Origin of the sequence: Comamonas sp. Z1 (assembly GCF_008121555.1) — a bacterium.
GTDB lineage: Bacteria > Pseudomonadota > Gammaproteobacteria > Burkholderiales > Burkholderiaceae_C > Comamonas > Comamonas thiooxydans.
On sequence record NZ_VOQT01000011.1, the window covers coordinates 1 to 113884 of the forward strand.

96 protein-coding genes, 4 tRNA genes and 2 pseudogenes are annotated in these 113884 nt (G+C 63.7%); 45 read left to right on the forward strand and 57 right to left on the reverse strand.

From position 1 onward, the window contains the following. From FSY45_RS18095 to FSY45_RS18145, 10 genes and pseudogenes are all read right to left on the reverse strand, one after another. Positions 1–187: pseudogene (locus tag FSY45_RS18095) on the reverse strand (electron transfer flavoprotein subunit beta/FixA family protein); the annotation flags it as partial. A 36-nt stretch (positions 188–223) separates the two neighbouring features. Continuing rightward, the gene (locus FSY45_RS18100; protein WP_046461711.1) at positions 224–1198 is read right to left on the reverse strand and encodes a nitronate monooxygenase family protein; all 975 of its coding nucleotides are present in this window, start codon (positions 1196–1198) and stop codon (positions 224–226) included. A gap of 7 nt (positions 1199–1205) precedes the next feature. Further along, positions 1206–2219, reverse strand: coding sequence for a tripartite tricarboxylate transporter substrate binding protein (locus FSY45_RS18105; RefSeq protein ID WP_046461712.1), 1014 nt, complete (start codon positions 2217–2219; stop codon positions 1206–1208). A 216-nt stretch (positions 2220–2435) separates the two neighbouring features. Further along, entirely contained in the window at positions 2436–3452 is a 1017-nt protein-coding gene (locus FSY45_RS18110; protein WP_046461713.1) for a tripartite tricarboxylate transporter substrate binding protein, read from the reverse strand. A 261-nt stretch (positions 3453–3713) separates the two neighbouring features. After that, positions 3714–4961: a CaiB/BaiF CoA-transferase family protein gene (locus tag FSY45_RS18115; protein ID WP_054075557.1), complete on the reverse strand. Its 1248-nt coding sequence runs from the start codon at positions 4959–4961 to the stop codon at positions 3714–3716. Positions 4962–5001: 40 nt separating this feature from the next. Continuing rightward, entirely contained in the window at positions 5002–5793 is a 792-nt protein-coding gene (locus tag FSY45_RS18120; RefSeq protein WP_148748125.1) for an oxepin-CoA hydrolase, alternative type, read from the reverse strand. Positions 5794–5841: 48 nt separating this feature from the next. Next, complete coding sequence (locus FSY45_RS18125; RefSeq protein WP_148748126.1) at positions 5842–6975, reverse strand: acyl-CoA dehydrogenase family protein; 1134 nt, start codon at positions 6973–6975, stop codon at positions 5842–5844. A 173-nt stretch (positions 6976–7148) separates the two neighbouring features. After that, entirely contained in the window at positions 7149–8348 is a 1200-nt protein-coding gene (locus FSY45_RS18130; RefSeq protein WP_148748127.1) for an acyl-CoA dehydrogenase family protein, read from the reverse strand. 163 nt (positions 8349–8511) lie between these two features. Beyond that, complete coding sequence (locus FSY45_RS18135; RefSeq protein WP_148748128.1) at positions 8512–9708, reverse strand: acetyl-CoA C-acyltransferase; 1197 nt, start codon at positions 9706–9708, stop codon at positions 8512–8514. A gap of 263 nt (positions 9709–9971) precedes the next feature. Then, positions 9972–12089 (reverse strand): 3-hydroxyacyl-CoA dehydrogenase NAD-binding domain-containing protein, encoded by a 2118-nt coding sequence (locus FSY45_RS18145; protein ID WP_148748129.1) that lies wholly within the window; start codon positions 12087–12089, stop codon positions 9972–9974. A 112-nt stretch (positions 12090–12201) separates the two neighbouring features. Here FSY45_RS18145 and FSY45_RS18150 point away from each other — a divergent pair, with 112 nt between their 5' ends. Continuing rightward, the gene (locus tag FSY45_RS18150; protein WP_041744300.1) at positions 12202–13119 is read left to right on the forward strand and encodes a LysR family transcriptional regulator; all 918 of its coding nucleotides are present in this window, start codon (positions 12202–12204) and stop codon (positions 13117–13119) included. Positions 13120–13173: 54 nt separating this feature from the next. On the opposite strand, the gene FSY45_RS18155 is transcribed toward FSY45_RS18150, so the two are convergent. Next, positions 13174–14190 carry an AraC family transcriptional regulator gene (locus FSY45_RS18155; RefSeq protein ID WP_057093245.1) on the reverse strand — a complete coding sequence of 339 codons (1017 nt, stop codon included), beginning with the start codon at positions 14188–14190 and terminating at the stop codon, positions 13174–13176. Positions 14191–14539: 349 nt separating this feature from the next. Between FSY45_RS18155 and FSY45_RS18160 the strand changes: the two genes are divergently transcribed. Continuing rightward, positions 14540–15382, forward strand: coding sequence for a TauD/TfdA family dioxygenase (locus FSY45_RS18160; RefSeq protein WP_148748130.1), 843 nt, complete (start codon positions 14540–14542; stop codon positions 15380–15382). A 698-nt stretch (positions 15383–16080) separates the two neighbouring features. Here the strand turns inward: FSY45_RS18160 and FSY45_RS18165 are convergent. Next, positions 16081–17139: a 3-keto-5-aminohexanoate cleavage protein gene (locus tag FSY45_RS18165; protein ID WP_034356064.1), complete on the reverse strand. Its 1059-nt coding sequence runs from the start codon at positions 17137–17139 to the stop codon at positions 16081–16083. Positions 17140–17455: 316 nt separating this feature from the next. Beyond that, on the reverse strand, positions 17456–17935 hold the full coding sequence (locus tag FSY45_RS18170) for a VOC family protein (RefSeq protein WP_148748131.1): 480 nt from the start codon (positions 17933–17935) through the stop codon (positions 17456–17458). 464 nt (positions 17936–18399) lie between these two features. Here FSY45_RS18170 and FSY45_RS18175 point away from each other — a divergent pair, with 464 nt between their 5' ends. The 4 genes from FSY45_RS18175 to FSY45_RS18190 all read left to right on the forward strand — a co-directional run bounded on the left by FSY45_RS18175 (position 18400) and on the right by FSY45_RS18190 (position 23866). Then, on the forward strand, positions 18400–19008 hold the full coding sequence (locus tag FSY45_RS18175) for a (2Fe-2S)-binding protein (protein WP_003062639.1): 609 nt from the start codon (positions 18400–18402) through the stop codon (positions 19006–19008). A gap of 2 nt (positions 19009–19010) precedes the next feature. Beyond that, positions 19011–21305: a xanthine dehydrogenase family protein molybdopterin-binding subunit gene (locus FSY45_RS18180; RefSeq protein WP_148748132.1), complete on the forward strand. Its 2295-nt coding sequence runs from the start codon at positions 19011–19013 to the stop codon at positions 21303–21305. A gap of 23 nt (positions 21306–21328) precedes the next feature. Beyond that, a complete protein-coding gene (locus FSY45_RS18185) occupies positions 21329–22624 on the forward strand; it encodes a cytochrome c (RefSeq protein ID WP_059440678.1) in 1296 nt (431 codons plus the stop codon). Positions 22625–22792: 168 nt separating this feature from the next. Further along, positions 22793–23866 carry an XdhC family protein gene (locus tag FSY45_RS18190; RefSeq protein WP_148748133.1) on the forward strand — a complete coding sequence of 358 codons (1074 nt, stop codon included), beginning with the start codon at positions 22793–22795 and terminating at the stop codon, positions 23864–23866. 11 nt (positions 23867–23877) lie between these two features. On the opposite strand, the gene FSY45_RS18195 is transcribed toward FSY45_RS18190, so the two are convergent. Further along, positions 23878–24606 (reverse strand): aspartate/glutamate racemase family protein, encoded by a 729-nt coding sequence (locus FSY45_RS18195; protein WP_148748134.1) that lies wholly within the window; start codon positions 24604–24606, stop codon positions 23878–23880. Between the two features lie 57 nt (positions 24607–24663). Here FSY45_RS18195 and FSY45_RS18200 point away from each other — a divergent pair, with 57 nt between their 5' ends. Together FSY45_RS18200 and FSY45_RS18205 are read left to right on the forward strand one after the other, a co-directional pair. Then, positions 24664–25461 carry a helix-turn-helix domain-containing protein gene (locus tag FSY45_RS18200; RefSeq protein WP_148748165.1) on the forward strand — a complete coding sequence of 266 codons (798 nt, stop codon included), beginning with the start codon at positions 24664–24666 and terminating at the stop codon, positions 25459–25461. Positions 25462–25579: 118 nt separating this feature from the next. Then, positions 25580–26605 carry a DNA/RNA non-specific endonuclease gene (locus tag FSY45_RS18205; RefSeq protein WP_148748135.1) on the forward strand — a complete coding sequence of 342 codons (1026 nt, stop codon included), beginning with the start codon at positions 25580–25582 and terminating at the stop codon, positions 26603–26605. 225 nt (positions 26606–26830) lie between these two features. Here FSY45_RS18205 and FSY45_RS18210 read toward each other — a convergent pair whose 3' ends face one another. The 3 genes from FSY45_RS18210 to FSY45_RS18220 form a co-directional block, all read right to left on the reverse strand. Further along, positions 26831–27436: an ATP-dependent Clp protease proteolytic subunit gene (locus FSY45_RS18210; RefSeq protein ID WP_057093260.1), complete on the reverse strand. Its 606-nt coding sequence runs from the start codon at positions 27434–27436 to the stop codon at positions 26831–26833. Positions 27437–27512: 76 nt separating this feature from the next. Next, on the reverse strand, positions 27513–27860 hold the full coding sequence (locus FSY45_RS18215; RefSeq protein WP_148748136.1) for an SRPBCC domain-containing protein: 348 nt from the start codon (positions 27858–27860) through the stop codon (positions 27513–27515). Continuing rightward, positions 27857–28171: a helix-turn-helix transcriptional regulator gene (locus tag FSY45_RS18220; RefSeq protein WP_003052112.1), complete on the reverse strand. Its 315-nt coding sequence runs from the start codon at positions 28169–28171 to the stop codon at positions 27857–27859. The genes FSY45_RS18215 and FSY45_RS18220 overlap by 4 nt, the downstream gene beginning before the upstream one ends. A gap of 652 nt (positions 28172–28823) precedes the next feature. Here FSY45_RS18220 and FSY45_RS18225 point away from each other — a divergent pair. Further along, positions 28824–29147, forward strand: a pseudogene (locus FSY45_RS18225) (DNA/RNA non-specific endonuclease); the annotation flags it as partial. Between the two features lie 122 nt (positions 29148–29269). Here FSY45_RS18225 and FSY45_RS18230 read toward each other — a convergent pair. Together FSY45_RS18230 and FSY45_RS18235 are read right to left on the reverse strand one after the other, a co-directional pair. Continuing rightward, on the reverse strand, positions 29270–29569 hold the full coding sequence (locus tag FSY45_RS18230; protein ID WP_148748137.1) for a hypothetical protein: 300 nt from the start codon (positions 29567–29569) through the stop codon (positions 29270–29272). Between the two features lie 199 nt (positions 29570–29768). Beyond that, a complete protein-coding gene (locus FSY45_RS18235) occupies positions 29769–31979 on the reverse strand; it encodes a hypothetical protein (protein WP_148748138.1) in 2211 nt (736 codons plus the stop codon). 267 nt (positions 31980–32246) lie between these two features. On the opposite strand from FSY45_RS18235, the gene FSY45_RS18240 reads away from it, so the two are divergent. The 5 genes from FSY45_RS18240 (at position 32247) to FSY45_RS18260 (ending at position 37117) form a co-directional block, all read left to right on the forward strand. Further along, positions 32247–32981 carry a GntR family transcriptional regulator gene (locus FSY45_RS18240; protein WP_003062672.1) on the forward strand — a complete coding sequence of 245 codons (735 nt, stop codon included), beginning with the start codon at positions 32247–32249 and terminating at the stop codon, positions 32979–32981. Next, on the forward strand, positions 32978–33799 hold the full coding sequence (locus FSY45_RS18245; RefSeq protein WP_148748139.1) for a 3-hydroxybutyrate dehydrogenase: 822 nt from the start codon (positions 32978–32980) through the stop codon (positions 33797–33799). The genes FSY45_RS18240 and FSY45_RS18245 overlap by 4 nt, the downstream gene beginning before the upstream one ends. A 118-nt stretch (positions 33800–33917) precedes the next feature. Beyond that, a complete protein-coding gene (gene fahA / locus FSY45_RS18250; protein WP_003062676.1) occupies positions 33918–35231 on the forward strand; it encodes a fumarylacetoacetase in 1314 nt (437 codons plus the stop codon). Positions 35232–35329: 98 nt separating this feature from the next. Further along, the gene (locus FSY45_RS18255; RefSeq protein WP_148748140.1) at positions 35330–36613 is read left to right on the forward strand and encodes an SPOR domain-containing protein; all 1284 of its coding nucleotides are present in this window, start codon (positions 35330–35332) and stop codon (positions 36611–36613) included. A gap of 156 nt (positions 36614–36769) precedes the next feature. Further along, positions 36770–37117 (forward strand): I78 family peptidase inhibitor, encoded by a 348-nt coding sequence (locus tag FSY45_RS18260; RefSeq protein WP_231879734.1) that lies wholly within the window; start codon positions 36770–36772, stop codon positions 37115–37117. Positions 37118–37131: 14 nt separating this feature from the next. Here FSY45_RS18260 and hemW read toward each other — a convergent pair whose 3' ends face one another. The 4 genes from hemW to FSY45_RS18280 form a co-directional block, all read right to left on the reverse strand. Next, positions 37132–38361: a radical SAM family heme chaperone HemW gene (gene hemW, locus FSY45_RS18265; RefSeq protein ID WP_003062682.1), complete on the reverse strand. Its 1230-nt coding sequence runs from the start codon at positions 38359–38361 to the stop codon at positions 37132–37134. Between the two features lie 193 nt (positions 38362–38554). Next, positions 38555–39154 carry a non-canonical purine NTP pyrophosphatase gene (locus FSY45_RS18270; protein WP_003062684.1) on the reverse strand — a complete coding sequence of 200 codons (600 nt, stop codon included), beginning with the start codon at positions 39152–39154 and terminating at the stop codon, positions 38555–38557. Positions 39155–39247: 93 nt separating this feature from the next. Further along, the gene (locus FSY45_RS18275) at positions 39248–40153 is read right to left on the reverse strand and encodes a PP2C family serine/threonine-protein phosphatase (RefSeq protein WP_148748141.1); all 906 of its coding nucleotides are present in this window, start codon (positions 40151–40153) and stop codon (positions 39248–39250) included. Beyond that, positions 40150–41181: a serine/threonine-protein kinase gene (locus FSY45_RS18280; RefSeq protein WP_034358139.1), complete on the reverse strand. Its 1032-nt coding sequence runs from the start codon at positions 41179–41181 to the stop codon at positions 40150–40152. Before FSY45_RS18280 ends, FSY45_RS18275 begins: the two co-directional genes overlap by 4 nt. Positions 41182–41270: 89 nt before the next feature. Here FSY45_RS18280 and FSY45_RS18285 point away from each other — a divergent pair, with 89 nt between their 5' ends. From FSY45_RS18285 to FSY45_RS18305, 5 genes are all read left to right on the forward strand, one after another. After that, complete coding sequence (locus tag FSY45_RS18285) at positions 41271–42164, forward strand: YicC/YloC family endoribonuclease (RefSeq protein WP_034361489.1); 894 nt, start codon at positions 41271–41273, stop codon at positions 42162–42164. 61 nt (positions 42165–42225) lie between these two features. Beyond that, on the forward strand, positions 42226–42855 hold the full coding sequence (gene gmk, locus FSY45_RS18290; RefSeq protein ID WP_003062692.1) for a guanylate kinase: 630 nt from the start codon (positions 42226–42228) through the stop codon (positions 42853–42855). 18 nt (positions 42856–42873) lie between these two features. Continuing rightward, on the forward strand, positions 42874–43077 hold the full coding sequence (gene rpoZ, locus FSY45_RS18295; protein WP_003052081.1) for a DNA-directed RNA polymerase subunit omega: 204 nt from the start codon (positions 42874–42876) through the stop codon (positions 43075–43077). 104 nt (positions 43078–43181) lie between these two features. Continuing rightward, positions 43182–45437 (forward strand): bifunctional (p)ppGpp synthetase/guanosine-3',5'-bis(diphosphate) 3'-pyrophosphohydrolase, encoded by a 2256-nt coding sequence (locus tag FSY45_RS18300; RefSeq protein WP_148748142.1) that lies wholly within the window; start codon positions 43182–43184, stop codon positions 45435–45437. A gap of 120 nt (positions 45438–45557) precedes the next feature. Next, complete coding sequence (locus FSY45_RS18305; RefSeq protein ID WP_046461716.1) at positions 45558–46892, forward strand: lytic murein transglycosylase; 1335 nt, start codon at positions 45558–45560, stop codon at positions 46890–46892. Between the two features lie 132 nt (positions 46893–47024). Here FSY45_RS18305 and greB read toward each other — a convergent pair whose 3' ends face one another. The 3 genes from greB to FSY45_RS18320 all read right to left on the reverse strand — a co-directional run bounded on the left by greB (position 47025) and on the right by FSY45_RS18320 (position 47994). Beyond that, positions 47025–47591 carry a transcription elongation factor GreB gene (gene greB, locus FSY45_RS18310; RefSeq protein ID WP_046461717.1) on the reverse strand — a complete coding sequence of 189 codons (567 nt, stop codon included), beginning with the start codon at positions 47589–47591 and terminating at the stop codon, positions 47025–47027. Positions 47592–47692: 101 nt separating this feature from the next. Next, positions 47693–47769: transfer RNA gene (locus FSY45_RS18315), tRNA-Arg, on the reverse strand. Between the two features lie 148 nt (positions 47770–47917). Next, a tRNA-Arg gene (locus FSY45_RS18320) sits at positions 47918–47994 on the reverse strand. Between the two features lie 276 nt (positions 47995–48270). Between FSY45_RS18320 and FSY45_RS18325 the strand changes: the two genes are divergently transcribed. Continuing rightward, the gene (locus tag FSY45_RS18325; RefSeq protein WP_148748143.1) at positions 48271–49794 is read left to right on the forward strand and encodes a PLP-dependent aminotransferase family protein; all 1524 of its coding nucleotides are present in this window, start codon (positions 48271–48273) and stop codon (positions 49792–49794) included. 55 nt (positions 49795–49849) lie between these two features. On the opposite strand, the gene FSY45_RS18330 is transcribed toward FSY45_RS18325, so the two are convergent. Further along, positions 49850–51286 (reverse strand): amino acid permease, encoded by a 1437-nt coding sequence (locus FSY45_RS18330; protein WP_003062698.1) that lies wholly within the window; start codon positions 51284–51286, stop codon positions 49850–49852. A 189-nt stretch (positions 51287–51475) separates the two neighbouring features. Beyond that, positions 51476–51874, reverse strand: a complete 399-nt coding sequence (locus tag FSY45_RS18335) for a nuclear transport factor 2 family protein (protein WP_003062699.1) — start codon at positions 51872–51874, stop codon at positions 51476–51478. 765 nt (positions 51875–52639) lie between these two features. On the opposite strand from FSY45_RS18335, the gene FSY45_RS18340 reads away from it, so the two are divergent. From FSY45_RS18340 to FSY45_RS18355, 4 genes are all read left to right on the forward strand, one after another. Next, positions 52640–54061 carry an FAD-binding oxidoreductase gene (locus tag FSY45_RS18340; protein ID WP_148748144.1) on the forward strand — a complete coding sequence of 474 codons (1422 nt, stop codon included), beginning with the start codon at positions 52640–52642 and terminating at the stop codon, positions 54059–54061. Between the two features lie 564 nt (positions 54062–54625). Further along, on the forward strand, positions 54626–55633 hold the full coding sequence (tauA, locus tag FSY45_RS18345) for a taurine ABC transporter substrate-binding protein (RefSeq protein ID WP_003062701.1): 1008 nt from the start codon (positions 54626–54628) through the stop codon (positions 55631–55633). A 66-nt stretch (positions 55634–55699) separates the two neighbouring features. Then, positions 55700–56488 carry a taurine ABC transporter ATP-binding protein gene (locus FSY45_RS18350; protein ID WP_003062702.1) on the forward strand — a complete coding sequence of 263 codons (789 nt, stop codon included), beginning with the start codon at positions 55700–55702 and terminating at the stop codon, positions 56486–56488. Then, positions 56481–57362, forward strand: coding sequence for an ABC transporter permease subunit (locus tag FSY45_RS18355; protein ID WP_003062703.1), 882 nt, complete (start codon positions 56481–56483; stop codon positions 57360–57362). The genes FSY45_RS18350 and FSY45_RS18355 overlap by 8 nt, the downstream gene beginning before the upstream one ends. Positions 57363–57513: 151 nt before the next feature. Here FSY45_RS18355 and FSY45_RS18360 read toward each other — a convergent pair whose 3' ends face one another. From FSY45_RS18360 to FSY45_RS18370, 3 genes are read right to left on the reverse strand one after another with little or no spacing between them, the layout of a single operon-like run. Further along, the gene (locus FSY45_RS18360) at positions 57514–59211 is read right to left on the reverse strand and encodes a cobalt chelatase (RefSeq protein WP_148748145.1); all 1698 of its coding nucleotides are present in this window, start codon (positions 59209–59211) and stop codon (positions 57514–57516) included. Continuing rightward, on the reverse strand, positions 59208–60191 hold the full coding sequence (locus FSY45_RS18365; RefSeq protein WP_148748146.1) for an AAA family ATPase: 984 nt from the start codon (positions 60189–60191) through the stop codon (positions 59208–59210). Before FSY45_RS18365 ends, FSY45_RS18360 begins: the two co-directional genes overlap by 4 nt. Continuing rightward, positions 60184–61008 (reverse strand): IclR family transcriptional regulator, encoded by an 825-nt coding sequence (locus tag FSY45_RS18370; protein ID WP_003062706.1) that lies wholly within the window; start codon positions 61006–61008, stop codon positions 60184–60186. The genes FSY45_RS18365 and FSY45_RS18370 overlap by 8 nt, the downstream gene beginning before the upstream one ends. Before the next feature lie 134 nt (positions 61009–61142). Between FSY45_RS18370 and xsc the strand changes: the two genes are divergently transcribed. Together xsc and FSY45_RS18380 are read left to right on the forward strand one after the other, a co-directional pair. Then, a complete protein-coding gene (gene xsc / locus FSY45_RS18375; protein WP_148748147.1) occupies positions 61143–62954 on the forward strand; it encodes a sulfoacetaldehyde acetyltransferase in 1812 nt (603 codons plus the stop codon). A 216-nt stretch (positions 62955–63170) separates the two neighbouring features. After that, positions 63171–64136: a bifunctional enoyl-CoA hydratase/phosphate acetyltransferase gene (locus FSY45_RS18380; RefSeq protein ID WP_057093294.1), complete on the forward strand. Its 966-nt coding sequence runs from the start codon at positions 63171–63173 to the stop codon at positions 64134–64136. A gap of 123 nt (positions 64137–64259) precedes the next feature. Here FSY45_RS18380 and FSY45_RS18385 read toward each other — a convergent pair. The 5 genes from FSY45_RS18385 to FSY45_RS18405 all read right to left on the reverse strand — a co-directional run bounded on the left by FSY45_RS18385 (position 64260) and on the right by FSY45_RS18405 (position 67584). Continuing rightward, positions 64260–64336: transfer RNA gene (locus FSY45_RS18385), tRNA-Arg, on the reverse strand. 2 nt (positions 64337–64338) lie between these two features. After that, positions 64339–64428, reverse strand: a tRNA-Ser gene (locus tag FSY45_RS18390). Between the two features lie 31 nt (positions 64429–64459). After that, positions 64460–65776, reverse strand: coding sequence for a serine--tRNA ligase (gene serS, locus FSY45_RS18395; RefSeq protein WP_003065910.1), 1317 nt, complete (start codon positions 65774–65776; stop codon positions 64460–64462). A gap of 183 nt (positions 65777–65959) precedes the next feature. Next, complete coding sequence (ispH, locus tag FSY45_RS18400; RefSeq protein WP_003065908.1) at positions 65960–66949, reverse strand: 4-hydroxy-3-methylbut-2-enyl diphosphate reductase; 990 nt, start codon at positions 66947–66949, stop codon at positions 65960–65962. A gap of 164 nt (positions 66950–67113) precedes the next feature. Continuing rightward, complete coding sequence (locus FSY45_RS18405) at positions 67114–67584, reverse strand: peptidylprolyl isomerase (protein WP_003052041.1); 471 nt, start codon at positions 67582–67584, stop codon at positions 67114–67116. 113 nt (positions 67585–67697) lie between these two features. Between FSY45_RS18405 and radC the strand changes: the two genes are divergently transcribed. Together radC and FSY45_RS18415 are read left to right on the forward strand one after the other, a co-directional pair. Beyond that, complete coding sequence (radC, locus tag FSY45_RS18410) at positions 67698–68390, forward strand: DNA repair protein RadC (protein WP_003065907.1); 693 nt, start codon at positions 67698–67700, stop codon at positions 68388–68390. Beyond that, entirely contained in the window at positions 68387–69043 is a 657-nt protein-coding gene (locus FSY45_RS18415; protein WP_057093297.1) for a Smr/MutS family protein, read from the forward strand. Before radC ends, FSY45_RS18415 begins: the two co-directional genes overlap by 4 nt. Before the next feature lie 64 nt (positions 69044–69107). Here the strand turns inward: FSY45_RS18415 and FSY45_RS18420 are convergent, their stop codons facing one another. The 5 genes from FSY45_RS18420 to FSY45_RS18440 all read right to left on the reverse strand — a co-directional run bounded on the left by FSY45_RS18420 (position 69108) and on the right by FSY45_RS18440 (position 74889). Then, positions 69108–70136 carry a M48 family metalloprotease gene (locus FSY45_RS18420; RefSeq protein WP_003065904.1) on the reverse strand — a complete coding sequence of 343 codons (1029 nt, stop codon included), beginning with the start codon at positions 70134–70136 and terminating at the stop codon, positions 69108–69110. 4 nt (positions 70137–70140) lie between these two features. Continuing rightward, positions 70141–70728 carry a LemA family protein gene (locus FSY45_RS18425; protein ID WP_003065903.1) on the reverse strand — a complete coding sequence of 196 codons (588 nt, stop codon included), beginning with the start codon at positions 70726–70728 and terminating at the stop codon, positions 70141–70143. 97 nt (positions 70729–70825) lie between these two features. Continuing rightward, positions 70826–72916, reverse strand: coding sequence for a bifunctional 2',3'-cyclic-nucleotide 2'-phosphodiesterase/3'-nucleotidase (locus tag FSY45_RS18430; protein WP_148748148.1), 2091 nt, complete (start codon positions 72914–72916; stop codon positions 70826–70828). A gap of 94 nt (positions 72917–73010) precedes the next feature. Beyond that, complete coding sequence (locus FSY45_RS18435) at positions 73011–73415, reverse strand: group II truncated hemoglobin (RefSeq protein ID WP_003065899.1); 405 nt, start codon at positions 73413–73415, stop codon at positions 73011–73013. Continuing rightward, the gene (locus FSY45_RS18440; protein WP_370512839.1) at positions 73405–74889 is read right to left on the reverse strand and encodes an MFS transporter; all 1485 of its coding nucleotides are present in this window, start codon (positions 74887–74889) and stop codon (positions 73405–73407) included. Before FSY45_RS18440 ends, FSY45_RS18435 begins: the two co-directional genes overlap by 11 nt. Before the next feature lie 216 nt (positions 74890–75105). Between FSY45_RS18440 and FSY45_RS18445 the strand changes: the two genes are divergently transcribed. Continuing rightward, positions 75106–75981 (forward strand): LysR family transcriptional regulator, encoded by an 876-nt coding sequence (locus FSY45_RS18445; protein WP_057093303.1) that lies wholly within the window; start codon positions 75106–75108, stop codon positions 75979–75981. Between the two features lie 13 nt (positions 75982–75994). Here FSY45_RS18445 and FSY45_RS18450 read toward each other — a convergent pair whose 3' ends face one another. Beyond that, positions 75995–78565: an ABC transporter permease gene (locus FSY45_RS18450; RefSeq protein WP_148748150.1), complete on the reverse strand. Its 2571-nt coding sequence runs from the start codon at positions 78563–78565 to the stop codon at positions 75995–75997. 45 nt (positions 78566–78610) lie between these two features. Here FSY45_RS18450 and FSY45_RS18455 point away from each other — a divergent pair, with 45 nt between their 5' ends. The 6 genes from FSY45_RS18455 (at position 78611) to FSY45_RS18480 (ending at position 82354) form a co-directional block, all read left to right on the forward strand. Further along, complete coding sequence (locus FSY45_RS18455; RefSeq protein ID WP_034391635.1) at positions 78611–79396, forward strand: sulfite exporter TauE/SafE family protein; 786 nt, start codon at positions 78611–78613, stop codon at positions 79394–79396. A 50-nt stretch (positions 79397–79446) separates the two neighbouring features. Beyond that, complete coding sequence (locus tag FSY45_RS18460; RefSeq protein ID WP_003065888.1) at positions 79447–80517, forward strand: adenosine deaminase; 1071 nt, start codon at positions 79447–79449, stop codon at positions 80515–80517. A 101-nt stretch (positions 80518–80618) separates the two neighbouring features. After that, positions 80619–80987: a hypothetical protein gene (locus tag FSY45_RS18465; RefSeq protein WP_148748151.1), complete on the forward strand. Its 369-nt coding sequence runs from the start codon at positions 80619–80621 to the stop codon at positions 80985–80987. Then, the gene (locus FSY45_RS18470; RefSeq protein WP_081034031.1) at positions 80984–81475 is read left to right on the forward strand and encodes a low molecular weight protein-tyrosine-phosphatase; all 492 of its coding nucleotides are present in this window, start codon (positions 80984–80986) and stop codon (positions 81473–81475) included. Before FSY45_RS18465 ends, FSY45_RS18470 begins: the two co-directional genes overlap by 4 nt. Before the next feature lie 12 nt (positions 81476–81487). Beyond that, entirely contained in the window at positions 81488–82027 is a 540-nt protein-coding gene (locus FSY45_RS18475; RefSeq protein WP_057094788.1) for a CbrC family protein, read from the forward strand. 3 nt (positions 82028–82030) lie between these two features. Next, entirely contained in the window at positions 82031–82354 is a 324-nt protein-coding gene (locus FSY45_RS18480) for a hypothetical protein (protein ID WP_148748152.1), read from the forward strand. Positions 82355–82376: 22 nt separating this feature from the next. Here FSY45_RS18480 and FSY45_RS28280 read toward each other — a convergent pair whose 3' ends face one another. The 5 genes from FSY45_RS28280 to FSY45_RS18500 form a co-directional block, all read right to left on the reverse strand. Continuing rightward, positions 82377–82511 carry a hypothetical protein gene (locus FSY45_RS28280; RefSeq protein ID WP_003065878.1) on the reverse strand — a complete coding sequence of 45 codons (135 nt, stop codon included), beginning with the start codon at positions 82509–82511 and terminating at the stop codon, positions 82377–82379. 100 nt (positions 82512–82611) lie between these two features. Continuing rightward, positions 82612–83700 carry a 4-hydroxyphenylpyruvate dioxygenase gene (gene hppD, locus FSY45_RS18485; protein WP_003065874.1) on the reverse strand — a complete coding sequence of 363 codons (1089 nt, stop codon included), beginning with the start codon at positions 83698–83700 and terminating at the stop codon, positions 82612–82614. A 41-nt stretch (positions 83701–83741) separates the two neighbouring features. Beyond that, a complete protein-coding gene (locus FSY45_RS18490) occupies positions 83742–84122 on the reverse strand; it encodes a RidA family protein (RefSeq protein WP_003065871.1) in 381 nt (126 codons plus the stop codon). A gap of 153 nt (positions 84123–84275) precedes the next feature. Further along, complete coding sequence (locus FSY45_RS18495) at positions 84276–85676, reverse strand: amino acid permease (RefSeq protein WP_003065869.1); 1401 nt, start codon at positions 85674–85676, stop codon at positions 84276–84278. 48 nt (positions 85677–85724) lie between these two features. Then, positions 85725–87050, reverse strand: a complete 1326-nt coding sequence (locus FSY45_RS18500; RefSeq protein WP_148748153.1) for an FAD-binding oxidoreductase — start codon at positions 87048–87050, stop codon at positions 85725–85727. Between the two features lie 228 nt (positions 87051–87278). Here FSY45_RS18500 and FSY45_RS18505 point away from each other — a divergent pair, with 228 nt between their 5' ends. Next, positions 87279–87914 carry a TetR/AcrR family transcriptional regulator gene (locus FSY45_RS18505; RefSeq protein ID WP_003065865.1) on the forward strand — a complete coding sequence of 212 codons (636 nt, stop codon included), beginning with the start codon at positions 87279–87281 and terminating at the stop codon, positions 87912–87914. A 113-nt stretch (positions 87915–88027) separates the two neighbouring features. Here FSY45_RS18505 and FSY45_RS18510 read toward each other — a convergent pair whose 3' ends face one another. The 4 genes from FSY45_RS18510 to FSY45_RS18525 all read right to left on the reverse strand — a co-directional run bounded on the left by FSY45_RS18510 (position 88028) and on the right by FSY45_RS18525 (position 94416). Then, entirely contained in the window at positions 88028–88927 is a 900-nt protein-coding gene (locus tag FSY45_RS18510) for a DMT family transporter (protein WP_050788968.1), read from the reverse strand. Between the two features lie 158 nt (positions 88928–89085). Further along, positions 89086–89325: a formate dehydrogenase subunit delta gene (locus tag FSY45_RS18515; protein WP_034377791.1), complete on the reverse strand. Its 240-nt coding sequence runs from the start codon at positions 89323–89325 to the stop codon at positions 89086–89088. Continuing rightward, a complete protein-coding gene (gene fdhF / locus FSY45_RS18520) occupies positions 89325–92240 on the reverse strand; it encodes a formate dehydrogenase subunit alpha (RefSeq protein WP_148748154.1) in 2916 nt (971 codons plus the stop codon). Before fdhF ends, FSY45_RS18515 begins: the two co-directional genes overlap by 1 nt. Positions 92241–92250: 10 nt before the next feature. Further along, complete coding sequence (locus FSY45_RS18525) at positions 92251–94416, reverse strand: formate dehydrogenase subunit gamma (RefSeq protein WP_148748155.1); 2166 nt, start codon at positions 94414–94416, stop codon at positions 92251–92253. A gap of 308 nt (positions 94417–94724) precedes the next feature. Here FSY45_RS18525 and FSY45_RS18530 point away from each other — a divergent pair, with 308 nt between their 5' ends. Continuing rightward, the gene (locus FSY45_RS18530) at positions 94725–95168 is read left to right on the forward strand and encodes a MarR family winged helix-turn-helix transcriptional regulator (protein WP_003052004.1); all 444 of its coding nucleotides are present in this window, start codon (positions 94725–94727) and stop codon (positions 95166–95168) included. Between the two features lie 82 nt (positions 95169–95250). Here the strand turns inward: FSY45_RS18530 and FSY45_RS18535 are convergent, their stop codons facing one another. From FSY45_RS18535 to FSY45_RS18550, 4 genes are all read right to left on the reverse strand, one after another. Continuing rightward, positions 95251–96567: an MFS transporter gene (locus tag FSY45_RS18535; RefSeq protein WP_148748156.1), complete on the reverse strand. Its 1317-nt coding sequence runs from the start codon at positions 96565–96567 to the stop codon at positions 95251–95253. A 340-nt stretch (positions 96568–96907) separates the two neighbouring features. Next, positions 96908–99883, reverse strand: coding sequence for a cytochrome c (locus tag FSY45_RS18540; protein ID WP_003065850.1), 2976 nt, complete (start codon positions 99881–99883; stop codon positions 96908–96910). Next, positions 99880–100437: a (2Fe-2S)-binding protein gene (locus FSY45_RS18545; RefSeq protein ID WP_148748157.1), complete on the reverse strand. Its 558-nt coding sequence runs from the start codon at positions 100435–100437 to the stop codon at positions 99880–99882. Before FSY45_RS18545 ends, FSY45_RS18540 begins: the two co-directional genes overlap by 4 nt. 95 nt (positions 100438–100532) lie before the next feature. Next, positions 100533–101690, reverse strand: coding sequence for an FAD-dependent monooxygenase (locus tag FSY45_RS18550; RefSeq protein WP_003065846.1), 1158 nt, complete (start codon positions 101688–101690; stop codon positions 100533–100535). Positions 101691–102012: 322 nt separating this feature from the next. On the opposite strand from FSY45_RS18550, the gene FSY45_RS18555 reads away from it, so the two are divergent. The 5 genes from FSY45_RS18555 to FSY45_RS18575 all read left to right on the forward strand — a co-directional run bounded on the left by FSY45_RS18555 (position 102013) and on the right by FSY45_RS18575 (position 107865). Further along, entirely contained in the window at positions 102013–102792 is a 780-nt protein-coding gene (locus FSY45_RS18555; RefSeq protein ID WP_003065844.1) for an Asp/Glu racemase, read from the forward strand. An 11-nt stretch (positions 102793–102803) separates the two neighbouring features. Next, entirely contained in the window at positions 102804–103631 is an 828-nt protein-coding gene (locus FSY45_RS18560) for an alpha/beta fold hydrolase (RefSeq protein WP_003065841.1), read from the forward strand. A gap of 50 nt (positions 103632–103681) precedes the next feature. Next, the gene (locus FSY45_RS18565) at positions 103682–104767 is read left to right on the forward strand and encodes a 2,5-dihydroxypyridine 5,6-dioxygenase (RefSeq protein ID WP_148748158.1); all 1086 of its coding nucleotides are present in this window, start codon (positions 103682–103684) and stop codon (positions 104765–104767) included. Further along, the gene (locus FSY45_RS18570; protein WP_003065837.1) at positions 104764–105450 is read left to right on the forward strand and encodes an N-carbamoylsarcosine amidohydrolase; all 687 of its coding nucleotides are present in this window, start codon (positions 104764–104766) and stop codon (positions 105448–105450) included. Before FSY45_RS18565 ends, FSY45_RS18570 begins: the two co-directional genes overlap by 4 nt. A gap of 108 nt (positions 105451–105558) precedes the next feature. Beyond that, on the forward strand, positions 105559–107865 hold the full coding sequence (locus FSY45_RS18575; RefSeq protein ID WP_148748166.1) for a molybdopterin cofactor-binding domain-containing protein: 2307 nt from the start codon (positions 105559–105561) through the stop codon (positions 107863–107865). Positions 107866–107871: 6 nt separating this feature from the next. Here FSY45_RS18575 and FSY45_RS18580 read toward each other — a convergent pair whose 3' ends face one another. Together FSY45_RS18580 and apbC are read right to left on the reverse strand one after the other, a co-directional pair. Continuing rightward, the gene (locus FSY45_RS18580; RefSeq protein ID WP_148748159.1) at positions 107872–108834 is read right to left on the reverse strand and encodes a LysR family transcriptional regulator; all 963 of its coding nucleotides are present in this window, start codon (positions 108832–108834) and stop codon (positions 107872–107874) included. Beyond that, positions 108834–109925, reverse strand: coding sequence for an iron-sulfur cluster carrier protein ApbC (gene apbC / locus FSY45_RS18585; protein ID WP_003065831.1), 1092 nt, complete (start codon positions 109923–109925; stop codon positions 108834–108836). The genes FSY45_RS18580 and apbC overlap by 1 nt, the downstream gene beginning before the upstream one ends. Positions 109926–110048: 123 nt before the next feature. Here apbC and FSY45_RS18590 point away from each other — a divergent pair, with 123 nt between their 5' ends. The 3 genes from FSY45_RS18590 (at position 110049) to FSY45_RS18600 (ending at position 113819) form a co-directional block, all read left to right on the forward strand. Next, positions 110049–110618, forward strand: coding sequence for a restriction endonuclease (locus FSY45_RS18590; RefSeq protein ID WP_053284206.1), 570 nt, complete (start codon positions 110049–110051; stop codon positions 110616–110618). A gap of 93 nt (positions 110619–110711) precedes the next feature. Then, complete coding sequence (locus FSY45_RS18595) at positions 110712–111998, forward strand: patatin-like phospholipase family protein (protein WP_012839626.1); 1287 nt, start codon at positions 110712–110714, stop codon at positions 111996–111998. 75 nt (positions 111999–112073) lie between these two features. Further along, a complete protein-coding gene (locus FSY45_RS18600; protein WP_148748160.1) occupies positions 112074–113819 on the forward strand; it encodes a sensor domain-containing diguanylate cyclase in 1746 nt (581 codons plus the stop codon). The last annotated feature ends 65 nt before the right edge of the window (positions 113820–113884 follow it).

Below are 113884 nucleotides of genomic sequence, written 5' to 3' on the forward strand. Positions count from 1 at the left end.
AGGAGACGGCGATGACTTCGGTCACCACGCCTTTTTCCTTCAGGCGCACGGCTTCTTCGACGGCGATTTCGTCAAAGGGGTTCATGCTCATCTTGACGTTGGCGATGTCCACACCCGTGCCGTCCGACTTCACGCGGACCTTGACGTTGTAGTCCACGACACGTTTGACGGGTACAAGGATTTTCATGAGAAAGCTCTTTCCTGGTTTTGAAGAGTGAAAGGCTTAGCGGGCCAGGCCCGCAAGCCGCTCGTTGATCAGTGCATGGGCCTGGTCCATGATGCCGGCGATCAGCTGCGCCACCGTAGGCACATCGTGGATCAGGCCCGCAACCATGCCGCAGGACCAGACGCCTGCGTCCATGTCGCCGTCGTGCATGATGCGCGGATAGGCGCCGGCCACTTCGGGCGCGATGTCGGCAAAGGTGATGGCCGCTCCCAGTTCGCGCTCCTTTTGCAGCAGGCGTTCGGTGGCCGCATTGCTCAGCACGCGCTCGGTGTTGCGCAGCGGGCGCATGACCAGACGGGTGTCCAGCTCGCTGGCCGCCACGATGGCCTGCTTGACCTTGGCGTGCACGGGTGCCTCCTGCGTGGCGATGAAGCGCGTGCCCATGTTGATGCCTTCGGCGCCCAGCGCCAGTGCGGCCACCAGGGAGCGGCCGTCGGCCATGCCGCCCGAGGCGACAAACGGAATCTTCAGTTCTTCGGCAGCGCGCGGCAGCAGGATGAAGTTGGGGATGTCGTCCTCGCCCGGATGGCCGCCGCATTCGAAGCCGTCCACGCTGATGGCATCGCAGCCGATGGCCTCGGCCTTGAGCGCATGGCGCACCGAGGTGCACTTGTGGATCACCTTGATGCCGGCTTCCTTGAGCGCGGGCAGCCATTTCTGCGGGTTGTTGCCGGCCGTCTCGACCACCTTGACGCCGCCTTCGATGATGGCCTTGACATAGCCTGGGTAGTCGGGCGGATTGACCGAGGGCAGAAAGGTCAGGTTGACGCCAAAGGGCTTGTCCGTCATTTCGCGGCAGCGCGCAATCTCGCGCGCCAGCAACTCGGGCGTGCGCTGGGTCAGGCCCGTGATGATGCCCAGGCCGCCCGCGTTGGAGACGGCGGCGGCCAGCTCGGCCAGGCCCACATGGTGCATGCCGCCCTGAATGATGGGGTGCTTGATGCCAAAGAGTTCGGTGATGCGTGTCTTCATGTCCTTGTCACTCCACTGCAATGCCCTTGTCGCGGATCAGCTGGCCCCAGCGCGTGTAGTCCTGCTGGATGCGCTGGCCCAGCTGGGCGGAATTCTGGAAGGTGGCGATGGCGCCCGCATGGAGCAGCTTGCCCTGGATGTCCTTGTCGGCCAGTATCTGCTGGACTTCTGAGGCGATGCGCTCGACCACGGCCTTGGGCGTGCCCTTGGGCGCGAGCAGACCGCCCCAGGAAACGGCGTCATAGCCCTTGATGCCTTGCTCGGCAATGGTCCTGGTGTCGGGCAGCATGCTCACGCGCTGGGGCGAGCCCACGGCGATGGCACGCAGCTTGCCGGCCTGGATATGAGGCAGCGCGGCCACGAGGTCGGCATACATGATGGGCACCTGGCCGCCGATGGTGTCGGTGATGGCGGGAACGCCGCCCTTGTAGGGCACATGCTGCATGTCGAAGCCGGCCATCTGCTTGAGCAGCTCCATGCTCAGGTGGCCGAAGCTGCCGGCGCCCGAGCTGGTGTAGTTGAGCGGTGATTTCCTGGCCTTGGCGTGGGCAATCAGGCTCTTGAGATCGGTGACATCGGGCAAAAGCGTGGGATTGACCACGATGACGATGGGCAGGTCATAAACCGTGGCTACGGGCGCGAAATCCTTGACCGTGTCGTAGCCGGCCTTCTTGTACAGATGGGGTGCCAGCAGCGTGGGCGTAGCCAGCATCATCAGCGTGTAGCCGTCGGCCGGACTCTTGGCGACCTGCACGGCCGCGATGGAGCCCGATGCGCCAGGGCGGTTTTCCACGACCACGGTCTGCTTGAGGCGCTCGCCCAGCTTCTGGCCCACGATGCGCGATGCCGTATCGGTAGGGCCACCGGCCGGAAAAGGCACGACCAGGCGCAGCATCTTGGCTGGCCAGTCGGTCTCGGCCAGTGCGCCGCCGGCCAGGCCGGCCAGCAACGGCGCTGCGGCCAGGGCCAGAACGCTGCGCCGGCTGGTGCAGGCCTTAAGTGCGGGATTGCGCTTGTGCATGAAGTCTCCTGTCAAAGCTGTCTCAGCAGTCGTCGGTGGTGGCCCACTACCGCGGGCCGGGTAAATCAGCTATCCATGGCGCTCGCACCGCCTGCAGCCCATGAAACCGGCACGGCCCAACCCCAGGGACACCGAGGAAGGGCCGCCCCGCACCGAGGGTGTTGTCCCCCTCCCGCGAAGCGAGAGAGGGGGAAGGCGCAAAGCGACTCAGGGGGTTTAATCAAGCTTGGCGCCAGCCTGCTCGACCAGCGCTTTCCAGATCGGCATATCGCGCTGGTAGTTGTCGCGGAAAGCCTGGGGGCTGTTCATCATGGGTATGAAGCCAGCGCCCGTGATGCGCTCCAGCACCTTGGGGTCCTTGATGATTTCGCGCAGGTGGCCGTAGAGCTGGTCCACGACCTCCTTGGGCGTGCCGGCTGGCGCGCCCATTGCCACCCAGCCGTAGATCGAATAGGCGTCGTCGGTCACGCCCTGCTCGAAGATGGTCGGCAACTTGGGCAGGATGTCCATGCGTTCCTTGCCGGTCACGCCAATGGCTTTGAGACGACCCGACTCAATGAAGGGCTTGGTGTTGAGCGCGCTGGAAAAGCACAGCTGCAGCTGGCCGCCGATCAGCTCCTGGATCATGGGGGCCTCGCCCTTGTAGGCGGCGTGGTTCATGTCGGCATCCATGGTCTTGCTCATATAGGCACCGGCCAGATGGGCATACGAGCCCACGCCCCAGGACCCGTACGAGAGCTTGCCCTTGTGCGCCTTCACATAGGCCAGCAGCTCCTTCATGTTGTTGGCCGGCACCGAAGGATGAACGACCAGCGTGACGGGCGCTGCCGCGATCTGGGTGATCAGCGCGATGTCTTTTTGCGGGTTGTAGGGCAGCTTGGTGTAGAGGAACTGGTTGATCAGCATGGAGGTGCTGAGCGAGACCATCAGCGTGTGGCCATCGGGCGCGGCCTTGGCCACGGCCTCGGTGCCGAGGATGCCGGCCGCGCCGCCGCGGTTGTCGATGACCACGGGCTGGCCCAGGCGCTTGGCCAGGACCTCGCCGATGGTGCGTGCGATGATGTCGGTGGCGCCGCCCGCGTTGAAGGGCACGACCACGCGGATGGGCTTTGCGGGCCAGGCCGGCTTGCCTGCCTGCGCGAGGGCGCTGCCGGCGGCCGTGGCCAGCAGGCTTCCGCCGCCGATGGCGGCCAGCCCTTGCAGAAGATCGCGGCGTGTGACTGGGATGCTCATGGTTTGTCTCCTATGAAGTCGCTGTCTTTGTTTGCCGTCTTATGCGGCCTTTAAACTTGCTTTTCAGTTATTTTTGGCTCTATGAGATGTCCGCTGCCTGTGAGCCTGACACAGCCCAACGCAGCGACACCGAGCAAGGGCCTATGCCGGCCGCACCGCCCCGCTGCGAAGGTGTCGCCGGCTGCCCGTACGCGCCCTCCCGCGAAGCGAGAGAGGGCGCCGTGCACACGGGGGAAGCCGCACAGCGGCTCAGGGGGTGCTTCATGAAGGCTCCTGGGGCAGCGTGAGAACGCCCTTGGCTTGCAGGTCCTGCAGTTGCGCATCATCGAGCGTCAGCAGGCGCTGCAGCACTTCTCGCGTGCCCTCACCCAGCGTGGGCGGTGCATGGCGGATGGGCAGACGCTGTCCGTCCAGGCGGTAGGGCGGCGCGAACACGGGCGTGGTGCCGACCACGGGATGGGGCATGTCGCGCAGCAGCCCGCTGCGGCGCGTGCGCTCGCTGGTCAGGGCCTCGTGCAGGCCGGCCACACGGCCGCAGGGAATGCCTGCAGCCGTCAGGCGCTCCAGCAGCAGATCGCGCGGGAAGCTGCCAATCAGTGCCTTGAGCATGGGCAGCAACTCCAGCCGGTTCCGGGCCCGGTTGACGTTGGTGGAGAAGCGCTGGTCCTCGACGATGTCGGGGCGCATGATGACTTGACGGCAGAATTTGTCGAACTGACTGTTGTTGCCCACGGCAATGATCAGCGGGCCGTCGGCGGCCTCGTACATGCCGTAAGGCACGATGGAGGGGTGGGCATTGCCGTAGCGCTCGGGGTCGTGCCCCAGTTGCAGGGCATCCAGGCCGTAGTAGCCGGTGACCGTGATGCCGCTGTCGTACAGCGCCATCTCGATGAGCCGGCCCTTGCCCGTGCGCTCGCGGCGGAACAAGGCGGCCAGCACGGCCTGGGCAGCATACATGCCGGTTACCAGGTCCACCACGGCCACGCCGAATTTGAGCGGTGGCATGCCTGCCTCGCCGTTGAGCGCCATCAGGCCCGCCTCGCCCTGGATCACCAGATCGTAGCCGGGGCGCTTGGCCTCGGGGCCGCTGCTGTCATAGCCAGCCACTGCGCAATAGATCAGGTCGGGCTTGATGGCCTTGAGCTGCTCGTAGCCTAGACCCAGCTTCTCGGCGCCGCCGGTCTTGAAGTTGTGGATGAGCACGTCGAACTGAGGCAGCAGTTCATGGAGGATCTTCACGCCCTCGGGCGTTTGCAGATCCAGCGTGATGGACCGCTTGTTGCGGTTCATGCTGTTGTAGTAGGTGGTCTCGGTCTTGCCGATGCGAATGCCCCAGTCGCGCGTATCGTCGCCGCGGCCCGGGTGCTCGACCTTGACCACCTCGGCGCCGAAGTCGGCCAGCACCATGCCGCACAGCGGCCCGGCGAAGACGCGGGACAGATCGAGTACCTTCACTCCCTCCAGCGGGAAGTCGATGTCCTGGTTCTGTTCGGTATTGCTGTCGGCCATCTGCCTTGTCTCCTTGGAAAATCTTGGTTTAGTCGAGCGCTCAAGCACGCAATTTTTTGAAGTCGGCGCTGCGCTTTTCGAGAAAGGCGGCAATGCCTTCACGGGACTCTTCGCTGCCCTGGGAGCGCACCATGTGCTGTGCCTCCAGCTCCAGCTGCTGCTCCAGCGTGTTGCGCGGTGCCTGGCGGCACAGGTCCTTGATCAGGGCCGTGGCCTGGTCCGGGCCGGTCGCGACCTGGGCGGCCAGCGCAACGGCATCGGCCAGAGCCTGGCCGGGCTCGGCCAGGCGATTGACGGGGCCCAAAGCGTGCATGCGTTCGCCGCTGATGCGCTCGCCGGTCAGGCACAGCTCGGTCAAGACCTGCCGCGAGACGAACTCGGCCAGAAAGGCTGTGGCGCCGCCGTCGGGCGTCAGACCCACTTTCACATAGGCCACGGAGAACAGGCTGTCGCGGGCGGCCACCAGCATATCGCAGGCCAGTGCCAGCGACAGGCCCGCGCCGGCCGCCGCGCCTTCGACGGCAGCGATGACAGGCTTGGGACAGTCGCGCACGGCGCGAATCAGATCGTGCAGGCCTTCAAGCTTTTCACGGCGCTGCTCCACGGGCAGTTCGCGGCGCCTGGCCAGTTGACGCAGATCGCCACCGGCGCAGAAATGCCCGCCCTCGCCCGTGAGCACGACCGCGCCCACACTGGCGTCAGCCGCAGCCTCCGCCAGCGCGGTCGTGACGGCCGCGTAGAACGCGGGCGAAAGCGCATTGCGCGCGGCCGGGTTGTTATTGCTCAGCACCAGTACGGCGCCTTCGCGGCGAATCAGCAAAGCGTCACTCATTGATGTTCTCCATGTCTAGTGAAACCGCAGCGCCTCAGGCGCTGGAATTCATGCCTGCGTCAAGGCCATGAAACGCGCCAGGTGATGGTCCTCGTCGCCAAACTGGTGGTCGATCATGATCAGTCGCTTGGCGTAATGCGCCAGCGGCAGCTCCCAGGTCATGCCGATGCCGCCATGCATCTGTATGCTTTCCTCGGCCACCAGGGTCCCCACCGAGCCCACGGTGTACTTGGCGGCAGACAGCATCTTCTCGCGCTCGATGCCCTGGGCGTTGTCGATGGCATCGGCCGCATTGATGACGGTGGAACGCACCTGCTCCACCTCCAGCAACAGATCGGCCATGCGATGCTGCAGTGCCTGGAAGCTGCCGATGGCAACGCCGAACTGCTTGCGCGTCTGCAGATACTCCAGTGTGTTCTGCTTGGCCACATCCATGGCGCCCAGCGCCTCGGCAGCCAGCGCCAGCAAGGCAAAGCCCTGAACATGCTCGAGCACGCCATGGCCCTGGCCCTCGGCACCCAGCAGCGCATCCTCGGCCAGCTGCACATTCTCGAAAGTCAGCTCGGCGGCGCGGCCGCCTTCCATGCGGCTATAGCCGCGCTTGGCGATGCCGGCGGCCTTGCCGTCGACCAGGAACAGGCTGATGCCGGCAGTATCGAACATGCCACCTGCGGTGCGCGCGGACACCAGCAGCAGATCGGCTTTCTCGCCAAAGGCGACCACGCTCTTGGCGCCGTTGAGCACCCAGCCCGTGGCGGTCCTGGCCGCCGTGGCCGTGACCTTGTTGAGCTCGTAGTGGCTGCCTGGTTCGTCGTGCGCCAGAGCGGCGATCGCGCTGCCGGCGATGATGTCCTCCAGCTGGCGTTTTTGCGCATCGCTGCCGGCCGCAATCAGGGCCTGGCCCACGACCAGCGCGCCCAGCAGCGGCTCGGCCACCAGGCCACGGCCCAGCGACTCGAACACCACGCTGATGTCAAAGCCCGAGCCGCCAAAGCCGCCCTCTTCTTCCGGGAACAGCGCGCCGATCGCACCCAGCTCGGCAAATTGCGCATACAGCGCGGGGCTGTGACCTTCTGCACCATAGGCCAAATGGTTGCGCTGTTCGATACCGTACTGCTCAGAAACAAAGCGGTTCAGGCTGTCCGCCAGCATGCGGCGGTCTTCGGTGTGTGTGAAGTTCATGACAAATTCTCTCTACCCAACAGGTCATCTATCCAGATCGCTCGGCATCACCGCTTTCGAGGGAGACACCGAGCAAGAGCCGCCTCGCAGCAAGGGTGTCGTCCCCCTTGGGGGCGCCCGGCTAGGGGAAGGTGCGGGGCCGCCCAGGCGAAGCGACTCAGGGGGTTACAGGTTCACAAGCCCAGAATCATCTTGGAGATAATGTTCTTCTGGATTTCGTTGGAGCCGCCGAAGATCGACAGCTTGCGGTAGTTGAAGTAGTTGGCCGAAGCCGTGGCGGCTTCGTCGATGCCGCCCAGGGGCGCCTGGTCATAGCCTTCATACTGGGCCTCGTCGATATAGGGCACGGCATACACGCCCATGGCGCGGCGGATCAGCGACAGGATCTCCTGGCGGATCTCGGTGCCGCGGATCTTCAGCATGGAGCTCTCCGCACCGGGCACGCCGCCACCGGCAACGGCCGCGATCACGCGCAGATTGGTGGTCTTCATGTTCTCAAGGTCGATCTCGACACGGGCCATGCGGGCCGCGAACAGCGGGTCCTGGCTCAAAGGCTGGCCGTTCTTGTGCACCTTGGCGGCGATGACCTTGAGCTTGGCCAGGGCCGAGATGCAAAAGCCCACGCCCGCAATGCCGGTGCGCTCGTAGGTCAGCAGATACTTGGCATAGGTCCAGCCCCGGTTTTCCTCGCCCACCAGGTTCTCGGCCGGCACCTTCACATCGGTGAAGAAGACTTCGTTGACTTCCTTGTCGCCGTCCAGCGTACGGATGGGGCGTAGCTCCACGCCGGGGCTGTTCATGTCCACCAGCAAAAAGCTGATGCCGGCCTGGGCCTTGGCTTCACGGTGGGTGCGCACCAGGCAGAAGATCATATTGGCGTGCTGGCCCTGGGTGGTCCAGGTCTTCTGGCCGTTGACGATGTAGAAGTCTCCATCGCGCACGGCCGTGGTCTTCACCGAGGCCAGATCGGAGCCCGCGCCGGGCTCGGAATAGCCCTGGCACCACCAGTCCTGCCCGCTCAGAATGCGCGGCAGCCAGTACTTCTTTTGCTGCTCGTTGCCGTACTTGATCAGCACCGGCCCCAGCATGTTCACGCCGAAGGGCACGATGCGCGGGCCGCCCGCCAGGGCGCACTCGGTGTCGAAGATGAACTTCTCGACCGCCCCCCAGCCCGGACCACCATGCTCCTGGGGCCAGTGATTCGCATACCAGCCGCGCTCGTTGAGAATGGCATGCCATTCATCCTGATCAGCCTTGCTCAGGCGCTGTCCGGCCTTGACCTTGGCCGAAATATGCTTGGGCAGCTTTTCCTTGAGAAAACTCTGCACCTCGGCGCGAAACGCTTCTTCCTGGGGGGTGAATTGCAAATCCATTGCTATTTCCTGGTAATCCATGGCGCTGCTTCTGGCGCCTTTAATCTTCAAACTGGCATGCTCTTGCGCCAGAGGCTGCAAGCAAGGGCCTAGGCGGCCCCGCCGCCCCGCAGCGAGGCTGTCGTCCCCCTTTGGGGGAAGGCGCGCAGCGCCTCAGGGGGTCTTAGTAAATCTCGAACAGGCCCGCAGCGCCCATGCCGCCGGCGATGCACATGGTCACCACGCCGTACTTGACCTTGGGGTTGCGGGCCTTGCGGCGCTGGCCTTCAAGCAGGATGTGGCCGGTCAGGCGTGCACCCGTCATGCCGAAGGGGTGGCCGATGGCAATCGCGCCGCCGTTGACGTTGAGGCGCTCGTTGGGAATGCCCAGCTGACGCTGGCAATACAGGGCCTGCGAGGCAAAGGCTTCGTTCAGCTCCCAGAGGTCGATGTCATCCACCGTAAGGCCGTGGCGCTTGAGCAGCTTGGGCACGGCAAACACCGGGCCTATGCCCATCTCGTCAGGCTCGCAGCCGGCCACGGCGAAGCCGCGGAAAGCGCCCAGGGGCTTGAGGCCCAGGCGCTCTGCCAGCCTGGCTTCCATCACCACGCAGGCGCTGGAGCCGTCGGACAGCTGCGAGGCATTGCCGGCCGTGATGAAGTTGCCAGGGCCCTTCACAGGCTCCAGCTTGGCCAGTCCCTCCAGCGTGGTGCTGGCGCGGTTGCAGTTGTCCTGCGTGGCCACCACGTCGCGGTAGGTGACTTCGCCGGTTTCCTTGTTCTTCTCCATCATGCGTGTGGAGCAGGCAATGATCTCGTCCTTGAACAGATCGGCGGCCTGGGCCGCAGCCGTGCGCTGCTGGCTTTGCAGCGAGAACGCATCCTGGTCTTCACGCGTGATGCCATAGCGCTTGGCCACCACATCGGCGGTGTCGATCATGGCCATATAGAGCTCGGGCTTGTGCTCCACCAGCCAGGGGTCCATGTCGGTGGGCAGATTGTTGCCGGCCCGGATGCCGGAGATGGTTTCGATACCGCCGGCCAGCATCACGTCCACGCCCTCGGCCACGACACGCCCCGCCGCGATGGCGATGGACTGCAGACCCGAGGCGCAAAAACGCGTGATCGTGGTGCCGGCGATCGACAGCGGCAGCCCGGCGCGCAATACGGTCTGGCGACCCAGATTGCGGCCCTGGAAACCGTCGGGGTTGCCGCAGCCCAGAATCAGGTCCTCGATCATTTCGGGATCGACACCCGAGCGCTCCACCGCCGCCTTGACGGAGAAAGCAGCCAGCTGGGCGGCAGGAGTGATGTTGAACTCGCCACGATGCGACTTGGTCAGCGGTGTGCGGGCGGTGGAAACGATAACGGCTTCACGCATGGTGCTTGTCTCTGTGAATGTTGAAAACTATTTCTGATAGCTGTCTGCGCTTGTCATTCATTGCTTTCAGATGCTTTTCATACTGAAATCAATGCAAATCATGCGCTAGCAGCTACTTTTTTGATTAATCGCTCAAAAACTGACACACCCCATAGTCGGACTGCCGAGCAAGGGCCTAGGCGGCCCCGCCGCCCCGCAGCGAGGGCAGTGTCCCCCTCCCGCGAAGCGAGAGAGGGGGAAGGCGCGGAGTGCCTCAGGGGGTGTTACTTATTCAAACTGTCGAAGTTGCGCCCCTCGGCCACCAGCTTCTGCAGCAGCGGCGCAGGCTTCCAGAACAGCGCGTCTTCCTTGGCAAAGGCTTCGATATCGGCCAGCACCTTGGCCAGGCCCTGCATATCGGCCCATTTCATGGGGCCGCCGCGGTGGCGCGGAAAGCCGTAGCCGGAGATAAAGGTCACGTCCACATCCAGCGGGCGCAGCGCAATGCCCTCGCCCACCACCTTGGCACCTTCGTTGACCATGGCGGCCATGTAGCGGCGCATGATTTCCTCGGCCGTGAACGGGCGCGCTGTCACGCCCTTCTTGGCGCGCTCGGCATCCACAATCGCCAGTACTTCGGGGTCGGGCTGACCGATGCGCGCACCTTGCGGGTAAAGATAAAAGCCGCGTCCCGTCTTCTGGCCGAACCAGCCGTTTTCACAGATGCGGTCGGCAATCTCCACATAACGGGCCTTGGGGTCGCGCGTGGCGGCGCGGCGCTTGCGCGTGGCCCAGCCGATATCGCCGCCGGCCAGGTCGGTGACCTGGAAGGGCCCCATGGCAAAGCCGAAGCCGCGCACGGCCTCGTCGATCTCGTAGGGGCTGGCACCGTCTTCCATCAGGTAGTCGGCGGCCTGCTTGTAAGTGGCCAGAATGCGGTTGCCGATAAAGCCGTCGCAGACGCCGGCACGCACCGGCACCTTCTTCATCTTCTTGGCCAGCTCGAAGGCCGTGGTCACCACATCGGGCGCCACCTTGGCGGGCACGACGATCTCCAGCAGCTTCATGATGTTGGCCGGGCTGAAGAAGTGCAGACCGATCACATCCTGCGGGCGGCTGGTGACGGCGGCAATCGCGTCGATGTCCAGATACGAGGTGTTGGTGGCCAGCACGGCGCCGCTCTTGCAGACACGGTCCAGCTCCTTGAACACGACCTTCTTGACCTCCAGGTCTTCGAAGACCGCCTCGATCACCAGGTCCACATCGGCAATGTCGTCATAGCGGGTCGAAGGCGTATAGCGCGCAAGAATAGCGGCCTTGGCCTCCTCGTTCATGCGGCCCTTGGCGATCAGGCCGTTGTAGACCTTCTCCACATTGGCCTGGCCGCGTGCGATGGATTCGGCATCGCGCTCGATCATGGTCACGACGAGGCCGGCATCCAGCGCCGAGACGGTGATGCCCGCGCCCATGGTGCCGCCGCCGATGATGGCAATCTTGCTGAAGGCGCGCGGCTGGGCGGCGCGGGCTTCGGGAATCTTGGCTGTCTCGCGCTCGGCAAAGAAGGCGTGGATCAGGCCCGCGCGCTGCGGGCTGTCGATGCAGGCCAGAAACTGGGCACGCTCGAACTTCAGGCCTTCGGCAAAAGGCAGGTCCAGCGCAGCCTGAACGCAATCGATGATCTTCAGCGGCGAGAACAGGCCGCGCGACTTCTTGGTCGTGTCCGCACGCAGCGCATCGAGTTCCGCCTGGGCGGCGGCCTTGTCGGCCAGGCGTCCCGGTGTGGCGCTGACGGGACGCAGCGGCGCGCCCTGGGTCAGCAGTTCACGCGCATAGGCCAGGCCCGCGGCCACGGGGTCCGAGCCCTCTTCCAGCTTGTCCACCAGACCGACCGCCAGTCCGGCCTTGGCGCCGATCTGCTGGCCGCTGAGCATCAGCTCGGTTGCGGCCTTCACGCCCATCAGGCGCGGCGCACGCTGGGTGCCGCCGGCGCCGGGCACCAGACCCAGGGAGACTTCAGGCAGACCCAGCTTGGCGCCAGGCAGCGCCAGGCGGTAATGCGCCGACATGGCAATCTCCAGGCCGCCACCCAGTGCCGCGCCATGAATCACGGCCACCACGGGCTTGCTGCAGGCCTCGATACGGTTGCAGACATCGGGCAGGAAAGGCTGGACCGGGGGCTTGCCGAATTCGCGAATATCGGCACCGGCGATGAAAGCCTTGCCCTGACCCACGATGACCACGGCCTTGACCGCGGCGCTGGCATCGGCCTGTTCTATGGCCGCCATCAGACCCTGGCGCACGGCAGCGCCCAGCGCATTGACGGGCGGATTGTTGACGCTGACGAGCAGGACGTCACCGTCTTGCCTGAGTTCGACGACAGAGGTGCTGGCTTCGGCGGTCATGCGAGTCTCCTGAATCTCTCTATGGAATGGGCTTTATTTTTACGACGACAATGTTTTCTAACAATCCCATGAATCATTGACAGACTGTCAAAGAAAATTAGACAAATACGCCATGGACTCCCAATCGCTGACCCTGCTGGTCGAAATCATTGATAGCGGCAATCTCAGCCAGGCAGCGCGCAAGCTCAAGATGACGCGTGCCAATGTGAGCTATCACCTGACCCAGTTGGAAAAGGCAGCGGGCGTGCAACTGGTCAAGCGCACCACGCGCCGCGTGGAGCCCACGGAGATCGGCATGCGCCTGTACGAGCACGGGCGCAACATCCACAACGAAATGCTGGCCGCACGCGAGGCCATCACGGCGCTGGGCCAGAGCCTGCAGGGTCGCGTGGGCATCAGCGTGCCCAGCGGCTACGGCCAGATCGTGATGAGCGAATGGCTGATCGAGTTCAAGCGCCTGTACCCGGGCATCGTGCTCGATGTGCTGTTCGAGAACCGGGCCGACAATCTGCGCGACGATGTGGACATCATCGTGCGCGTGATCCAGGAGCCGCCCCTGTCCCTGGTGGCGCGCAGCCTGGGCACGGTGCGCTACCTGGCCTGCGCCTCACGCGAATATGCGCAGACCCACGGCCTGCCCAGAACCCTGCATGCCCTGCGCGCCAGCCCGCTGATCACCGCCGGAGTCACGGGGCGGCAATTGCGCCTGGCCGCCTATCTGGGCTCCGAGCGCCACGAAGTGATGCTGGAGCCCACCATGATCTCCGAGCATTTCCCTTTTCTGCGCGACGGCATCCTGGCCGGCCTGGGGGTAGGCCTGGTGCCCGACTATGTGGTGCAGGACAAGCTGGCCACGGGCGAGGTGCTGAGCACGCTGGACGAGTACCGGCTCAGCATTTTCGGCACCCATATGTATCTGCTCTACCTGCCCAACCGGCATCAGACCAAGGCCGTGCGCACCTGCATCGATTTTCTGCTGGCCAAGGCCCAGCCCGAGGCAACCCGGCTGGCCGCGATGCCCCAGCCCTGAGCCGCAACGCAAAACGCCAGCGAGCAGGCTGGCGTTTTCATTCGGACAGAGGCCTCAGGACAGGCTGCGATTCAGATTCTGCTGGCGCCAGCTGCTGGGGCTTTGCTGAAAATGCTTGCTGAACCAGCGCGTGAACGAGCTGTTCTCGGCAAAGCCGGCCTGGGCTGCCGCTTCGCTCACCGACAGCTGCGGATTCTGCAGCGCACGCAGCGCGGCCTGGCTGCGCACGGCGTCCAGCGTTTCCTGAAAGCTGGTGTTCTGGGTTTCGAGGTGCCGCTGCAGCGAGCGCGCCGTGTAGCCGAGCGCCCCTGCCACATGGGCAATGCTGTGGCGACCGTGAGGCAGCAGCGACTGCAAGGTGCTGCGCACCTGCTGCTCCAGCGATCTGGTCGTGGGCCGCGGTGCATGGCTCTCCATCAGGCTGCGGGCGTGGCTCTCCATGAGGCTGTCGTGATCGGCATCGATGGCCTCCAGATCCTCGTTGCTCACCACGATGCCATCGAAGTCCGAGCCAAACACAATCTCGCTGCCCAGCACGCGGCGATGGCTCATGGTGCTGCCTGGCGAGCTGTGCGAGAAGTGGATGCTGGCCGGGCTCCAGCCCCTGCCCAGCTGATATCGGCACAGACTCATCAGCGCCGTGATGCCCAGCTCGACCGGGTGGCGCCCCGGGTTCTCGCGCTCGGTATCCAGGTTCAGCTGGATGATGGAATAGCGCCCCTGGGTCACCACCTCCGTGCCCACGGTGGTGCTGATCATGTGGTCATAGTCCTTGAAGGTCTTGAGCATGCTGGAGAGGCTGGCCTGGTGCTGCAGCAGCAGGCTGATCGGCCCGAAGTCGGACAGACGCCAATGCGAGCCCATGAGCAGGCCCAGCGAGGCATGCCCGGCCTGGGCGGAAGAAGCCTCGAGCAACTGCGCAAACGCAGCTTCGGGAACCATGAGATCGGGAGAATTCAGGCAGCTGTGGTCCAGCCCCACCTGGCGGAACATGCGCAGCGGGTCAATGCCGAGCTCATTCGCCACCTTGGCGTATTTGCACAGACTCACACTTCGGATACGGGGCTTCATCGTGACCAGGAAAACGGTTGACCCGGGTACTGCGCAACAGGCCCGGATTTCATGGATGGACACAGGCCTTAAGGGCAACCTGCGTTTCGGGTGTTGATGTTTATCAATATCACAACAAGCAGTCAATCAATGGATACCAGTAGATCGCGACAGATATGACGGTTCGGCGCGCAGATGCGTCCACTTCAAGACACCCCAGGCCCGGCCCTAGGGTTTTCCTTGCACCCACCCAAGAGGGCAACAAGCTGACGCGATCGGTCAAGCCCCAGGACTGTTGCTGCGCCGAGAATTTTTCCATCAGACGGCGGCGCCCTGCATCAAGGCCTTGCCGGGTACTTAGGAGAAGACCATGAAAGTCGAACAACTGACCTGCAGCATCGGCGCTGAGGTTTCCGACATCCACCTCGGCGATGCGTCCCGCGACAAGGGCCTGGCCGAGGAAATTCGCGCCCTGCTGCTGCAGCACAAAGTGCTGTTCTTCCGCGATCAGGACATCACGCGTGCCGAGCATGTGGGTTTTGCCCGCCATTTCGGCGATCTGGAGGATCACCCCGTGGCCGGCAGCGACCCCGACCACCCCGGTCTGGTGCAGATCTACCGCAGCGAAAAGCGCGAAAACTACGAGAACACCTATCACACCGACGGTCAGTGGCGCGAGAACCCGACGATGGGCTGCGTGCTGCGCTGCATCGAAGGCCCTGCCGTCGGTGGCGACACCATCTGGGTCAATATGGCCGAGGCCTACCGCAATCTGCCCGAAGACATCAAGCAGAAGATAGCCGGTCTCAAGGCCAAGTCCAGCATCGAGCACGGCTTCGGCGCCGTCATGCCCGAAGAAAAGCGTCTGGAGCTGGGTCGCCAGCATCCTCCGGTCGAACATCCCGTGGTGCGCACCCACCCCGAAACCGGCGAGAAGATTCTCTACGTCTGCAGCTTCACCACCCACTTTGCCAACTACCACACGCCCGAGAACGTGCGCTATGGCCAGGACAAGACGCCCGGTGCCAGCATGCTGCTGAACTATCTGATCAGCCAGGCGGCCATCCCCGAGTACCAGGTGCGCTTTCGCTGGAAGCCCGGCAGCGTCGCCATGTGGGACAACCGCTGCACCCAGCATTACGCCGTGCAGGATTACTGGCCCGCCGCGCGCAAGATGGAGCGCGCTGCCATCATCGGCGACAAGCCTTTTTGAGCGAGCGCCACCTGCGCCGCATGCCGGCGCCGGAACACGGCGCATCACACCGGCGCTGCGCAAAAACAATAGCTTGTATCGCTTGACTGCCATTGAAGATAAAGTCATAGCTGCCTGAAACGCTTTTAAATCAAGCGCAGGCAGCTATTATTTTTTCTGTCATCACCTCCTGCATGAATGTGCGCCTGACCAGGCCCCGCCTTGCGCCAATCGCGCCCTGAGGCCGATGACAGAGCGCAGGCCCGGGAGGGCGACAGCACTGCCAGGTACAACCAGCCATTGCTGTGAGCCATGGCACGCGCGAGCCTGACGAGCCTGAATACCACAATGGTGATCCTCGTCAACCGCGCCTGCAGCATCTCTGCGCGGCGAGTCGGTGGCGAGCACTGCAGCGTGCGGTGTGGGGCGCGCGGCGTGCGCATCACGGACCTCCCGCTCCTCCCGCGCCTTGACAGCTGTGAGCTGGCCAGAGGCATGCTCAAGACCATCCATCCGCAGCCGCCGGCCCAGACGCCTTCACCAGGCCTGTCTCAGGCCCGGCCCCAGCCTTGCCAGAGCCATTTTTCCAGGTCTGCCCGAAATCATCCGCGCATGAAAAAGGCCTCCATCGCGGAGGCCGTTTTTGCGCATGTCGGTTCAGCAGAGACCGCTTGCAGGCGAGGCCGTGATCGCCTTGCCTGCAAGCCTGTCCCGGGAGATCAGGAGGTCTTCCTGAGGAAACCCTGGTTGGCGCCGGGCCGGTTGGGCGCAAAGCCGTTGGCGGCCAGGCTTTCCTCCACGCTGTCGTAGAACACGCCGATCTTGCTGATCTCGCGCGCCTCCTTGGCGGTGGCGACAGGACGACCGAATTCGCGCGAGATGCGCACCAGTTGCTCGATCTGCGAGACGGTGCTGGCCTTCTCGGTACGCGTCTGGTTCCACAGGCAGTCTTCGGTGCCGCAGCGCACATGCAGACCGGCGGCAATGCCCCACATGTTCACGGGCAGCACGTTGCGCACATTGCTTTCCACGGTCAGCACGGCGCCATCGGGCACGGCGCGCACAAAGTTGGCCAGGCTGTACAGGCTGGGCGTGTCCATGCCGCCAGCGATCGCCACCCAGTTCATGACCAGCGGGCCCATGTAGAAGCCGCGGCGCATCAGGCGCTCCACCGACTCGAAGCTGTTCAGGTTGTAGCACTGGAAAGCGCTCTGGATGCCGGCCTTGGTCAGGCGACGCACATGCTCCTCCACCCAGCCCGGCTGGGCGGGCACGGTCATTTCCTTGTAGGCATTGAACAGCGTGGGATTGGCGCGCGAGGTACCGGCAAAGTCCGCGTCTTCGGCCTGATCGGTCACGTTCATCTGCGAGGTGTTCACCGTCACGGTCACCTGATCGGGCACCGGGTCCAGATCGGCCAGCATGTGGCGGGTGTCGTCGGAAAGCCATTTGGCCGCCTGGCCTTCGTCTTCGGGAGCAAAGCTGATGGAGCCACCGACCTGGATGATCATCTCGGGCACGGCCTTGCGCACGCCGGAGATCAGCTCGTTGAACTTGGACAGGCGCTTGCTGCCCTTGCCGTCAAGCTCGCGTACATGCAGGTGCAGCACCGTGGCGCCCGCGTTGTAGCAGTCCACGGCTTTCTGGATCTGCGCCTCCATGGTGACGGGAATGTCTTCGGGGAAGTCCGAAGGCAGCCAGCCCGGAGCATAGGGCGCCGCAGTAATGATCAGGGGTTGCTGGTTTTCGGGGAACAGATGGCCGTCGAGGAAGTTCATGACATGTCTCCAAGTGAATGCGGGCTTCGACGGACAGCCATGGCCGCGGCTTCCCCGCCCTGTGCAATGCCGCCAGGCATTCAAAAGGCATGGGCAACACCAGCCGGCAGGCACCGAATCGTCGAAATTGAAAGCAATTTCACTGTAGGAGAGCTGTCTGCAAAGCGTTTGCCCTAGGACGCTCAAAGCTTGGCAAAGTGCGCCAGAGCACGCGGGCGCTCCGATACATCCTTGCTCCGAACCGGACCGTCGCAGCTGTGCCGCGACGATGAATGCAGCCTGCCAGCCTGTCGCTGCTCCTATCGCAGCCGCCCGCCTAGCCGCGCCAGGCTGCCTCGATGGCGGCGATATCGATCTTCCTCATCTCCATCATGGCTTCAAAAGCCCGTCTGGCCGCCGCACGATCCGGGTCGGCAATGGCCGTGGTCAGCACACGCGGCGTGATCTGCCAGGACAGCCCCCAGCGGTCCTTGCACCAGCCGCACTGGCTTTCCTGGCCGCCGTTGCCGACGATGGCGTTCCACAGGCGATCCGTTTCCTCCTGACTATCTGTTGCGACCTGAAACGAAAACGCCTCGTTGTGCTTGAAGACAGGGCCGCCGTTCAGGCCCAGGCAGGGAATGCCCATGACCGTAAATTCGACCGTCAAGACATCGCCCTGCTTGCCGGAAGGGTAGTCGCCCGGTGCGTGGTGGACCGCGCCCACTGCGCTGTCGGGAAAAGTCTGGGCGTAGAACCTGGCGGCTTCCAGGGCCTCGCCTTCGTACCAGAGACAAATCGTGTTTTTGCTGACCATCTTGGCTCTCCTGAACAGGGACTGATGAATGTCTGCAGACCCGCAGACCGCGGACCCCTCTCTATCGGGACACCGATGCACTGGCGGCTTTCGGCCTCTGTGCATTGAAGCCGCATTTCCCCAGCGCTTCAACCCCCATATCAGAGGCGCAGGGTCATCCCCCCGATATAGCCATGGCACCTCTGCTCTCACGAAGACGCCGGAAATGGATCAGGCTGCATCAGCCCTGCCGGTCTCAAGTCCGGTCAAGGCCGCCTCCGGAACCACGCCAGTCCCGCCCTGCTGCCGCAGATCCTGGGCTCAGAAGCCACTCCTAGGCACCGGCCCGGCCTTGCCTCGCTGGCGCACACCAGAGCAATCGAATCTGCTTTAGATCAAGCCAATGCATTTTATTTTTGTCTAGTCATATAATTGACTACACATATACAAGACTGACTCCTTGAACCCTACGATTTGTTGACGTCATGAAATTCACTCTGAACGGCCAGGAAGTGGACGCGCAAAGCGCCACTGCCGACACACCTCTTTTGTATGTGCTGCGCAATGACATGCAGCTCAACGGCCCCAAGTTCGGCTGCGGCCTGGGCGAATGCGGTGCCTGCGCCGTGCTGATCGACGGCAAGGTGGCGCGCTCCTGCTCCGTGCCGCTGAAGGCTGTCGACGGCAAGAAAGTCACCACGCTGGAAGGCCTGTCGCCTGACGCCAGCAAGGCCGCCAGCGCGCAAGCCCTGCAGGACCGCGCCGTGCTGGATGTCAGCGCCGCCGAGACAAAGGCGCCTGCCACCCCACGCACCTACACCCTGCATGTGGTGCAGCAAGCCTTTGTCGATGCACAGGCTGCGCAGTGCGGCTACTGCACCAACGGAATGATCATGGCGCTGGTCGCCCTGTTCAACCAGCAGCCCAAGGCCAGCGACGAAGAAATCAGGCACGCACTGTCCGGCCATCTGTGCCGCTGCGGCACCCATGTGGAAATCATGCAGGCCGCCGCGCGCGCCCGCGAGCTGATTGCCAAGGGCCACAGCCCTGCCCTCCCCGCCGCCGGCGCATCCACAACCGCAAAGGCTGCCTGATCATGAAATTCTTCACCAAAGACAATCACGCCCAGCTCACCCGTCGCCAGTTGCTCAAGGCCGGCGGCATGCTGATGGTCGGCTCCGTGGCAGGCGGCCATCTGCTGATGGCCCAGACCGCCCCCGAAGCTGCCGCCAAGGGCCCTTTCCCTATTCCCTCGGCCAAGCTGGTGGACAGCTTCATCGCGATTGGCGCCGACGGCTCCGTCACGGCCTACAACGGCCACGTGGACCTGGGCACGGGCGTGCGCACGGCTCTGGGCCAGTTAGTGGCCGACGAGCTGTATGTGGACTTTGCCGCCGTGACCATGGTACTGGGCCACACCGCCCGCACCCCGGATCTGGGCCCCACCATTGCCAGCAACACCATCCAGGTGTCGTCCCTGCCCATGCGCCATGCCGCAGCGCAGGTGCGCCAGCTGCTGATCAAGCTGGCCAGCGAGAAATCCGGTGTTCCCGCTGACCGCATCACCACCCAGAAAGGCTTTGTCATCGCCGGCGGCAAGCGCTACGGCTATGGCGAGCTGGTTCAGGGCCAGGATCTGCAGATCGAGGTCGACGACAAGATCGAGCTGCGCAAGTCCGGCTTCGAATACATCGGCAAATCGGTGCAGCGCGTGGACATCCCCAACAAGGTGCTGGGCGCGCTGACCTATATCCACGACCTGCGCGTGCCCGGCATGCTGCACGGCCGCGTGATCCGTCCTCCCTACACCGGCGCCGATGCCACGGCTCCGCTGGGCTCCAGCCTGGTGTCAGTGGACGAGAAGTCCATCGCCCATCTGCCCGGCATCGTCAAGGTCGTGGTCAAGGGCGACTTCGTGGGCGTGGTGGCCGAGCGTGAAGAGCAGGCCATCGCTGCCATGCGCCAGCTCAAGGTCACCTGGAAGGAATGGAGCGGCCTGCCCGATATGTCGCTGAGCGGCCTGCACCAGACTCTGGTGGACCACGCCAAGACCGACCGCGTGCTGCAGGAAGACGAAGGTGCGCTGCAGGCCGTCGAGCAGGTCAAGACTGCGCTGACCCGCGACTATGTCTGGCCCTATCACGCTCACGGCTCCATCGGCCCGTCCTGCGCGATTGCCGAAGTGGGCAACGGCCAGATCCAGGTCTGGACCGGCTCGCAGAACCCTCACGACGTGTGCAAGGATATTGCCAAGCTCATGGACGTGAATGCCGACAACATCAACGTCACCCGCCTCGAAGCCTCCGGCTGCTACGGCCGCAACTGTGCGGACGACGTCTGCTCGGACGCCGTGCTGATGTCTGCCGCCGTGGGCAAGCCCGTGCGCGTGCAGCTGATGCGCGAGCAGGAAGCCGGCTGGGAGCCCAAGGGCACGGGCCAGCTGATTCGCGTGCGCGGCGGCCTGGACGAGCAAAACAATGTCGCCGCCTACGAGCTGCGCACCTGCTACCCCTCGAACAACGCCACGGCACTGGCCCTGATCCTCACGGGCAAGGTGTCCGCCAAGATCGAGGCCCAGCAAATGGGCGACCGCACGGCCATCCCGCAGTACGAGTATCCCAAGATGCGCGTGATCTCCCAGGACGCCGTGCCCATCGTGCGCGCCTCCTGGATGCGCGGCGTCTCCGCCTTGCCCAATGTGTTCGCCCATGAGTCCTGGATCGACGAATGCGCCTACCTGGCCAAGGCCGACCCCATCGAATACCGCCTGCGCTACCTCAAGGACCCGCGCGCCGTGGCGCTGATTGCCGAGGCCAAGAAGCAGTGCAACTGGCAGGAAGGCCCGGCGCGTCGCAATGCAGCAGCTGACGATCAACGTCTGGTCAAGGGTCGCGGCTTTGCCTACGCCCGCTACTTCCACAGCAAGTTCCCCGGCTACGGTGCAGCCTGGGCGACCTGGGTGGTCGATGTGACCGTGGACCGCGAAACCGGCGAAGTCAAGGTCGACAAGGTCTTTGTCGCCCAAGACACCGGCGCCATGATCAACCCCGCAGGCGTGCGTCATCAGGTGCACGGCAACGTGGTGCAGTCCACCAGCCGCGTGCTCAAGGAGTTCGTCACCTTCGACAAGAGCGGCGTCACCTCCGTGGAATGGGGCGGCTACCCCATCCTGCGCTTTGACGAGCTGCCCGAGATCGACTCGCTGCTGGTCGAGCGCCCCAACGAGGCGCCCATGGGCGCCGGCGAATCGGCGTCCGTGCCCAGCGCCGCCGCCGTGGCCAACGCCATCTTTGACGCCACCGGCGTGCGCCTGCTGGAAGTGCCGTTCACGCCCAGCCGCGTGCTGGCCGCGCTCAAGGCAGCCAAGAGCAGCGCCGCCTCGTCCAAGTGACTCCACCGATAAAGAACATAGATATGCGAACGTTCCAAAAGATTCTGGCGGGCGGTGCGGCTGTAGTGGTCGTGCTGGCTGCCGCCGGCCTGGCGCTCACCCACCAGGGCGAGATTGCGCCCCAGTCAGCCATTCCCGCTGCCGACTTCACGCCCCAGCAGATTGCCAAGGGCAAGCTGCTGGCCGCCATGGGCGACTGCGCGGTCTGCCACACTGCTCCCAACGGCAAGACCAACGCAGGCGGTCTGGCCATGCCCAGCCCCTTCGGCACCATCTACACCAGCAACATCACGCCCGATCTGCAGACCGGCATCGGCAGCTGGAGCTATGAAGCCTTCGAGCGCGCCATGCGCCACGGCGTGGACCGCGAAGGCCAGTACCTCTACCCCGCCTTCCCCTACACGGCCTTCAGCCGCGTGACGGATGAGGACATGAAGGCCTTGTACGCCTTTCTGATGAGCGAGCCTGCCGTGGAGAACGAGGCGCCCAAGACCGCGCTGAACTTCCCCTACAACGTGCGCCGCGGCATTGCGGCCTGGAACTGGCTCTACCTCAAGCCCGGCGTCGTCAAGGACGATGAAAAGCAGGCTCCCGAGTGGAATCGCGGTGCCTATCTGGTCGAAGGCCTGGGTCACTGCAGCGCCTGCCACACACCGCGCAACGGCCTGGCCGCCGAGAAAACGGGTGAATTCCACCTGAGCGGCGGCAGCGCCGAAGGCTGGGATGCCCCCGCTCTGACGGACAAGACGGCCTCGCCCCTGCCCTGGACCAAGCAGGATCTGGTCGACTATATGAAGACCGGCTTCTCGGCCCGTCACAGTGTGGCAGCCGGCCCCATGGCTCCCGTGGCCCACGGCCTGTCGCAGCAAAGCGATGCCGACCTCGACGCCATTGCCACCTATCTGATGAGCTACCGCAAGGCCGACGCCGCCCCCGGCGATGCCAAGGCACTCATCGAGGAGAAGACCGCCAAGCCCAAGCTGGCACTCGATGCCGAAGGCTATCGCCTGTACCAGGGCGCCTGCATGGCCTGCCACAAGGCAGACCCTTCGGGCAGCAGCTTCGGCGTGCGTCCCCAGTTGGCCCTGAGCACCAGCCTGCACTCCGCATCGCCCGACAACGCCATCATGGCCGTGCTCGAAGGCGTGCAACATCCGGCCCATGCCGACCTGGGCACCATGCCGGCCTTCCGCCATGCGCTCAGCGATGCACAGATCGCCACCCTGCTCAACACCATGCGTGCCCAGTACGGCGTGGACGAGTGGAAGGACCTGCCCGCCAAGGTAGGCCAGTTGCGCAAGCAGACCCAGGCGCATTGACAGCAGGCGCTGCCAAAGCGCTGCACAGCTCCGCACAAGCCGGCCTTCCCTGTCCTTCAGGCCTCGGAAGGCCTTTTTGCGCGTGATCATTTACGGGTAGCGCCGCTACCCGGTGCCCGCCTGATGCTTCAAAATTGCAGCGAGCGAGAGAAACAGAGAAAGCAAGCAATGGACAATATCGACGTCTTGGTACTCAAGGCATTGCGTGACTGGCGCTCGGCCGGCCAGCACGCCTTGCTGGCCACCGTGGTGCGCACCTGGGGCTCGTCCCCACGCCCCGTGGGCTCCATGATGGCCTTGCGCGAGGACGGTCGCGCCATTGGCTCGGTATCGGGCGGCTGCATCGAAGACGATTTGATAGCTCGCCACACCAAGGCCCTGAACCAGAACCTGGGCATTCCCGACGGCCCGCCGCAACTGGTGCGTTACGGCGTGAGCGCCGACGAGGCCCACCGCTTCGGCCTGCCCTGCGGCGGCACGCTGGAGCTGCTGCTGGAATTCAACCCCGATGCGGCCAGCCTGCAGCAACTGGTGGCCGAGCTTGAAGCAGGATCACTGGTGAAACGCAGTGTCGACTGCAGCAGCGGCGAAGTCCGCCTGCAGACGGCCGAGCACCCCGACGTGCTGGAGTTTGACGGCCAGCAACTCGTCAACCACCTCGGCCCCGGCTACCGCATGCTGCTGATCGGTGCAGGGGCCCTGGCCGAATACCTGGCCACCATGGCCTTGTTCAACGGCTTCACGGTCACCGTCTGCGACCCGCGCGAGGAATATATGGGCAGTTGGTCGGTGGCCCAGGTCAACACCGTCACCGACATGCCGGACGATGCGGTCACAGCCTTCAAGCCCGATGCGCGCAGCTGCATCGTCGCCCTCACCCATGACCCCAAGCTCGACGACCTGGCCCTGCTCGAAGCCCTGCACAGCCCGGCCTTCTATGTGGGCGCCATCGGCTCGCGCCGCAACAACCACGCAAGGCGCGAGCGCATGATGGAACACTTTGGCGAGACCGAAGCCTCGCTGGCCAGACTGCGCGGTCCCATCGGTCTCTATATCGGCAGCAAGACTCCGGCAGAGATCGCGGTGAGCGTAATGGCCGAGATTCTGGCCGTGAAAAACGCCGTGCCGCTGCCGCAAGCCATGTCGGTGGAGGTGGCCAAACACGAGCATGACATCGCCATGAACGAGGCCAGCACGCATTGCGCCATTCCGGAAATCCTCCAGCCGGGCTCGGCGCGCTGATATCCGGCGGTTCAGGCCCGTAGCGCAAAATCCACGGCCGCTGCAGCATGCAAGGCCGTGGTGTCCAGCACCGGCAACACGCTGTCTTCGCTCTTGATGAGCAAGCCGATTTCCGTGCATCCCAGCACCACGGCCTGCGCGCCACGGGCCGCCAATGACTCGATGGCACGCTGATAGAGCTTGCGCGACACATCGCTGATCTGCCCCGCGCAAAGCTCCTCATAGATGATGCGATGTACCTGAGCGCGCTCGGCTTCGCCTGGCACCAGCACCTTCAGGCCGAACTGCAGCTCCAGCCTCTCGCGCATGAACGGCTGCTCCATGGTGAAGCGCGTACCCAGCAGCCCCAGCACCTGGACACCGGCTGCGCGCGCGGTCGCACCGACCGGGTCGGCTATGTGCAAAAACGGGATCGACACGGCTGCTGCCACCTGATCCGCCACCTTGTGCATGGTGTTGGTGCAAAGCAGCACACAGTCGGCGCCACCGGCTTGCAGACGCCGGGCAGCATCGGCCAGCAGCGCTGCCGCATCGTCCCAGCGGCCTTCATGCTGGGCCTGCTCGACAGGGCCGAAGTCCACGCTGTACATCAGCAGCCTGGCCGAGCGCAATGCGCCCAGACGCTCCCGGACACCCTGGTTGATCAGGCGATAGTACTCGGCGCTGGACTCCCAGCTCATGCCGCCGATCAGGCCTATGACGCGTTGCGGCCCGGCGCTTGTTTGCAGGTCTTGATTCATGAGCGGCAGTGTGAGGCCGGCCGGCCACCATCGTCTATCATGAAATTTCAGCCCGCCATGAAGACCCATTTGATTCAGCCTTCTGCAACCGATACGCCAGCGGTGCAGATCCATTTGCTAGGCCGCGCGCCCTACAGCAGCCGCGACCCGGTGCGCATGCATGCACTGGGCATTGCGCTGCAAAGACAGCAAGGCGTGCACGCCATTGCCTCCGACAGGCGCGAGGACTTCGACACCTGGCCCGGCACCCTGAGCTATACGCCGCCGGGCGTCGAGGTCTTTTCCGAGTCGGCCGCCGGTGGTGAATATCTGGTGCTGCGCCATTCGGTCCATGAGACTGACGCCCCCAGGCCATCGCAGCGCGTCACACGACACGGTCAGCGCGCTGCCTTGCAGATAGCGCAGCATCTGCGCCTGCTGCTCAGCCCCCGGCCGGACGCTCTGGCCATCGAGCAGGCTGCGCTGCGCTTCATGGCCTGCCAGGAGGGCAGCCCCTGCGGGGCCGACGCACGCCCCGGCGCCGGCTATGCGCGCGTGCTGGACCGCATTGCCGCCGAGTTCGAGCGGTCGCTGAGCATTGCCGATCTGTCCGCCATGGTGGGCACCAGCCCCTTGCGCTTTCTGCGTGAGTTCACACGGCTCACGGGCATGACGCCGCATGCCTGGATCATGGAGACCCGGCTGCAGGCGGCCCGCACCATGATTCAAGGCTCTGATCAGCCCCTTCCGCAAATTGCACTGGACTGCGGCTTCAACCACCAGTCGCATATGGGCCATGTGTTTCGCAAACACCTGGGCCTGACGCCAGGCCAGTACCGGCAACATCACGGTCTGAAGCACGCAGACTGCCCCTGAGTCGCAGGCCTCTGGGCCTATGGTTCACATACGGTTTCATTGCCGGACACACAAAGTGCGGCCTGCGGCCCGCACCTCGCTTCAAGCAGCATTCAAGCGGCGTACCATTGCCGCCTCAATGACGACCGCCAAGAAAAAGAAAACGCCTGCGCGCAAGCGCGGCAAAGCTTCCAGGACTGCTGGCAACAGCCTCTCCCGCATCAGGCGCTTTGCCCTGTCTGCGGGCGCTGCGGCACTGGCCAGCTTCCAGATCGCCAGTTGCAGCTTCAATCCCAGCGTCTCCGCCGAGAGACTGCTGGGCCAGGCGCTGGCAGCCCTGCATATTCCCGCACTCGATGCGCTCGGCCAGACCCTGCAGGCCTTTCGCAAGAACGGCTGGCCGGATCTGGATGATCTGCGTTCCGGTTCCGGCGCCCACACGCCCAGCGTGGGCGGCAAGGTGGACAAGGCCGATGTCACGGCCACAGCCCTGCCCACGCACTTTGCCCGCTGCCCCCAGTTCTTTCCCGGCGGCAAGGCTCCGGCCCTGCAGCTTCAACCCCGTGAGCGCGAGCTGTGCTTTTCGGGTTTTGCCGTGCTGCACAACGGCAGCACCAAGACCCCGGTGTTTGTGGCCGAGCGCCTGAATCGCCAGATGCTGCAGCAGGCCCAGGGCTTGCAGCGCAGCGACAAGTTCTATGCCGACGCCCGCCTGCCGCGCGCCGAGCGCTCCGAGCTTGACGACTACAAGCGCTCCGGGTTCTCACGCGGCCATATGGCGCCGGCGGCCGACATGAGCACGCCCGAGGCCATGGCCCAAAGCTTCAGCCTCGCGAACATGGTGCCGCAGAACCAGGTGCACAACGCGGGCGCCTGGAGCCAGGTGGAACAGGCCACGCGCAAATATGCGCTGCGCGCCCGGGGCGATGTCTTTGTCTTCACCGGCCCTGTATTCAACAAGAACGCCTCCACCATCGGTGAGAGCAAGGTGGCGGTGCCCGACTACCTCTTCAAGCTGGTCTATGACGCCAGCACCGGCAAGAGCTGGGTGTACTGGCAGGCCAACAGTGCGGATACGCGGATGAGTGCGCCCATCAGTTATGAGGAGTTCACTCGGAGGACGGGGATGCCGTTGTTGGCGGGGGTGATGCGGGGTCACGGTTAGCCTTCTGGCGTGGACCAGGAGGCCGTCTTTGCCCCTGCCGGGTGGTTGTTTTTTGAAGCCGGGTCTCGGCCCGGCGGCCGACCTACGTTCTTTTGCTTCGCTAAAAGAACGTAGGCCAAGAAAAGGCGACCCGAATGTCCGCGACCCTCCGCTTCGCTGCGGGCAACTTGCCTCGTGGCGGTTACGAGGATGGGGAGAAGAGAAGCGCGCTGCTGGCGCTGCGGCTCAGAGAGTTGCCGTGCGCCGGTCCAGAACCTTGTCTATCAGGCCCCACTCGCGGGCCTCTTTGGCGGTCATGAAGCGGTCGCGGTCCAGGTCGCGTTCCACCTCCTGGTAGCTGCGCCCGCAGTGCTGGGCGTACAGGCGCGTCACGCGGTCCTTGGTGCGCAGCATTTCCTCGGCATGAATACGGATGTCCGAGGCCTGCCCCTGCACGCCGCCCAGCGGCTGGTGCACGTGCAGGCTGGCGTTGGGCATGGCCATGCGGTGGCCGGGCTCGCCGGCCATCAGCAGGAAGGAGCCCATCGACCGCGCCGTGCCCATGCACAGCGTGTGCACGGGCGACTTGATGAACTGCATGGTGTCGTACATGGCCAGGCCGCTGGTGATCACGCCGCCCGGCGAGTTGATGTAGAGGTGTATGGGCTTGTCGGGGTTCTCCGCCTCCAGGAACAGCAACTGCGCGCAGACCAAGGCAGAGACCGCATCGTTCACCTCGCCGTTCAAAAAGATCACGCGGTCGCGCAGCAGGCGCGAGTAGATGTCGAAGGACCGCTCTCCGCGCGCCGACTGTTCGACAACCATGGGGACGAGCATCATCGATTCGCGCATGGGCGAACTCCTATGTGTGATGGTGAAAAAAAGAACCGCAGCCCTGCGCCGCACGCCCCGTTGCCAGGGCAGCGCCTCAGGTCGCGTACATCAGGAAGCCGCCATCATTGGCCACCTCCCTGGCGGGCTGCGCCCGCGCATCGGTCGGCACATGGACGATGCGCAGCAGCGTACCGCCGTCGGCAGCGGGGCTAATCTTCAGGTCCACCGTGCTTTCCAGAAAGGGCGGCTCGGCCTCACGCAGCCGCAGGCTCAACGCCTGCGGCGGCACCTCGCTCAACGGCTCGGCATGCTCGGTGCCCGGCAGCCACTGCGCGCGCAACTCGGGAATGCTCAGCGCGCGCCAGACCTTCTCGGGCGAGGCGTCCAGCGCGTACTCCTGCACCAGTTCGCAGGCCGCATCGTCGTTGTCCATATCATTCATTGGTCCATGTCCTTGAGCAGGCCCTTGAGGGCATCCACACGCTGCGGCCAGTAGGCGCGGTACTTCGCCAGCCAGCCCGCAATCAGCGCCAGCCCTTCGGGATCGACCTCGTAATGCACGAAGCGCCCCTGGCGCTGCTCGCTCACCAGCCCCGCATTGCGCAGCACGGCCAGATGCTGGGACATGGCCGACTGGCTGATCTCCTTGCCCTCGCGCAGTGCGCTGGCATGCATGCTGCCAGCGGCCAGCTTCTCGAAGATGGAGCGGCGCGTGGGGTCGGCCAGGGCCTTGAAGATGTCGTTTTCGGGCATGGCGACACTTTAGCAATCACTTATCTAAAACGCAAACATTCCATGGATAAGGTGCCTGCCGACCCGCTTTGGCATAGACCGCACCCTGTGCCGGACGTGGGTACCTCCAAAAACTTGCCCTGTGCCGTACACGCCCATGCCAAAGTGAACATTTCTGGATGAACTCCATTGAACTGATCGATGACAGTGCCTACGTGGCACTGAAAAATGCCACGTTCTCAACTTCATTGGAGACTCTATGACCAAGTCATCCGTTCGCCGTAGTGCCCCTGCGCCCGGCAGCCAACCCGACCCCCGTTACCCAGACGGCGATTTCCCGTATTCAAAGCGCTGTTGCAATCAAGACCGGAGGTAGCGTGCCCAAGGGCTCGTATGTTGATCGAATGCAACAAGCCATCGCAAAAAAGCAGAAATGGAATTCCTGACACATCCATCAAGGAGAGCGACCATGCCCAGCAAAGCCGACAACGACAACCATGCAAATAAATGCAATCCCAACAATGATGAGTACTGGCACTCGCGCGGAGAGGATCAGCGCCCAGATGACTGGGAAGATCTCATCGCTCAGAAAAATCATGAGAGTTGACTGAGCATCCAGGCCGACCACTCGATGATCTCCGTCTTCTTGTGGCTTGGTCGAATCGAATCCTGACTTCCGCAGGACCAGACCCACAACGGCGGCGTCTGGAGCAAGGTCGAGCAGGACACGCGCCGCTACGCCCAGCGCGCCAAGAATGATGTCTACGTCTTCACCGGCCCGGTGTTCGACGGGCAGCCGCTCACCATCGGGCCGGGCAAGGTCCATGTGCCCTGCCACATCTTCAAGCTGGTCTATGACGCCAGCACCGGCAAGAGCTGGGAGTACTGGCAGGCCAATAGTGCCGACACCCGCATGGGCCCGCCCATCAGCTACGAGGAGTTCACGCGCCGCACCGGCATGCCGCTGCTGTCGGCCGGGCATCTACCGCAAGCATAAAAATGAGCTGAATACGTAATTCATTCAATGATTTCAATGACATTCAATATTGAAATCATTGAATGACATGCGCAGAAAGCTCACTTTTAGATAGCTGCACAGTTCCGCAAAGACTGCGGGACTCAGGCCGGCTCGCCCGCCAGCCGACGCACCACCTCGGACAACACCTGGGCCTTCTGGCGGGTGCGCTCATTGGCCATGCCCGTGAAGCCACGCTTGGTGGCCGTGTGGTGCAGCGTGTGGCCGACCTGCCGGCGGTACAGCGCACGTGCCCGATCGCGCATGGCGCGGGCGCGCTGCAGCTGCAGGCGGCGCTGGGCCGGGCTCAGCCTGACCAGGGCCATATCGGACTGGGAAAGATCGTAGAGCTCACGCTCATTGGTGGCGAGAAGTTCATGCGCGGAATGGATGGCACGTCCCATGGCTTGCTCCTGTCATCAAATGCAATGAAAAAGCACCTTGAATGCATGCACATCCAAGATGCTTCGGTGAGTACAGAACAGCACTCTAGGACAGATTCCGGCTCCAGCCCCCAATACCGCACCCATGCAAGCGGTATTGGGTGGTGCGGCGAAGCGATGGGCCTTCCGCCAGCCTCTGCAGACGGCGCGCGCCTCTGGCTTACCTGACAGCGGACTCTGCTGCGGCCGCTGCCGGTGCGGTGACCGCTGGCGCGCTGGCCGCCGCCGGGACATGCTGCCAGCTGACAGGCAGCACGGCGTCCAGCCAGTGCATGCGCCAGGCCAGCAGCGCGGCGGCTGCCATCAGTGCCAGCACACACAGGCTGTTGCGCAGGCCATGGCTGTCCGCGTAAGGGTCGGCAATATTGCGCCTGGCGTTGACCGGTACCTTGGCCGTCTGCGACAGGCTGCGGCCCAGGCCCAGATTGATGTTCATGCGGCCATTGATGGCCCAGCCGCTGGCATCCAGAATCGGTCCCAGGCTGCGCTGACGCAGCTTGAGCCAGGCAATCAGCATGCTGGGACCGGAGATGGCCAGAATAAGACCCAGTATGGCTACCGGAATCCACGGCCCCAGTTCGATGAACTTGCCGAAGATGCCAACGATCACGGCGCTCAGCGAGCCCAGCGCCACACCGATGGCGGCCACCGTCCCCACATCGGTCTTGCGCGCTGGAGCAGGTGCCTGGGCCAGGTCCTTGGGCGCCGTCACCAGCTTGGTCGCGTTGTCGCTGAGGCTGGTATTGACCACATCGTTCTTGGCTGCGGCATGCTTGGCGACCTGCTCCTCGATCATGCGCAGGAACTTCTTGTAGGGCGAGAAAAAGGCCTGGCCGATGCTGGTCGGGTTGTCGATGAGCTTGACGATGGTGGCATCCCAGTCATTGCCCGCACGGTCGTAGAAGACGCCGTTGCGCCCCACGAACAGAAAGTCCACATCGCCTGCCGTGAAGGCCGCGACGATCGTCTTTTTTTGCCCCTCGCGCTTGCATTCGCAGTAGGCCAGATAGGTTTTGGCCATGGCGGCCAGCGTGGAGTGGGCTGCCGCATCGGCAACCTCCACGGTCAGATCGCAGCTGCGGCCGTCCAGGAACAAGGTACCGGCCTGGAAGGCCGCGCCTTCGCGGCGATAGAAGCGGGAGAAGGAGACAAAGTTGTTGAGCAGCTCCAGCAGATCGCGCTGCAGGCGGATCATCTTTTCCAGAGCCATGGCCTGCACGGCATGCTCTTTTTCGGCATCGTCATGGTCCAGCAACTGCATCACTGCGTCTTTCAACCCGCTGGAAAGCAGTTGCTGAATTTCGGCCTCGCCCACTGCGCCCAGCGGCGTTGCCGGGCACTCCGACAACCATTGCTGGCAATGGGCCAGCATGGTCTTGAGCTGATCCCACTGCACCTCGGTCAGCGCCGTCAACGCTTCGCCGAACACGGGTTGCACGGCCTGCTCGCGCAAGGTCTGCAAGGCAGCAGCCCAGGCGGGGTTGACGCCATTCACCAGCGGCAGGCTGCGCTCGCCGGTCACTGCGGCCAGCGGCAGCGCGGCCAGAGACTCCGATGCATTGCTGAGCACCTGCGCCCCCAAAGCGGCATAGCCTTCTTCCGTCGGGTTGAGCGGTGCACGTGCATTGGCATCGAACTCCACCAGGCGCGTGCGGGCAAAAAAGTCATCGACTTTGGCCTGCACTGCGTTCACGGCCTCCGCAGCCGCCAGCGCCAGTGCACGCGGCTGCAGATTGCAACCCAGCTCTGCCGCCTGGGCAAACCAGGTCTGCAGGGCTTGCACGTCTTCCCAGAAGGCCTCGGCCTTGCTGCGATCGATGCCTGGAACGCCATCGCTGCCGTCCACCGCGCCGTAAAGCTCCTGAATGCGGGCAATCAGACCAGCCAGGGCCTCATCGCCTTCGGCCGTGGCTGCACTGACAACGCCGTCGCCATTGAAACGCAGGGCCTGCAGCGAAGCCATGCGCTCCTGCACCTGGGCCAGCGTGATGGACTGGGCATCGGGCAGGCCCGCGAGCTCCAGCACGCGTCTGGCCTCTGCCAGCAACAACGCGCCTTCCTCCGTCGCATCGTTGATGCTGTTCAGTTGCAGCACATCGCCGCCATCGGCCAGAACCTGCGGATCACGCACTCTTGCCACGGCCCATTCACAGGCGGCCACCAGCTCCGGAGGGCGAATACGGCCGTCCTTGCTCTCGTCAATCAAATCCAGCGTTGCGCTGTCGAACTCGATACCTCGCGTGGGACAGGCCAGAGCCACCCACAGCTTCTGATCCAGCTCACCAATATGGGCAATGTCCTGGCCCGTGCGAATCACCACCTGGTCCACCTCGCCGGCGCGGAAAAACTGCCACTCGTACTGCTTCTGCATGAAACTACCAACTCCCAGGCAAGGATTGCCCTTGTCAAAGCACATTGCAACCAATGGCTGCCTGCACTATCCGCTATCAAAAGCGAGGAGTTTAAAAGTCATTTGCACTGTCTGAATGGTGACATTTGTGAACTCTTGCGCTTCTTTGGGCTGGTTTGCACTCCCGTCCGCTGCCTTATTGCGCCATCTTGGGTGTCTGCTGGTCTTTTTCAATAAAGTACTTTTTTAGATACTTTATTTGCTACACTGCCCCGCAAAACCGTGCTTATGACTGCTGCGTCCACCGCCTCCCAATCCCGCGACAAGCTGCACCTGCAGCTGGCCCGACTGTTTCGCAACAAGATAGCGACGGGCGAGTGGACGGTCGGACAAAGCATCCCCACCGTCGAGGAGCTCGAGGCCCTGCACAGCGTCTCGCGCACCACGGTGCGCATGGCCGTACATGCGCTGGTCGATGAAGGCCTGCTGCAGACCCGCAAGCGCGGCGGCACCAAGGTCGTGGGCCAGCCCTACAAGCCCCCATCCTTTTTGCTGCCAACGACCTGGCAGGAGCTGGTGGCCTTTGGTGAGCAGATTCAGCAGACTACGCTGCAGCAAGCGAATGACTGCGTGCCGCCCATTCCGGCCGGCTTCCCTTCCCCTGGCGAACTGGCCTCTGCCTATACCTATTTTTTGCGCGTACACAAGCACGGCGATGCACGCTTTTGCCTGTCCGAGCTGTACCTGGAACAAAACCTCTACCCCAGGCTGCAGGAACAGCTGGAGCGCACCACGCTGGCTCAGGCGCTGGGAAATGATCCAGCGCAGATCGCCACGGCCCGCCAGTACCTGAGCGTAGCCCCGGCCGACGAGCTGATTGCCGAGCATCTGGGCGTGCCGCTGGGCACGCCGTTGATGCAGGCGCTGCGCTGGGCCTGCAATCCACAGGGCTTGATCGTCTACTGGGCCAAGGTACGCTTCATCAGCGAATACGTGCATATCGAAATGGACCTGCTCAAATGACCATCGTCCTGCCCCAAGTCCGGCAGTTCTCCAGGCCCCATAGCGGCCGTGTGGCCTGGATCACCGGCTCCACCAGCGGCATAGGCTGGGCCATTGCCAGGCAACTGGCCGGCGAAGGCGCCGCCATTGCCCTGCATGGCAGCGCCCAGGCGTCTGCCAGCACCGATGCACAGCTCGCCGAGCTGCACGCACTGGGTGTGGCCGCCCGCTATTACCCACTGGATCTGAGCGACGGCCTGGCCATTGCCCCGCTGGCCCGGCGCATCGCCGCCGAGCTCGGCGCTGTGGACATTCTGGTCAACAACGCGGGCATGCAGCATGTGGAATCCGTGCTCAGCTTTCCGCCAGACCGATGGAACACCATGCTGGCCGTCAACCTGAGCGCACCGTTTCACACCATACAGGCCTGCACGCCGGCCATGCTGGAGCACGGCTGGGGACGCATCATCAATATGGCATCCGTCAGCGGCCTGGTCGGCGTGGCCCACAAGCCCGCCTATGTGGCCAGCAAGCACGGCCTGCTGGGCCTGACCAAATCCGTGGCGCTGGAGCTGGCCACCACGCCCGTGACCTGCAACGCCATTTGCCCCGGCTGGGTGCTCACGCCGCTGGTGCAGGCCCAGATCGAAGCCCTGGCGCAGCGCGAGCAGCTGGACGAGGCGGCAGCCCGCGCCAGGCTGCTGGGCGCCAAGCAGCCCTCGCAGGCTTTTGTGACGGTGGAACAGGTCGCGGCACTGGTCAGCTTTCTGGCCAGCGACAACGCCGCCCAGGTGCGTGGTGCACAGTGGAATATGGATGGAGGCTTTACCGCAGCATGAAGGATCCACAAGCCAGCACAAGCCAGATCCCATAGATCAGTCATAGATCGATGGCTGACAGCGCACAGCAGATCAGCGCTGCAGCCTGTTTTTATTCAAATCGTTTAAGGAGACGAACATGGCATTGAACGAAACCCACGACGCCGGCCTGCAAAGCTGGGTCGCCAGCGCCAACACGGGCAGCAGCGACTTCCCCATCCAGAACCTGCCGTTTGCAGTCTTTCGTCGCAAGAGCAGCAGCGAGGCTTTTCGCGGCGGCGTGGCGATTGGCGACCAGGTGCTGGACATGGCGGCTGTTCGCGATGCCAAGGCACTGGGCGGCGATGTGCAGGCCCAGGTCGACGCAGCGGCGCAAGCTCAGCTCAACAGCTTGATGGCCATGGGCCCGGCGTCTTGGTCGGCCCTGCGTCTGGCCCTGTCGCGCGCCCTGCGTGCCGGCGCTGCCCAGGAAGCCGCCCTCAAGGCCTGCCTCGTGCCCCAGGCCGATGTGGAATACGGCGTACCCGCACAGGTGGGCGACTACACGGACTTCTACACCTCCGTGCACCACGCCACCAATGTGGGCAAGCTGTTCCGCCCCACCAACCCGCTGATGGAAAACTACAAGTGGGTGCCCATCGGCTACCACGGCCGTGCCTCCAGCATCCGCATCTCGGGCGTGGACTTCAAGCGCCCCAATGGCCAGCTCAAGGCTCCCGATGCCGACCCCGTGCTCAAGCCCTGCAACCGCCTCGACTATGAGCTGGAGATGGGCATCTATGCCGGCTCGGCCAATGCCTGGGGCGAGGCCATCGGCATCGAGGACGCCGAAAACCATATCTTCGGCCTGTGCCTGCTCAACGACTGGTCGGCACGAGACGTTCAGGCCTGGGAATACCAGCCACTGGGCCCCTTCCTGTCCAAGAACTTCGCCACCAGCATCTCGCCCTGGATTGTGACGCTGGAAGCACTGGAGCCCTATCGCACGGCCTTTGTCCGCCCGTCCGAGGACCCACAGCCCCTGCCCTACCTCAGCTCCGAAGCCAACTCGCAGCGCGGTGCGCTCGACGTGCAGCTCACGGTTGCCATCCAGACCGAGAAGATGCGCGCCGAAGGCAAGGCCGCCGAGCAGATCACCCGGACCAGCTACCGCCACGCCTACTGGACCATGGCCCAGCTGATTGCCCACCACACCGTCAACGGCTGCGATCTGCAACCCGGTGACCTGCTGGGCACGGGCACGCTGTCCGGCCCCACCATGGCCGAAGCCGGCGCCCTGCTGGAAATCACCGAAGGCGGCAAAAAGCCCCTGAGCCTGAGCAACGGCGAAACCCGCACCTTCCTGCTCGACGGAGACGCCGTGGTCTTTGCCGGCTGGTGCGAAAAGCCCGGTGCCGCGCGCATCGGCTTTGGCGAATGCCGTGCCACCGTTCTGCCCGCGCACCAGGCCTGAGCGGGCCTCGGCCATCCCGCAAAAAACCGGCCTGGCGCCGGTTTTTTGTTGGGAATCTGCCTTCGGCCTGCTCGTAACGCCATGACACAATTGCAGCCATGCCTTCCGCTTCGGACACCCCCACCCCTGCGCTCGCCCCTGCTGGCCGAAACCAGCGCCAGGAGCCCGTACTGAACCAGCCTGCGCGCTCGGATGCCAGCCCCTTGCCTGCCTCCATTGCAGGAGCCTTTGCAGCCGCGGCCTATTCCATGCAGCACAGTCTGCAACACGAGGCCGGGCAGACCGCTGCACCCGAAGAGGAGGACAGCGGCCTGCTGCCCCAGCTCTATGCCAGCCGCCTGAGCCCACGTTCACGCGACTTTTACCTGGCCCAGTTCAAGCGCTTCGATGCCCTGGACCGCAGCCTGCCCAGCTGGAATATGGCGGCAGCCTTCCTGACCCTGGCCTGGTGCAGCCTGCACGGTCTATGGCGCGAGGCTGGCAAATACCTCGCAGCCGTCACGGCAACCGCGCTGATCTGGTGGTTTGGCCTGCGCCCGGCTCTGCCCGAGGCCATGGTGCTGGGCCTGGGCATTGCACTTTGGCTGGTGGCTGTGGCCGTGCCCGGCCTGCTGGGCAATGGCTGGTACTGGCGCAAGATCAGGGCCCAGACGCTGCAGGCGATTACGGACGCGCCCAATATGGCCACCGCCCATGCCGCCTTGCAGGCGCAGGTCGGCTCTCCTCGCAACAGAACCGCAGCCATGCTGGTGCTGGCCCTGCCTGCGGCAGCGGCCGCAGGCGCGGGCCTGGCCTTGCTGCCCGCCGACGGCCCGGCACCGACCAAGAGCGCAGTGCCTGCAGCCACCGCCGTGGCCAATCGTCCAGCTGCCAGCCCGGACCTGGCAAAGCCCGCCCCCGAGGCGACCTCTGCTGCCGCCCAGCCAGAAAACCGCCCGGCAGAGCCAGCGCCTGTGACCGCCACCGAGACAGACACACGCACAGCGCAGGCTGCGCCCGACGCAGCTGCCTCAGTGCCAAGCAAAGCGGCGGTCAAGGCCGAGCTGAGCGAAAAGCCGACAGCCAGGCCCGCGACAGATACAAAGGAACAAGCTGCCCCCTCGACACCCCATGCCGGCTCGGACCTGGTTCCTGGCAAGTTCTATCTGAATCTGGGCGTCTATTCCGAGGCCGGCAATGCCGACAAGGTGCTGGCGCAGCTGCAAAAGTCCAGACTGCCCGCGCTGACGCAGAAGATGGCCAGCAACAAGGGGGAAGTCACCCGAGTACGCAGCGGCCCCTTCGAGAGCCGAAAGCGCGCTGAAAAGGCTGCACGCAAGCTGCAGGCCGCGAATATCGATGCCGGCATCTTTCAAAGTGCAGAAGGAGCCCACAAGCCATAGACTCTGGCGCTGAAAATTCACAGTCAAAATGCGACCATTCCCTTGAGGGAATTGCGCATGAAGCTATCAAATTTTCGCATTGCTTTGTTGCACCCGCTTGCACATCAAGGCTTGGTCTGGCATGCGCGAGCACCTGGGGGCGCTATGGTGTGGGGCATGAAGCATCGAACACCCACTCTGCATATTTCCACCCGCCCTTTGCTCGGCATGGCTGCTGCCAGCATGGCTGTGCTGATGGCGGGCTGCGCCAGCAATGGCATGGTCGCAGGCGGCAAGACCGCCCCGCCTGCGCGTCAGCTGCAGGTATGCCACGCGGAGCCGGTACAGATCTATATCGGCCACAACACCGTGGCATCGACGCTGGAAACCATCCGCCAGAAGTCCGGCTCGTACCTGCTGCGCGTGCTGCGCGAGGGTCAGCCCGCGACCATGGACTACAACCAGGAGCGCCTGAACGTCATCACCAATGACGCAGGCAAGATCACGGCGCTGCGCTGCGGCTGAGCACCCGCCAGGACTTACAGGAACATTTCCTGCAGGTCGCTCAGAAAGTCAAAGCCGCGTTCGGTGGGCACCACGCGGCCCAGATCGCGGCTGATCAGGCCCTTGGCCTGGGCCTGATCGAGCCCCTTGGCAATGGCCGACATGGGCAGGCCCGTGCGCTCCATGAACTCCTGCAAGGCAAAGCCGCCGCGCAGGCGCAGCGCGTTGAGCATGTATTCGAACGGCAGATCGGCACGCTTGACCTCGTTGTCCTGTGCCAGCGGCGTGCCGGCCAGTGCCATGTCGATATAGCGGGCCGGATCGCGGAAACGCACCTGACGCACGATGCGATGGGCAAAGCTCAGCTTGCTGTGCGCACCGGCGCCAATGCCCAGATAGTCGCCGAACTGCCAGTAGTTGCTGTTGTGAAAGCACTGATGGCCGTCCTTGGCATAGGCCGAGACCTCATAGCGCTGCATGCCCGCGGCCCTGGTGCTGGCCGTGATCAGGTCCAGCATCTCATAGGCCGTATCGTCCTCCGGCACCACGGGCGGATATTTGGCGAAATAAGTGTTGGGCTCGATGGTCAGGTGATAAATCGACAGATGTGGCGGTGCAAACGACAGTGCCGTGTCCACATCGCGCTGCAGATCGACCATGCTCTGGCCGGGCAACGCATACATGAGATCGATATTGAAGGTCTCGAAATTGTCCGCCGCCTCGCGCACCGCAGCCTGGGCCTGCGCCGCATCATGCACACGGCCGACAGCCTGCAGATAGCGGTCGTCAAAGCTCTGCACCCCGATTGACAGGCGGTTCACGCCAGCCGCACGGAAGGCCTTGAAACGGTCCTTCTCGAAGGTGCCGGGGTTGGCTTCCATGGTGATCTCGCAATCGGGCTCCATGCGCAGACGCGCGCGCAGACCGGCAATCAGCTTGTCTATGGACTCGGGCGAGAACAGGCTGGGCGTGCCCCCGCCCATGAAGACGCTGTGCACCGTGCGCCCCCAGATCAGCGGCAGTGCGCTCTCCAGATCGGCCATCAAAGCATCGATGTAGCGATCCTCGGGCAGCGCATCTCCCTTGGCCCAGGCATGCGAGTTGAAGTCGCAATACGGGCATTTCTTGAGACACCAGGGCAGATGCACATACAGTGACAGCGGCGGCAGGCTGCCCAGTTGCAGCGTGCCAGGCCGCATGTAATGCTGAATATCGCGCTGCACCGCCGCTTCGGCGGTCTCTGTTTGATGCTGAATGGGAATCATGGGAAATATGCTTTTCTAGCGCAAACAAAACCGACGCCGCTAAAACTAGCACACCCCAACCATGGGACAGCAAGCAAGGGCTTAGGCGGCCCCGCCGCCCCGCAGCGAGGCTGTCGTCCCCCTTCCATAGCGCGCAGAGAAAGGGGGAAGGCGCGGGGCCGCCTAGGCAAAGCGCCTCAGGGGGAACCGCTGGTTATAACCAGCGCTCTTTCACCATCTCGATCATGGTGCGCGAAGAAAGTCCACGATGGCTGTGCGCATGCTTGAGCTCGGGCTCCATCTCGGCAAAGGTCAGGCCCAGCTCGGGAATAAGCAGTACCGGGTCAAAGCCGAAGCCATTGCTGCCACGGCGCTCGGTCGTGAGCAGAGCCTGCACGCGTCCTACGGCAATCAGCGGCTCGGGGTCCTTGGGCGAGCGCACGCCCACCAGAGTGCTGACCATGGCGGCACGGCGGTTGGTCACACCCTGCATCTGCTCGAGCAGCGCGCGCACATTGTTGTCGTCGCTTTTCTCGTAGCCGAACTGGGTGCAATAGTAGGCCGTGTCCACGCCGGGCAGACCGCCAAAATGATCCACACACATGCCGGCATCATCGGCAATGGCGGGCAAGCCGGTCTTCTCGGCCGCAAAGCGCGCCTTGGACAGCGCATTCTCTACAAAGGTGCCATAGGGCTCGGGAGCTTCTCCCTCGAACAGATCGCCCTGACGAATCAGCTCCACGCCCAGCGGGGCAAACATGGCTTGCAACTCGGCGAGCTTTCCGCGGTTGTTGGATGCCAGCACAATTTTCATAATAAAAATCCATGGAAGCGCTTATGGCGCTTGCGCAATCAGCTATTGATTCAGTAGTTTCAAGCCAGCGCCTATTGCAGCGTGCAACCGTGTTCAGGTCTTGGCTTTCTGGCGCTGTGCCGAACGGCGTATGGCCTCGTTGATTTCGGCGATCGATCGCTCGATGGCCTCGTCGTCGAGTTCATCCTCGCAGTCTTCGATCGGCCCCACCTGTATCGTGGACTCGAAGCCCTGATCCTCGATTTCCTGTGTGGAAATGGAAGACGGCTCGAAATTATTCGGTGTTTCCCATACCAGTGCCAGCACGGTGACATTGTCGCTGCCGTCCCCGGCGCGCTTGAGTGCGGTGTCGACCAGCATGGGCACAAAGTGGGCCACGGCCTTGTCGTTCATGATCTGGAGAATTTCCGGCGTCGGCACCGCCCCCCAGAGGCCATCGGAGCACAGCATCAGCTGATCGCCCTCCTCAAGCCGCCTTGTCTCGCTCACATCGAAGATGGGCTTGGAAGGCGAGCCCAGGCAGGTGAACAGCACATTGCGGTTGGCCGGCGCCAGCGCACCGGAGACCTTGCGCATCTCGCTGTACGAATGATCACGTGTTCGCTCGACGAGCTGCCCGTCGCGCACCCAGTACAGACGCGAGTCGCCGCAGTGTATCCAGGTCACCTTGCCGTCCTGCAGCACGGCCGCCACCAGCGTGGTGCGCGGCGTGTCCATCATGCCCTTGGTGCTGGCATAACGCAGTATCTGGCGATGGGCCTGCAGCAACGCCTCTTCCAGAAACAGGGCAGGCTCTTCCAGCATGGGCTTGGCCTTTTGCTGAAAAAGCGTGGAAACCACCTGCAATGCTATCTGTGCGGCCACTTCGCCGTCCGGATGCCCGCCCATGCCGTCCGCCAGCACGAACAATGCCGCCTCTCGCGTGTAGCAGTAGCCCATGCGGTCTTCGTTGAGGGCACGGCCTCCACGGCGGCTGAGCTGGAAGACGGAAAATTTCATGGTTTGCGATTGCTGTCGGTCACCGCTCCACGTTCGGAGCCGCCGAGTTTCTGAAGATTCTTCCTGGCGTCATGCACCATGTTGTCAAACTGCATGCGCATGCGCTCCTGCATGCTGAGCTTGGTATAGCGACGCTCGCCTTCGCGGCTCAGCTCTTTTTGCAGGGCAAACACCGACTGCGGGCGCGAGAGCGGATCCATGGCCATGCACCACTCCACCACCTCGATCAGATTGTCCGAATACACGCCGCGCAGCTTGTTCAAGGCAAGGGCCAGTCGGTCCTTGTCCTGACGCTGCGGAGCTTCATTGGGCGGTATGCCCTGCATGCAGGCATAGATGCAGGCGCCAATGGCGTAAATATCGGTCCAAGGACCCAGCTGGGAATCGCGCCGGTACATCTCAGGGGCAGCAAAGCCCGGCGTGTACATGGGACGAATGAAGTTGCCCTCCTTGGACAGCACTTCGCGCGCGGCGCCGAAATCGATCAACACGGCCTTGTCGTCATTGGTGATGAAGATATTGGCGGGCTTGATGTCCAGATGCAACATCTTGTGCTGATGCACGATGCGCAGGCCGCGCAGCACCTCGTCAAACAGAGAGCGGATGGTCGACTCCCTGAACACCTTGTCGGCCTTGAGCTCGCGCGCCGTGACGATGAACTCCTGCAGGGTCGCCCCTTCCAGGTAGTTCATCACCATGTAGACGGTTTCGTTTTCGCGAAAGAAATTCAGCACGCTCACCACGGAGGCGTGGGAAATCTGCGCCAGCGAGCGCCCTTCCTCGAAAAAGCTCTTGAGCCCGAGGCGATAGAGGGACAGTTTTTCTGGCGCCACCATGGGCTGCAGTTCGGCAGGCGCCCGAGTGGCAAGCGAAGCCGGCAGGTACTCCTTGATCGCTACCTGCTGGCCATCGGCGTCCAGAGCCAGGTAGACAATCCCGAACCCCCCCGAGGAAATCCTGCGCACCACCCGGTATCCGCCTATTGTGCTGCCCGACGGTAGGGGGGCTGGCTTGGTTTTTGTAGACATTTTTTACCGGTAAACCTCAAGGATGATACGAAACCCGGATAATCGGGAAATTGCAAGCATCCATCAAAAGTCCAATGCCAGTTTACAGCATGACCGGATACGCCAGTGCCCAGCACAGCGCATCCGTTGAGGGTGGTCAAGAGTCCCAGTCCAACAGCCGTCTGGGCCTTGAGATCCGCGCGGTCAATAGCCGCTTTCTGGATTTGTCCTTCCGCCTTCCCGACGAACTGCGCGCCCTTGAACCGGCCCTGCGCACCTTGCTCACCGCGCGCCTCAAGCGCGGCAAGGTGGAAGTACGAGCCGCCATCGACGTCTCCAGCAACCAATCCCTGCCCATACCCTCAGCCACCCAGCTGCAACGCCTGGTGACCCTGCAGGACTCGGTTCAGGCCTGGCTGCCCAAGGCACGCGACCTTTCCGTGGCCGATGTGCTGCGCCTGTGCAGCGGCACCGCCACCGCCACCACGGACTGGAGCGAAATCGCTCCGGCCCTGGCCGAACAGGCCGTCACCGAGCTGCTCGCGGCTCGCGCCCGTGAGGGCGAGCGCCTGGCCGACATGCTGCTCGACCGCATCAAGCAATTGCGCGAACTGGCCAAGACCGCCACGCCGCTGGTGCCGCAGTTGGTGGAGCAGCAGCGCCAGAAGTTCCTGGAGCGCTGGAAGGAGGCCATGGCCCTCGGCGAAGGCTCGGTTGCACCCGAAGCCGCCCAGGACCGCGCCCTGGCCGAAGCCACGGCCTTTGCCATCCGCATCGACGTGGCTGAAGAAGTCACGCGCCTGGGCTCTCACCTCGACGAAATCGAGCGCCTGCTCAAAAAGGGTGGCGACATCGGCAAGCGTCTGGACTTCCTGATCCAGGAGTTGCACCGTGAAGCCAACACCCTCGGCTCCAAATCAGCCACGCTGGAGCTGACCCGCATCAGCGTCGACATGAAGGTGCTGATCGAGCAAATGCGCGAACAAGTGCAGAACATCGAGTAAGCAAGCCCTGGGCGTACCTACCCCGTACGCTCGATTCATGCCCAAAGTCATGCCCAAAGTCATGGACCATCCCGGAAATCTATTTGTCGTGTCGGCACCCAGCGGTGCCGGCAAATCCTCTCTGGTACGCGCCCTGCGTGAATTCGATGCACGCGTCTACCCCTCCGTCTCTCACACCACGCGCGCGCCGCGCGGCCAGGAAAAACATGGCCGTGAGTATTACTTCGTCTCGGACGCCGAATTCGACGCCATGGTCGCCAACAACGGCTTTGTGGAATGGGCCAATGTGCACAGCCGCCGCTACGGCACGGCCAAGAGGTCTCTGGAAGAGCGCATTCAGAGCGGCACCGATGTGCTCCTCGAAATCGACTACCAGGGCGCATTGCAGGTGAAACGGGCATTTCCCAATGCCGTGCTGATCTTCATCCTGCCGCCCAGCTGGGACGAGTTGCGGGCCCGCCTGGAAAACCGTGGCGAGGACGCTCCCGAAGTCATCGAGTTGCGCCTGAAGAACGCCGAAGAGGAAATGGCGCAGGTCGCAAAATTCGACTTCGTTATAATCAACGAACTGTTTGAGAGTGCGCTCTTTGATCTCAAGGCGATCATTCACGCGCAACGCCTCAAATATGCGGCCCAGCGGCGCCTTCGCGCCGACACCTTCGAGTCGCTCAATATCCCTGAATCCAACTGACCGTTCCCGGAGTTCCTGATGGCACGCATTACTGTTGAAGATAGCCTGGAGCAGATCCCCAACCGCTTCCAGCTCGTTTTGGCCGCGACTTATCGCGCCCGCATGCTCAATCAAGGCCATACCCCCAAGATTGAAACCAAGAATAAGGCCAGCGTCACAGCCCTGCGTGAAATCGCAGACGGCAAGGTAGGCCTGGAAATGCTGAAGAAGGTGCCGGGTTGAGCTGTTGCATCGCAGCACCAAAATAGACAATTAAGCACCGCTCGTCGGTGCTTTTTTGTGCCTAGCAGCTTGCACTCCATACTTGCAGGCTACATTTAAGGAATATGACAGCGGCCCAGAACTCGACGATTGCTCCTTCCTCTACGGCACCGGCCAAGCCTCAGCGCATGCCCGCTGATCAGGCTGCACGTGTGTCGGCTGCTGCTTTTGAGGGCTTGATGGAGCATCTCGGCTATCTGGATGCCGACAGCGCCGAGCGCGTGCGCCAAGCGTATATCTACGCAGATCAAGCACATGCCGATCAGTGGCGCAGCAGTGGAGACCCCTATATCACCCACCCCATCGCGGTCACGGGAATCTGCGCCAACTGGAAGCTCGATGCCCCCGCCCTGATGGCGGCCCTGCTGCATGACTCCATGGAGGATTGCGGCATCACCAAGCTGGATCTGAAGGAACGCTTTGGCGAGGATGTGGCCGAACTGGTGGACGGGCTGACCAAGCTGGACAAGCTGCAGTTCAATACCCGCGAGGAAAACCAGGCCGAGTCCTTTCGCAAGATGCTGCTGGCCATGGCGCGCGATGTGCGCGTCATCCTGATCAAGCTGGCCGACCGCACCCACAATATGCGCACCATGAGCGACATGCCGCGCAGCAAGTGGGGCCGCATCTCGTCCGAAACGCTGGAGATCTACGCCCCCATCGCCCACCGGCTGGGTCTGAACCAGACCTATCGCGAGCTGCAGGACCTGTCGTTCAAGCATCTGCACCCCTGGCGCTATGCCACGCTGGAAAAAGCCATCGGTCGCTCGCGTACACGCCGCCGTGACCTGGTCCATCGCGTGCAGGATGAAGTCAGCACCGCTTTTGCCACGCACAGCCTGTCGGTGCGCCTGCTGGGCCGCGAGAGCACGCTGTATTCGCTGTACCAGCGCATGCAGAAGAACCAGCTGAGCTTTGCCAAGGTCACCGACATCTACGGCTTTCGCATCATCGTCCCCAAGACGCTGGACTGCTACACCGCCCTGGGCGTGCTGCACCAGAAGTACAAGCCCATGCCGGGCCGCTTCAAGGACTACATCGCCATCGCCAAGAGCAATGGCTACCAGTCGCTGCACACCACGCTGGTCGGTCCCTCCAGCGTCAGCATCGAATTCCAGATTCGAACGGAAGAGATGAACATCGTGGCCGAGGCCGGCGTCGCGGCCCACTGGCTGTACAAGGCGCAGCAAGGTCATGACTCCGAGCATCTGTCCACCCAGTGGCTGCAATCCCTGCTCGACATCCAGAACGAGACCCGCGACGCGGCGGAGTTCTGGGATCACGTCAAGGTCGATCTCTTCCCCGATGCCGTGTACGTGTTCACGCCCAAGAGCGAGATCATGGCCATGCCGCGCGGTGCCACGGTGGTGGACTTTGCCTACGCCATCCACAGCAAGATCGGGCATCGCACCACGGCGGCCAAGATCAATGACGAGGAAGTGCCGCTGCGCACCGAACTCAAGAGCGGCGATGTGGTGCAGATCATCACCTCCGAAACCTCCACGCCCAACCCGGCCTGGCTGAGTTTTGTGAAAACCGGACGCGCGCGCTCCAAGATTCGCTCCTACCTCAAGAATGCGGCCCAGACCGAAGCCGGTCAGCTTGGAGAAACGCTGCTGGCCCAGGCTCTGCGTGCCGAAGGCATTGACAGCGTACCGGCGCAGGACGATGCCAACAAGAACGTCTGGGACGAAATCTTGCGCATCACGGGCAACCGCACGCCCGCAGACCTCATGGTCGATATCGGCATGGGCCGCCGCATCGCCTCGCTGGTGGCGGCGCGCATGACCGCCTTCATGACCAAGCAGGGGGTGCGCCCGGATGCCCTGCTCATCACGCAGGAGCGCTTCAATACGCACAACCGCCCCTTCCAGGGTGCGGTCACGCTCAACGGCGACGAGAGCAGCTCGGTCTATTACTCGCACTGCTGCCGCCCCGTGCCTGGCGACCCGATTCTGGGTTACCTGGGCGGTCAGGGCCTGGTCGTGCACCACGCCCATTGCAACAATGCCATCAAGCTGCGTGAAAAGGATGCCGACCGTTTCATCACCGTGGACTGGTCCGACGACATCACACGTCTGTTCGAGGCAGGCATCGTGGTCACGGTGCAAAACAACAAGGGCGTGCTGGCCCGTGTGGCGGCCGAGCTATCGAATGCCGAAGCCGATATCGTGCGCGTCGAGATGACCGATGAAGCCGCGATCGGCACCACCGACCTGCGCTTTGTCATCTCCGTGCAGAACAGCGTTCAGCTGGAGAATGCGCTGCGCAATCTGCGCCGCCTGCACTCGGTCATTCGTGCCAGCCGCGTCATGGCCTGACCTCCCACATGCTCCACAAGGCCGCCTCGGGCGGCCTTTTTCATGGGCGAAAGATTTTGTTGCATTCTGCGGGCGCTATCCCGCCATGCAACAGTCCCCAGGCCACGGCAGCAAGCGACAATGGCATTCATGCTCCAAACCGCACCTTCGCTTCTGAATGTCCGTCAGCCGCTGCTGATCACCGCCATCGCAGCAGCCCTGCTCGCAGGCTGCGCCACCCGGTCCGAGCCTCCAGCAGCGGCGGTGTCCGAACCGGCACCGCCTGCCAAAGCAGAGCAAGGCACTGACGAAGCAGCGATGGAAAGTCCCATACAGGCCAGCAACTTCGCACACTGGAAGCAGGAATTTGCCCCACGCGCACGCGCAGCAGGCATTTCGGAGCGCACACTGCGCAGCGCATTGGCCGGCGCCAGACTCCAGCCCAGCATCGTCAAGCTCGACCGCTCCCAGCCCGAGTTCACGCGCACGCCCTGGCAGTACCTGGATAGCGCCGTCTCCGCACAACGCATCAGAACCGGCAAGCTCAAGATGCAGGAATACGCAGCCAGTCTGCAAGCGGCCAGCCAGCGCTATGGCGTGCCGGCGCCCGTGATTGCAGCCATCTGGGGCATGGAGAGCAATTACGGCAGCAACTTCGGCAGCTTCTCGGCCGTGGATGCGCTGGCCACTCTGGCCTTCGACGGCCGCCGTGCCGAATGGGCGCAGAAGGAGCTCATTGCCGCGCTGCGCATCATCGACAACGGCGATATCGACGCCGCCCATATGATCAGCTCGTGGGCCGGTGCCATGGGCAACACCCAGTTTCTGCCCTCGGTCTTCCTGCAGTATGCAGTCGATGCCGATGGAGACGGCCGCCGCGACATCTGGGGCTCCATGGCCGATGTGGCCGCTTCCACGGCCAACTATCTTGCAAGCTCGGGCTGGAACCCCGGCGAGCCCTGGGGTGTGGAAGTGCGCCTGCCAGCCAATTTCGATTACGCGCGCACCGAGCTTTCCACGCGCCAGAACAGCAGTGCCTGGGCTGCAGAAGGCGTGCAAAGCATGAACGCTCAGGCCTTGCCTGCGATGGCCGGAGCCAGCATCATTGCACCGGCCGGTGCCCGTGGTCCGGCCTTCATGGTGGGCAGCAACTTCCGCGCCATCCTGCGCTACAACAACTCCACCAACTATGCACTGGCCGTGAGCCTGCTCGCATCGCAACTGGCAGGCAATGGCGGTGTCAGCGCCGAATGGCCGCGCGATCTCGGCGCACTCACACGTGAGCAGACACGGGCGCTGCAGACCGCACTCAGCCAGCGCGGCTTTGCCACCGGAGCGGCCGACGGAGTGATGGGTCCGGCCACCCGGGCCGGGCTGCGCCAATACCAGCAAAGCGAGGGCCTGGTGGCAGACGGCTACCCCACGCTGGAGCTGCTGCAACGCCTGCAGGCTGGCAACCCATCTCAAAAACAATAGCTTTTAGCGCTTATTAATCAACGACTTCAATACTAAAACCATCTGAAATCATTGAATATCAAGCGAGTGAAGCTCACAAAATAAAAGCGCGGCTTCCGATGTGGAAGCCGCGCTTTTTTGTTGCCCCTGAAATCAGGATCGAGTTGTGGGTTGAGGATAGCTGACGTCCAGAATCTCCAGCATGCGCACACCGGCCGGTGTGGGCAAGGCCACCTCGTCGCCCACGCGCGCCTTGAGCAGCGCACGCGAAACCGGGGCAATCCAGCTGACCTGGTTCTGCGCGCTGTCCGCCTCGTCAATGCCCATGATGGTGATGGTGCGCTCCACGCCCTCGTCATCGACATAGCTGACCGTGGCGCCAAAGAAGACCTGGTCGCTGCCCGCATGCACGGCAGGGTCGACCACCTCGGCAATCTCCAGTCTCTTGGTGAGAAAGCGGATGCGGCGGTCGATCTCGCGCAGACGCTTTTTGCCGTAGAGATAGTCGCCATTCTCCGAGCGGTCGCCGTTGCTGGCCGCCCAGTGCACGATCTCCACGATCTTGGGGCGCTCGTTGTCGATCAGATCCAGCAGCTCGTCCTTGATGCGCTGGTAGCCCTGGGGCGTGATGTAGTTCTTGCCGCCGGCGGGCAATGGCGGCAAAGCGCCGACGTCATCATCGTCGTCGCCGTCCGATTCTTTGGTGAAAGCCTTGCTCATGAAGCCGATCTTCACACAGATCCGGGCCTGATCAGAGCATGGCTCGTCAAAGCCCGGAAACGAAAAAGCCTCAGAACCTTGCAGTTCTGAGGCTTGTCGTTTGGTGCGGCTGGCAGGAATCGAACCCACGACCCCTTGGTTCGTAGCCAAGTACTCTATCCAGCTGAGCTACAGCCGCTAAGCTTCGAATTATATACAGTTTTTGAAGCTAATCGGTGAAAACCCGGATTTTTCTTCCAAAACCCTCCAGGCCCGTCAGCCCCGTCGCAACAGGCAGAGCAGAAACGAAAAAGCCTCAGAACTTTTCAGTTCTGAGGTTTGTCGTTTGGTGCGGCTGGCAGGAATCGAACCCACGACCCCTTGGTTCGTAGCCAAGTACTCTATCCAGCTGAGCTACAGCCGCTAAGCCTCAAATTATATACAGTTTTTGGAGCCTGCAGAAAAGGTCTCCAGGAATTTCGGATCCCGCGCGCTGCTTCAGGCTTGCGACCACATGAAAAGCCTGATTCCAAGCACATGCATATGCGCTAATCTTGAGCGTTGAAACCGGTCCGCCAGCAAGCTGCTGGCGGCCTCTGCAATGCCGCGTTCATGGACCCCAAAGAGCCAGCCCCCGCGCGTCAGGGCAGCCGGTCGCTCCAGGCCGCCGCACGCTGCGGCAGTGCATTCAGAACCATCAATGACGACAGACAGACAACAGGCCTCGCCTTCGATTCCTCCATCCGTGGCCATGTGGGAGCAGCTGTTTCGCCGCAGCGCCAGGCCCTCTCTGAGCCTTCAGGGTCAGATTCGCGAAATGCTGGTCGATGCCATCCTCAGCGGCATTCTCGCGCCCGGCGACGCTATCCCCTCAAGCCGGGAACTGGCCAAGCTGCTGGGCGTGGGTCGCATCACCGTGGTCATGGCCTACCAGCAGCTGACCGAAGAGGCCTTCTTGCTGAGCCGCGAGAGAAAAGGCCATTTCATACACCCCGATGTGCTGCAGGGCCGCACGGCCGAGCGCACGCCGGGCAGCGGCAGGACCACGGACGCCGAGGCGCACACGGACTGGTCGCGCCGCCTGTGGCTGCGCCCCAGCCTGCAGCGCAGCATCGTCAAGGAAGACGACTGGCAGCGGTTCCCCTATCCGTTTCTCTACGGCCAGTTCGACAAGGAGCTGTTTCCCACGGCCGCCTGGCGCGAATGCTGCCTCAAGTCCCTGGGCGTGGTGGACATCCGCATGTGGGCGCCCGATCACATCACCCGCGACGACGACAGCCTCATCCAGCAGGTGCAGACCAAGATCCTGCCGCGCCGCGGCGTCTGGGCGTCACCCGACGAAATCATCATCACGGTCGGCGCCCAGCATGCGCTGTACATGGTGGCCGATTTGCTGATGCGCGAGGGCACCTCCATCGGCATCGAAAACCCCTGCTACCCCGATGCGCGCAATATCTTCAGCAGCCGCACCTCGCAGGTCATCCCGATTGGCGTGGATGGCGATGGACTGCCTATCGTCAATGCCATGCGCAAACTCGAGTACCTCTACGTCACGCCCAGCCATCAGTGCCCCACGGGCGTCACCATGCCGCTGGAGCGGCGCGAAGCCTTGCTGGAGGCCGCACAAAAGCACGATCTCATCATCATCGAGGACGACTACGAAAGCGAAAGCAGCTTCGACGAACAACCCATCCCGGCACTCAAAAGCCTGGACCGCAACAACCGCGTGATCTATATCGGCAGCCTCTCCAAGAGCCTGGCACCCGGCCTTCGCGTGGGCTATATCGTGGCTCCGCCCGAGCTGATCAAGGAGCTGCGTGCCCTGCGCCGCCTGATGATCCGCCATCCTTCCACCTTCATCCAGCGCACATTGGCCATGTTCATCTCGCTGGGCCACTACGAGGCCCAGCTGCGCCGCCTCGGCCAGGCCCAGAAAGAGCGTCATGCCGAGCTGACGGCAGCCATGGCTCGCTACCTGCCCCAATGCCGCATCACGCCGGTACGCGGCGGCGGCTCGTGCTGGGTGCAACTGCCCGACCATGTGCCCGCGCAGGCACTGGCACGCCAGGCCGCCGAGCATGGAGTGCTGATCGAGCCCGGCGATGTGTTCTTCACCTCCCCTCGCAACACGGGCAACTTCATACGCCTGGGCTATCAGTCCATTCCCGCGGGACAAATCGCCCACGGCATCAAGGCCCTGGCAGAAGCCATGCACTGCATGTAGAGGCGCAAAACAAAAAGCCCCGGACTCAGGGTCCGGGGCTTTTTTGTCGGTCTCATCAATTCTTGCGCAGCTTGGGCGGAGCCAGCTCGTCGAGCAGCCCCTCGGGACTGATTCCGCGCCGCAACGCCATGCGCACGCGATAGGCAATCAGCAAGATGCACAGGCTGGCCACACCCAGAGCCAGCGGAGTGCGCTGTTCGGGAATGAAGCCCATGGCCACCACGATGGACAGCATGCCCGCAATCGCCAGCCAGGTCAGATAAGGAAAGCACCACATGCGCACCTTGAGCAGATGCGGAGCCTCGTTCTCCAATCGATAGCGCAGGCGCAGCTGGGAGATCGCAATCAGGATGTAGACGAAGATGGCCACGGTGCCATAGGAGTTCACGAGAAAGGCGAACACCTTGTCGGGAGACAGATAGGACATGACGATGGCACCGTAGCCGAACAAGGTGGCCACCAGAATCGCGTACACGGGCACGCCGTTGCGGCTGACCTGGGCCAGCACCTTGGGCGCATCGCCGCGTCGCGTCAGCGCAAACAGCATGCGCGAAGAGGCATAAAGCCCGGAGTTGAGCGCCGACAGCACGGCGGTCAGCACCACGGCATTCATGATCTGGGCAGCGGCCGGCACGCCCATGGCATCGAGAGCACTGACATAGGGCGTGGACATGCCGATGGAGTTCCATGGCACCAGGCAGGCCACCAGCAGCACCGATCCCACATAGAACACCAGCACGCGCAGGATGACCGAATTCGTGGCCTTGGCCACGGCCTTCTGGGGCTCAGCGGTTTCGGCGGCCGCAATCGTCACGATCTCAGCGCCGAAATAGAAGCCGGTCGCGGCCACGGCGCCCGTGAGCACCGGAACAATGCCGTTGGGCATGAAGCCGCCGTTCTGGCTCAGGTTGGCGACATGCATTCCGCTGCCTCCCGGTGTCAGGCCCAGCACATAGACACCGGCAATGAACAGAAACACCACGATGGCGGCCACCTTCACGGATGCCAGCCAGAACTCGCACTCGCCAAAGGATTTGACCGAGACCAGATTGGTCAGCGTCATCATGACCAGCAGGACCAGACTGATGCTCCAGGCCGGCACGTCGGGCAGCCAGTAGCGCACAAGCTCGGCGCCCGCCACCGCTTCGATGGCCACGACGATGACCCAGAAATACCAGTACATCCAGCCCGTCAGAAACCCCGCCAGCTGCCCCACGGCGGGCCGGTCGCGCCAGGCTTCGCGGGCGTACTCGTAAAACGAGCCGCCTGTCATGGAGCAGGCCATCTCGCCCAGCATGCGCATCACCAGCACCACCAGCAGGCCGGTGATCAGAAAAGAGATGACGGCTGCCGGCCCGGCCGACTTGATGACCACGCCGCTGCCGACGAACAGCCCGGCTCCGATGACGCCGCCCAGGGCAATCATGGTCATGTGCCGCTGTTTGAGGCTGTGCGACAGCCCGTCCGGCGACGAATGCGGATTTCCAATCATTTTTGTCTCCTGTCTTGCCGGCATGGGAATACCGGTCGCCACGGCTTTATGTATCGGGTCGTGCCTTGCCGCTCGTGCAGGCCGCTGCCGTGGTCGTTCAGTTATCTGCTTGAAAATTGTCGTGAGGAGCCCTGCGTGCAACGCCTCCCACCGTAAGGCAAGAAGGTGCGCACGCAGGCCCGCCGTGTGTCAGGAAAGCGCCACTGGAGGACGATCCTTGCGGTAGGCGTTCTTGACGGCGATCTTGCCGTCGCGGAAGGTGAACACATCGACCATGCGTGCCTCTACACGCAGGCCGTCGGCCTTGGTGCCCTTGAAGGTGCTTTCCGAAACACCGCGCGTGCCTTGCACAAAATGCTCTCCATCCACCCAGGCCGCATCGGGGAATGCCTGCCAGGCCAGCTGAAAGCCCTCACGCACGGCTTCACGACCCACGAAGCTGCGTCCCATCAGATCAGGGCCGGCAACGGCATGAAACTCGCACTCGTCGGCCATGAAGTCCATCAATGCGTCAATGTCATGGCGATTCCACGCGTCGGAGAAACGCGCCAGAAACTGGACATCGGGTTGGGATTCTTGCTTGCTCATATGCTCTCCAGATTGCTGTCATGTCATGGGGGGCGACCATTGCAAAAGCGCCCCCTTTCTATCGAAAAATGCCTGAAATTCCGATGGCTCATGGTAGGTAGCACTGGCTCCATTTCGTAGGGCCAGTTGCCGGCAATCGTTAAGTCCAAGGCCTTGCCGCGCAAGACAGTGATCCCTCGCGAGATGACGGCGGCGCGCACCGAAAGATGCCTTGAGAAAGTCCGCTTCTCCTCTGAGCGCGACGCTCTGCCCCAGCTCTTGCGGATGCAGACCGAAGCCCGCCGGCAAATGCCTCTTCTGCCGCTTCATTTAGGTGAAAACGATAGGAGAACATCAACACGCTCAATGCGGTCATCGCTGCCACAGGCGCAGGGGCAGTTCACGGCCACGCCCGCTGTCTGCACAGGTGGCGGTGGACTCCAATGCATCCCCCTGAGGTTGCGGCTGACACAGCCTGTGTCATGCCGATCTGAAGCAGGCCGGCGCGCAGCCCCGCCCGGCGAGCGCGACTCGGTGGGGCGCCCGGTTTGCAGGAGACTCGCTGCCGCCCGTCTGCGGCAATCCCGAGATTCGGATGGCCAGGCTTGCGCGCTGGCTCCATCAAAACCTGTGCCGTGGCCCTAACCAGCTGCACAAGGGGCTGGCTATGCTGCTCTGGACATCGCAAGCAGTGGCCTGCAACGGCATCTGCATTGACTTTGCGTCCATCCATTACATCGCCATAGAACGCCGCGTCAAACGCAGCCACACCAGGAGACGATCGCCATGAAAGCCGAGGACATCCGCCCCAGCCACCTGAACCCGTACGACCCGCAATACGACCCTCTGGTTGCACGGAATCCCGGACATGGCGCTGGCTACGCTCCGACCTACTGGGTAGGGACTGCAGGCCGGCCGCCCGACGACGATGGCCCGGTCTGCGGCGACATGGAAGCCGATGTAGTCATCGTCGGCTCGGGCTTCACGGGCCTGTCCACTGCGCTGTTTCTGGCCCGCGAACACGGCATTCGCGCCGTGGTTCTCGAGGCCAACCAGAGCGCCTGGGGCTGCACCAGCCGCAACGGCGGCCAGGGCCAGAATGCCAGCGGCCGCCTCTATCGCTCGCAGTGGATAGAGCGCTGGGGCAAGGACACAGCCCTGAAGCTGGATGCGGAGATCCGCGAAGGATTCGACACGTTCAAGAAACTGGTTGCGGAGTTTCCAGAATGCGAGCCGCAACCGGGAGGGCATTTGTATATTGCCCACCGCGACAGAAAAATGGATTTTCTGCGCAACGAGACCCGCGTCATGCGCGAAGTCTTCGGCTACGACGCCCGCATACTCAGCGTCGATGCTGTGCGCCGCGACTATGTCGATGACGCCGACTGCCGTGGCGCGATGCATGAGCCCGACGGCATTGGCGTGCATCCGCTCAAGCTGGCATTCGGCTATCTGCGCAAGGCCCGCGAGCTGGGAGTGAAGGTGCATCCCGCCAGTCCCGTGCTGGGCATGGAGACACGCAACGGCGTGCATTACCTCCAGACACCGGGAGGCACGGTCAAGGCACGCGCCGTCGGCTTTGCCACCGGCGGCTATACCAGCAACGGCCTGCACCCCAGCCTGCGCTCCAAGATCATGCCGATTCTCTCGAACTCGCTGGTCACCCGACCCTTGACGGAAGAAGAGCTGGCCGCCACCAATTTCAAGACCACGCAAGTCATCACCGACACGCGCACGCTGCGCTTTTACTACCGCAAGCTGCCCGACAACCGCGTGCAGATTGGCAGCCGCAGCGCCGTCACCGGCGCCGATGCGCCCAATCCGGTCCATATGGCCAAGCTGGTCGAGGGCCTGCACCACAAGTTCCCGGCCCTCAAGGGAATCCAGGTGGACTACTCCTGGTGGGGCTGGGTCGATGTGAGCCACGACATGATGCCGCGCATCACCCAGCCCGATCCAAGGGAAAGCGTCTTCTATGCGGTCGGCTATGGTGGCAACGGCGTGTCGTTCTCTGCGCATGCAGGCCGGCGCATGGCCCAGCGCATCGCAGGCCAGAACCTCAAGGCCTTCGAGTTGCCAATCTACAACTCATCGCTCGAATATCCGAATGTGTTCAATATGGTGCGCTCGGAGGCATTTGCACCATTTCGCCGCATGGGGCAGCGCTTTCTCTACCACTGGTATCACATGAACGACGAGAAGAACTGACCCTGCCAGCAGCCGTTCGGGCTTCACGCAACGAAGAGCACCTTCCGCCAGGAAGGTGCTTTTTTCATGCTATCTACGGATGCGGTGCGGTGCACACCCCGGAGCCCCGGCCACAGGAAAAACCGCCTCTCTGGCACGCATATTGCGCCAGCATTCATGCCTCTCGGACAGCCCAATCCTCCCTCATCTGTCTGCGATCAGTGAAACCACCTAAGCCCATGCAGATGCCGCAAAAACGCCCTTCACCAGGACCGAGATATACCGCGCAAGCCGCGCCATGCAAGGCTTTGCAATGCACGGTCGCGGTGCATGCCGACCCATGCTGCGCGCCCCATCCCAGGCCGTGCGCGACTGGACCTAACGATTCACAGCAACTGGCCCTACTGGCTGCGCAAGGTTGCTCACTACGATCCGCTCAGAAAGCTCTTTGAGCCTCGCGATGCGGCTTTCTACCGGTTCAGCCAGAAGCGGGAATGGGAAAGCAAGTCAGCAAGAGTGAGCACAGCAAGGGTTCTCTGGTCTAAGTCTTCAACCGATATCGCTCTAACCATGGAGAAATTGGCAATGAAAATGCAAAAACGATGGATGCTGAAAGCGGGTGCCGCAACAGCAGCACTGGCCATGACCGGCTTCGCGCTGGCGCAGCAGAAAACCGTGACCTTCGCCAACCAGGACATGCTGGTGCCTCTGCGCCTGGTCATGGAGTCGGGCGAGGTGGAAAAGGAGACGGGCTACAAGATCAACTGGCGCATGTTCTCGGGCGGCGGCGACGTGATACGGGCGATGGCCTCGGGCGACGTGCAGATGGGAGAGGTGGGATCCAGCCCGCTGACCGCTGCGGCCAGCCAGGGGCAGGACATCAAGCTGCTCTGGATCTCCGCGGATATCGCCGGTGCCGAAGCCCTGGTGGCACGCGATGGCGGCGGCATCAGCAATTTCAAGAGCATGGAAGGCAAGCGCATAGGCGTGCCGTTCGTCTCCACCGCGCATTACCAGCTGGTCGCTGCCCTGGGCAAGGAAGGCGTCGACGCGCGCAAGGTCAACATCATGAACATGCGCCCGCCAGAGATTGCCGCGGCATGGGAACGCGGCGATATCGATGCCACCTTTGTCTGGGATCCGGTACTGGCCAAGGTCAAGCAAAAGGGCAAGGTGATAGCCACCTCCGGCTCGATTGCGCAGATGGGCTATCCCACCTTCGAGGGCATTGCCGTGAGCAGCAAGTTCGCCCAGGAAAATCCCCAGTTCATGGTGGCTTTCATCAAGGCCCTGAATCGGGCCAGCGCCCAGGTGCGCGACAACCTGGCCAGGTGGACTCCCGATTCGCCCGAGATCAAGGCGATTGCCAAATGGAGCAAGGCCGACCCCAAGGACGTGCCCGCAGCCATGGCGCTTTACCGCTTCCCCAGTGCTGAAGAGCAGCTCGGCGTGCAGTGGCTGGAAGGCGGTGCGGCCAAGGCAATGACCAATACCGCAACGTTTCTGAAGTCGCAGGGACGAATCCAGGAGGTCAGGCCCGACTACGCCGCGTACGTGACCAGCAGCTATGTCAAGCAGGCTCTCGGCCGCTGACTGCCCGCACACGACGGCCAACCCCGTCGTGGCTCCCAGCTTTGTTTCACATAGGAGGGCAATGTCATGCCGACTCTGGATATACGCGACCTGACAGTCAATTACGAGGTCAAGGGCGGACACTTGCAAGCCCTAGCACCCGTCAACCTGACCATGCATGAAGGCGACTTCGTGGTCGCTCTGGGGGCATCGGGCTGCGGCAAGACCACGCTGCTCAATTGCATGGCAGGCTTTCTGGCGCCTTCCAGCGGCCAGATCCTGCTGGACGGAAAACCCATTCAGGGCCCCGGAGCCAATCAGGGCGTGGTGTTTCAAAAGCATGCGCTGATGCCATGGCTCAATGTGATCGACAACGTCGCACTGGGACTGCGCATGCGCGGCATGGACCTGAAGCAGCGCACGCAAATCGCCGAAGAGAAACTGGGCCTCGTCGGCTTGCAGAACTACGCCAGGCGTGCCGTCTATGAACTGTCTGGCGGCATGCAGCAACGTGTCGGCATTGCCCGTGCGCTGGCCAACGATCCAGCCCTGCTGCTGATGGATGAACCCATGGGCGCCCTGGACGCCTTCACGCGCGAGCAGGTTCAGGAAATCCTGCTGCGCGTATGGCACGCCACCCACAAGATGGTGTTCTTCATCACCCACTCGGTGGAGGAGGCGCTGTTTCTCGCCAGCCGGCTGATCGTCATGAGCCCCAGCCCGGGCCGCATCTCCCATGTCTACGACGATATGCCGTTCTGCCATGAGTTTCTGCGCACCGGCGATGCGCGTGCCGTCAAGTCGCGCCCCGACTTCATCAGGATGCGCGAGGAAGTTCTAAGTCTGATTCACCACCGGGAGCCTGCCAATGTCTGAAGCAGTCCAAATCAACCATCTGCCCGCCACGACAGCGCGCGTGCAGCCCAAGACCACTGCCCCGCAGGCGTCGGGACCGGTGAAGACCAGTCGCTTCAAGACCCCCGGCGAAGGCTCCAGCCTCGGCATCAGCATCGTCACCGTGGCCTTGCTGCTGGCACTGTGGTTTGCCGCCACCAATCTCGGCTGGATCAAGCCCTTGTTCCTGCCCAGCCCGCAAGCGGTGTTCCAGCAGTTCTATGAATACCTGACCGGGCAAGCCAACGACAAACCGCTGTGGCAGCATTTCTCGGCAAGTCTGCTGCGCGTGACCGTGGCGTTCTGGCTGGCCTTCATGATTGCCGTTCCGCTGGGCATTGCGATGGGAATGTCACGCTTTGCACGCGGCATCTTCGACCCCCCCATCGAGTTCTACCGCCCCCTGCCACCACTGGCCTATCTGCCGCTGATCATCATCTGGTTCGGTATCGATGAAACGCCGAAGATTCTGCTGATCTTCCTGAGCTGCTTTGCACCCCTGGCCCTGGCGGCCCGCTCGGGCATGCGCAGCGCAGCACAGGAGCAGATCAATGCCGCCTATTCGATGGGAGCGAGCTACTTCCAGGTGATCCGCCATGTGATCTTGCCGGCGGCCCTGCCCGACATTCTGGTGGGCATGCGCATTGCCATCGGCTTTGGCTGGACGACTCTGGTTGCCGCCGAAATGGTGGCGGCGAACGTGGGTCTGGGTCAGATGGTGCTCAACGCCTCGAACTTCCTGCGCACGGACATCGTGATCATGGGCATCATCGTCATCGGTGTGATCGCCTATGTGTTCGACCTGTTCATGCGCTGGGTCGAAAAGCGCCTGGTTCCCTGGAAGGGACGCATGTAAGTGCTGCCGCCCCCCCCGGCGGGGATGGCTCCGGCAAGCAGAAAGCGGGCAGGCATTGCGCCTTCCCGCTTTTCTGTTTTCCGGTTTTTCGGCTTGTCGCCTGAGCTTGCTCGGCCTTGTGCGATACCTGTCGCACGCGCCACCCCGGTCATCATCGGCACAGCATCTCGGCCACCGAAAACAGCAAGGTCTCGTCGATATCGTGCTGCAGATCGACGGCAAGCCTTTGACGGTAGAAGACCCCCAGGTCCAGTCCTAGGCCCAGGGCGCAGACCTTCACGCCTCCCGTGCGTTCCTGGGCGGCAAGAACCTGCCGCAGATGCTGATCCAGATAATGCTCGTCATTGGCCTGATGGGTGGCCGTATCCATGGGACAGCCATCGGAGATGACCAGCAGGATGCGACGCTGCGCGGTCTTTGCACGCAGCCTCTGGCACGCCCATTCCACGGCCTCGCCATCGATGCCTTCACGAAAGATGTCGGGCTTGCGCAGCGCCGCAATGCCATGCCGGGCGTGGCGCCATGGCTTGGCCCCGTCCTTGAAGACAATGTGCAGGCGCTCGTTCAGACGCCCCGGAAACTGCGGCTGGCCGGCGCGCTGCCAGCGGCGGCGCGTTCTGCCGCCATTCCAGGCCTGCGTGGAAAAACCCAGTATCTCCACGCTCGCACCGGCCATCTCCAGCGCCCGCCCCAGCACGTCGAGCAACAGCGACAGGGGCTTGGCAAAGGTCTTCATGGAGCCCGAACAGTCCATGAGAATGGTGACTGCGGTCTCGTTGACGGGGCGCTGCATTTCGTCCTTGAAGATCGCACGCTGCTGCGGGTCCGTCACCAGCTGGGAAAGGCGGCTGCCGTCCAGATGGCCTTCCTCCAGGCCGAAGTTCCAGCCATTGCGCTGCGTGCTGGCCAGGCGCTGCTGCAGATAGCGCGCCAGCCGCCCGGCCTGCAGCAATCCCGAGCGCGCCAGCTCCTCGTCCATCTGCTCCCGGAACTGGGCCAGTTGCAGCGCACGGATCAGCTCAGCGGCCTGCACCTCCCTATCGAACTCGCGCGTGAACACCCGGTAGCTTTGCGCGGTGCCGGCCCAGGCCCGGCTGTCGCCGCTTTGCGCCACGGGCATGCCGTCCTGACTCTGGGATTCAAAGTGCAGAGGCAGGGCAAAACTGCTGCGCCGCCTGGCGCTGCCGGCACCGCGTGGCACATCCTCCTGCGCCGCACGCACCGCCATGCCGACCCAGCGGCTGACGGCCAGGGCAGGCTCGACAAACTGCTGCTGCCGGTCTCTGAAGCGCCGCAGCCGATCCCAGTGCCGGCCCAGCGGGGAAGCCATGGACATCCGCGTGGACTCCACCAGATCGGCCATGCGTTCCGGTATTTCGTGCCCGGTCAGCCGGCTCCAGGCCGTGATGGCCACCGTAAACAGCAAAATTCCCAGACTGCTCTCCGTCAGGCCGGAATCCATGAAGGCCTGGCACCAGTTCACAAAGCGCTGGCGCATGTTCTCGCGCGCTCCGGGCCAGGTCTCGGGAACCAGGCTCTCCACGCGCAACTGCTCGAGCTGCTCGAACACCATGCGCTCCACCGGGTCCTGGGGCAGATGAGCCTGGAACAGTGCCTGGTCGCTCCAATGCAGACGCAGTCCCATGCTGTCGAGCATGCCGCGCTGATCCGTCTGCTGCGCCGGCACCTGGCTATGATGGGCCGCAGCCTGGGGTATGGGTGTGGTGCCGCGGTACAGCGTCTGACCGCTCCATTGCAGGCTGACGTCGCCGGTGACGGCGCGCAGCATGGCGCCGCCCCAGGCCTCCATGCAAGACAGCGAGGCAGGGCCGGAGGTCCCGGCGCTCATGCCAGAAACGCCAGTGCTGGTTCTGCGGGCTGCATCAGCTCCTGGGCAAAGCAGCGCTGGAAATATTCGCTCACGATGGCGCGCTCTGCAGGCTCGCATTTGTTGAGGAATGACAGCTCGAAGGCCTGCTTCAGGTCATGGAAGATGGCGATGTTCTCGGCCCAGGTAATCACCGTGCGCGGAGACATCAGCAAGGACAGATCCCCCACTGCAAAGCCCTTGCGTGTCAGCCCGGCCAGCGCCACCATGGCATCCACCTTGCGACGCCCATCGGCTGTGGCCAGCTCCGGCACACGCGCCAGCACGATGGCAGCCTCCTCGGCCGGGGGCAGATAGTTCAGGCTGGTGACCAGATTCCAGCGATCGAGCTGGGCATGGTTGAGCTGCTGCGTGCCGTGATAGAGCCCGTTGAGATTGCCCTGCCCCAGGGTGTTCATGGTGGCAAACAGCCTAAAACAGGGGTGCGGCTGGATCACCCGCTTCTGATCTAGCAGGGTAAAGCTGCCCTCACGCTCCAGAACCCGCTGGATGACGAACATCACATCGGGGCGTCCGGCGTCGTACTCGTCAAACACCATGGCCACGGGCCGCTGCAGCGCCCAGGGCAAAATGCCTTCCTGGAACTGGGTCACCTGCTTGCCTTCCTGCAGCACGATGCTGTCCTTGCCCACCAGATCCAGGCGACTGACATGACCGTCCAGATTCACGCGCACGCAGGGCCAGTTCAACCTGGCGGCCACCTGCTCTATATGCGTGGATTTGCCCGTGCCGTGCAGGCCCTGAATGACGACGCGCCGGTTGTGCGAGAAGCCAGCCAAAATGGCTTGCGTCACCTGCGGATTCAGCCGGTAGGCCTTGTCAATGGCGGGAACATGTTCGCCCGGCTCGGCAAAAGCCGGCACGCTCATGTCCGTGTCGATGCCAAATACATCGCGCACGCTGACGGTGCGGGTGGGCTGCAGCTGGCTCAGGTCAGTCATCATCGGTTTCCGGTGGAACGTCATCGTTAATGCGGGCGATCGCCGCGACGGCCGCCTGCAGCTTGGGAAGAAAGGACAAGGCCTTCTCCTTGGAAAAACGCATGATGGGAGCCTGCACGGCAAGCCCCATATTGGAGTTGCCATGGGGTGCGGGCACCAGCACGCCAAGGCACAGCAGCCCGGGCAGAAATTCCTCGTTGTCGAAGGCATAGCCCTGGGCGCGCACCTGATCGAGCTCCTGGTCCAGCGCCTCGAAGGTCGTCAACGTGTTGCCGGTGAACGCTTCCAGCGGCACATTGGCCAGCAGCCGGCGGCGCTGAGCAGGCGACATCTGGCTCAGGAACAGCTTGCCCGTGGCCGAACAGTGCGCGGGCACGCGCGAGCCCGGATGCAGATAAAAGCGCAGCGGCGCCGGCGTCTCCACGCGGTCCAGATACAGCACCTCGCTACCTGAAAAAGCCGTGATGTTGCAGCTCTCGCCGAGCTCGCGCACCAGTTGGGTCAGCACCGCATGCCGCGCGCCATGCGTGGTGTTGTTGAGCAACACGTTCTCCGCCAGCCGCATCAGCCGCTGGCCCGTGCCGTAGTGGCGGCCGTTGCCATCTCTTTGCAGGATTCCGGCGCCCTCCAGCTGCGCAAGCATGCGGTGCATGGTCGGCTTGGGCAAGCCTGTCTCTTCCACCATGGTTTGCAAGGTGAAGGGCTGGCTTTTCTGCGCCACGGCCTCCAGCAGCGCGAACAAACGCAGATTGGGCGTGTCTCCGTCCAGGCGAGCCGAGGGGGTGTCTTCGCTGTGCTTCATATCGTTGTCGATCATATTAATTTCCATTTTTCGAGTCAATTTATTCCATAAAAAGAAATTTATTTGCACGAAAACAAAAAAATGCCATAGACTGACATCGTTATTTCTTTTTTCGGAACCATAGGTTTCAAATTTTCAAGGAGACAGAGATGGCTGCAACGGACAATCGTAAAGTGGTTGAAGGCGTTCACAAGATGACCCCTTCGGAAGCATTCGTGGAAACCTGCGTCGCCAATGGCGTCAGCGAGATGTTCGGCATCATGGGTTCCGCCTTCATGGATGCCATGGACATCTTCGCCCCCGCAGGCATTCGCCTGATCCCGGTGGTGCATGAGCAAGGTGCGGCCCATATGGCCGACGGCTATGCCCGCGTCTCGGGTCGCCACGGCGTGGTGATCGGCCAGAACGGCCCCGGCATCAGCAACTGCGTGACCGGGATTGCCGCAGCCTACTGGGCGCACAGCCCGGTGGTGATCGTGACCCCCGAGACCGGCACCATGGGCATGGGCCTGGGCGGCTTCCAGGAAGCCAATCAGCTTCCCATGTTCCAGGAGTTCACCAAATACCAGGGCCATGTCTGCAACCCCAAGCGCATGGCCGAGTTCACGGGCCGCGTCTTCGACCGCGCCATGTCCGAGATGGGTCCGACCCAGCTCAATATTCCGCGTGACTACTTCTACGGCGAGATCGAGTGCGAGATCCCCAAGCCCATGCGCGTGGACCGCGGCCATGGCGGCGAAGCCAGCCTGCAGGCCGCCGTGGAGCTGCTCAAGACTGCCAAGTTCCCGGTGATCCTGGCCGGCGGTGGCGTGGTCATGGGCGATGCCGTGGAGGAAGCAAAGCAACTGGCCGAGCGCCTGGGCGCACCCGTGGCCACAGGCTATCTGCGCAACGACGCCTTCCCTGCCAAGCACCCGCTGTGGGCCGGCCCTCTGGGCTACCAGGGCTCCAAGGCCGCCATGAAGCTGATCGCCCAGGCCGACGTGGTGATTGCGCTGGGCTCGCGCATGGGTCCCTTCGGCACCCTGCCCCAGCATGGCATGGACTACTGGCCCAAGACCGCCAAGATCATCCAGATCGAGGCCGATCACACCAATCTGGGCCTGGTCAAGAAGATCGCCGTGGGTATCAACGGCGATGCCAAGGCCGTAGCGGCCGAACTGAGCAGGCGCCTGGCCGATGTGACGCTGGGCTGCGATGCCACCAAGGCAGCGCGTGCCGACACCATCGCCACGGAAAAGGCCGCCTGGGAGAAGGAACTCGACGGCTGGACCCACGAGCGCGATGCATACAGCCTGGACATGATCGAAGAGGCCAAGGGCGAGCGCACGCCTACCGGCGGCAGCTATCTGCACCCTCGCCAGGTGCTGCGTGAACTCGAAAAAGCCATGCCGGCACGCGTCATGGTGTCCACCGACATCGGCAATATCAACTCGGTGGCCAACAGCTATCTGCGCTTCGACGAGCCGCGCAGCTTCTTCGCCCCCATGAGCTTCGGCAACTGCGGCTATGCCCTGCCCACCATCATCGGCGCCAAGTGTGCAGCACCCGATCGCCCGGCCATCGCCTATGCAGGTGACGGTGCCTGGGGCATGAGCATGATGGAAATCATGACCGCCGTGCGCCACGACATCCCCGTGACCGCCGTGGTGTTCCACAACCGCCAGTGGGGTGCGGAAAAGAAGAACCAGGTGGACTTCTACAACCGCCGCTTCGTGGCCGGCGAGCTGGAAAGCGAAAGCTTCTCCGACATCGCCAAGGCCATGGGAGCCGAAGGCATCGTGGTGGACCACATCGAGGACGTGGGCCCGGCACTGCAAAAAGCCATCGACATGCAGATGAAGGAAGGCAAGACCTGCGTGATCGAGATCATGTGCACCCGCGAGCTCGGCGATCCCTTCCGCCGCGACGCCTTGTCCAAGCCGGTGCGCATGCTGGACAAGTACAAGGACTTTGTCTGACACCCCCTGAGGCGCTGCGCGCCTTCCCGTTGCATGGCGCGCCCCCTCGGCACCCTCGGTGCGGGGCGGCGCGGCCGGCCAGGCCCTTCCTCGGTGTCCCTGGGTTGGGCCGCGCCAGCTCCATGCGCCTTGGGTAAAGCGCAAGGCCCTCGAAAGCCGACTCCCAGACCCCCTGCGTTGCTCGCGCCGGGCCCTGTACTTCCCGCAGGAGCATTCATGACTCCCCCACTCTCTCTTGCCGTGGCCGCCGACGATGCGCCCGCCACGCCTCGCCCTCATCTGCAACATCTGCAGGAGCTCGCCCGCGCCAAAGGTCCGGTCGCCGTGGCCGTGGCCTACCCCTGCGATAGCGGCTCTGTGCAGGCGGCCCTGCAAGCGGCGGAGGCAGGCCTGATCAGGCCACTGCTGGTAGGTCCACAGCAGCGTATCGAAGCCGCGGCTCGCTCTGCGGGTCTGGACCTGTCTGCCGCCGAGATCCACTCCACGGCGGACGACCCTCGCATCGCGGCGGCCCAGGCCGCAGCCCTGTGCCGCGATGGCCAGGCCCGGTCCCTGATGAAGGGCAGCCTGCACAGCGACGATCTGCTGGGCGCGGCCGTGGCGCGCGAAGCCGGTCTGCGCGGCAGCCGCCGGGCAAGCCACGTCTTCATCATGGACATCCCGGGCTACGACCGCCCGCTGCTGATGACCGACTGCGTGGTCAACATCTTCCCCAGCCTGATGGAAAAGCGCGACATCGCCCAGAACGCGGTCGATCTGGCCCATGCCATCGGCATAGTCCAGCCACGCGTGGCCCTGCTGTCGGCAGTGGAGACCGTCAACCCTGCCATTCCCGGCACCATCGATGCGGCAGCCCTGTGCAAGATGGCCGACCGCGGCCAGATCACGGGCGGCATCTTTGATGGTCCGCTGGCCTACGACAACGCCATCTCCCTGCATTCGGCACACAACAAGGGCATCGTCTCCGATGTCGCCGGTCGCCCCGATATCTTGCTGGCCCCCAACCTGGAAGCCGGCAACATGATCTACAAGCAGCTGGTCTATATGGCCGACGCCGAATGCGCGGGCCTGGTTCTGGGCATGCGCGTGCCCATCGTGCTGACCAGCCGCTCAGACTCCGTGGCCAGCCGCATCGCTTCCTGCGCCCTGGCCGTGCTGGCCAGCGCAGGAATGCAGGCATAGAGCAAGACCTGATCAAGGCCCGGCCGGACACTGCGCTCGCCGGGCCTTTCTTCAATCGCCTATATCGGGCAGACGCCAGAAACGAAAAAGCCTCAGAGCATTTCTACTCTGAGGCTTAACGTTTGGTGCGGCTGGCAGGAATCGAACCCACGACCCCTTGGTTCGTAGCCAAGTACTCTATCCAGCTGAGCTACAGCCGCATTGGCGGAGAGGGTGGGATTCGAACCCACGGTACGTTTGCACGTACGCCTGATTTCGAGTCAGGTACATTCGACCACTCTGCCACCTCTCCTGTGTCGAAGCATCTATTGTAGCCTAAAAAATCAGGCCTTCAGCAAAGTTTTGCCGCCCATGTACGAAACCAGTGCTTCGGGCACGGTGATCGAGCCGTCGGCGTTCTGATAGTTCTCCAGCACGGCGACCAGCGTACGACCCACGGCCAGGCCAGAACCGTTGAGCGTGTGTACCAGTTCGTTCTTGCCCTGGGCATTCTTGAAACGGGCCTGCATGCGACGCGCCTGGAAGGCTTCGCAGTTGGAGACCGAGCTGATTTCGCGATAGGTGCCCTGTGCCGGCACCCAGACTTCGAGGTCGTAGGTCTTGGCGGAGCCAAAGCCCATGTCGCCCGTGCACAGGCTCATCACGCGATAGGGCAGACCCAGCTTCTGCAGCACGGCTTCGGCGTGTCCGGTCATCTCTTCCAGCGCTTCATAGCTCTTTTCGGGATGCACGATCTGCACCATCTCGACCTTGTCGAACTGGTGCTGGCGGATCAGACCGCGCGTGTCGCGACCACCGGAGCCAGCTTCGGAACGGAAGCAGGGGCTGTGTGCGGTCAGCTTGATGGGCAGGCGGTCTTCGGCCAGCACTTCGTCGCGCACCAGATTCGTCAGCGGCACTTCGGCCGTGGGAATCAGGTACAGAGCCGCGGTGTCGGGCAGGGGCTCGGCATCCTGGCCGCCCTTCTGGGCCGCAAACAGATCGCCTTCGAACTTGGGCAGCTGGCCCGTGCCCTTGAGCGAATCGCTGTTGACGATGTAAGGCACATAGCATTCGGTGTAGCCATGCTGCTCGGTCTGCAGGTCCAGCATGAACTGGGCCAGCGCACGGTGCAGGCGCGCGATCTGGCCCTGCATCACGGTAAAGCGGGCACCGGAGAGCTTGACGCCGGCTTCGAAGTCCAGGCCGATGGGCGCGCCCAGATCGACGTGATCCTTGATCTCAAAGTCGAAATTCCTGGGCGTGCCGAAGCGGCGCACTTCCACATTGCCTTCCTCGTCGGCGCCCACGGGCACGGACTCATGAGGCAGATTGGGCACGGCCGCCAGCATGGCCTGCAGCTCGGTCTGGATCTGGTCCAGGCGCGTGGCCGATTGTTCCAGCTCGGTCTTCATGGCGGCCACTTCGGCCTTGGCGGCTTCGGCGGCGTCCTTTTCGCCCTTGCCCATCAGCATGCCGATCTGCTTGGACAGCTGGTTGCGCTTGGACTGCAGCTCCTCCGTGCGCGTCTGGATGGACTTGCGTTCGGATTCCAGCGCCTTGAAGGCTTCCACGTTGAGGAAGGCTTGGGGGTTCTTGCGGGTTTGCAGTCGGGCGACGACTGAATCCAGGTCTTTGCGGAGAAGTTGAATGTCGAGCATAGAGGGGGATTTTAGAGCGACTGGCCGCACCCGGCCGATACACGGGGGATGACAGCAGTCAGCTATCAAAAGCAAAGCGCCTTGCGCAGGCTATTCATAGATTTTCAGATAAAAAACCATCTGTAATCTTTGAATACCATGCGCAAGGCGCTATGAAGTTACAAGCAGTCAGCTTGCCATGACTCAATGTCCGGTCTCGGGCGCCTTGCGCACTTCGATCTCCAGGCCCGTGGCCGCGTCGATCTTCAGACCCTTGGGCAGCGGGAACTTGATGGTTTCCTCGATGCCGTCCATCTTGCGCACGGCGACGGCCCCCAGTTGCCGGATGCGGGCGATGACCTCGTCGACCAGCACTTCGGGCGCCGAGGCACCGGCGGTCAGGCCCACGCGGGCCGCATCGGCAAACCACTCCTGCTTGAGCTCGAGCGCGTTGTCCACCATATAGGCGGGCGTGCCCAGACGATCGGCCAGCTCGCGCAGACGATTGCTGTTGGAGCTGGTCGGGCTGCCGACGACGATGACCAGATCCACCTGGGGTGCCAGCACCTTCACGGCGTCCTGGCGGTTCTGCGTGGCGTAGCAGATGTCCTGCTGCTTGGGCTCGCGCACCAGTGGAAAGCGTGCCTTGATGGCGGCCTTGATGCCTGCGGCATCATCGACCGACAAAGTGGTCTGTGTCACCACGGCCAGCTTTTCGGTCTGGCGCGGCGCCACCTTGGCCACATCGCCCTCGTCCTCGACCAGATGAATGCCTTCGGAGAGCTGGCCCATGGTGCCTTCGACCTCCGGATGGCCCTTGTGGCCGATCATGAGGAATTCGTAGCCTTCCTTGGCCAGCTTGGCGACTTCCACATGCACCTTGGTGACCAGCGGGCAGGTCGCATCGAAGATGGCAAAGCCGCGGCGCTCGGCCTCCTGCTGCACGGCCTTGGAGACGCCGTGGGCCGAGAAGATCAGCGTGGCGCCGGGCGGCACCTCGTCGAGCTCCTCGATGAAGATGGCGCCCTTGGCCTTGAGATCGTTGACCACAAAGGTGTTGTGCACGATCTCGTGGCGCACGTAGATGGGCGCGCCGAACTTGGCCAGCGCCCGCTCCACGATCTCGATGGCGCGATCCACCCCGGCGCAAAAGCCGCGCGGCTCGGCCAGCAGGACTTCCTTGGCACCCACCATTTCAATACCCCCTGGCGCTACGCACCACTCGCACGGCATGACACTGGCGCGCTTGAAGCGCGGGACGGCGGCACGGGCCGACCCCAGCAAGGGCCGCCCCGCAGCAAAGGCCGTCGTCCCCCTTGAAGGGGGAAGCTGCGCAGCAGCTCAGGGGGTGTGTCATTTCAAAGTACCCCGATCAGCTTCACTTCAAACGTCACGGGCTGGCCGGCCAGCGGGTGGTTGAAGTCGAACAGCACGGCGCCGTCCTCGCGCACCTGCACCACGGCGCCGGCGTAGCTGCCGCTGCCGTCGGGCGTGGGGAACTGAACCACATCGCCTGCGGTGTATTGCTCATGCGGGTCGCCGAGCTCGTTCATGAGCTTGCGGGCCACCCACTGCATCATGTCGGGGTTGCGCTCGCCAAAAGCCTCGCCAGCGGGCAGCTCGAAAGTGGTGTGCGTGCCCTCGGCCAGGCCGATCAGCTTGTCTTCCATGGCCGGCGACAGCTCGCCCGCACCCAGCGACAGCGTCGCCGGCTTTTCGTTGAAGGTATTGATCACATCGCCCGCAGGGCCCGCCAGGCGGTAATGCAGCGTGAGAAAAGAGCCTGCCTGCACGACGGGCAGATCCGAAGGGGTTGCGCTTGTGGTCATGAAAGTCCCGATAAACTGGGCTGCATTGTAAGAGCGAGCCTATAACCTCTTCGCGGCTGCGTTGAGTTGGACGGCCCGCCCCTCCCCCCTTGTGCAAGCGAGCACTGACGCCCATGCCCATCAAAGACCTGCCCCTGGATGCCCAGCCGCGCGAAAAGCTCGCGCAGCGGGGCGCGGCTGCGCTCTCGGATGCCGAGCTGCTGGCCGTCATTCTGCGCACCGGCATGGCCGGCAAGACGGTGCTGCAGATGGCGCAGGAGCTGCTGGAGCTGCCCGGTGATCACCAGGGAACAGGCGGTCTGGCCGGGCTGCTGGCCGCCGACTACCAGGCTTTGACAGCCGTCAAAGGCCTGGGCCCGGCCAAGCGCGCCGAGCTGATGGCCGTGCTGGAGCTGGCCCGCCGTGCCACGGCACAGCAGCTGCGCGAGCGGGAAGTGCTCTCCTCCCCCGAAGCCGTCAAGCACTATCTGCAGCTGCATCTGGCGGCCAGGCCGCACGAGGTGTTTGCCGTGCTGTTTTTGGACAGTCAGAACCGCTTGCTGGCTCTTGAAGAAATGTTTCGCGGTACCTTGACGCAAACCTCCGTCTACCCTCGTGAAGTCGTGCTGCGCGCCCTGCACCATCAGGCCGGCGCGGTGATCCTCGCGCACAACCACCCCAGTGGCAGCGTGCAGCCCAGCAGTGCCGACAGGTCTCTGACCAACACACTGAAGGCCGCCCTGGCATTGATCGATGTTCGCGTGCTCGACCACATCATCGTCGGGCCGGGCGCTGCCTGCTCCATGGCCGAGGAGGGTCTGCTATGAGCCACGCACACCGCTCGCTGCAGGATCTGGCCGGCATCTCCCGCCATCTCAAGCAGATGCGCGAACAGGCCGAAGCCCTGGCCGCTGCCCAGGCCGAGGCTCGTGCAGCGCGCGAGCGTGAACGCAATCTGTTTGCGCTCAGCGTCGGCAAGGTCACGCCACTGCGCTCGCGCAACGAAGTCAGCTTTCTGGAGCCGGCACCCTCCCCGCTGCCGCTGCAGATGGTGCTGGACGAACAGAACGTGCTGCGCGAAGCCATGAGCGACGAGTTCGACGTCAGCACCCTGCTGGACGTGGACGATCAGCTGAGCTTTCGCCGCCCCGGCATCGGTCTCGACGTGACCCGCAAGCTGCGTGGCGGCCACTGGAGCATTCAGCGCCAGCTGGACCTGCATGGCCTGCGCTCGGACGAAGCCCGCGAGGCGCTGGGCCAGTTCATCCGGCTGTCGCACCGCACGGGCGTGCGCTGCGTGCGCATCGTCCACGGCAAGGGCCTGGGATCGCCGGGCCGCACCCCCGTGCTCAAGGGCAAGGTGCAGCGCTGGCTGGTCCAGAAAAAAGAAGTGCTGGCCTTTGTCCAGGCCCGCCCGGCCGAGGGTGGCGCGGGCGCGCTGGTGGTGCTGCTGCAGCCGGGCAAGCGCAAGCTGTTCTGAGCCCCATCGCTTCCAATCCGATAGCTGCTCGCGTCTATCTCCATTGGGCTTGAGCCCAAAAGGTTTATCTCCCTTGCAGCACGGTATTGAGCGGCAAGGGCAGCGGCCGCATATCGCGGCCGTAGATGCGGCGTATGCGCTCGGACACCGTGGGGTGGGATTCCAGCCAGTCTTCGAGGCGGCTGGCATGGGGTGTTTCGGCCAGCAGCATATGCTGCACGATGCGCTTGTCCAGCCCCTGGTGGCTGCGCGTGTCCTGCTGCCAGCTGCCGTACTGCTGCTCGGCCAGCTCACGCTGCGTAAGCACCTTGCGCAGCACGCCGCCCAGGCCGTCCTTGCTGCGCGTCCACTGCACGGCGCGCGCATCGGCCAGGTATTCGCGCTGGCGCGATACGGCGGCCTTGAGCAACTGGCCGCCGAGCCAGCCGACAAAGCCCGCGGCCTGGATGAAGAGGCCGAACCATTGCGTAAGAATGCTGTCGCGCTCGCGCAGGCTCTGGCCGAAGTTGTGAATCAGCTCCAGCCCGTAGACCATGCCGGCCAGCTGCATGTTCAGGCGCGTGTCGCCCTCGCGCAGATGGGACAGCTCATGCGCCACCAGGCCCTGCATTTCCTCACGGCTGAGCTGGTCCAGCGCACCCTGGGTCACGGCGATGACGGCATCTTCCGCATCCCAGCCCGCCGCAAAGGCATTGATGGCCTCGGTCCGCGCCAGCACCGCGACCTGGGGCACAGGCCAGTGCGCCGCAATGCACATTTCATGGACGATATTGCACAGTTGCTGCTCGGCCAGCGAGCTGCCGGGCCTGGCCTCGCGCGCACCCACGCGCTGAGCCAGTTGGCGCCCGCCGTGGCGCAGCTGGTCCAGCTCTATCCAGCAGCCGCCCAGCACCAGCAGCAAGGTCACGCCGATATTCACAGCCGCAAAGCCCGTGGGATAGTCCCAGCCTCCGAATGCCAGAGTGCCCAGCCACCAGGCCAGCATCAAGCCCAGGTGCACCGATGCCACCACGGCCAGCACGCACAGGCCGAACACCAGCAGCAACCAGCGCGTGCTGCGCCGGGCCTGGCGCTGTCGCTCCCAGAAACGCATGCGCTCAGAACCTGACCTGAGGAACGGCGCGCTCCTGCTCGCTCTGGGTCGAAGCCAGCATGTCCATATGCACAAAACCCACCAGCCGCGCCACGATCAGATCCGGGAACTGTCCGGCCTGATTGTTGAATTCCAGCACCTCGTCGTTATAGGACTGACGCGCAAAACCGATGCGGTTCTCGGTGCTGGTGATCTCTTCGCTGAGCTGCTGCATGCGGGCATCGGCCTTGAGCGTGGGATAGGCCTCGGCCAGCGCCATCAGACGGCCTACCTGACCGCCCAGCACCTGCTCCGCTGCCATCAGAGCCCCCATGGCCTGCGCCTTGCCCGGCGACTGACGGGCCTTGTCGGCAGCGCTGACGGCCTCGCCTCGTGCGCGAATCACAGCCTCCAGCGTCTGGGCTTCGTGCTGCATATAGCCGCGTGCGACCTCCACAAGATTGGGAATCAGGTCATGACGGCGCTTGAGTTGCACGTCGATCTGCGCAAACGCGTTCTCCACCTGGTTCTTGTGCGTGCGCAAGCGGTTGTAGAGGGCAACTGCCCAGATCACGATCACCACAACCACTGCCAGCGCGATATATGCCGTCATACCCTCTCCCTGAAAATTTTCTCGCATCATAGCCAGTCCCAGAAAAAAGCCGCCGTGGCCTTTGGAGCCACGGCGGCAGTCATTGCGGCAACGCCGCCTACTTGGATAGATCGAGCTGGTATTTGCTCATGCCCTTGCCCGAGCCGTCATCGGCCGCCAGCACAGACACTCCCGTCAGGCCTGCCGCCTGGGCCACGCTCAAGGCATTGGTGCCGGAGCTGAACACCACCGGGCCGGCCGTCGTCACCTTGGCAAAGCGCCAGCTCTTGGCTGCGCCATTGGCCGCTCTGGTAATCTGCGGATTCTTGCGCACATACTCGATCACCACATCACGGTTCGCATCGGGCGATGCCCAGATGGCCGACGAGCCGTCGAGCTTGGGGATGAAGCTGGCACCGCTGGTGGCCCGGTAGTTGTTGGTGGCGATCACAAACTCCTGCGCCGTATCGATGGGCTTGCCCAGATATCTGAGGTTCTTGATACGGCTGCCCAGCGGCTGGGTCACATCGATCTCGTACTGCATATCGGCGGTGGTGAACATATCGAAGTTGTAGCCCGGGAAGCTGCTGATCAAGGGCTGCTCCGCCGTCTTGTTCACGTCGATCTGGTTGAAGCGCTTGGCTGCAGCCTCCAGCCAGCTCTTGATGTCGGCGCCGTTGACCTTCACCGCGTATACGGTGTTGGGGTAGAGATACAGGTCGGCCGCGTTGTAGATGGCGAGCGAGCCGGCAGCCACATCGGTGAAGTCCTTGCCGCCCTGGAAGCCGGACTTGAACGGCGCGCTCACCGAGAGCACGGGCAGGCTGGCGTACTGAGGCAGATTGGCCTTGATGTAGCTGGCCACATAGGCCTGCTGGGCCTGGTTGACGATCTGGATCGCGCCGGGGTCGCCCACATCGGCAAACAGCGTGCTCATGCGGAAGTCAGTGCTGCCTATGGGCGTCTTCACGTAGCTGATGGCTGCCTGATGCTGTGCCTCGATCAGCGGCGCGACGGCCGGGTCGGCATCCACAAACACCGTGGCACCCGCGGCATCCTTGTTCTGGATGTTGCGCAGCTCGCTCTTGCTGCCGGTCTTGGCCACGCTCCACTTCTTGCCGTCCCATTGCAGCGGCAACTGGATCACGCCCAGAGCCTTGCCCCAGGAGCTGGCCATGACCGCAGGCACGCCGTTGATGGTGCCAGCCTGGTTGTCCACACCGTTCTGGCTGTATGCAGGCTTGGCCGACAGGTCGGGGAACACGCTGTGCTGATGGCCCATGACCATGGCGTCGATGCCCGCCACCTTGGACAGATACAGGCCGGGGTTCTCCATGGTGGCCGAATAGGCCGAGCCGTCCAGACCGCCATGCAGCAGCGCCACCACCACATCGGCCCCCTTGGCGCGCAACTCTGGCACGTATTTGCCGGCAGCCTCCACCGCGCCCTCGGTGTAGACCTTGCCTTCGAGATAGCGCTTGTCCCAGTTCATGATGCCCGGCGTGGTGAAGCCGATCACGCCGATCTTGATGGGCAGCCTGACTTCCTTGCCGTCACTGCCCTTGGCCACCATGGTGCGCTCCAGCACGGCATAGGGCTGAACCAGCGGCTTCCTGGTCTTGCTGCTGTAGACATTGGCCAGTACGGCTGGATAGCCGTTGCCCGCGCATTTCTGGCTGGCATCCACGCCATCCACATCCAGACCGCCGCCCAGCACCTGGTTGAGAAAGGGCAGGCCGTAGTTGAATTCGTGATTGCCCAGCGTGCCCGCGTCAAAGCTCAACGCGCCCATGGCCTTGTACATGGACAGCTGCTGCGTGCAGGGGATGGGCTTGACCTCGGCCTCGTAGTCGGCCAGGGCCGTGCCCTGGATGGTGTCGCCGTTGTCCACCAGCAGCGTGTTGGCAAATTCCTTGCGAGCCGCACGGATCAGCGTGGCCGTGCGCTCGAAACCATAGGTCTTGTCTTCGGCCAGCTTGAAATAGTCATAGCTGCGCACATTGAAGTGCAGGTCCGTGGTCTCCAGAACGGCCAGCGTCGCCGTGGCAGGCTGCGCACTGACAGGCGTTGTGCTGCTGTCGTCGCTGCCGCCGCAGGCGGCCAGCAAGGCGGCACAGCCCACGGCCGTCAGCACATGGCGGCGTTGTTGCAATACCGAGAAGAAACCGCCTGAACGCAGCTTTGCGCCAGGCAAATCGAAATCCTGCATGGTTGACCCTGCTTGTTGAAAAACAGGCAGTGTCGGCAGGGCTTCTTACAACATCGTGAAGGAAATTTGACGCTTTGAAGCCGAGGGCAAGAACTCAGGCGCCGCGATTGCGCATCCAGTCCGCCGTGTTCATGAAACTGGCCTTGAGACGCGTGCGCAAGGCCTCGGGCACCTCGGTCTCGCCCATGGCCTGATCCATGCAAGCCACCCACTGGTCGCGCTCCTGGATGCCGATGGAAAACGGCATATGGCGCATGCGCAGACGCGGATGGCCGAAACGATCCTGATAATAGTCGGGGCCGCCCAGCCAGCCGCAGAGAAACCAGAACAGCTTCTGGCGCGCGTCGGCCAGCGTGCTGCCATGGGCGGCGCGCAGCTCCTTGTAGCCGGGCTCCAGATCCATGAGGTCATAGAAGCGGGTCACCAGTTGCTGGACTTTCTCTTCCCCGCCTATCCATTCGTAGGGGGTGTCAAACGGGGGCTTTTCTTCAATCTGCATGTGTAGCGGCTTTGCGAGTCAGTCCCGATTGTCGGACATGCTGCATGTCCGTACCCGAGCGCAGGAATGCGAAAACACCGACGGCCGTCAGCACCGTCACGCCCGCCAGCACATCGAGCAAGCTGGAAAAAGCCAGGCCATAGGCCTTGAGCAGCTCGGCGGCTGATGCGTCTTGCATCAGCGCCAGCGCTCCCTGCATATTGCCGGTGACCAGCATCTGGGCCACGGCCGAGCCATGCGGCATGGACGGCCAGATGACCGCCAGCTCCCGCGCCAGCAGCGCTGCCAGCGCCGCCCCGACCACGGCCAGGGCAATGCCTTCGCCCGCCACACGCACGGTGCTGAAGATGCCCGTGGCCATTCCGGCACGCTCGCGCGGAACCACCGTCACGGCCAGCCCGTCCATCAGCCCCCAGGGCAGGCCTATGCCCAGACCAATCAGCAGCAGCGGTGCGGCCATCTGCGCCAGGTCCGAGCCGGGCGCGCAGCGGCCCAGCCACAGCAAGCCCGCGGCGCAGACCAGCAGTCCCGCCCCACAGAGCAAGGCTGCCGACAGCCAGCGCGAGAGCCAGCCCGCCAGCAACGGCACGCACAGCATGGGTAGCGACAGCACGAACATGCGCTGCCCGGCCTCGAGCGGTGCCAGACCTTCCACGCCGATGAAGCGCAGCGGCAGCAGCACCAGCAGCACCACGAAGGCATAGGCAGGTGCTGCGGCCAGCAACTGCACACCGACAAAGCGCGGATAGCGGAACAGCGACAGGTCCAGCATGGGGTGGGCACTGCGGCACTCGATCTGCACAAAGGCTGCTGCCGCCAGCAGGGCAGCCGTCAGCGGCAGCCATGTGCGGCCATGCGACCAGCCCGTTTCCGGGAACTGCAGCATGCCCCAGGTCAACAGAGCCAGCGCCAGCGTGAACGACAGCGCCCCCGGCAGGTCCAGCCGCTGTGCCTGCGAATTGCGCGACTCCGGCATATGGCGCAGGCCCAGCAGCAGCGCAGCGAATGCTGCGACGGCGGCGCTGAGCATCACGCTGCGCCAACCCCAGCTTTGCAGCAACCAACCCGACAGCAATGGCCCGAAGGCCAGTCCCACACCAAAGGAGGTACCCACGAAACTGAAGGCCCGGGTACGCCTGGCACCATCGTAGGCCTGGGCCAGGCCTGCCGTGCCTGCCGCCAGTGCAGCAGCCGCGCCCAGTCCCTGCAGCGCCCGCAACAGATCGAAGCCGATGATGGCCCTCTTGCCTTGCAGGCAGACCTGCAGCAGCACGCTGCCCGCCACGACGGCCAGCCCCGCCAGAAACACGCGCCGCCGCCCGTAGACATCGGCCAGTGCTCCTGCCGCCATCAGTGTGGCGCCGAAGCTCAGCATGAAGGCATTGGTGACCCAGTTCAGCGCCAGAGGGCCGCCGCCCAGTGCCTCGCGCAGCGCCGGCAGTGCCACGGCCGGCCCGGTAAAGCTCAGCGGCATGGCCAGAGCGGCCAGGCAGACTGATAGCAGCACCCAGACAGGCGATGCGCGGCGGGCGCCAACAGGAAGATCCGCCTGCAGGCGGGATGGAGAAGTGGAGCAAGACATGGAGGGCTGGCTTCGTGAATCAATCAGACATGAACGATAAAAGCGCTCCAATCAAACGAAAATATCTTTAGCACTCCCAACAATACCAACCAAAGGTTGCCAATTACCATGGACAGCTTCAGCGGACTTGAGTCCTTTGTACGTGCCGCCGATCTTCTGAGCTTTGCCGAGGCCGGCCGCGCACTCGGCATCTCGGCCTCCGCCGTGGGCAAGAACGTGGCGCGCCTGGAGCAGCAGCTCGGCCTGCGCCTGTTCCATCGCACCACACGCCAGGTGCGTCTGACGCAGGAAGGCACTCTGTTCCACGAGCGCTGCCGGCGCATACTCGACGAGCTGCACGATGCACGCGCTGCCATGCAGGCCGCTGCCGAGGCGCCGCGAGGCCGGCTGCGCGTGAGCCTGCCCACCATCGGCTACCGTTTTCTGCTGCCCGTGCTGCCCGAATTTCAGGCCCGCTATCCCGAGGTGGAGCTGGATCTGGACTTCAACGACCATCTGGTCGATGTTGTCGAAGCCGGCCTCGATGTGGTCATCCGCAGCGGCGAGCTGGCCGACTCGCGGCTGGTGGCCCGCCGACTCGGGCCGTTTCGCTTCATTCTGGCAGCCTCGCCGGCCTATCTGTCCGAGCGCGGCGTGCCGCTCACACCGGCCGACCTTGCCGGACACAGCAGCCTGCGCTATCGCTTTCTGAACAGCGGCAAGCTCGAGGAGTGGATGCTGCCCGGGCTGCCGGCCATGCCCATCGCCCTGGTCTGCAACAATATGGAAGCCATGCTGGGCGCAGCCGTCTCAGGCCTGGGCCTGGCCTATATGCCCGACTTCCTGGCCCGCGACGCACTGGCGCGTGGCGAGCTCCAGCAGGTGCTGGCCGAGCAGCTCACGCATAGCGGGCAGTTCTCGGCACTCTGGCCCTCCAGCCGCCAGCTCTCGCCCAAGGTCCGGGCTTTTGTGGACTTTGCGAGCGAGCGGCTGTTCAAGGGCTAGCCTTAGAACATTCTTATTCCGCCGCCTGGCGCAGCGTGATCATCACGGGGCGGCTGACCACCTCGCGCAAGGCCCAGCAGCCGGCCAGCCAGGCCAGCAATGCGCCCGCCAGCGCGCCCACCAGGGGCACCCACCAGAGCACATTCCACTCGAAATCGAACACCCAGCGCGCCAGCGCCCAGCCCACGGCAAGGGCCACGCAGCTGGCCAGAAAGCCAGCCATCAGGCCCACTCCGGCCAGCTCGGCGCTCTGCACCTGCTGCAGCAGGCCCGACCTGGCTCCCACGGCGCGCATGATGGCGTATTCGCGCGCTCTTTCCTCACGCGTGCCGGTAACGGAAGCAAACAGCACGACCAGCCCCGCCACCAGCGTGAAGCCGAACAGGAACTCCACGGCGCGTATGACCTGGTCCATCACCTGCTGCACCTGGGCCAGCGTGCTGCTCAGGTCGACATTGGTGATGTTGGGAAATTCATTGACCAGCGCATTGTCAAAGCCCTTGATATCGGGCGCGCGATAGGCCGCCAGATAGGTCACGGCCACGTTATCCAGGTGCTGCACGGGGTAGATCACAAAGAAGTTGGCGCGCATGGAACTCCAGTCCACCTTGCGCAGACTGGTGATGCGGGCTTCGCTTTCCTCGCCGCCGATATCGAAGCGCAGCGTATCGCCCAGCTTCAAGCCCAGGGTCTTGGCAATGCCTTCCTCCATGCTGATCGCGCCCTGCTCGCCCGCCTGCCAGCGGCCGCCCACGATCTGGTTGTGATCCGGCATGGTTTCGGCAGTGGAGATATTGAACTCCCGGTCCACCAGTCGCTTGGCGCGATCCTCCTCATAATCATCGGGGCTGACGGCCTTGTCGTTAACGGCGATCAGCCGGCCGCGAATCATGGGATACCAGTCATAGCTGTGCACGCCAGCCTTTTTCAGCGCGGCCTGAAAGTCCTGCGCCTGATCGGGCTGGACATTGATCACAAAGCGGTCGGGCGCATTGGCAGGGGTGGCCTTGCGCCAGCTGGCAATCAGATCGGTGCGCAGCAGTACCAGCAGCACCAGGGCCAGCAGCCCCACGGCCAGCGAGCTGACCTGCACCACGGCATACACGGGCTTGGCCGAGACCTGGCGCGTGGCCATTACCAGCCATCGCGGCGCCGTGGCCTCATTGACCACCTGGCGCAGCAGCTTGACGGCCAGCCAGGCCAGGCCCGCGAACAACAACACGGCGACGGCGAAGCCGCCCACCGCAATCAGGCCCAGCTTGATGTCGCGGCTAGCCACCATCAGCAAGGCCGCAAACCCCGTCACGCCCACGCCCAGCACCAGCCATGAGGCGGGTTTGAGCGCCCCCAGATCGCGCCGCATCACGCGCAGCGGTGGCACCTGGGCCAGCTGCAGCACGGGCGGCAGGCCAAACGCCAGCAACAGGGTCAGCCCCATGCCCATGCCGAACAATGCGGGCCACAGGCTCGCGCCAGGCAGGGCGGATTCGACCAGTCCGGCCAGCAGCCAGATGAACACATGGTGCACGGCCCAGCCCAGCAGCACGCCGGCCGCGCTGGCGGCCAGGGCAATGCTCACGAATTCCACGACATAGGCCAGGGCGATACGGCGCTGACTCTGGCCGAGCACGCGCAGCATGGCCGACGCATCGAGATGGCTGTTGGCAAAAGCACGCGCCGCCAGTGCCACGGCCACGGCCGACAGCAGCGCCGATAGCAGCGCCACCAGACTCAGGAACTTCTCGGCCCTGTCCAGGGTCTGGCGCATTTCGGGGCGGCCGCTTTCCAGCGATTCCACACGCACGCCATGCAGGCTCTTGGCCAGCTCCTGCGCCCAGTCCAGATAGTCCTGCGCGGCCCGCTGCGCGCCGCGCCCGGCGTCTGACTTCGCAGCCACGGCCAGGCGATAGGTGATGCGGCTGGCCGGCTGCACCAGGCGCGTCGCGGCCAGATCGGCGCTGTTGATCATCACGCGCGGGGCAAAGCTCATGAAACCCGCGCCACGATCGGGCTCGATGGCAATGATGTGCGAGATATGAAAGCTCGCATCGCCCAGCAGCAGTCGGTCGCCGAGCTTCAGGCCCAGCGCCTCCAGCAGCGGCGCATCCACCCAGGCATGGCCGTTTTCAGGAATCGCGCGCACTTCAAGGTCTGGCTGACCCGCCCCCTGATTCAGGTGCAGCACGCCGCGCAAAGGATAGCCGGGCTCCACGCTTTTGAGCGCTACCAGACGGCTGGCACCACCCTGCTCCTGGGCGGCCCGCGCCATGGTCGGAAAGCTGGCCGTGGCCACGGTCTGCAGCCCCTGCTGCCTGGCCTGCTGCACAAAAACCGCGGGAGCGGGGTTGTCGCTGACCACCACCACATCGCCGCCCAGCAACTGGCGGGCGTCACGCTGCAGGCCGGCCTGCAGGCGGTCGGCAAAGAAACCCACCGAGCTCAGTGCCGCCACGGCCAGCAGCACGGCCACGATGATCAGGCGCAGCTCGCCAGCGCGCAGATCGCGCCAGAGATTGCGCAGCCCCAGAATCCAGACAGATGATGCTTGCATGGTCTGCACGATAGCGCAGCGGCCTGCCGCCATGCCAGAACTGCATGGCAATGCCCTGCTGGAGCGGGACGATAATCGATGCCTTCAGACGGAGGCCAGAACGTGGAAGTGATCTTGGTGGTGGCCCTGGGGGCCGCGGTGGCAGGCTTTGTGCAAGGGCTGTCGGGCTTTGCCTTCGGCATGGTGGCCATGTCGTTCTGGGCCTGGGTGCTGGAGCCGCAGCTGGCCGCCGTGCTCTCGGTGTTCGGCTCGCTGACGGGGCAGATCATTGCGGCCTTCACCGTGCGGCGCGAATTTCACTGGAAGTCGCTGCTGCCGTTTATCGCCGGCGGTCTGGCCGGCATTCCCATGGGCGTGGCCGTGATGCCGCATCTCAATATGGACTGGTTCAAGTTCGGCCTGGGCTGCCTGCTGGTGCTGTGGTGCCCCACCATGCTGCTCAGCGCCCACCTGCCCCGGCTGACGCTGGGAGGCGGCCTGCTGGCCCGCTGCAGCGATGCGATTGCGGGGCTCATCGGCGGCGCCATGGGCGGGCTGGGCGGCTTCAGCGGCACCGTGCCCACGCTGTGGTGCACGCTGCGCGGCTTTGAGCGCCATGTGCAACGCACGGTGATCCAGAACTTCAACCTCTCGGTGCTGGCCGTCACCATGGCCAGCTATCTGGCCACCGGCCTGGTCAAGCCCGCCATGTGGCCCTCGTTCGCCATCGTGCTGCCGGCCGTGCTGGTGCCCGTGATCTTCGGCACCCGCGTCTACAAAGGCGTGAGCGATGCCCGCTTTCGCCAGATCGTGCTGAGCCTGCTGACCTGCTCGGGCATCGCCATGCTGGCGGCGTCCGTGCCGCGGCTGTTCCTGGCACCGTAACGTAAAACTGCCTACGGCAAGGCTGATCGCAAGCCACTACCATCTGCGGCATGAATGCCGCGCCTACTGCCCCCACACCTGAACTGACCGCCTTTGCCCACGCCATCCCCAAGATGGAGTTGCACTGCCATCTGCTGGGCACGGTCAGAAAAAACACCTTCATCGAACTGGTGCAGCGCGCCAAGGCGCCGCTGACTGCCGAAGAAATCGAGGCTTTCTACACGCGCGGCGAAAAGCCCGTGGGCGTGCTGCGCGTGCTGCGCGCACTCGACGAGTGGCTGCTGCAGACGCCGGCCGATCTGGAGCGCATTACCTATGAATACCTGCAGGATGCCGCAGCCCACCATGTGCGCTATGCCGAATTCTTCTGGAACCCCACGGGCACGGTGCAATGCTCGGGCATGAGCTATGCCGCCGCCCAGCAAGCCATCCTGGCCGGCGCCGCAGCCGCGCAAAAGGATTGCGGCATACGTGGCCGCCTGGTGCCGTCCATCGACCGCGAAGCCCCGGCCGAGGCCGCCGTGCAGATGGTGCAATGGATGCTGGACAACCGCCATGAAGATGTGCCCGGCATCGGCATCGACTACCGCGAAAACGAGCGCCCGCCCGAGCTGTTCGCCGAGGCCTATGCGCTGGCGCGCCAGAACGGCCTCAAGACCACGGCCCATGCCAGCGAATTCGGCCTGCCCTGGAACAATCTGCAAACGGCCATAGAGACTCTCAAGGTGGACCGCATCGACCACGGCTACACCGTCATCGACAACTCGGATCTGGCCAAGCGCTGCGCCGATCTGGGCATTGTGTTCACCGTGGTGCCGACCAACTCCTACTATCTGCGCACGCTGGCACCCGAGCGCTGGGCGCTGGACCACCCGATCCGAAAAATGCCTTCCATGGGCATTCGCATCCACCCCAACACCGACGACCCCACGCTGCACCATGTGGACCCCACAGGGGCCTGGACCAAGATGGTCAGCGACTTTGGTTTTTCGATTGCCGACCTCAGGGACTTCATGCTCAACGGCATCGATGCGGCCTGGATAGACGAGAGCGAAAAGCGCAGCCTGCGCCAGCAGTGGAGCGCAGAGTTCGATGCATTGAGCAGCACACACCACTTCTAATCAAATATCGCTGCAGCGCTTTCCCATAAAGTGCCTTCAGCTATCAAAATCAATTCAAGCAGGCAGAACACCCGCCTCTTCTCTTAACGACCATCTGCCCTATGCCGTCAGACAAGCCCTCCAGCCTTGAAGAGATTCAGGCGTCGATTGCCAAACTCAGAGTCACCGAACAGCAGCTCGAAGCCACCGCGCAGAAGTACGAAAGCAAGATGCAGAGTTCGAGGAAATGGAACTATCTTGCTGTCGCCATGGCCGTGGTGGTCTGCGCCGTCGCATGGCTCAACCAGGCCTCGCCCTGGCTGCGCTGGGGTGTCCTGCCCGTGGTGCTTTTCATGGTGCTGTTCTTCGAAGGCATGCGTCGCCTGCTGGCCGTGACCATGCAAAGCAGCATGCGCCAGCTCAAGACCCAGATCCGCACACTGGAAACCAGGATGGCCGAAGTACAAGCCACAGTGAAAGATCAGCCATGACTGCCGCCAAACCCGTTCGCGTTCTCATGGTCTGCACCGGAAACATCTGCCGCAGTCCCACTGCCCACGGCGTGCTGGAAAAAATGGTGGCGGATGCGGGTCTTCAGCATCTGGTGCAAGTGGACTCCGCCGGCACGCACGGCTATCACGTAGGGGAGGCTCCCGATGCCCGTAGCCAGCAACATGCGCGCCGCCGGGGCTATGACCTCAGCCGACAGCGTGCACGGCAGCTGACGAAGCAGGATTTCGACGCTTTCGACCTGGTACTGGTGATGGACAGCGCCAACGAAGTCGCTGCGCGCCGCATCGCCACACCCGCCCAGCAGCAGCGCATGAAGCGGCTGACCGACTACTGCCAGCGCTTTGACGAGCGCGAAGTGCCCGATCCCTACTATGGCGGCGACAGCGGCTTCGAGCATGTGCTCGATCTGGTGGAAGATGCCTGCCGAAATCTGCTGCAAAACATCGTCCAGAATCGCCAGACCTGAATGGACCTCTCCATGGATTTGCCGAAATTCCGACTCAGCCCCAATGCCTATGCATTGGATCTGTTTGTGGCTGAAAGCGGTACCTGCTCCTGCTGTGGCCAGGCGCGTGAGCTCAAGTACAACAGCTCGTTTTACAGCCGCGAAGAGCCGGACTATCTCTGCCCCTGGTGTATTGCCGACGGCAGCGCGGCCAAGAAATATGAGGGTGAATTCAACGACTACCTGGGCATTGAAGGCGTGAGCGCCGATCCCGACGAACCTGACAGCATCGTCATGGATCACGTGCTGCTGCTGGAAGTCTGCGAACGCACGCCCAGCTATCACAGCTGGCAACAGGAGCAGTGGCTGGTGCATTGCAACCAGCCCTGTGCCTTTCTTGGCTATACCGATTACGCCGAAATCCAGACCCTGCAGGCCGAGTTGCAAGCCGATATAGCCAACATGCCGGAGCGCTATCTGCAGGCCATCAGCAAGACCGGTGATCCGGTGGGCGGCTACCTGTTTCGCTGCGTGAAGTGCGGCATGCATCGGCTGCACACCGATTGCACCTGAGGCATGAACACGGACATCATGCAGGTGGAGTTCAGCCACCATATCGACGCCAGCGAAGCTGATGCCGAAGGCTTTTACGAGTACTACTACGAGTACGACATCTACCGCTTTACGCTGAGCGGCCTGAGTCTTGTGGTGCGCAGCTATAGCGATACCAGGGAGCAAGCCAGCGTGCTGCGACTGGAAGAAGCCGGCAAGTCACGCCCGCTGCAGCCCAAGGATCTGAAAATGCCTCTTGTCCAACAGGCGCGGGAGCATCTGCAAAGCCTGGGCAAGCAGGAACTGCGCTGGTTCAACCCCAGGCACGCGCGCTACGACCCGCTTTGAGCAAGCCGCTGAAGCGCTCAGGCTACGGCGCACCCACCGCCAGTTCATGGCGGCCGCAGACACCCGGCACCGTAGCGCCCGGAAAATGCAAGCCTTCGGAAAGCGCCTGGCGCAGGGCCTGGCGCTCTTGCCGCGTGGCCCGCATCAGTCGATACATGTCCGCATGGTCGATGAGGCCGGTGGTGCGCAGTCCAGCCCCTAGTTGCCGATCGAGCCGCTGTCGCCCACCGTACGGAAGCGGTCGATCTTCATGGTGCTCACTCCTTGGCGGTTTCGAGCACGCCGCGGTTGATCTGGTCGCGTTCCATGGACTCGAACAGCGCCTTGAAATTGCCCTCGCCAAAGCCTTCGCGGTAGTTTCCCTTGCGCTCGATGAACTCGAAGAACACGGGGCCCAACAGCGGCTCGGAGAAGATCTGCAACAGCAGGCGTGGCTGGCCGCCTTCGGTGGTGCCATCCAGCAAGATGCCACGCGACTGCAACTCGCCCACGGGCTGGCCGTGGCCGGGGAGGCGCTTGGCAAGGTTCTCGTAATAGATGTCGTTGGGGGCAGTCAGCAGCGGAATGCCAGCCATCTGCAAGCTGTCGATGGCCGTGGGCAGGTCTTCGCACAGCAGCGCGATGTGCTGTATGCCCTCGCCATTGAACTTCATCAGGAATTCCTCGATCTGACCACCGCCCTGCTTGGCTTCCTCGTTCAGAGGAATGCGGATCAGGCCGTCAGGCGCAGTCATGGCCTTGGAGGTCAGGCCCGTGTACTCGCCCTGGATGTCGAAGTAGCGGATTTCCTGGAAGTTGAACAGCTTGTTGTAGAAGTCGGCCCAGTAGGCCATGCGGCCGCGGTAGACGTTGTGCGTGAGGTGATCGACGACCTGGAAACCGTGGCCCTTGGGATTGCGGTCCACACCGGGCAGAAACTCGAAGTCGATGTCGTAGATGGACTTGCCGTCTTCGTAGCGGTCGATCAGGTACAGCGGCGCACCACCGATACCCTTGATGGCGGGCAGGCGCAGTTCCATGGGGCCGGTTGGAATGTCCACGGGCTGGGCGCCCAGCTCCAGCGCGCGCTTGTAGGCCTTGTGCGCATCCTTGACACGGAAAGCCAGGCCGCAGGCACTGGGACCGTGCTCGGCCGTGAAATAGGCTGCCTGACTCCTGGGCTCGCGGTTGATGATGAAATTGATGCCGCCCTGGCGATACAGCACCACGTCCTTGGAGCGATGCTTGGCCACCAGCGTGAAGCCCAGCTTCTCGAACAGCGGCTCCAGCACGCCGTCTGCAGGCGAGGCGAACTCGACGAACTCAAAGCCGCACAGGCCCATGGGGTTTTCAAACAAATCGGTCATGAGGAGGTTTCCTGAAAAAAATGAAGTTGATGATGGCGCGATCAGGCAGTTTTATCCAGCGCCTGGACTTCGATCTCAACGCCAACGCCAAAAACCAGCTGGGCCTGCACCAGGCTGCGCACCGGGTAACGGCCTTCCTTGAAATAGCTTGCATAGACCTTGTTGAAGGCATCGAAATGAGCCAGGTCGCTGAGCCAGATATTGGCCTTCACCACATCGTCCAGCGAGCTGCCCACAGCCTCCAGCCGCGCCGCGATGGCCTTGAGCACGGCATGTGTCTGCTCTTCGATGGGGCCGGTGAGCGGGCGCTTGTCCTCGCCGAAGGGGATCTGCCCCGACAGCATCAGAAGGCCGCCTGCGCGGACTGCGGAAGAGAAGGGCATGCCGCCGGGCGCGGGATAAAAGGTTGCAGTGGAGTTCATCGAAGTGCTCTCAAGGTTCAGGGGTTACAACAGGCTGGCGCCAAGGTCTGCGCAAGCCCTCATTCACACGACTTACGCAAATCAGGTTCGGACAAGAGCTTTTCCTCAAAAAACAGTCCTGGCGCATCCTTGTTTGCGTAAGTCCTCATTCAATCAAACCGCAGTCTGCACCAGCCGGACGGGCTGGCGAAACACCATACGGTACATGGCATAGACCGCCAGCACCCACACCGGAATGGCATAGGCAGAGGCACGTACTCCGGGGGTGAGCAGCATCACGACCACCACCAGCGCCATGGCCGCCAGACAGATGTAGTTGGTCAGCGGGAACAGCGGCGCCTTGAAGCTGCGCTGCGTGCCCTTGGCATCATGCAGCTTGCGGTAGTTCAGGTGCGAAATGATGATGATGGTCCAGATGATCACCAACGCCGCCGTGATCAACGAGATCAGCAACTCGATCACGCCGGCAGGCGCCACATAGTTCAGCACCACGCAGAAGGCAGTGACGATGCCGGGGTAGACGATGGCCTTCACGGGCACACCGCGTTTGTTGACTTCAGCCAGCGACTTCGGTGCGTTGCCTTCCTGGGCCATGCCATACAGCAGACGGCTGGAGCTGTAGACCATGCTGTTGTAGACCGACAGCGTAGCGGTGAGGATCACGAAATTCAGCATATGCGCGGCCAGGTGCTCGCCCATGCCCGAGAACACCAGCACAAAGGGACTGCTGCTGTAGGTGCCGCCACCGGCCTTGAGCTGGGCCACCAGATCAGTCCAGGGCGTCAGCGACAGCAGCACGGCCATCGATCCCACATAGAACAGCAGCACGCGCACCATGAGCTGGTTGATCGCCTTGGGGATGACCTTGCGCGGCTCTTCGGTTTCTGCAGCGGCAAAGCCCAGCATTTCCACGCCGCCGAAGGCGAACATGATGAAGGCAAAGGCCATGAACAGACCCTTGAAGCCGTTCGGCAGGAAACCACCTTGCGTCCACAGGTTGCTGATCGTCTGCGTGGGGTTGTGCGTGGTGGACAGCAGGTAGATGCCCGTGGCGATCATCGCCACCACGGCCACGATCTTGATCAGCGCGAACCAGAACTCAAACTCGCCATAGGCCTTGACGTTGATGAAGTTCACGCCGTTGATAAGCACAAAGCAAACGGCGGCCGTCACCCAGACCGGGATATCGGGCCACCAGAACTGGATGAACTTGCCCACGGCAGTCAACTCCAGCATGCCCACCAGCACATAGAGGGCCACGCAGTTCCAGCCCGACAGGAAACCGGCAAAGCGCCCCACGTAGCGGTTGGCGAAATAGCTGAACGAACCGGCAGAAGGCTCCTCGACCAGCATTTCGCCCAAGAAACGCATGATGAAGAAGATCAGCAGGCCGCCGATGGTATAGCCCAGCAGCACGCCAGGGCCGGCCAGCTCGATGATGCCGGCCGAGCCCAGAAACAGCCCGGTGCCTATGGTGCCGCCCAGCGCAATCAGCTGGATATGGCGGTTCTTGAGCTTGCGCTCCAGATGCCCGTTGGAGGAAGGGGTATGCATGGTTTGTCTCCTGTTATCTATATCTACCTATGCGGATCCGAAAAACGCTTACTGCTCGGCCCGGCCGCGCCACATATCCCATGCCAGCGTGAGTCCCACGCCGATGTCGCGCAGCGGGCGCGGCGGGATGTAGTTGGCAGTGCCCTCGACGAGGAAGTCGTCGATCAGCGGGTTCTTGCGTCCCAGCGCCAGGTCGGCGATCAGCATGCCGGCAGCGGTATGGCGCACGATGCCCGAGCCGTTGCAGCAGGACGCTGCCCAGGCGTTGTCGCCAATCCGGCCAAAGGCGGGCGCATGGTTGTGCGAGACCGCCAGCCAGCCCATCCAGAAATGCTCGAGTTCGATGGCCCCGAGCTGTGGAAAGCGGCGGCGCAACAGCGCCTGGTTCATGGCCCTGGCCTTGGCGCGGCGCCCGTCAGTGGTGCGCAGGCTGGGTGAATACTCGAACCCCTGGCGGATCATCAGCCGCCGGTCGTGCGTCAGCCGTACCGTGGAACCCGCCACGCCATGCGCGGGCGTCACACCCCAGGCGACATCCGTTCCCAGCTGGGCGATCTGGGCATCGCTGAGCGGGTGAGTGAGGCTGGCGAACAGCAGAATCGGTACCTGGCGCTCCTGGTAGACGCCGAATGACTGCGAGAACGCATTGACCGCCAGAATGGCCTTGCGCGCACGGATGCTGCCCTGGGCCGTGCGGACAAAGGGAGTCGCGCCTTCGAGCTTCGCCTCGATGACCGGCGAGTTCTCGAACAGCTGCACCTGGGACGGCAGGCTGTCGGCCAGACCACGCACCAGCGCCGCGGGATTCATGAGGCGCGTGCCCGGCGTGTAGACCGCTGCCGCGTAGTAATCGGTGCCTATGCGCTGGCGCAGCGCATCACGATCCAGATATTCATGGGACTCCTGCCAGGCATCCAGATTGCGTGCATAGGGCTTGAGCGACTTCTGCGCCACCTCCTCCGTCACTGCCACGTGGTAGCGGCCGCGCTTTTGCCAGCCACAGGAGATGCTGTGCTCAGTCACTGCCCGCTCCAGTGCATCCACGGCAAAGCGGTTGACGCGGATCACGCGGCGGCCCGCCTCGACCGCGGCGTCCGATGGCGCCGAGCTGTGCTGCAGATCGATCGCGAAGCCCGAGTTGCGGCCCGAGGCGTTCTCCCCCACCACGCCCGCATCCACCACGGCGATGGAAGCATCAGGTTGCTGTTGTGCCAGCTGGCGTGCTGCCGCCAGCCCCGCATAGCCGGCGCCCACGATGACCCAGTCCACCGCCACATCGCCCTGCAGCGGCGCCTTCGGCTGGCGAGTTCCCAGCAGCGCGCTCCATCCATTGGTGCGGTCGTCGGCGGGAAGGCGGTAAACAGAGCGTGACATGGCGGTTTCCAATAAGAGCCCTCGGAAGCTGACTCGCTCTCCAAGGTCGCTGATGAACAACAATGGAGGCGGAGTCTAAAACATAAAACATTAAACGTTTAATCTTTATTTATCATGGATTACCCGAGGGTGAAATTACCCAAGCAGGCCCATCCAGCCGTCAGTGCCGGAGCGTGTAGCATCTGGTGTGGTGCGTCATCGACGCCTTATGAATCACACACGCAGCCCATGAATCAAACAGGAAGCAAAACCGCCCCCCGCCGTACCCAGGCAGAACGCAGTCAGACCACTCAGCGCAAAATCATCAAATCCGCCATACGACTGCTACAGAAGGTTGGGTTTCAGCAGACCAATCTGCAGGAAATTGCGCGTGGTGCCAAAGTCACGCTGGGGGCGGTGCAGCACCAGTTCGGCAGCCGCCAGGCGCTGATGGAGCAGGTGGTCGATGAAATCATGGCGCCGCTGGCGGCTGCGGGCGCAGGCTGGCCCGAAGATGCCGCGCAGTTGCCGCTGGAGCCGCGCGCTCGCGAATTCGTGCGCAGGGCCTGGCAAAGCGTCTATGCCCAACCCAGCTATGTGGCGACCTGGAGCATGTTTTTCGGCTGCAAGAGCACACCGCTATTCGAGCGCATCAACGCGCACCGCTCCCAGCATGACCCCGCCTCCTTCGAACACTTCGTGGAGGTTTTCCCGGAAATCGCCGAGCGCCATCCTCAGCCCAGCCACTTTGCATCTGTGGTGTTTGCTGCGCTGCGAGGCCTGGCCGTCATGCGCCTGTTCGAGATAGACGATGCAGCAGCCGAACATCAGTTGGAGGTGATCTCCCAGATGATCGTGAACGCAGGCACGATCAACCAGGCTTGAGCCGCAGGCAGCAGCGGCTTTCGCACCCTGAACAAGCCAGGCCCATATCAGAAAAATCGGCTTGAAATGCTTTCTTGACAAGCGCTTTATGCTACCAAACATGAGGTACAACCTCAGGCTGTTGACCGACGCCCCCAGTTCATCACGGCTGTACCCAGCACCGCCATGGCACCGCCGAGCACCATGGAGCCCTCAATGCTCTCGCCCAGCAGCAGGGCAGAAAGCAGAACGCCGATCACCGGCACCAGCGTGATATAGCCCGAGGCCGCACCTGCGCCCAGCGATTTGACGCCCGCGAAGTACCAGGCATAAGCCAGGGCCGTGGAGCCATAGGCCATGAAGACCATGGCAGTCCAGGCAGTGCCGCTGGCCCGAAATGCTGAAACCAGCCCCTGCGGGCCTTCCAGCACCAGGCTGGCGGCCAGAAGCAGCAAGGCGCCAAAAATGGAAGTCACGGTGGTCGCAGCCAGCGCATCCACGCCTGCCAGCATGGCGCGGCCAATCAGCGTGTAGCAAACCCAGCAGGCCACGCAGCCCAGAATCAGCATCTCGCCCACCCCTACCGTTCCGTGGAGCAATTGCATGGGATCGCCATGCGAGATGACCACCACGGCGCCGCAGGCCGCCAACAACATGCCCAGCGCAATGGTGGCGTTGATGCGCTCCTTGAAAAGCCACACCGCAAACGCCAGCGTGACCACCGGATTGAGCGTGATGAGCAGCGCAGCCTTGCCCGCAGGCAGATGCTGCAGACCCGTGAGGAAAAAACTGGCGTAGCCGAACACCCCGGTCGCGCCTGCGGCAAACATGCCCAGCCAGGTCTTGACAGACCAGTGCCTGAGAGCACCCAGCCCGCCCGAGAAATACAGCCAGGGCAGCAACAGGGTCGCAGCCAGCAAAAAGCGCAGCGCCGACGCCGCCAGAGGCGGCATATTGAGCGCCAGAATGCGGCCTGCCGGCCAGGAAGCGCCCCACATCAGGGCCATGCCCAGAAGACGCAGATGCGCGCTCATCAAAGAGCTCTTGACGGATTCGGAAGTCATGAATATGGCAATAAAAAAAGCCGCGGCCATTCGATCGCGGGCAGCGGCTCAGATCAGGGGTCTGCAGACCCAATATACCCGCAACACATTCCGGATGGATGCATGCCGCTACCGTCTGGCGCACTGTGCTATGCCTGCACAGGCCTCAGCAACGCGGCATGCTTGTGCAAGGCATCGCGCACCAGAGGCCGCAGCTGCGCAGCCTCCGAAGGCTCATTCAAAGCCGCCAGAATGCGAAGCCTCATGCGCGGCTCCCAGAACTTCTGGATATGCTGGGCCACACCGTCGAGCGCCTCGTCATGCTCTGGCATGGCCTCGAAGAACTCGGCTATGCGATTGGCCATACGGATCAGGTTGTTCACATCCATCACTGACTTCCCATCTCCAGCTGGGCTGCGGCCAGATGACCGAGCTGCTGGTCGTTGAAACGCCTGTAGCCCTGCTGCCAGCTTGAAGGCTGCGCCACAGGCAATACCTGCACGGCCGTCACCTTGTACTCGGGGCAGTTGGTGGCCCAGTCCGAACTGTCGGTGGTGATCACATTCGCGCCCGACTCGGGGAAATGGAAGGTGGTGTAGACCACGCCGGGCTGTATGCGCTCTGTCACCGTGGCGCGCAGCACCGTCTGGCCGGCGCGGCTTTCAATGCCCACCCAGTCGCCATCGCGGATGCCACGGTCCTGTGCGTCATGTGGATGAATCTCGAGCCTGTCCTCGCCATGCCACTGGCTGTTGGCCGTGCGCCGCGTCTGTGCCCCCACGTTGTACTGCGAGAGAATGCGCCCCGTGGTCAGCAGCAGCGGAAAGCGCTGGGTGACCTTTTCATCGGTGGCCACGTACTGGGTGATGATGAAGCGGCCCTTGCCACGCACAAATCTATCCTGGTGCATGATGGCCGTGCCCGCCTCTTCGGTGCCCTCGTTGCAGGGCCACTGCACGCTGCCCAGGCGCTCTATCTTCTCGTAGCTCACGCCCGCGAAAGTCGGGGTCAGGGCCGCTATCTCGGCCATGATTTCACGCGGATGGCCGTAGTTCATGGGATAGCCCAGCGCCTTGGACAAAAGCTGCGTCACCTCCCAGTCGGCATAGCCGGCCAGCGGCTGCATGAGCTGGGTCACGCGCGAGATGCGACGCTCGGCATTGGTGAAGGTGCCGTCTTTCTCCATGAAGGACGATCCGGGCAGGAACACATGGGCGTACTTGGCGGTTTCGTTGAGGAAGATATCCTGCACCACCACGCATTCCATGGCCGACAGCGCTGCCGTCACATGCTGGGTGTTCGGGTCGGACTGCACGATGTCCTCGCCCTCGCAGTACAGGCCCAAGAAGCTGCCTTCCAGCGCGGCCTCGAACATATTGGGAATGCGCAAGCCCGGCTCGGGACTGAGCTTCACGCCCCAGGCGCCTTCAAATTCGGCTCTGGTGATGCTGTCCGAGATATGGCGATAGCCCGGCAGCTCATGCGGAAAGCTACCCATGTCGCAGGAGCCCTGGACATTGTTCTGCCCGCGCAAGGGATTAACGCCCACGCCTTCGCGCCCCACATTGCCCGTGGCCATGGCCAGATTGGCAATGCCCATGACCATGGTCGATCCCTGGGCATGCTCGGTCACGCCCAGGCCGTAGTAGATGGCGGAGTTGACCTGCCTTCCCTGCGGATGATCCGCACTGCCCAATGCATACAGCCGCGCCGCACCACGCACCAGCTCGGGAGCCACGCCGGTGATGTCGGCCGTGGCCTCGGGCGAGTTCTCGGGCCTGGCAACGAACTCCTTCCATTGCGCAAAGGACTTGGCGTCGCAGCGCTCGTCAATATAGGCATCGGCCAGCCAGCCTTCGGTGACGATCACATGGGCCAGCGCCGTGATCATGGCCACATTCGTGCCGGGCCTCAGCTGCAGGTGATAGTCGGCCTTGACATGGGGCGAGTTGACGAGCTCGATCTCGCGCGGGTCGATCACGATCAGGCCGGCGCCGGCACGCCGGGAGTCGCCACGCAGCCGCTTTTTCATGCGCGAGCCGAACACCGGGTGCGCCGCCGTGGGATTGGCGCCGATCACCATGATCACATCGGAGTGCTCGACCGACTTGAAGGTCTGCGTGCCTGCCGACGTGCCATAGGTCTGGCCCAGGCCATAGCCCGTGGGTGAGTGACAGACGCGCGCACAGGTATCGACATTGTTGTTGCCGAAGGCCGCGCGGATCAGCTTCTGCACCAGATAGGTTTCCTCGTTGGTGCAGCGCGACGAGGTGATGCCGCCAATCGAGTCCCTGCCATGCTTGGCCTGGATGCGGCGGAATTCGCTGGCCGCATGGCCTATCGCCTCCTCCCAGCTCACTTCGCGCCAGGGGTCGGTGATCTTGGAGCGGATCATGGGTTGGGTGATGCGGTCCTTGTGCGTGGCATAGCCCCAGGCAAAACGCCCCTTGACGCAGGCATGGCCTTCGTTGGCCTTGCCGTCCTTCCAGGGCACCATGCGCACCACCTGCTCGCCCTTCATCTCGGCCTTGAAGCCGCAGCCCACGCCGCAGTAGGCGCAAGTCGTGATCTCGCTGTGCTCGCTCTGCCCCAGCTCGACCACGGTCTTTTCCTGCAGCGTGGCCGTGGGACAGGCCTGCACGCAGGCGCCGCAGCTCACACAGTCGCTGGCCATGAAGCCGTCGCCCTGACCTGCTGTGATGCGAGACTCGAAACCGCGTCCGCTGATCGTCAGCGCAAACGTGCCCTGCGTTTCCTCGCAGGCGCGCACGCAGCGATTGCAGACAATGCACTTGCTGGGGTCGTAGTTGAAATACGGGTTGGAGGTATCGACCTCGGCCCTGGCTTCGCCCTTGAAGTGGTTGGCGCCATCCATGCCATAGCGCACCTCGCGCAGGCCAACCACTCCGGCCATGTCCTGCAACTCGCAGTCGCCGTTGGACGAACAGGTCAGGCAATCGAGCGGGTGGTCGGAGATATAGAGCTCCATCACGCCCTTGCGCAGCTCCTGCAGCTGCGGGCTCTGGGTGCGCACCTTCATGCCCGCTTCGGCAGGCGTGGTGCAGGACGCAGGAAAGCCCTTGCGCCCCTCGATCTGCACCAGACACAGACGGCAGGAACCAAAGGGCTCCAGCGAATCAGTGGCACAGAGCTTGGGCACCTTGATGCCGCCATCGACAGCGGCGCGCATCAATGATGTACCCTTGGGCACGGTGACCTCGCGGCCGTCTATATGCAGCGTGACCCGCTCCTCGGACAGACTGGCAGGCGTTCCGCAATCGGTGTTCTTCAAATGTTCCAGCATGGCTCTCTCCTCAGGCGTGGTTCACGGTCTGCACGGGCTCGATACCGAAGTCCTGCGGATAGTGCTGCAGCGCAGAGCGCACCGGATAGGGGGTCATGCCGCCCATGGCACACAGGCTGCCGTGCTGCATGGTGTCGCACAGGCTCTCGAGCAGCGCCACATTGCCCGCATGCTCGACTCCGCCTTGACGCGTGATGCGGTCTATCACCTCCACTCCCCGCGTGGAGCCGATGCGGCAGGGCGTGCACTTGCCGCAGGACTCGATGGCGCAGAACTCCATGGCATAGCGCGCCAGCTGCGCCATATCGGCGCCGTCGTCATGCACGACCAGACCGCCATGGCCAACCACATTGCCCTTGGCGGCATAGGCTTCATAGTCCAGCGGCTCATCCCAGTCCTCGGGCGCTACATAGCTGCCCAGCGGGCCGCCCACCTGAATGGCCTTGATGGGTCGACCGCTGGCGGTGCCGCCGCCAAAGTCCTGCACCAGCTCGCGCAGCGTGAGGCCGAAAGCTTTTTCCACCAGGCCGCCTTGCGCAATATTGCCGGCCAGCTGGAACGGCAGCGTGCCGCGCGAGCGACCCATGCCATAGCCCTGATAGAAGGCCGCGCCCCTGGCCAGGATGATGGGTACGGTCGCCAGCGTGATCACATTGTTGATGACTGTGGGCTTGCCGAACAGGCCTTCGATTGCGGGCAGCGGCGGCTTGGCGCGCACAATGCCGCGCTTGCCTTCGATGCTCTCCAGCATGGCGGTCTCTTCGCCGCAGACATAGCTGCCAGCCCCCTTGCGCACCTGCAGATAAAACGCCTTGCCGCTGCCGGCCACATTGGCGCCCAGCCAGCCCGCCGCACTGGCGCGTGCAATCGCCTCGTTCAGCACCGCAATCGAGTGCGGATATTCACTGCGCACATAGATATAGCCCTGAGTCGCACCCACGGCCAGACCAGCGATCGCCATACCCTCGATCAGGCAGAACGGGTCGCCCTCCATCAGCAGACGGTCGGCGAACGTGCCCGAATCGCCTTCGTCGGCATTGCAGGCAATGTACTTCTGCGGCCCTGTTCCCGCACTTTCTGCAGCCGCAACGGTCTTCCATTTGATCCCCGCCGGAAATGCCGCCCCACCGCGACCGCGCAGGCCGGAGTCCAGCACCTGCTGGACGATGGCTTCGGGCGCCATGACCGCAGCGGCCCTGAGGCCTTGCCAGCCGCCATGGGCCTCGTAGTCCCGCAGGCTCAGCGGATCGATGATGCCCACGCGTGCAAAAGTCAGACGTTCCTGCCGTGCCAGATAAGGCATCTGCTCGGTCAGCCCATGGCATAGCGCATGGGACTGGCCCTGCAGCATGCCGACGTCCAGCAGACCCGGCACGTCAGCCGCCTGAACCGGGCCGTAGGCCACGCGGCCCTGTGCAGTCTCAATCTCGACCAGGGTCTCCAGCCACAGCAAGCCACGCGAGCCGTTGCGTACCAGCTCCACCGCCAGGCCTCGCGCCTCGCACTCGCGCTGCAGCGCCTGGGCCACCGCATCCGCGCCCACGGCCAGGGCCGCGGCATCGCGCGGCACATAGATGCGCGTGGCAGCAACCGCTTCATTTTCGATAGCTGCTTGCGCTTCATCTGCCTTGGTTTCAAGTCGTTTTCGCTGTATTTCCTCCAGCAGGGCATCGAGCCGGTCCGCAGTCATCCGCGCATGGACTTCGCTCTCGTCGACCATCACGGCCGGCGACTGGGCGCACAGCCCCAGGCAGTAAACAGGCTCCAGCGTCACGCTGCCATCGGCGCTCGTGCCATGGGCCTGGCAGCCCAGCGTCGCCTGCGCATGGGCAAACAGTGCATCGCCACCACGCGACTTGCAGGCTTCGGCCCGGCAGATCTGGATCAGCGCCCTGCCATGCGGCTGCTCGCGCAAATGCGGGTAATAGCTGACAACACCATGGACCTCGGCACGCGAAAGATTCAGGGCCTCGGCAATGACTGGCACGGCTGCACGCGGGATAAAGCCCAGCGCATTTTGCAGAGAGTGCAGCAGCTCGATCAGGGAACCGGGGCGCGATGCATGCTTGGCAATGGCGTGCTCGACGGCTTCGCGTTCATGGCCACCGAGTGCGGAACCGGCACTGGCGGCTCCGTCGAAGGTGATGGGAATGATCTTCCCTTGAATGGCTGGCATGGGTGTCCCAACTGGCTTTCATTGTGGAAGCGGCGCGGTCTGTTCCGCAGACGCTTTGTCTCTCCCGCCATTTCAAGCCCTGACCGGCAAGCCGTCAAATTCATATTCCTGATTGCACCATTCAATGCGCGAATGAGCTGGCAACCTGCGCCGATGTACTCGCAAGCCCTGATGCTCCTCCTTGCCGCACGTGCTGCTTTGAAGCAGTTTTACAGCGTCTCGCCCATGCACCGCGCTTGTCGCAAATCACGGTACTTGGCGTGATTTTTGGTAAGCTCACGCGAACCATGATTCAGCAGCCATCAGCCATGACGCCACAGGATGGCTATCACTTTTCGGACCAGATCGGCCACCTGTTGCGACGCGTCTATCAAAGGCATGCCGCGCTTTTCCAGCAGTACATTCCCGACTCTCAGCTCACGGCGGCGCAATTCGTGGTGCTGTGCTCTGTGCGTGACAACAAAGGCAGCTCACTGGCCGACATCGTCAAGGCTACGGTGATCGATCAGGCCACCATACGCGGCGTGGTGGACCGACTCAAGCAGCGTGAACTGGTTCAGGTGGAGCATGACCGCATGGACCGGCGCAAGGTCGTCATCAACCTCACCGAAGCCGGTCAGGATCTGGTGCACGACATGGAGCCCTTTGCCAAGCAGATCACCGAAAGCACATACGGCAAGCTCAATCCCGCGGAGCGTCTGGCGCTGGATTTCCTGCTCAGAAAGATGCTGGAAGGCAGCGACTCCGAATGAGCTGCCGCAGCCCCCAAAAAAGCAAAGGCCAGAAGGAGCAATCCTTCTGGCCTTTTTGCTGAGCCGGCCGCTCAGGCCGTCATCAATCCAGCGCCCGATTGCGCGACTCCACGTCCACCGCCCAGATCGACAGCGCACCACCGACCAGCATCGCCGACAGTACGGCCAGGGCCATGGTGAAGTGGGTGGCCATGATGGGCGCAATGATGGCCGGGGCGAACAGGCCGCCGAAGCGCGCCACAGCACCTGCCATACCCATGCCGCTGGCGCGCAGGTCGGTCGGGTAGACCTCGGGCGTGAAGGCATACAACGCGCCCCAGGTGCCCAGCAGCGAGAAGCTCATCAGCAGCGTCGATCCGATCACCACGAAGGGTGAGGAGCCCAGGCTATAGAGCATGCAGCCCACGGCGCTGAGCAGCAGAAATCCGATCAGCGTAGGCTTGCGGCCCCAGCGTTCCACGCCATAAGCCGACAGCGCAAATCCGGGCAGCTGCACCAGCGCTAGCACCACCAGGAAGACCTGGCCACGCATGAAGGCAAAGCCTTCGCTGCTGAGCTTGACGGGCAGGTAGACAAAGACGCCGTAGTAGGCGATGGAGATCAGCGCCCAAGCCAGGAACAGCGAGAAGCTGCGACGGCGCAGATCTTGCGAGAACAGGGCGAAGAGAGACTTGCGCTCCTGCTTTTCAGGCTGCAGGGCCGGGATGTCGACCGTGTTTCCGTTGACCTTGGCCACCCGTTGCAGCACCTTGCGCGCCTCTTCGGACTTGCCGTTGCGATTCAGGTACATGGGCGATTCGGGGATGTAGAAGCGCAGCACCACGCCGATCAGCGCCGGCAGTCCGGTCACGAAAAAGATCACGCGCCAAGCATCCTCGCCCCAATATACGGCCACCAGCGCCAGGATGGCCAGGAAGATGGTGCCCACGGCCCAGAACGACTCCAGCAGCACCAGCCAGCGGCCACGGCGGTCGCTGGGCAGGAACTCGGCCATCATGGTGTAGTCCACGGGCAGCGTGCCGCCCACGCCTATGCCTGTGATGAAGCGAAGCACCAGCAGCCAGGCGAACTCGGGCGCAAAGGCCGAAGCCACTCCCGCAAGGGCGTCGATCACCACGGCCATCATCAGCACCGGGCGGCGGCCTATGCGGTCTGCCAGTCTGCCGAAGACGAAGGCACCGATCAGCATGCCGATGAAGAAGAAGGTGCCGGTCTGCAGCGCCTCGGGCACAGTCTTGCCGAAAGTCTTGGCAATGGACGGCGCACTGAAACCAATGGACAGCACCTGCATGGCGTCCGCCAGCCAGACCAGGCCAAAGATCACGAACAGCCGGTACTGAAACTTGCCCACACCCGCAGTCTGGATGCCTTTTTCCACTGAAATATATGTAGATGACATGCAGGGACTCCTTTTTTAGTCATCGCAATTGTTGAATCTGTCTTCTCGCAAGCACCGCCATTCGGCCTCGGCCTATTCGTGCAGCGCTTTCCACCCATCACACATCCAGAGCGACCCCCTCCCTCGGCGCCATTTCCATGGACCGATGAAAAAGATTCCAGATGTCGGTATCTGCATCCAGGCGATGGGTACATTCCGTACGGTCGGCATAGCGATAGCCCGTCCGTGGCTGTCCATCCCCTGTCCCCAGCATCAGATGTCCGGACCCGGCCCCTGGAGAGACTCCAGGGCAAGAGATCCATATCCGCGGCATCGCCCATGCCGCCGCCCGCTGCAGCCCCTAGGGCGCATGCGCCTGCACCTGCGCTCGCAGCCGCTTAATCGTCTTCGTATCGTCTGGCCAAGCTTTTTCCTCCGGTGCAAATCGTTGACGCAAATATCCGATCAGGTCCGCAATCTGCCTGTCGTCCAGGCTGTCCCTGAAGCCGGGCATATAGCCCAGCGCATCGTCGGCGGGTGTCTGGATACCGTTCAGGACGACCTGGAGCAGGTTGTCCGGGCTTGCGGCATGCAGGTTGGTATTCAGGGCTAGCAGAGGCTTGACGCCGAACAGTGTGGGCCCGCTGCCCGCCTCATGGCAGACCGCGCAGGCGTTCTGGTAGATGCGCTCGCCGTTGACCTGGCGCTCCATCGCCGGGGCCGGCGTGGCCACGGGGGCGGCCACAGTTGTAGTCAGAGGAGCGACGGGCGCAGCCTGGGACGGTGCGGTCTGCGCATCCTGTGCAGCCTGGCCCGGCAGTTCCATCAGATACGTGGCCATGGCGCGCACATCGGCTTCAGGCAACTGGGCCAAGCCGTGGATGACGGGCGCCATGGGCCCCGCCGCCACGCCATGGCGGGCCGAGAAGCCCGTGCGCAGGTACTGGTACAGCTCCTCGCGACTCCAGGGCAGCTTGCCGCCGGCCAGCTGGTTGAGCGCAGGGGCGCTCCAGCCTTCGGCCTCGCCGCCGCCCAGATAGCGGATGCCGCTCTTTTCGGCCCCCAGCGCATTGCGCGGCGAGTGGCAGGCCGCGCAATGGCCCGCGCCCTCGACCAGATAGGCCCCCCGGTTCCATTCGGCGCTGCGCGCGGGGTCGGCCTTGAAGGGCGTGGCGTCGTGGAACAGCAGATTCCAGCCGGCCATGGCCGGGCGCAGGTTGTAGGGAAAGGCCAGTTGCGTCTCGGAGGCCTTGGCCTTCACGGCGGGCTGGGACATCAGATAGCCATATAGGGCCTGCAGGTCACCATCGCTGAGCTTGGCGAAGGCCGTGTACGGGAATGCCGGATACAGCTGACGTCCATCCTGGTGGATGCCGTGGCGCATCGCGCGCTCGAAGGCTGCATAAGACCAGCGGCCGATGCCTGTTTCGTTGTCGGGCGTGATGTTGGTGGAGTAAATGGTGCCGAACGGCGTCTCCAGCCCCAAGCCTCCCGCATTGGAGGCACCACCCGGCGCCGTATGGCAGACCACACAGTCGCCCGCGGCAGCCACCAGGCGGCCGCGCTCCAGGGCCTGGGGCGAATAAAGAGAGACGTCGGGCCCGTCGGTCAGCGGCAGAGCCGGTTTCAGCGGCCAGCCCATGGCAGCCATGCCGACAAGGCCCGCAGCACCTGCAGCCAGCCAGCCCCAGCCACGACCGGACTTTGCAATGGATGATTTGCCCGCGCCCTCGCCGGCCAGCGCCAGGCGCAGTTGTTCGGGCCGAAAGGGCACTTCGCGCAGGCGCACGCCCGTTGCATGGTGGATGGCGTTGGCAATGGCGGCGGCGGCGGGCAGCGTGGCCACCCCGTCCAGCGCCAGACCACCCTGACGGATGGGTCCGACATCGCCGCGCGCATGCTCCGCCAGATCGGAACCAGGTTTGGCGATCACATCGAAACCAGTAGCGGAAGCGACGGAACCAGTCCAGTCGTCGAAGGCGGGAGCCGTGCTCAGCAACCGGCGCGCATCGGCCAGCAACTGCGGGTCCTGCTGCACGATTTCGGGTCGCGTACTGGCCGCCTGGGCCGCTTGTAGACTGCGACTGTCATGGCCGGCCACCACTCGGGTCACCTCAATCTCGCCGGTGAGCGGATGCACGGCCACCTCGGCCACCCAGGCGCTCCATGCATGCAGGTCGGCGCCCTGAGCATCCAGAGTCTGCAGCTGGGCAGTGGCAAAGCCTCGACCCAGCAGGCGGCCATCGGTGTCTTGCGGAATGTCGTCTTGCGGTGATACCTGCGCACGCTCGGCCACCTGCTGCGCGAGATCGCGCACCGGGCCTTCGGGCAAATGCTGCAGGCGCCACTGCAGTGGGTCATGCCCCAGACCCAGGGCCTGCTCATGCCAATGGCTTTCATGGGCAAAGACTTGGGCGGCATTCAGATCGTCGACACCGGCATGCCGCAGACTGGCGACCACCTTGCGCTCGCGCACTTCGCCGGCATCGAGCACGGTGGCCAGAGCGACGGCTCGCGTCAAACCGGGCTGGCTCAGCAGGCGCGCCATGCTGGGGCGCACGGCCCAGGGGGAGTCGGACAGCAGCAGGTCGGGCTGCGGCGATGCATTGCCTTCATGGGCCTGCACCATCGTGCCGGCTTCAAGCGCCTGCGAAGCCTGCGCATCCACGCGCAGCACCAGCTCGCGGCTACCGCCTGTACCCGCGGCCCCTGCCTCGCAGGCCACGCTGACGGGCCGGCCCACGGCATGGGACAGCAGGGCCGCATCGGCGGCTGCATCCATGAGGTCCAGCGGATGCACGCTGCCAGGGCCCATGGCAGGCATGCTGAACAGCCTCAGCGCGGATTCTGGGCATTGCAGCAGCGTGGTCAGTTCACGGCCGATCATCTGGCGTACGTCGGCTTCACACGGCGGCAGCCAGAGGCTGATATGACCGTCCAGGCTCCACGCGGCCACGCGTGCCGTGCCGGAACCAGCGCTCACATCGGCCATGCGCCAGACGTAGCGACCGGTATCGATCGACTCGTGCGATTCCTGCGATCTGGAGGCGTGAGAGACGGGGCGAGCCGACAAGGCCGCCTGCCCGTCCTTCCATACAGGCACCAGGCTGGCAAGCGCCTGCCGCGCATGGACGAGCGCCACGGCAACCACGCCCAGAAAATGCTCGCGCTGCACGGCGGCCACCACGCCGGTCATGGCCTGCGCCTGGTCCAGCCACGCATGGGCGGGCACGCTGCCTTGGTAGCGCAGCCCGTCCCAGGCCGCGACAGGTGGGCGCAGCGCCAGGCCATGCAGCAGGTCGGAAGGCAGGGCGGGGGGGGTGTTGGCCGTGTTCATGGCTGGACCCCGCCCGCACTTGAAGATGGAACGCAGGAGGGCGCCTGCAGCGCGGCCCGTTCCGCACGCAGCTGCACGGCGCGCAGGGCCGCCTGCATGATTTCCACATGCGTGCCGCAGCGGCACAGGTTGTGGTGCAGCTCGTTGCGCAGCTCCTGCTCGGTGGGGTTCGGGTTGCGACGCAACAAGGCCTCCACCGTCATGATCATGCCATTGAGACAGTAGCCACACTGGGCGGCCTGACAGTCAATGAAGGCCTGCTGCGTGGTGCCCGGACACTGGCGCGATCCCAGGCCTTCCAGCGTGGTCACTTCTCGGCCCACTGCCGCCTTCACGGGAATCACGCAGGAACGCGCGGCCACACCGTCGATCAGCACCGTGCAGGCGCCGCACTCACCCAGGCCGCAGCCGTATTTGGGCCCGTTCAGCTCCAGGTCATTGCGCAGCACATGCAGCAGCGCCGTCCCTGGCGCGGCCGGCACCTCGCATGCGCGTGCATTGACCTGCAGGAGGATGAGGTGAGAGGGACTGCTTGAATGAACTGGGATTCCCATGGGACGAGGCTCTTGCAACTGCGGTTCAGGATGTCGGCGTTCTGCTGCCAGACGGGAGAGGGATATCTACCCCCTGTCCGGCAGGGCAGCGAGTATCAGGCAGCGGCCTTGACCCTGGGTTCGACCAGGGGCACGTTGAACACGTCGTAGCCGAAGCACCAGGACGGATCTTCGTTGGTGCGCAGCCAGGTGTTGTCGTGCGAGATGCGCTGCACCTTGCTGGCGCGCTCGGCACGGTTGGCCTCATACAGCGCGAAGGCCAGCTCATGGTTGTGCGCACCGACTTCCTTGAGGCAGCGCGCCAGCATGGCGCCGTCCTCGATGGCCATGGCCGCGCCCTGGGCCATGTGGGGCTTCATGGGATGGCAGGCATCACCCAGCAGCACCAGACGACCACGGCTCCACAGCGGCAGCGGGTCGCGCTCCAGCAGCGACCATTTGGTCACTTCCACGGTGGCGTCGATCAGCGCCTGCACCGTAGGGTGCCAGCCCGAGAAGGCCTCGCGCATCTCTTCCTTGCTGCTGGGCAGCCAGCGGTCGTCGAGGTCCCACTTTTCGACCGGAACGCCGGTCACGTAGTACAGCTCGTCGGCCTTGCCGGTGACGAAGTAGGTCATCATGTGGCGGTCATCGCTCCACCACTTCACGCAGGCATCGAAGGGCAGCATGCCGGCCTTGACTTCGGGCGTGGGGAATACGGCGCGATGGGCCAGGTAGCCGGCGTACTTGGGCAGCTCGGGGCCCAGCAGCTCTTCGCGGATGCGGGAGTTCACGCCATCGGCACCGATGACGATGTCGGCCTCTTCGGTCGAGCCATCCGCGAAGTGCATGAGCACCACATTGCCCCGATCCTCCACCTTGGTCAGGAACTTGCCATAGGCCATCACGCTGTCGGGCAAGGCCTCGATCAGCAGCGCATGAAAGTCGCCGCGGTGCACGGTGAGGTAGCTGGCGCCGTATTCCTTGACGGCGTAGTCGCCCAGCGGGATCTGGGCCAGCACGTCGCCCGTCTGCCAGTGGCGGCTGTACCAGTAGTCTGGGTGGGAGCCCTGCTCGTTGAGCGCGTCCTCAATGCCGATGCGACGCAGGATCTTCATCACATTGGGACCGACGTGGATGCCGGCTCCCAGACGAGAGAAGCTGGGCGCCTGCTCATAGACGCGGACATTGAAGCCTTCCTGGAGCAGCAGCTTGGCAGCAGCGGCCCCGCCGAGACCGGCACCGACAACGGCGATTCGAGGGGATTGGGACACAGTTTTTCTCCTTGCAGGAATGTTGAAAGCCAGACGGGGCAACCGTTGCTTCGGCGCGTCCATAAATGCTTGAGAGCAGGAAGCGTGCCAGGCAACAAAACATTTAATTCAGGTGTATGCGCTTAAATTTCCAAAATCACGCATGCACCATGGAGCGGCAGAATAAATTGGAATTCAACATTTTTGGTGCAAATTTCGCACCAAATAAGTACAAACACCGAGAAAAATCTCATTTGCAAGTCGGCATATCTTTTGCAAGAATAAAGCGTACACACTTATTTGATTCTGATCAGAAACCCTCAAAACTCTGCAAAGGCAAGTCATGACCCAAACGTTCCGCATCGGCCAGATCGTCCCCAGCTCCAACACCACCATGGAGACCGAAGTGCCGGCCATGCTGCAGGCCCATTCCACGCTGCGCCCCCAGGACCGCTTCACCTTCCACTCCAGCCGCATGCGCATGAAGAAAGTGGTGAAGGAAGAACTGGCCGCCATGGATGCCGAAAGCGACCGCTGCGCACTGGAGCTGAGCGATGCGCGCGTGGACGTTCTGGGTTATGCCTGCCTCGTGGCCATCATGGCCATGGGCCACGGCTACCACCGCGTCTCGCAGGCCCGACTGACCGAGCGCACGGCCAGCAACGGCGCCACCGCGCCCGTAATAACCAGCGCGGGTGCGCTGGTGGAGGCGCTGAAGGTCATGGGCGCCAAGAAGATCGCCCTGGTCGCCCCCTACATGGTCCCCCTGACCGAGCTGGTCAAGAACTACATCGCCGCCGAAGGCTTCGAGGTGGTGGACTGGCGTGCGCTGGAAATCCCCGACAACCTCGACGTGGGCCGCCACGACCCCTCCAAACTACCCGGCATCGTGGCGGACATGAACTACGCCGACGCCGACGTGATCGTGCTGTCGGCCTGCGTGCAAATGCCCTCGCTGCCGGCCGTGGCCCAGGTCGAGGCCGAAACCGGCAAACCCGTGCTGACCGCCTCCATCGCCACCACCTACGCCATCCTCAAGGAGCTAGGCCTCGACCCCGTGGTACCGGGCGCAGGTGCGCTGCTGTCGGGTGCTTACCCCTACGACACGGCGGCCAAGGCCTAAGGAGAAACCGCATGACCAGCACGCTTCTCTACGGCGGCAACGTCCACTCCAACGGCATACGCCAGCACTATCTGCGCTACGGCGGCGCCGACGGCGAGCGCGCGCAACGCGACGCCGTCATCCTGATCCCCGGCATCACCAGCCCGGCCGTGACATGGGGCTTCGTGGCCGAGCACCTGGGCCGCCAGTTCGACACCTATGTGCTGGACGTGCGCGGCCGTGGCTTGTCCTCATCCGGCCCGGGCCTGGACTATGGACTCGATGCCCAGGCCGCCGACGTGACCGCCTTCGCCCAGGCTCTGGGACTGCCGCGCTGGGCGTTGGTCGGCCACTCCATGGGCGGACGTATTGCCGTGCGCGCCGCGCGCAGCCAGCCGACCGGGCTCACGCGCCTGGTCATCGTCGATCCGCCGGTGTCCGGCCCGGGCCGCCGCGCCTACCCGGCCACCCTGCCCTGGTATGTGGACTCCATCCGCCAGGCCACGTTGGGCATGGACGCCGAAGCCATGCGCGCCTTCTGCCCCACCTGGACAGAAGAGCAGCGCCAGTTGCGTGCCCAATGGCTGCACACCTGCCATGAGCCTGCCATCGTGCAGAGCTTCGAGGACTTCGGCCGCGACGACATCCATGCCGATCTGCCTCGCATCCTGCACCCGCTGCTGCTGGTCACGGCCGAGCGCGGCGACGTGGTACGCGGTGAGGACGTGACTGAGTGGCAGGGCCTGGCACCCCAGACCGAGCATGTGCGCGTACCCGCTGCCGGCCACATGATTCCCTGGGACAACGAGGCCGGGTTCTATGAGGCCCTGGGCGATTTCCTGGGTGCACGGGTGGACTGAATGCCCGCCCGCCGCCCCTTCCCTTTCATCGCGACACCAAGGAGCCGACCATGTCCGTCAGCGATATCGATCTGATCCACGCCTGGAAGCAGGTGCTCACGCTGTCCCGTCTCGAAGCCGGCCAGACCGTCACCGTGCTCACGGGCGCCGACACGCACCCGCAGACGCTGCGCTGCGCCATCGCTGCCTCCAGCGAAATGGGCGCACGCGTCAATCGCCTGGACTTGCCGCCCGTCAACGCCGAAAAGTCGCTGAGCCGCGACTCCCTGGCCTACCTGGGCACGACTCCGCTGACCGGCAACCCCGCCGCCATCGCCGCACTCAAGGCCAGCGACCTGGTGCTGGACCTGATGACCCTGCTGTTCTCACCCGAGCAGCACGAGATCCTGCAGACCGGCACCAAGATCCTGCTGGCTGTGGAGCCGCCCGAGGTGCTGTGCCGCATGGTGCCCACCGAGGGCGACCGCGCGCGCGTGCAGGCCGCGTCCAAGCGCATCGAGGCGGCCGGGCAGATGCACATTAGCTCAGCTGCGGGCACCGACCTGCGCTGCCGCCTGGGCAGCTTCCCCGCCATCTGCGAATACGGCTTCGTGGATCAGCCCGGCCGCTGGGACCATTGGCCCAGCGGTTTCGTGCTGACCTGGCCCGACGAGGGCGAAAGCAACGGCCGTGTGATCCTGGACCGGGGCGACATCCTTCTGCCCATGAAGGACTACGTGACCGAGCCCATCGAGTTGGTCATCGAAAAGGGCTATGTCACGCGCATCGGCGGCGGCCTTCAGGCGGACATCCTCAAGGAGTACATGGCCTCCTACGAGGACCCCGAGGCCTATGCCGTCTCGCACATCGGCTGGGGCCTGCAGCCACGCGCCCACTGGTCCATGCTGGCCCACTACAACAAGGAAACCCACATCGGCATGGACGCGCGTGCCTTCGAGGGCAACTTCCTGTGGTCCATGGGCCCCAACAACGAGGCAGGGGGTAGTCGTACTACGGCCTGCCACATCGACATTCCCATGCGCCATTGCACGGTGACCCTGGACGGCATGCCCACAGTCATTCACGGCGTGGTGCAGGACGAGGAAGGACTGGCGCGCGCCGCCAAAAGGTTCAAGCTTGGAAAGGACATCGCATGACAGCCACCACCTTGCCGACCACCGGCACCCAGAGCATCCCCACCGAGGGCGTGCAGGGCGACATCTCTGCCTACGCCCGCCAGGGCTTCGGCACGCCGCTGCCGCTGAAGGCGCCCTTCGGCCTACTCATCATCGACTTCGTCAACGGCTTTGCCGACCCGACCGTATTCGGCGGGGGCAACATCCCCGAAGCCATCGCCCAGACGCAGCAGCTGCTGACCCATGCGCGCGATCGCGGCTGGCCCGTGGCCCACAGCCGCATCGTGTTCTCGGACGACGATGCCGACCACAACATCTTCTGCCTGAAGGTGCCGGGCATGCTGACACTCAAGGAAGACAGCCATGAGAGCGCCATCGTCCCCGAGCTAGCCCCCGCAACGGGCGAGTACGTGGTGCGCAAGAGCACGCCATCGGCCTTCTTCGGCACCATGCTCGCGCCCTGGCTGGCCCAGCGCGGCGTGCAGACCCTGGTGGTGGCTGGCTGCGTGACCAGCGGCTGCGTGCGAGCCAGCGTGGTCGATGCCATGCAGTCGGGCTTTCGCCCGCTGGTGGTGACCGACTGCTGCGGCGACCGCGCCCAGGGCCCGCACGAGGCCAACCTGTTCGACATGGCCCAGAAGTACGCGGCGGTGATGCCGCTGAGTCAAGCCATCGCCGATACCGACGCTCTCGCCGCAGGCTGATCCCACCGCGCCAACGTGCCTATGGTGCCGGCCCTGCACAGCAGGCCCCAGAGTGCATAACATGCACCCGGCATGCCTGCATGGCCTGCCAGCGAAGAACACCACCCCATGAACCTGCCCCAGCCCCAAGCCCTGCACGCGCAGCTGCTCACGCGCGCCGACACCCTGCTCGTGGTGCGCCAGCCAGTGGCGCCGCCGCGCCCTGCGCCCGGCCAGCCCGGCACGGCCACCGACTACGTGCAGTCCACCCCCGAAATCTTCGTCGCCGTGCTGGCCGACGAAGATGCACCGCAGGGCTGGCGCACCCTGGCCTTCAATGGCCATGTGGACCTGGGCACGGGCATACGCACGGCGCTGGCGCAGATCGTGGCCGAGGAACTGGAAGTGCCGCTGGACCGCCTGGACATGGTGCTGGGTCATACGGCTGCCGCCCCCAACCAGGGGCCGACCATTGCCAGTGCCAGCATCCAGATCTCGGCCGTGCCGTTGCGCCGCGCGGCCGCCCAGGCGCGCGAGCAACTGCTCGCGCTTGCTGCACGTCAATGGAATGTGGCCGCAGACCATCTGCAGGCGCGCGAAGGCCTGGTGCGCTTTGCCGATGGCAGCGATGCCCGCCAGCTCGACTATGGCGAGCTGCTGCGCGGCCAGCAACTGCAGCTGCAACTGGCGCCCTCCGAGCAGGATGTGAAGCTAAAGCCTGCCAGCGACTACCGGCTGGTGGGCCGAGGCGCAGCGCGCGTGGACATTCCCGCCAAGGCCACGGGCGAGCTCAGCTTTGTCCACGATGTGCGCGTGCCGGGCATGCGCCATGGCCGCGTGATCCGCCCACCGCATCCGGGCCGCGACGGCGGCGACTTCATCGGCCGCTGCCTGGTGACCGTGAACCACGACTCCGTGGCACACCTGCCCGGCAATGTGCAGGTCGTCACCGAAGGCGATTTTGTCGGCGTGGTCGCTGACCGCGAGGAACAGGCCATTGCCGCCATGCGCGCGCTGCGCGTGCAATGGAAGGCCGTGCCGGCCGCGCCAGATCTGTCCGACCTCACCTCGGCCATCCGCGCCAATCCGGCCCAGCAGCGCGCCCTGGTCGATCAGGGCCCGGTGGATGACGCCTTCGCCGGCGCAACCACCGTGCTGCGCCGCAGCTATGTCTGGCCCTACCAGATGCATGCATCCATTGGCCCATCCTGCGCCGTGGCAGATTTCAGCGAGGGCCGGCTCAAGCTCTGGGCAGGCACGCAGAACCCCCACATGCTGCGCACCGACCTGGACCGACTGCTGCAACTGAGCGAAGAGCGCATCGAGATCGTTCGCCTGGAAGCCGCAGGCTGCTATGGCCGCAACTGCGCCGACGATGTCTGCGCCGACGCCGCCCTGCTGTCCATGGCCGTGGGTGCGCCAGTGCGCGTGCAGCTCACACGCGAGCAGGAACACCAGTGGGAACCCAAGGGCACAGCCCAGCTCATGGACGTGAGCGCGGCCATCGACGCCCGGGGCGAACTGCAGGCCTACGACTTTTCCGTGCGCTACCCATCCAACGACGCACCACTGCTGGCCCTGCTGCTCACGGGCCGCATCCCGGGCCAGCCGCGCACGCTGGAGATGGGCGACCGCACGGCCGTGCCGCCCTACCGCTACGCCAGTCAGCGCATCACCTGCCATGACATGGCGCCCATCGTGCGTTCGTCCTGGCTGCGCGGCGTCTCGGCCCTACCCAACTCCTTTGCCCATGACTGCATGATCGACGAGCTGGCCCATGCAGCCAATGCAGACCCCGTGGACTACCGCGTTCGCAATCTGGACGACACGCGCGCCATCGAGCTGATCGAGGCCACGGCCCACCACGCAGGTTGGCAGCAAAATCACACGGGAAGCCGGGGCCGGCCCGGCGCCGACGGCATGCTGCACGGGCGCGGCGTGGCCTATGCGCGCTACATCCACAGCCGCTTTCCCGGCTTTGGTGCAGCCTGGGCCGCCTGGGTCATCGACATCACCGTGGACCCCACCAGCGGACGCATCGCCGTGCAACGCCTAGTCGTGGGCCAGGACACGGGAATGATGGTCAATCCCGATGGCGTACGTCATCAGATCCACGGCAACGTCATACAGACGCTGAGCCGCAGCCTGATGGAAAAGGTGGCTTTCAACGACCATGGCGTGGCCAGCCGCGAATGGGGTGGCTACCCCATCATCGGCTTCCGCGATCTGCCGCCCATCGAAGTGGTGCTAATGCCCCGCCAGGAGGAACCACCCATGGGCGCAGGCGAATCAGCCTCGGTGCCAGGACCCGCCGCCCTGGCCAATGCATTGTTCGATGCCACGGGCCGGCGGTTCTATGCGGCCCCGTTCACACCCGATGCGGTGCGTGCCGTGCTCCACGCCACGCCCCCATGCGGACAGGACAGGCCCGCCTGATCACGTTTACTCCTTCAGAGCACCCGCGTGCCGCAGGCACTGCAAGCGCCACTCGGCATCAGCCTGCAGCTCCAGCGCTGCCAACAGAGCCCGCGTGGGCGCCATACCCTGTTGAGTCATGAAGCCTATAGGAGTGACCAGCTCGGGCGATCGCAGCGGCCGTGCGATCAGACCCGGCATGTGACGCACCGTGGCCACCATGGCGCCTGGCAGCACGGTGACCATGGCACCTCCATCCCCTGGGATACTCTCGGCCACGGCCATGACCAGGCTCAGCACGGAATTCGTTTCCATGGCGGGCAGCACCTCGCGCTGCACGGTAGCGAAGGCCTCGTCGATTACCGTGCGGTTGTGCATGTCGGGCGTGAGCAGGCAAAGCGGTAGGGCTGCCACCTCGCTCCAGGCGATTTCGGGCCCAAAAGCAAAGGGGCGGCTGTCGCACTGTGTATCCCGGCACAGCAGATAGTAATGTTCCTGGTACTGCAGCCAGGACTGCAGGCGCGGGCCACGCCGCGGCAGTCTGGCGCTGTATCCCAAAGCCAGGTCCAGGGACAGATCCTCGAGTCCGGTTTCTATCTCGGCCGAACTCATGGACAGCACCACGGGCATGATGCCGGGATGCCGCTGACGCAGCATGGCTGCGAAGCGCGTGAGCATGGGCATAGCCGTTGGCACGGCTGCCATGTGCAACTGGCCGCGCAGTGCTCCTGCGGCAGCACTCAGTTCCTGGCGCAAACTTTCCTCTGCGCGCAGCATGGCCAGGGCCGTAGTCAGCACCTGCTCGCCCTCGGGCGTGAAACCCGCAAACGACCGCCCCCTGCGCACGATGACGGCACCGAACTCATCCTCCAGCGCCTTGAGCGCATTGGATAGTGCAGGCTGCGTGATATGGCATGCCTGCGCCGCCCTTGCGAAATGGCGGTGCTCATTGAGCGCCACCAGATAACGCATGGAGGTCAGAAGGTTCATCAGGTATTGCTGCTAACCGTGATCGTGGGGAACTTGCTGGAGAAGTCCTTGGCCTTGAGAGCCACCTTCACGGCCAGATCGCGCGCCACCTTTTTGTAGACCTGTGCGGCTTCACTCTCGGGCTCGGCCACCACCGTGGGCTTGCCGCTGTCGGCCTGCAGGCGGATCTGCAGCGACAGGGGCAGTGCCCCCAGATAGTCGATGTTCTGCTCGCCGGCCATCTTCTTGCCGCCGTCGGCGCCAAAGATATGCTCGACGTGGCCACAGTTGGTGCAGACATGGGCAGCCATGTTTTCGACCAGGCCGAGAATCGGCACACCGACCTTCTCGAACATCTGAATGCCCTTCTTGGCATCGATCAGGGCGATGTCCTGGGGCGTGGTCACCACCACGGCACCCGTCATGGGCACGCGCTGGGACAGCGTCAGCTGGATGTCGCCGGTTCCGGGCGGCATGTCGACCAGCAGATAGTCCAGATCCTTCCAGTTGGTCTGGCGCAGCATCTGCTCCAGGGCCTGGGTGGCCATGGGGCCGCGCCAGATCATGGCCTGGTCGTTGTTGACCAGCAGACCGATGGACATGACCTGCACGCCATGGTTCTCCAGCGGCTCCATGGTCTTGCCGTCATGGCTTTCGGGCTTGCCCGAAACACCCATCATCATGGGCTGGCTGGGGCCGTAGATGTCGGCGTCCAGAATGCCCACGCGGGCACCTTCGGCGGCCAGCGCCAGCGCCAGATTGGCCGTGGTCGTGCTCTTGCCCACGCCGCCCTTGCCGGACGAGATGGCGATGATGTTCTTCACGCCGGGCAGCAGCTGCACGCCACGCTGCACGGCATGCGAGGCCACCTTGGTGGTGATGTTGACCGAGACATTGCCCACGCCGGCCACCGTCCTGGCCGCAGCGATGAACTGGCTGCGCAGCGCAGGCTGCAGGCTCTGGGCCGGATAGCCCATCTCCACATCGAACGAGACGTCGTCACCGGCAATCTGCAGATTGCGCAGGGCGCGCGTGCTCACAAAGTCCTTGCCAGTGTGCGGATCAAGCACGGTGGCCAGCGCGCTCAGAAGCGCTTGTTCTGTAACAGCCATTGGATTTAGTTTTCCAGAGGTTTCTTCAATGAGGGATAGTCTAGCGAAGCTGTCCAACCCCTGTGCACAGGAGACAATGCAGCCCTTTGCCCAAGATTTGAGAGACAGCCCGTGAAATTGAAGATGGCCGAAAATTCCCTGTTTGCAGTCCTGATGCGCTCACGCTGGTGGATCAGCTTTGCGATCTGCGCTGCGGTGGTGCTGGTGTCGCTGGCGGTGTTCCCCAAGGACATTTCGCCTTTTGCCGCTTTGGGAGCCTTCCCGTTCTTCGTCGTCGGCTGCATTGCCTGCTATAGGCAGCTGCGGGCCCCCAGCCCGGCCAGGCTGGAGCAGATTCAGCAGGTGATCGCCGAGCAGTCCTGGGCCGACTTCAGCGCACAGTTGCAGACTGCCTGGCAAGCCGAAGGCTATGAGGTTCAGCGCCTGAACCAGGCCGGCGCCGACCTGCTGCTGACGCGCAACGGCCAGACCAGCGTGGTCGGCGCGCGCCGCTGGAAAGCCGCCGCCCATGGCGTGGAGCCGCTGCGCGAGCTGCAGGCCGCACAACACAAGCTCAAAGCCGATCTCTGCGTTTACGTGGCTCTGCAGCCTCTGGGCGAAAATGCCGCCAGCTGGGCCGCGCAGAATCAATTGGTGGTGCTGGATGCCAAGTCCATCGCCACGCTGATTGCCAAGAACCAGAAAAAGAGCTGACGGCCGCCGCAGACTGTCACCAGGGCCGCCGCCGGCCCGCTCGATGGCCCGGCCCACCTACCGCCCGCGGCCCAATCCGGGCACACTGCAGCCATGGCGGCAGTGCAGTTCTCTCCCACCCTCCCATCCAGTCTTGCCGAAGCAGAGCGGCAGAGCTCCATAGGCCCTAGCTCCAGCATCGGGCAGACCGGCCTGTTGCTCAGCGGCGGCGGCGCCCGGGCTGCCTACCAGGTCGGCGTGCTGGCCGCCATCGCCGAGCTGCGCCGCGCTCGCGGTCTGCAGCATGGCCCCAATCCCTTTCCAGTGCTTGCAGGCACATCGGCAGGCGCCATCAATGTCGCAGCCCTGGCGTGCCATGCCGATGCCTTTGACAGCGCAGTGCGGCGCATGCTGCATGTCTGGGGCCATATGCATACCGAGCAAATCTACAAGGCCGACTCGCTCAGCGTGCTGCGCAGCGGCGCACGCTGGCTGACGCTGTTGTCGCTGGGCTGGGCGCTGGCCCGCTGGAGCCGCATGCGCCCGCGCTCGCTGCTGGACAATGCTCCGCTCAAAACCCTGATGAACAGCGGCCTCATGCCTTTCGAGCGCATCCCACAACTCATCGACAGCGGTCATCTGCACGCCCTGGCCATTACCGCATCCAGCTACAGCAGCGGTCAGCACATCACTTTCTTTCAGACTCGCGAGGCCTTGAGCCCCTGGGTGCGCGACCAGCGCAAGGCCGTGCAGACCCTGCTGACCGCCGATCACCTGCTGGCCTCGTCGGCCCTGCCCTTCATATTTCCAGCCATGCCGCTGCCCATGGACGGACATCTCGAGCATTTCGGCGACGGCTCCATGCGCCAGACTGCGCCCCTGGCACCAGCGATTCATCTGGGCGCCAGCAAACTGCTGGTCGTCGGCGCGGGCAGACGCCACGAGCCTGTGAGCAGCCAGCCCCAGGTCGATGCCAGCTATCCCACTCTGGCCCAGGTGGCCGGGCACGCGCTGTCCAGCATTTTTCTGGACACGCTGGCTGTGGACATAGAGCGTGCCGAACGCATCAATCACACGCTGAGCCTGATTTCACCGGCAGAGCGCATTCACAGCCGGCTGCGCCCTATCGAGGTACTGGCCATCACCCCCAGCGAGCGCATCGACGATATTGCCACACGCCACATCGACAAGCTGCCGCGGCCGGTGCGCACCCTGCTGGCCACGCTGGGCGTGCGCGCAGGCACGGGCAACCCCATGCGTGACGGCGCGCTGGCCAGCTACCTGCTGTTTGAGCAAGGCTATACCCGTGAACTGATAGCACTGGGCCGCAAAGACGCACTGGCTCGAAGTGAGGAGCTGTGCGCCTTCCTGGGTTGGCCTCAAGAATGTAACAAATGTTAATGATGCAAAAAGAGCCAGGCAAATGATGCGTGAGACACTTTGCATGACCTTCATCATCTTTCCGGCAATCGCCTAGTGACTCCATCCCCACAGCCCATCCGCGCTTCCAAATCGCTCAAGCTCTCGCTGATCCTGCCTTTTGTTGCACTGATTGCGCTGCTGACATCGACCCTAGGCATGCTCTGGTACTGGACGGGCAGCAACACGGTGTCCGCCTTGTCCGAGCAGGTTATGGAAGAGAAGGCCGAGCGTATCGCGCTGATCGTGGATCGTCACCTGCACCCGTCCAGCGCCGTGCTGGAGGCTGCGTTTCCCAGCGGCCAGCCCGTAGCTGCCGATATCCGCGAACATATTCCCGACCTGATCTCCCGGCTGTGGGTGGCGACCTCGCTGCATACCCGGCCCAATGACTATGTGTACTATGCCAATATCGCGGGCCAGGGCATTGCTCTCAAGCGAGTGGCTCCAGAACTGGGCCAGTTGCGCCTCAAGACTCAGTCCGGCGAGCACCGCAGCTACTTCAAGGTCGCCAGCATGCATGCCGAGCCGATCTATGAATCCACCGAAACCAATCTGTTCGAGCCGCGCCAGCGCCCCTGGTTCAAGCTTGCGGCGGAGTCGGCCGATGTGATCTGGACTCCTGCCTATATCGACTTCAGCGCCAAGGACCTGGTGCTCACTCGCGCACGCCGCATTCTCTCCAGCAAGGGCAGCCTAGAGGGGGTGATTGCCACTGATATTTCGCTGCGCGCACTCAATGAATTCGTCAACCAGTTGCATCTGAGCGAACATGGCCGCGCCTTCATCATCGAGGCCGACGGCTCCCTGATCGCCGCCACCGGCATGCCCAACATCCACCGGCGCGAAGACGGCAAGCTGGAGCGCATGAGCGCCGCCAACAGCCAGGACCCGCTGATTCAGGCGGTGTACGACAAAATCCAGGGCGCCTTCCAGTCCTCGCTGTCCAGCGACGGCCCCGGCACGGCCCTGCTCGAAGATGACAGGCACAACCATATTCGCATTGCCTACCGTCGCCTGAGCAATGGAGCCGGTCAGGACTGGATGGCCGTGGTGGCCGTGCCGCACAAGGACATGCTGGCCGGCGTCTACCGCCATATGGCCCTGGTGGGCAGCCTGGGCTTGCTGGCCCTGGTCGTGGCCGTCGTCATCGGCACCCGCATCTTCGGCGCCGTGGCCAACGATATGCGCTCGCTGACCCGCGCCGTGCGCCGCGTGGGCCTGGGCGAAATCGACACGCCGATCGAAGTGCAGCGCCGCGATGAAATTGGCGAGCTGGCCCACAATTTCCACCGCATGCGCCACAGCCTGTTCACCGATCCACTGACCGGGGCCAGCAACCGCAGCGCACTGCAGCATATTCTGACCACACTCACCCGCCCCCTGCCCGGCCAGAGCATGGCCGCCCCGTTTGCCCTGCTGTTTGTGGACCTGGATCGCTTCAAGCCGCTCAATGACCGCTGGGGCCATGACAACGGCGATCTGGCACTGGCCGAGATCAGCCTGCGCCTGCGCAATCTGCTGCGCCCCGATGACGTCGTGGCGCGTCTGGGCGGTGACGAGTTCATCCTCATCCTGCGCGGCGTCAGCGACGAGGAGCAGGTACAGGCCGTGCGCCTGAAGATAGAGCATGCGCTGCAGCAACCGCTGGGCACGCTGCAAGGCATTCCCGAGGGCGAAGCCGTGACCGTAGGCGCATCCGTGGGACAAGCCCTGTATCCCAGGGATGCCCAGGATGCGCAAAGCCTGCTCAAGGTGGCCGACCAGGACATGTATCGCAACAAAAGGCCTTCGGTGGGCTGAGCGCAGCCCCGGCTATCGCTTCCAATTTTGAAGCTGCTTACGCTTTATATTCATAGAATTAATAT

Bases quoted from the DNA above. Each gene is read 5' to 3' on its own strand.
- FSY45_RS18145 (WP_148748129.1), bottom strand. From the start codon at position 12,089: ATGACCGCCGAAGCCAGCACCTCTGTCGTCGAACTCAGGCAAGACGGT.
- FSY45_RS18245 (WP_148748139.1), top strand. From the start codon at position 32,978: ATGACCATCGTCCTGCCCCAAGTCCGGCAGTTCTCCAGGCCCCATAGC.
- FSY45_RS18125 (WP_148748126.1), bottom strand. From the start codon at position 6,975: ATGAACTTCACACACACCGAAGACCGCCGCATGCTGGCGGACAGCCTG.
- FSY45_RS18120 (WP_148748125.1), bottom strand. From the start codon at position 5,793: ATGAGTGACGCTTTGCTGATTCGCCGCGAAGGCGCCGTACTGGTGCTG.
- serS (WP_003065910.1), bottom strand. From the start codon at position 65,776: ATGCTCGACATTCAACTTCTCCGCAAAGACCTGGATTCAGTCGTCGCC.
- FSY45_RS18530 (WP_003052004.1), top strand. From the start codon at position 94,725: ATGACGCCACAGGATGGCTATCACTTTTCGGACCAGATCGGCCACCTG.
- FSY45_RS18475 (WP_057094788.1), top strand. From the start codon at position 81,488: ATGGATTTGCCGAAATTCCGACTCAGCCCCAATGCCTATGCATTGGAT.
- FSY45_RS18170 (WP_148748131.1), bottom strand. From the start codon at position 17,935: ATGGTCAGCAAAAACACGATTTGTCTCTGGTACGAAGGCGAGGCCCTG.
- tauA (WP_003062701.1), top strand. From the start codon at position 54,626: ATGAAAATGCAAAAACGATGGATGCTGAAAGCGGGTGCCGCAACAGCA.
- FSY45_RS18335 (WP_003062699.1), bottom strand. From the start codon at position 51,874: ATGAGCAAGCAAGAATCCCAACCCGATGTCCAGTTTCTGGCGCGTTTC.
- FSY45_RS18565 (WP_148748158.1), top strand. From the start codon at position 103,682: ATGTCCGTCAGCGATATCGATCTGATCCACGCCTGGAAGCAGGTGCTC.
- FSY45_RS18260 (WP_231879734.1), top strand. From the start codon at position 36,770: ATGAAGCATCGAACACCCACTCTGCATATTTCCACCCGCCCTTTGCTC.
- FSY45_RS18330 (WP_003062698.1), bottom strand. From the start codon at position 51,286: ATGATTGGAAATCCGCATTCGTCGCCGGACGGGCTGTCGCACAGCCTC.
- FSY45_RS18340 (WP_148748144.1), top strand. From the start codon at position 52,640: ATGAAAGCCGAGGACATCCGCCCCAGCCACCTGAACCCGTACGACCCG.
- FSY45_RS18595 (WP_012839626.1), top strand. From the start codon at position 110,712: ATGGCGGCAGTGCAGTTCTCTCCCACCCTCCCATCCAGTCTTGCCGAA.
- FSY45_RS18355 (WP_003062703.1), top strand. From the start codon at position 56,481: ATGTCTGAAGCAGTCCAAATCAACCATCTGCCCGCCACGACAGCGCGC.
- FSY45_RS18220 (WP_003052112.1), bottom strand. From the start codon at position 28,171: ATGCCCGAAAACGACATCTTCAAGGCCCTGGCCGACCCCACGCGCCGC.
- FSY45_RS18255 (WP_148748140.1), top strand. From the start codon at position 35,330: ATGCCTTCCGCTTCGGACACCCCCACCCCTGCGCTCGCCCCTGCTGGC.
- FSY45_RS18300 (WP_148748142.1), top strand. From the start codon at position 43,182: ATGACAGCGGCCCAGAACTCGACGATTGCTCCTTCCTCTACGGCACCG.
- FSY45_RS18560 (WP_003065841.1), top strand. From the start codon at position 102,804: ATGACCAGCACGCTTCTCTACGGCGGCAACGTCCACTCCAACGGCATA.
- FSY45_RS18115 (WP_054075557.1), bottom strand. From the start codon at position 4,961: ATGGCCGACAGCAATACCGAACAGAACCAGGACATCGACTTCCCGCTG.
- FSY45_RS18465 (WP_148748151.1), top strand. From the start codon at position 80,619: ATGCCGTCAGACAAGCCCTCCAGCCTTGAAGAGATTCAGGCGTCGATT.
- FSY45_RS18240 (WP_003062672.1), top strand. From the start codon at position 32,247: ATGACTGCTGCGTCCACCGCCTCCCAATCCCGCGACAAGCTGCACCTG.
- FSY45_RS18505 (WP_003065865.1), top strand. From the start codon at position 87,279: ATGAATCAAACAGGAAGCAAAACCGCCCCCCGCCGTACCCAGGCAGAA.
- FSY45_RS18590 (WP_053284206.1), top strand. From the start codon at position 110,049: ATGGCCGAAAATTCCCTGTTTGCAGTCCTGATGCGCTCACGCTGGTGG.
- FSY45_RS18135 (WP_148748128.1), bottom strand. From the start codon at position 9,708: ATGCGTGAAGCCGTTATCGTTTCCACCGCCCGCACACCGCTGACCAAG.
- FSY45_RS18525 (WP_148748155.1), bottom strand. From the start codon at position 94,416: ATGCCAGCCATTCAAGGGAAGATCATTCCCATCACCTTCGACGGAGCC.
- FSY45_RS18420 (WP_003065904.1), bottom strand. From the start codon at position 70,136: ATGCGTTTCTGGGAGCGACAGCGCCAGGCCCGGCGCAGCACGCGCTGG.
- FSY45_RS18275 (WP_148748141.1), bottom strand. From the start codon at position 40,153: ATGAAATTTTCCGTCTTCCAGCTCAGCCGCCGTGGAGGCCGTGCCCTC.
- FSY45_RS18210 (WP_057093260.1), bottom strand. From the start codon at position 27,436: ATGCGCGAATCGATGATGCTCGTCCCCATGGTTGTCGAACAGTCGGCG.
- ispH (WP_003065908.1), bottom strand. From the start codon at position 66,949: ATGGTGGGTGCCAAGGAAGTCCTGCTGGCCGAGCCGCGCGGCTTTTGC.
- FSY45_RS18285 (WP_034361489.1), top strand. From the start codon at position 41,271: ATGACCGGATACGCCAGTGCCCAGCACAGCGCATCCGTTGAGGGTGGT.
- FSY45_RS18455 (WP_034391635.1), top strand. From the start codon at position 78,611: ATGCCTTCAGACGGAGGCCAGAACGTGGAAGTGATCTTGGTGGTGGCC.
- FSY45_RS18575 (WP_148748166.1), top strand. From the start codon at position 105,559: ATGAACCTGCCCCAGCCCCAAGCCCTGCACGCGCAGCTGCTCACGCGC.
- FSY45_RS18415 (WP_057093297.1), top strand. From the start codon at position 68,387: ATGAGCCACGCACACCGCTCGCTGCAGGATCTGGCCGGCATCTCCCGC.
- FSY45_RS18540 (WP_003065850.1), bottom strand. From the start codon at position 99,883: ATGAACACGGCCAACACCCCCCCCGCCCTGCCTTCCGACCTGCTGCAT.
- FSY45_RS18470 (WP_081034031.1), top strand. From the start codon at position 80,984: ATGACTGCCGCCAAACCCGTTCGCGTTCTCATGGTCTGCACCGGAAAC.
- FSY45_RS18305 (WP_046461716.1), top strand. From the start codon at position 45,558: ATGGCATTCATGCTCCAAACCGCACCTTCGCTTCTGAATGTCCGTCAG.
- FSY45_RS18405 (WP_003052041.1), bottom strand. From the start codon at position 67,584: ATGACCACAAGCGCAACCCCTTCGGATCTGCCCGTCGTGCAGGCAGGC.
- FSY45_RS18200 (WP_148748165.1), top strand. From the start codon at position 24,664: ATGAAGACCCATTTGATTCAGCCTTCTGCAACCGATACGCCAGCGGTG.
- FSY45_RS18580 (WP_148748159.1), bottom strand. From the start codon at position 108,834: ATGAACCTTCTGACCTCCATGCGTTATCTGGTGGCGCTCAATGAGCAC.
- FSY45_RS18500 (WP_148748153.1), bottom strand. From the start codon at position 87,050: ATGTCACGCTCTGTTTACCGCCTTCCCGCCGACGACCGCACCAATGGA.
- FSY45_RS18350 (WP_003062702.1), top strand. From the start codon at position 55,700: ATGCCGACTCTGGATATACGCGACCTGACAGTCAATTACGAGGTCAAG.
- FSY45_RS18110 (WP_046461713.1), bottom strand. From the start codon at position 3,452: ATGAGCATCCCAGTCACACGCCGCGATCTTCTGCAAGGGCTGGCCGCC.
- greB (WP_046461717.1), bottom strand. From the start codon at position 47,591: ATGAGCAAGGCTTTCACCAAAGAATCGGACGGCGACGACGATGATGAC.
- FSY45_RS18160 (WP_148748130.1), top strand. From the start codon at position 14,540: ATGAAAGTCGAACAACTGACCTGCAGCATCGGCGCTGAGGTTTCCGAC.
- FSY45_RS18155 (WP_057093245.1), bottom strand. From the start codon at position 14,190: ATGAAGCCCCGTATCCGAAGTGTGAGTCTGTGCAAATACGCCAAGGTG.
- fahA (WP_003062676.1), top strand. From the start codon at position 33,918: ATGGCATTGAACGAAACCCACGACGCCGGCCTGCAAAGCTGGGTCGCC.
- FSY45_RS18445 (WP_057093303.1), top strand. From the start codon at position 75,106: ATGGACAGCTTCAGCGGACTTGAGTCCTTTGTACGTGCCGCCGATCTT.
- hppD (WP_003065874.1), bottom strand. From the start codon at position 83,700: ATGACCGATTTGTTTGAAAACCCCATGGGCCTGTGCGGCTTTGAGTTC.
- FSY45_RS18495 (WP_003065869.1), bottom strand. From the start codon at position 85,676: ATGCATACCCCTTCCTCCAACGGGCATCTGGAGCGCAAGCTCAAGAAC.
- FSY45_RS18365 (WP_148748146.1), bottom strand. From the start codon at position 60,191: ATGACTGACCTGAGCCAGCTGCAGCCCACCCGCACCGTCAGCGTGCGC.
- FSY45_RS18230 (WP_148748137.1), bottom strand. From the start codon at position 29,569: ATGGGACGTGCCATCCATTCCGCGCATGAACTTCTCGCCACCAATGAG.
- FSY45_RS18515 (WP_034377791.1), bottom strand. From the start codon at position 89,325: ATGGATGTGAACAACCTGATCCGTATGGCCAATCGCATAGCCGAGTTC.
- FSY45_RS18195 (WP_148748134.1), bottom strand. From the start codon at position 24,606: ATGAATCAAGACCTGCAAACAAGCGCCGGGCCGCAACGCGTCATAGGC.
- rpoZ (WP_003052081.1), top strand. From the start codon at position 42,874: ATGGCACGCATTACTGTTGAAGATAGCCTGGAGCAGATCCCCAACCGC.
- FSY45_RS18460 (WP_003065888.1), top strand. From the start codon at position 79,447: ATGAATGCCGCGCCTACTGCCCCCACACCTGAACTGACCGCCTTTGCC.
- FSY45_RS18175 (WP_003062639.1), top strand. From the start codon at position 18,400: ATGAAATTCACTCTGAACGGCCAGGAAGTGGACGCGCAAAGCGCCACT.
- FSY45_RS18380 (WP_057093294.1), top strand. From the start codon at position 63,171: ATGACTCCCCCACTCTCTCTTGCCGTGGCCGCCGACGATGCGCCCGCC.
- FSY45_RS18430 (WP_148748148.1), bottom strand. From the start codon at position 72,916: ATGCAGGATTTCGATTTGCCTGGCGCAAAGCTGCGTTCAGGCGGTTTC.
- FSY45_RS18280 (WP_034358139.1), bottom strand. From the start codon at position 41,181: ATGTCTACAAAAACCAAGCCAGCCCCCCTACCGTCGGGCAGCACAATA.
- FSY45_RS18360 (WP_148748145.1), bottom strand. From the start codon at position 59,211: ATGAGCGCCGGGACCTCCGGCCCTGCCTCGCTGTCTTGCATGGAGGCC.
- FSY45_RS18100 (WP_046461711.1), bottom strand. From the start codon at position 1,198: ATGAAGACACGCATCACCGAACTCTTTGGCATCAAGCACCCCATCATT.
- FSY45_RS18270 (WP_003062684.1), bottom strand. From the start codon at position 39,154: ATGAAAATTGTGCTGGCATCCAACAACCGCGGAAAGCTCGCCGAGTTG.
- FSY45_RS18480 (WP_148748152.1), top strand. From the start codon at position 82,031: ATGAACACGGACATCATGCAGGTGGAGTTCAGCCACCATATCGACGCC.
- xsc (WP_148748147.1), top strand. From the start codon at position 61,143: ATGGCTGCAACGGACAATCGTAAAGTGGTTGAAGGCGTTCACAAGATG.
- FSY45_RS18235 (WP_148748138.1), bottom strand. From the start codon at position 31,979: ATGCAGAAGCAGTACGAGTGGCAGTTTTTCCGCGCCGGCGAGGTGGAC.
- radC (WP_003065907.1), top strand. From the start codon at position 67,698: ATGCCCATCAAAGACCTGCCCCTGGATGCCCAGCCGCGCGAAAAGCTC.
- FSY45_RS18205 (WP_148748135.1), top strand. From the start codon at position 25,580: ATGACGACCGCCAAGAAAAAGAAAACGCCTGCGCGCAAGCGCGGCAAA.
- FSY45_RS18450 (WP_148748150.1), bottom strand. From the start codon at position 78,565: ATGGCGGCAGGCCGCTGCGCTATCGTGCAGACCATGCAAGCATCATCT.
- FSY45_RS28280 (WP_003065878.1), bottom strand. From the start codon at position 82,511: ATGTATCGACTGATGCGGGCCACGCGGCAAGAGCGCCAGGCCCTGCGC.
- FSY45_RS18570 (WP_003065837.1), top strand. From the start codon at position 104,764: ATGACAGCCACCACCTTGCCGACCACCGGCACCCAGAGCATCCCCACC.
- FSY45_RS18545 (WP_148748157.1), bottom strand. From the start codon at position 100,437: ATGGGAATCCCAGTTCATTCAAGCAGTCCCTCTCACCTCATCCTCCTG.
- hemW (WP_003062682.1), bottom strand. From the start codon at position 38,361: ATGATTCCCATTCAGCATCAAACAGAGACCGCCGAAGCGGCGGTGCAG.
- FSY45_RS18150 (WP_041744300.1), top strand. From the start codon at position 12,202: ATGGACTCCCAATCGCTGACCCTGCTGGTCGAAATCATTGATAGCGGC.
- fdhF (WP_148748154.1), bottom strand. From the start codon at position 92,240: ATGCTGGAACATTTGAAGAACACCGATTGCGGAACGCCTGCCAGTCTG.
- FSY45_RS18105 (WP_046461712.1), bottom strand. From the start codon at position 2,219: ATGCACAAGCGCAATCCCGCACTTAAGGCCTGCACCAGCCGGCGCAGC.
- FSY45_RS18370 (WP_003062706.1), bottom strand. From the start codon at position 61,008: ATGATCGACAACGATATGAAGCACAGCGAAGACACCCCCTCGGCTCGC.
- FSY45_RS18165 (WP_034356064.1), bottom strand. From the start codon at position 17,139: ATGAACTTCCTCGACGGCCATCTGTTCCCCGAAAACCAGCAACCCCTG.
- FSY45_RS18190 (WP_148748133.1), top strand. From the start codon at position 22,793: ATGGACAATATCGACGTCTTGGTACTCAAGGCATTGCGTGACTGGCGC.
- FSY45_RS18215 (WP_148748136.1), bottom strand. From the start codon at position 27,860: ATGAATGATATGGACAACGACGATGCGGCCTGCGAACTGGTGCAGGAG.
- FSY45_RS18555 (WP_003065844.1), top strand. From the start codon at position 102,013: ATGACCCAAACGTTCCGCATCGGCCAGATCGTCCCCAGCTCCAACACC.
- FSY45_RS18510 (WP_050788968.1), bottom strand. From the start codon at position 88,927: ATGAGCGCGCATCTGCGTCTTCTGGGCATGGCCCTGATGTGGGGCGCT.
- FSY45_RS18180 (WP_148748132.1), top strand. From the start codon at position 19,011: ATGAAATTCTTCACCAAAGACAATCACGCCCAGCTCACCCGTCGCCAG.
- FSY45_RS18325 (WP_148748143.1), top strand. From the start codon at position 48,271: ATGACGACAGACAGACAACAGGCCTCGCCTTCGATTCCTCCATCCGTG.
- FSY45_RS18185 (WP_059440678.1), top strand. From the start codon at position 21,329: ATGCGAACGTTCCAAAAGATTCTGGCGGGCGGTGCGGCTGTAGTGGTC.
- FSY45_RS18535 (WP_148748156.1), bottom strand. From the start codon at position 96,567: ATGTCATCTACATATATTTCAGTGGAAAAAGGCATCCAGACTGCGGGT.
- FSY45_RS18425 (WP_003065903.1), bottom strand. From the start codon at position 70,728: ATGACGGCATATATCGCGCTGGCAGTGGTTGTGGTGATCGTGATCTGG.
- FSY45_RS18490 (WP_003065871.1), bottom strand. From the start codon at position 84,122: ATGAACTCCACTGCAACCTTTTATCCCGCGCCCGGCGGCATGCCCTTC.
- apbC (WP_003065831.1), bottom strand. From the start codon at position 109,925: ATGGCTGTTACAGAACAAGCGCTTCTGAGCGCGCTGGCCACCGTGCTT.
- FSY45_RS18130 (WP_148748127.1), bottom strand. From the start codon at position 8,348: ATGGATTTGCAATTCACCCCCCAGGAAGAAGCGTTTCGCGCCGAGGTG.
- gmk (WP_003062692.1), top strand. From the start codon at position 42,226: ATGGACCATCCCGGAAATCTATTTGTCGTGTCGGCACCCAGCGGTGCC.
- FSY45_RS18440 (WP_370512839.1), bottom strand. From the start codon at position 74,889: ATGCCGCTGAGCTTTACCGGGCCGGCCGTGGCACTGCCGGCGCTGCGC.
- FSY45_RS18435 (WP_003065899.1), bottom strand. From the start codon at position 73,415: ATGCAGATTGAAGAAAAGCCCCCGTTTGACACCCCCTACGAATGGATA.